General features: G+C 72.6%; 84 protein-coding genes and 4 pseudogenes (1 of these 88 only partly in view). 40 read left to right on the forward strand and 48 right to left on the reverse strand.

What is annotated here, in order from left to right; translation table 11 throughout:
• Positions 1–69 precede the first annotated feature (69 nt).
• Complete coding sequence (locus ACN267_RS04300; RefSeq protein ID WP_421487977.1) at positions 70–1371, forward strand: hypothetical protein; 1302 nt, start codon at positions 70–72, stop codon at positions 1369–1371.
• A 125-nt stretch (positions 1372–1496) separates the two neighbouring features.
• Here ACN267_RS04300 and ACN267_RS04305 read toward each other — a convergent pair whose 3' ends face one another.
• The 3 genes from ACN267_RS04305 to ACN267_RS04315 are packed head-to-tail and all read right to left on the reverse strand — an operon-like array spanning position 1497 to position 4409.
• Complete coding sequence (locus ACN267_RS04305) at positions 1497–2321, reverse strand: ABC transporter ATP-binding protein (protein ID WP_281896143.1); 825 nt, start codon at positions 2319–2321, stop codon at positions 1497–1499.
• A 43-nt stretch (positions 2322–2364) separates the two neighbouring features.
• Positions 2365–3387: a FecCD family ABC transporter permease gene (locus tag ACN267_RS04310; protein ID WP_421487978.1), complete on the reverse strand. Its 1023-nt coding sequence runs from the start codon at positions 3385–3387 to the stop codon at positions 2365–2367.
• Positions 3384–4409 (reverse strand): FecCD family ABC transporter permease, encoded by a 1026-nt coding sequence (locus tag ACN267_RS04315; RefSeq protein WP_204961708.1) that lies wholly within the window; start codon positions 4407–4409, stop codon positions 3384–3386. Before ACN267_RS04315 ends, ACN267_RS04310 begins: the two co-directional genes overlap by 4 nt.
• Positions 4410–4512: 103 nt before the next feature.
• Here ACN267_RS04315 and ACN267_RS04320 point away from each other — a divergent pair, with 103 nt between their 5' ends.
• A complete protein-coding gene (locus tag ACN267_RS04320) occupies positions 4513–5562 on the forward strand; it encodes an iron-siderophore ABC transporter substrate-binding protein (RefSeq protein ID WP_204961709.1) in 1050 nt (349 codons plus the stop codon).
• Positions 5559–6470 carry a siderophore-interacting protein gene (locus ACN267_RS04325; protein ID WP_204961710.1) on the forward strand — a complete coding sequence of 304 codons (912 nt, stop codon included), beginning with the start codon at positions 5559–5561 and terminating at the stop codon, positions 6468–6470. Before ACN267_RS04320 ends, ACN267_RS04325 begins: the two co-directional genes overlap by 4 nt.
• A gap of 1 nt (position 6471) precedes the next feature.
• On the opposite strand, the gene ACN267_RS04330 is transcribed toward ACN267_RS04325, so the two are convergent.
• Positions 6472–7443 carry a LacI family DNA-binding transcriptional regulator gene (locus tag ACN267_RS04330; RefSeq protein ID WP_421487979.1) on the reverse strand — a complete coding sequence of 324 codons (972 nt, stop codon included), beginning with the start codon at positions 7441–7443 and terminating at the stop codon, positions 6472–6474.
• A gap of 74 nt (positions 7444–7517) precedes the next feature.
• Between ACN267_RS04330 and ACN267_RS04335 the strand changes: the two genes are divergently transcribed.
• Positions 7518–8510: a P1 family peptidase gene (locus ACN267_RS04335; protein WP_421487980.1), complete on the forward strand. Its 993-nt coding sequence runs from the start codon at positions 7518–7520 to the stop codon at positions 8508–8510.
• A gap of 40 nt (positions 8511–8550) precedes the next feature.
• Here the strand turns inward: ACN267_RS04335 and ACN267_RS04340 are convergent, their stop codons facing one another.
• From ACN267_RS04340 to ACN267_RS04350, 3 genes are all read right to left on the reverse strand, one after another.
• Positions 8551–9234, reverse strand: a complete 684-nt coding sequence (locus ACN267_RS04340) for a trypsin-like serine protease (protein ID WP_204961713.1) — start codon at positions 9232–9234, stop codon at positions 8551–8553.
• A gap of 358 nt (positions 9235–9592) precedes the next feature.
• Complete coding sequence (locus tag ACN267_RS04345; protein ID WP_281896156.1) at positions 9593–10462, reverse strand: NAD(P)-dependent oxidoreductase; 870 nt, start codon at positions 10460–10462, stop codon at positions 9593–9595.
• 120 nt (positions 10463–10582) lie between these two features.
• Positions 10583–11788, reverse strand: a complete 1206-nt coding sequence (locus ACN267_RS04350; protein ID WP_204961715.1) for a pyridoxal phosphate-dependent aminotransferase — start codon at positions 11786–11788, stop codon at positions 10583–10585.
• A gap of 375 nt (positions 11789–12163) precedes the next feature.
• On the opposite strand from ACN267_RS04350, the gene ACN267_RS04355 reads away from it, so the two are divergent.
• Positions 12164–13570, forward strand: a complete 1407-nt coding sequence (locus ACN267_RS04355; RefSeq protein ID WP_421487981.1) for an NAD(P)/FAD-dependent oxidoreductase — start codon at positions 12164–12166, stop codon at positions 13568–13570.
• A gap of 97 nt (positions 13571–13667) precedes the next feature.
• Here the strand turns inward: ACN267_RS04355 and ACN267_RS04360 are convergent, their stop codons facing one another.
• The 6 genes from ACN267_RS04360 to ACN267_RS04385 form a co-directional block, all read right to left on the reverse strand.
• Complete coding sequence (locus ACN267_RS04360; RefSeq protein ID WP_204961717.1) at positions 13668–15068, reverse strand: GH1 family beta-glucosidase; 1401 nt, start codon at positions 15066–15068, stop codon at positions 13668–13670.
• The gene (yicI, locus tag ACN267_RS04365; protein WP_421487982.1) at positions 15065–17305 is read right to left on the reverse strand and encodes an alpha-xylosidase; all 2241 of its coding nucleotides are present in this window, start codon (positions 17303–17305) and stop codon (positions 15065–15067) included. Before yicI ends, ACN267_RS04360 begins: the two co-directional genes overlap by 4 nt.
• Positions 17302–18180 carry a carbohydrate ABC transporter permease gene (locus tag ACN267_RS04370; RefSeq protein ID WP_204961719.1) on the reverse strand — a complete coding sequence of 293 codons (879 nt, stop codon included), beginning with the start codon at positions 18178–18180 and terminating at the stop codon, positions 17302–17304. The genes yicI and ACN267_RS04370 overlap by 4 nt, the downstream gene beginning before the upstream one ends.
• Position 18181: 1 nt before the next feature.
• The gene (locus tag ACN267_RS04375) at positions 18182–19159 is read right to left on the reverse strand and encodes a carbohydrate ABC transporter permease (protein WP_421487983.1); all 978 of its coding nucleotides are present in this window, start codon (positions 19157–19159) and stop codon (positions 18182–18184) included.
• Positions 19160–19227: 68 nt separating this feature from the next.
• A complete protein-coding gene (locus ACN267_RS04380) occupies positions 19228–20532 on the reverse strand; it encodes an ABC transporter substrate-binding protein (RefSeq protein ID WP_204961721.1) in 1305 nt (434 codons plus the stop codon).
• Between the two features lie 86 nt (positions 20533–20618).
• A complete protein-coding gene (locus ACN267_RS04385) occupies positions 20619–21656 on the reverse strand; it encodes a LacI family DNA-binding transcriptional regulator (RefSeq protein WP_421487984.1) in 1038 nt (345 codons plus the stop codon).
• Between the two features lie 109 nt (positions 21657–21765).
• Here ACN267_RS04385 and ACN267_RS04390 point away from each other — a divergent pair, with 109 nt between their 5' ends.
• From ACN267_RS04390 to ACN267_RS04425, 8 genes and pseudogenes are all read left to right on the forward strand, one after another.
• On the forward strand, positions 21766–21975 hold the full coding sequence (locus ACN267_RS04390) for a hypothetical protein (RefSeq protein ID WP_421487985.1): 210 nt from the start codon (positions 21766–21768) through the stop codon (positions 21973–21975).
• Between the two features lie 577 nt (positions 21976–22552).
• Positions 22553–23800: pseudogene (locus tag ACN267_RS04395) on the forward strand (glycosyl hydrolase family 28 protein); the annotation flags it as partial.
• Between the two features lie 84 nt (positions 23801–23884).
• Positions 23885–24319, forward strand: a pseudogene (locus tag ACN267_RS04400) (cellulose binding domain-containing protein); the annotation flags it as partial.
• A gap of 358 nt (positions 24320–24677) precedes the next feature.
• Positions 24678–25532 carry an ABC transporter permease gene (locus ACN267_RS04405; protein ID WP_421487986.1) on the forward strand — a complete coding sequence of 285 codons (855 nt, stop codon included), beginning with the start codon at positions 24678–24680 and terminating at the stop codon, positions 25530–25532.
• A complete protein-coding gene (locus tag ACN267_RS04410) occupies positions 25529–26251 on the forward strand; it encodes an ABC transporter ATP-binding protein (protein WP_421487987.1) in 723 nt (240 codons plus the stop codon). Before ACN267_RS04405 ends, ACN267_RS04410 begins: the two co-directional genes overlap by 4 nt.
• 87 nt (positions 26252–26338) lie before the next feature.
• The gene (locus tag ACN267_RS04415; protein WP_421487988.1) at positions 26339–27352 is read left to right on the forward strand and encodes an ABC transporter substrate-binding protein; all 1014 of its coding nucleotides are present in this window, start codon (positions 26339–26341) and stop codon (positions 27350–27352) included.
• 7 nt (positions 27353–27359) lie between these two features.
• Positions 27360–28847 carry an MFS transporter gene (locus ACN267_RS04420; RefSeq protein ID WP_421487989.1) on the forward strand — a complete coding sequence of 496 codons (1488 nt, stop codon included), beginning with the start codon at positions 27360–27362 and terminating at the stop codon, positions 28845–28847.
• A 32-nt stretch (positions 28848–28879) separates the two neighbouring features.
• Complete coding sequence (locus ACN267_RS04425; RefSeq protein WP_204961727.1) at positions 28880–29782, forward strand: ABC transporter substrate-binding protein; 903 nt, start codon at positions 28880–28882, stop codon at positions 29780–29782.
• 88 nt (positions 29783–29870) lie between these two features.
• Here the strand turns inward: ACN267_RS04425 and ACN267_RS04430 are convergent, their stop codons facing one another.
• On the reverse strand, positions 29871–30329 hold the full coding sequence (locus ACN267_RS04430) for a MarR family winged helix-turn-helix transcriptional regulator (protein WP_204961728.1): 459 nt from the start codon (positions 30327–30329) through the stop codon (positions 29871–29873).
• Between the two features lie 157 nt (positions 30330–30486).
• Between ACN267_RS04430 and ACN267_RS04435 the strand changes: the two genes are divergently transcribed.
• The 3 genes from ACN267_RS04435 to ACN267_RS04445 all read left to right on the forward strand — a co-directional run bounded on the left by ACN267_RS04435 (position 30487) and on the right by ACN267_RS04445 (position 33692).
• Complete coding sequence (locus tag ACN267_RS04435; RefSeq protein WP_421487990.1) at positions 30487–31857, forward strand: DHA2 family efflux MFS transporter permease subunit; 1371 nt, start codon at positions 30487–30489, stop codon at positions 31855–31857.
• 50 nt (positions 31858–31907) lie between these two features.
• Complete coding sequence (locus ACN267_RS04440) at positions 31908–32471, forward strand: NADPH-dependent FMN reductase (RefSeq protein WP_204961730.1); 564 nt, start codon at positions 31908–31910, stop codon at positions 32469–32471.
• A 180-nt stretch (positions 32472–32651) separates the two neighbouring features.
• Entirely contained in the window at positions 32652–33692 is a 1041-nt protein-coding gene (locus ACN267_RS04445) for an arabinan endo-1,5-alpha-L-arabinosidase (protein ID WP_204961731.1), read from the forward strand.
• Positions 33693–33823: 131 nt separating this feature from the next.
• On the opposite strand, the gene ACN267_RS04450 is transcribed toward ACN267_RS04445, so the two are convergent.
• From ACN267_RS04450 to ACN267_RS04495, 10 genes are read right to left on the reverse strand one after another with little or no spacing between them, the layout of a single operon-like run.
• Positions 33824–34693, reverse strand: coding sequence for a sugar phosphate isomerase/epimerase family protein (locus ACN267_RS04450; protein ID WP_204961732.1), 870 nt, complete (start codon positions 34691–34693; stop codon positions 33824–33826).
• A 5-nt stretch (positions 34694–34698) separates the two neighbouring features.
• On the reverse strand, positions 34699–35739 hold the full coding sequence (locus ACN267_RS04455; RefSeq protein ID WP_281896186.1) for a Gfo/Idh/MocA family protein: 1041 nt from the start codon (positions 35737–35739) through the stop codon (positions 34699–34701).
• A complete protein-coding gene (locus ACN267_RS04460; RefSeq protein WP_421487991.1) occupies positions 35736–37127 on the reverse strand; it encodes a glycosyltransferase family 2 protein in 1392 nt (463 codons plus the stop codon). The genes ACN267_RS04455 and ACN267_RS04460 overlap by 4 nt, the downstream gene beginning before the upstream one ends.
• Positions 37128–37142: 15 nt before the next feature.
• Positions 37143–37967 (reverse strand): ABC transporter permease, encoded by an 825-nt coding sequence (locus ACN267_RS04465; protein WP_204961735.1) that lies wholly within the window; start codon positions 37965–37967, stop codon positions 37143–37145.
• On the reverse strand, positions 37964–38731 hold the full coding sequence (locus ACN267_RS04470; RefSeq protein ID WP_204961736.1) for an ABC transporter ATP-binding protein: 768 nt from the start codon (positions 38729–38731) through the stop codon (positions 37964–37966). Before ACN267_RS04470 ends, ACN267_RS04465 begins: the two co-directional genes overlap by 4 nt.
• Positions 38724–39368, reverse strand: coding sequence for an HAD family hydrolase (locus tag ACN267_RS04475; RefSeq protein ID WP_421487992.1), 645 nt, complete (start codon positions 39366–39368; stop codon positions 38724–38726). Before ACN267_RS04475 ends, ACN267_RS04470 begins: the two co-directional genes overlap by 8 nt.
• Before the next feature lies 1 nt (position 39369).
• Positions 39370–40827, reverse strand: a complete 1458-nt coding sequence (locus ACN267_RS04480; protein ID WP_421487993.1) for a hypothetical protein — start codon at positions 40825–40827, stop codon at positions 39370–39372.
• A complete protein-coding gene (locus ACN267_RS04485; RefSeq protein WP_421487994.1) occupies positions 40824–42998 on the reverse strand; it encodes an ROK family protein in 2175 nt (724 codons plus the stop codon). The genes ACN267_RS04480 and ACN267_RS04485 overlap by 4 nt, the downstream gene beginning before the upstream one ends.
• A 28-nt stretch (positions 42999–43026) precedes the next feature.
• On the reverse strand, positions 43027–45339 hold the full coding sequence (locus ACN267_RS04490) for a 3-dehydroquinate synthase family protein (protein ID WP_421487995.1): 2313 nt from the start codon (positions 45337–45339) through the stop codon (positions 43027–43029).
• A gap of 34 nt (positions 45340–45373) precedes the next feature.
• Positions 45374–46840 carry a glycoside hydrolase family 5 protein gene (locus ACN267_RS04495; protein WP_204961741.1) on the reverse strand — a complete coding sequence of 489 codons (1467 nt, stop codon included), beginning with the start codon at positions 46838–46840 and terminating at the stop codon, positions 45374–45376.
• A 492-nt stretch (positions 46841–47332) separates the two neighbouring features.
• Here ACN267_RS04495 and ACN267_RS04500 point away from each other — a divergent pair, with 492 nt between their 5' ends.
• Positions 47333–48010, forward strand: a complete 678-nt coding sequence (locus ACN267_RS04500; protein ID WP_281896196.1) for a response regulator — start codon at positions 47333–47335, stop codon at positions 48008–48010.
• Here ACN267_RS04500 and ACN267_RS04505 read toward each other — a convergent pair.
• Both ACN267_RS04505 and ACN267_RS04510 read right to left on the reverse strand, forming a co-directional pair.
• A complete protein-coding gene (locus ACN267_RS04505; RefSeq protein ID WP_421487996.1) occupies positions 47989–48744 on the reverse strand; it encodes a hypothetical protein in 756 nt (251 codons plus the stop codon). The two genes, ACN267_RS04500 and ACN267_RS04505, sit on opposite strands and share 22 nt — an antisense overlap.
• A 250-nt stretch (positions 48745–48994) precedes the next feature.
• Complete coding sequence (locus tag ACN267_RS04510) at positions 48995–50017, reverse strand: helix-turn-helix transcriptional regulator (protein ID WP_421487997.1); 1023 nt, start codon at positions 50015–50017, stop codon at positions 48995–48997.
• A 52-nt stretch (positions 50018–50069) separates the two neighbouring features.
• On the opposite strand from ACN267_RS04510, the gene ACN267_RS04515 reads away from it, so the two are divergent.
• Positions 50070–50753, forward strand: a complete 684-nt coding sequence (locus ACN267_RS04515) for an alpha/beta fold hydrolase (RefSeq protein ID WP_204961744.1) — start codon at positions 50070–50072, stop codon at positions 50751–50753.
• 192 nt (positions 50754–50945) lie between these two features.
• Positions 50946–51320: a UBP-type zinc finger domain-containing protein gene (locus ACN267_RS04520; protein WP_281896204.1), complete on the forward strand. Its 375-nt coding sequence runs from the start codon at positions 50946–50948 to the stop codon at positions 51318–51320.
• Between the two features lie 186 nt (positions 51321–51506).
• On the opposite strand, the gene ACN267_RS04525 is transcribed toward ACN267_RS04520, so the two are convergent.
• The 6 genes from ACN267_RS04525 to ACN267_RS04550 form a co-directional block, all read right to left on the reverse strand.
• The gene (locus ACN267_RS04525; RefSeq protein WP_281896205.1) at positions 51507–53036 is read right to left on the reverse strand and encodes an RICIN domain-containing protein; all 1530 of its coding nucleotides are present in this window, start codon (positions 53034–53036) and stop codon (positions 51507–51509) included.
• 205 nt (positions 53037–53241) lie between these two features.
• Positions 53242–53724 (reverse strand): hypothetical protein, encoded by a 483-nt coding sequence (locus ACN267_RS04530; RefSeq protein ID WP_421487998.1) that lies wholly within the window; start codon positions 53722–53724, stop codon positions 53242–53244.
• On the reverse strand, positions 53721–54881 hold the full coding sequence (locus ACN267_RS04535) for a molybdopterin-dependent oxidoreductase (RefSeq protein ID WP_421487999.1): 1161 nt from the start codon (positions 54879–54881) through the stop codon (positions 53721–53723). The genes ACN267_RS04530 and ACN267_RS04535 overlap by 4 nt, the downstream gene beginning before the upstream one ends.
• A complete protein-coding gene (locus ACN267_RS04540) occupies positions 54878–55519 on the reverse strand; it encodes a methyltransferase domain-containing protein (RefSeq protein ID WP_421488000.1) in 642 nt (213 codons plus the stop codon). Before ACN267_RS04540 ends, ACN267_RS04535 begins: the two co-directional genes overlap by 4 nt.
• Positions 55516–56193: a TIGR04282 family arsenosugar biosynthesis glycosyltransferase gene (locus ACN267_RS04545; RefSeq protein WP_421488001.1), complete on the reverse strand. Its 678-nt coding sequence runs from the start codon at positions 56191–56193 to the stop codon at positions 55516–55518. Before ACN267_RS04545 ends, ACN267_RS04540 begins: the two co-directional genes overlap by 4 nt.
• On the reverse strand, positions 56190–56849 hold the full coding sequence (locus ACN267_RS04550) for a glycosyltransferase family 2 protein (protein ID WP_204961749.1): 660 nt from the start codon (positions 56847–56849) through the stop codon (positions 56190–56192). The genes ACN267_RS04545 and ACN267_RS04550 overlap by 4 nt, the downstream gene beginning before the upstream one ends.
• Before the next feature lie 143 nt (positions 56850–56992).
• On the opposite strand from ACN267_RS04550, the gene ACN267_RS04555 reads away from it, so the two are divergent.
• The 3 genes from ACN267_RS04555 to ACN267_RS04565 all read left to right on the forward strand — a co-directional run bounded on the left by ACN267_RS04555 (position 56993) and on the right by ACN267_RS04565 (position 61424).
• Complete coding sequence (locus tag ACN267_RS04555; RefSeq protein WP_421488002.1) at positions 56993–58045, forward strand: NAD-dependent epimerase/dehydratase family protein; 1053 nt, start codon at positions 56993–56995, stop codon at positions 58043–58045.
• Positions 58046–58143: 98 nt separating this feature from the next.
• Entirely contained in the window at positions 58144–59451 is a 1308-nt protein-coding gene (locus tag ACN267_RS04560; protein ID WP_421490387.1) for a hypothetical protein, read from the forward strand.
• A gap of 209 nt (positions 59452–59660) precedes the next feature.
• Positions 59661–61424, forward strand: coding sequence for a DUF1996 domain-containing protein (locus ACN267_RS04565; RefSeq protein WP_421488003.1), 1764 nt, complete (start codon positions 59661–59663; stop codon positions 61422–61424).
• A 109-nt stretch (positions 61425–61533) separates the two neighbouring features.
• On the opposite strand, the gene ACN267_RS04570 is transcribed toward ACN267_RS04565, so the two are convergent.
• The 3 genes from ACN267_RS04570 to ACN267_RS04580 form a co-directional block, all read right to left on the reverse strand.
• Positions 61534–63066, reverse strand: a complete 1533-nt coding sequence (locus ACN267_RS04570; protein WP_421488004.1) for a cellulase family glycosylhydrolase — start codon at positions 63064–63066, stop codon at positions 61534–61536.
• 127 nt (positions 63067–63193) lie between these two features.
• Entirely contained in the window at positions 63194–64036 is an 843-nt protein-coding gene (locus ACN267_RS04575) for a LacI family DNA-binding transcriptional regulator (protein WP_421488005.1), read from the reverse strand.
• Positions 64037–64053: 17 nt separating this feature from the next.
• Positions 64054–65310: an ROK family protein gene (locus ACN267_RS04580; protein ID WP_281896219.1), complete on the reverse strand. Its 1257-nt coding sequence runs from the start codon at positions 65308–65310 to the stop codon at positions 64054–64056.
• A gap of 218 nt (positions 65311–65528) precedes the next feature.
• Between ACN267_RS04580 and ACN267_RS04585 the strand changes: the two genes are divergently transcribed.
• From ACN267_RS04585 to ACN267_RS04615, 7 genes are all read left to right on the forward strand, one after another.
• Complete coding sequence (locus tag ACN267_RS04585) at positions 65529–66530, forward strand: LacI family DNA-binding transcriptional regulator (RefSeq protein ID WP_421488006.1); 1002 nt, start codon at positions 65529–65531, stop codon at positions 66528–66530.
• 308 nt (positions 66531–66838) lie between these two features.
• Entirely contained in the window at positions 66839–68215 is a 1377-nt protein-coding gene (locus tag ACN267_RS04590; RefSeq protein ID WP_421488007.1) for an ABC transporter substrate-binding protein, read from the forward strand.
• A 66-nt stretch (positions 68216–68281) separates the two neighbouring features.
• Positions 68282–69241: a carbohydrate ABC transporter permease gene (locus ACN267_RS04595; RefSeq protein WP_281896222.1), complete on the forward strand. Its 960-nt coding sequence runs from the start codon at positions 68282–68284 to the stop codon at positions 69239–69241.
• A gap of 3 nt (positions 69242–69244) precedes the next feature.
• Positions 69245–70132 carry a carbohydrate ABC transporter permease gene (locus ACN267_RS04600; protein WP_421488008.1) on the forward strand — a complete coding sequence of 296 codons (888 nt, stop codon included), beginning with the start codon at positions 69245–69247 and terminating at the stop codon, positions 70130–70132.
• Between the two features lie 70 nt (positions 70133–70202).
• Complete coding sequence (locus tag ACN267_RS04605) at positions 70203–71828, forward strand: glycoside hydrolase family 13 protein (RefSeq protein WP_281902996.1); 1626 nt, start codon at positions 70203–70205, stop codon at positions 71826–71828.
• A 118-nt stretch (positions 71829–71946) separates the two neighbouring features.
• On the forward strand, positions 71947–74823 hold the full coding sequence (locus ACN267_RS04610; protein WP_421488009.1) for a discoidin domain-containing protein: 2877 nt from the start codon (positions 71947–71949) through the stop codon (positions 74821–74823).
• Between the two features lie 98 nt (positions 74824–74921).
• The gene (locus tag ACN267_RS04615) at positions 74922–79208 is read left to right on the forward strand and encodes a discoidin domain-containing protein (protein WP_421488010.1); all 4287 of its coding nucleotides are present in this window, start codon (positions 74922–74924) and stop codon (positions 79206–79208) included.
• Between the two features lie 78 nt (positions 79209–79286).
• Here ACN267_RS04615 and ACN267_RS04620 read toward each other — a convergent pair whose 3' ends face one another.
• From ACN267_RS04620 to ACN267_RS04630, 3 genes are read right to left on the reverse strand one after another with little or no spacing between them, the layout of a single operon-like run.
• Positions 79287–80087 (reverse strand): hypothetical protein, encoded by an 801-nt coding sequence (locus tag ACN267_RS04620; protein ID WP_421488011.1) that lies wholly within the window; start codon positions 80085–80087, stop codon positions 79287–79289.
• A gap of 25 nt (positions 80088–80112) precedes the next feature.
• On the reverse strand, positions 80113–81138 hold the full coding sequence (locus ACN267_RS04625; protein ID WP_204961762.1) for a zinc-dependent alcohol dehydrogenase: 1026 nt from the start codon (positions 81136–81138) through the stop codon (positions 80113–80115).
• Positions 81135–81470, reverse strand: coding sequence for an L-rhamnose mutarotase (locus tag ACN267_RS04630; protein ID WP_204961763.1), 336 nt, complete (start codon positions 81468–81470; stop codon positions 81135–81137). Before ACN267_RS04630 ends, ACN267_RS04625 begins: the two co-directional genes overlap by 4 nt.
• Positions 81471–81642: 172 nt before the next feature.
• Between ACN267_RS04630 and ACN267_RS04635 the strand changes: the two genes are divergently transcribed.
• Positions 81643–82338 (forward strand): FadR/GntR family transcriptional regulator, encoded by a 696-nt coding sequence (locus tag ACN267_RS04635; RefSeq protein ID WP_204961764.1) that lies wholly within the window; start codon positions 81643–81645, stop codon positions 82336–82338.
• A gap of 11 nt (positions 82339–82349) precedes the next feature.
• On the opposite strand, the gene ACN267_RS04640 is transcribed toward ACN267_RS04635, so the two are convergent.
• The 5 genes from ACN267_RS04640 to ACN267_RS04660 all read right to left on the reverse strand — a co-directional run bounded on the left by ACN267_RS04640 (position 82350) and on the right by ACN267_RS04660 (position 88270).
• Positions 82350–83231, reverse strand: a complete 882-nt coding sequence (locus ACN267_RS04640; protein ID WP_421488012.1) for an amidohydrolase family protein — start codon at positions 83229–83231, stop codon at positions 82350–82352.
• On the reverse strand, positions 83228–84553 hold the full coding sequence (locus tag ACN267_RS04645; protein WP_204961766.1) for an enolase C-terminal domain-like protein: 1326 nt from the start codon (positions 84551–84553) through the stop codon (positions 83228–83230). The genes ACN267_RS04640 and ACN267_RS04645 overlap by 4 nt, the downstream gene beginning before the upstream one ends.
• Positions 84554–84634: 81 nt before the next feature.
• Positions 84635–85672 (reverse strand): ABC transporter permease, encoded by a 1038-nt coding sequence (locus tag ACN267_RS04650; RefSeq protein ID WP_421488013.1) that lies wholly within the window; start codon positions 85670–85672, stop codon positions 84635–84637.
• Positions 85665–87206 carry a sugar ABC transporter ATP-binding protein gene (locus ACN267_RS04655; protein WP_204961768.1) on the reverse strand — a complete coding sequence of 514 codons (1542 nt, stop codon included), beginning with the start codon at positions 87204–87206 and terminating at the stop codon, positions 85665–85667. Before ACN267_RS04655 ends, ACN267_RS04650 begins: the two co-directional genes overlap by 8 nt.
• Positions 87203–88270: a sugar ABC transporter substrate-binding protein gene (locus tag ACN267_RS04660; RefSeq protein ID WP_204961769.1), complete on the reverse strand. Its 1068-nt coding sequence runs from the start codon at positions 88268–88270 to the stop codon at positions 87203–87205. The genes ACN267_RS04655 and ACN267_RS04660 overlap by 4 nt, the downstream gene beginning before the upstream one ends.
• 474 nt (positions 88271–88744) lie before the next feature.
• Between ACN267_RS04660 and ACN267_RS04665 the strand changes: the two genes are divergently transcribed.
• The 3 genes from ACN267_RS04665 to ACN267_RS04675 are packed head-to-tail and all read left to right on the forward strand — an operon-like array spanning position 88745 to position 92506.
• Positions 88745–90391 (forward strand): amino acid adenylation domain-containing protein, encoded by a 1647-nt coding sequence (locus ACN267_RS04665; RefSeq protein ID WP_204961770.1) that lies wholly within the window; start codon positions 88745–88747, stop codon positions 90389–90391.
• The gene (locus tag ACN267_RS04670) at positions 90388–91725 is read left to right on the forward strand and encodes a hypothetical protein (protein ID WP_421488014.1); all 1338 of its coding nucleotides are present in this window, start codon (positions 90388–90390) and stop codon (positions 91723–91725) included. Before ACN267_RS04665 ends, ACN267_RS04670 begins: the two co-directional genes overlap by 4 nt.
• Before the next feature lie 16 nt (positions 91726–91741).
• On the forward strand, positions 91742–92506 hold the full coding sequence (locus ACN267_RS04675) for an enoyl-CoA hydratase-related protein (protein WP_281896238.1): 765 nt from the start codon (positions 91742–91744) through the stop codon (positions 92504–92506).
• Positions 92507–92549: 43 nt separating this feature from the next.
• Here the strand turns inward: ACN267_RS04675 and ACN267_RS04680 are convergent, their stop codons facing one another.
• Positions 92550–93230, reverse strand: a complete 681-nt coding sequence (locus tag ACN267_RS04680) for a response regulator transcription factor (protein WP_204961772.1) — start codon at positions 93228–93230, stop codon at positions 92550–92552.
• Between the two features lie 55 nt (positions 93231–93285).
• Entirely contained in the window at positions 93286–94611 is a 1326-nt protein-coding gene (locus ACN267_RS04685) for a sensor histidine kinase (RefSeq protein WP_281896239.1), read from the reverse strand.
• Between the two features lie 499 nt (positions 94612–95110).
• Between ACN267_RS04685 and ACN267_RS04690 the strand changes: the two genes are divergently transcribed.
• A complete protein-coding gene (locus tag ACN267_RS04690) occupies positions 95111–96643 on the forward strand; it encodes a non-reducing end alpha-L-arabinofuranosidase family hydrolase (protein WP_281896243.1) in 1533 nt (510 codons plus the stop codon).
• Positions 96644–96940: 297 nt separating this feature from the next.
• Here the strand turns inward: ACN267_RS04690 and ACN267_RS04695 are convergent, their stop codons facing one another.
• The gene (locus tag ACN267_RS04695) at positions 96941–100495 is read right to left on the reverse strand and encodes a ThuA domain-containing protein (RefSeq protein ID WP_281896245.1); all 3555 of its coding nucleotides are present in this window, start codon (positions 100493–100495) and stop codon (positions 96941–96943) included.
• 522 nt (positions 100496–101017) lie between these two features.
• Between ACN267_RS04695 and ACN267_RS04700 the strand changes: the two genes are divergently transcribed.
• The 6 genes from ACN267_RS04700 (at position 101018) to ACN267_RS04725 (ending at position 107821) form a co-directional block, all read left to right on the forward strand.
• The gene (locus ACN267_RS04700) at positions 101018–102523 is read left to right on the forward strand and encodes a sugar ABC transporter ATP-binding protein (RefSeq protein WP_204961776.1); all 1506 of its coding nucleotides are present in this window, start codon (positions 101018–101020) and stop codon (positions 102521–102523) included.
• 32 nt (positions 102524–102555) lie between these two features.
• The gene (locus ACN267_RS04705) at positions 102556–103512 is read left to right on the forward strand and encodes an ABC transporter permease (RefSeq protein ID WP_421488015.1); all 957 of its coding nucleotides are present in this window, start codon (positions 102556–102558) and stop codon (positions 103510–103512) included.
• Between the two features lie 2 nt (positions 103513–103514).
• Positions 103515–104498 (forward strand): ABC transporter permease, encoded by a 984-nt coding sequence (locus ACN267_RS04710; protein WP_204961778.1) that lies wholly within the window; start codon positions 103515–103517, stop codon positions 104496–104498.
• Positions 104499–104510: 12 nt separating this feature from the next.
• On the forward strand, positions 104511–105695 hold the full coding sequence (locus ACN267_RS04715) for a substrate-binding domain-containing protein (RefSeq protein WP_281896254.1): 1185 nt from the start codon (positions 104511–104513) through the stop codon (positions 105693–105695).
• A 5-nt stretch (positions 105696–105700) separates the two neighbouring features.
• Positions 105701–106570, forward strand: coding sequence for a sugar phosphate isomerase/epimerase family protein (locus tag ACN267_RS04720; protein WP_421488016.1), 870 nt, complete (start codon positions 105701–105703; stop codon positions 106568–106570).
• A gap of 171 nt (positions 106571–106741) precedes the next feature.
• Positions 106742–107821, forward strand: coding sequence for a cellulose binding domain-containing protein (locus ACN267_RS04725; RefSeq protein WP_421488017.1), 1080 nt, complete (start codon positions 106742–106744; stop codon positions 107819–107821).
• 96 nt (positions 107822–107917) lie between these two features.
• On the opposite strand, the pseudogene ACN267_RS04730 reads toward ACN267_RS04725, so the two are convergent.
• Together ACN267_RS04730 and ACN267_RS04735 are read right to left on the reverse strand one after the other, a co-directional pair.
• Positions 107918–114364, reverse strand: a pseudogene (locus ACN267_RS04730) (thioester reductase domain-containing protein); the annotation flags it as partial.
• Positions 114365–114381: 17 nt separating this feature from the next.
• Positions 114382–115343 (reverse strand): annotated as a pseudogene (locus ACN267_RS04735) (SDR family NAD(P)-dependent oxidoreductase); its annotated part runs 9100 nt beyond the window's last position; the annotation flags it as partial.

The raw sequence follows: 115343 nt of genomic DNA on the forward strand, positions 1-115343 counted from the left end.
CAGGTTCCTGACAAGGGTTCGCCAGGATGTGGCACGTACCAGCCCCCGGTCCCCGTGAAGGAGAAAAGGTTGTCATTGCTGAAGGGCCTGGCCGCAGTGGCCCTGGTCGCCGCCGGCCTCGTGCCCACGTCACCCGCCCAGGCGAAGGACCGCACCTATCCGGTCAGGTCGCTCGACTACACCCTCGGCGACCGCGCGTTCACCGTCGCCGGTTTCCACACCGACGGCCCGGACTCGTCGACCCTGGCACCGATCGAGCTGACCGGCAACGTGCACTACCCGGCCGCCGGCAAGGGGCCGTTCCCGCTGGTGGTGCTCTCGCACGGCTACTGGTCCACCTGCGCCGACCGGGCTGCCGACGCCGAGGCGGCCCGTATCGAGAAGGAGTCGCCGGACGACTACTACGACGACCCGCGCTGGTTGGACGCCCTCCACCGGCTCTGGCAGTGGCCCTGCGCGCCCGGTGTCGCCGCACTGCCCAGCTACCGGGGCTACGACTACCTCGCCCGACAGCTCGCCGCCCAGGGAATGGTCGTCGTCTCGATCAGCGCCAACGGGATCAACGCCGGTCAGATCGGCACCGAGGCCGACAACGCGCGCGCGAAGCTCATCAACAAGCATCTCGCGCTCTGGACCGAACTGGCCCGCACCGGCCGTGGCGCCCTGGCCGGCCACTTCAGCGGCCCGACCCCGGACCTCAAAGGCAGGATCGACTTCTCCCGTACGGGGACACTCGGCCACTCACGCGGCGGCCGGGCGGTGGCCTGGCACGCCGCCGACGTCCACCGCGCCGACCTGCCGGCAGGCGTACGCGTGGCCGGCGTCCTCGCCCTCGCCGCCGCCGGCTCGGGCACCGCCACCAACCCTGGTTCCCCGGATGCCAAGCTCTACCGGGTGACCTCGGCACCGCTCGCGGTCTGGGTCGGCGGCTGCGACAGCGAGCAGGGTCTCGACTATGCGAAGTTGGCGATCGGCCACACACGCGAGCCGGTCTACACCTGGCATGTCCGTGGCGCGAACCACAACTTCCTCAACACCCAGTGGTCCCCCGGCAGCGGGCAGGTCGGCGCCGTCGACGACCAGGGCTTCGGTCCGGCACCGGGCTGGTGTGGCACCCCGACCTTCCCGGACTGGGACCCGGACAGCGGCACCCCCGAACCGCCGATCGAGTGGTCACACGTGACCCGCAAACTGACCGAGACCGAACAGCGGCAGGTCAGCGCCGGATACGTCACCGCGTTCTTCCGTGCGGTGCTCCTGGGCGACCGGCAGGCCGACGCGGTCGTCAGCGGCGGCGTCCACCCGTACGCCTCGTTCACCGTGGTCGACGCCGAGAAGATCGTCCCCCGACCCCGGCGGGGCCCGCGCTAGCGCCGCACGGCGGTGAAGCCCCCGTCGGTCATGACTGGTAGGTAGCGATGTCCAGGGCCGGGGCTTCCGCCGCCGACCGGGCGGGCTGCCGCATCGGCGGCCCGCCCTCGGCGGGGGTGGTCCGCTCATCCACCGGGCACCACCACGGGGCCGGTCGGGTGGGGGCGGGACGACTCGGGGAACACCGCGGGCGTGCCCGTCACCGGGTCGGGCACGATCCGGCAGCGCAACCCGAACACGTCGGCGACGAGGTCCGGGGTGAGCACCGTCGCCGGGCGGCCGGTCGTGACGACCTGGCCGTCGCGCAGCACCACCAGGTCGGTGGCGTAGCGGGCCGCCTGGTTGAGGTCGTGCAGGACGGCGACCACGGTCCGGCCGCCGGCGTGCAGGTCGGCGAGCAGGTCGAGGACCTCGTACTGGTGGGCGATGTCGAGGTAGGTGGTCGGTTCGTCGAGCAGCAGGACCGGGGTGTCCTGCGCCAGCAGCATGGCCAGCCAGGCGCGTTGCCGCTGGCCCCCGGAGAGTTCCGTCAGCACCCGGTCGCCGAGGTCGGTGGTGCCGGTGGCGGCCAGCGCCGCGGTGACTGCCCGTTCGTCCTGCGCCGTCCAGCGGCTCAACGCCGACCGGTGCGGATGCCGCCCGCGCAGCACCAGGTCGGTGACGGTCATCCCCGCCGGTGCCTCGATGCCCTGGGGTAGCAGGCCCACGGTGCGGGCGTACTGCCGTCGGCGGTAGCCGCGCACGTCGCGGCCGGCCACGGCCACCCGGCCCGCGCTGGGCCGCAACACCCGGGCGATGGTGCGTAGCAGGGTGGACTTGCCGCACCCGTTGGGCCCGATGAAGACGGTGAAGCTGCCCTCGGCGATCCGCAGGGAGACGTCCCGGCAGACGGTCCGCCGGTCGTAGCCGACGGTGACCGAGTCCAGTTCGATTGTGGGCGGGGTGGTCATGGTTGCCTCCGGAATGGCGGTGTGGTGCGGGACGGGCGGCGGCTCACCCGGGCCTCCCTCGCCAGCTCCAGGCCAGGACGAGAGCGAGGTAGCCGCCGCCGACGACGCCGGTGACCGCGCCGACGGGCAGTTGCTGCCCGGGGACGAGCCGCTGGGCGAGCTGGTCGGCGGCGAGCAGCAGCACCGCGCCGAACACCGCGCTGGTGGTCACCAGGGGAGCGGCGACGCGGGTGAGGCGGCGGGCCAGGTGGGGGGCGGCCAGGGCGACGAAGCCGACCGGTCCGGCGCCGGCGACCCCGACGGCGGTGAGCGCGACCGCCAGGGCCGTCGCGGTGAGGCGTTGCCGGCGTACGGGTACGCCGAGGCTGAGTGCCTTGTCCCCGCCGTTCTCGATGAGTCGCAGCCCCCGGGCCGCCAGCCCGGCGGGTGGCAGCAGTGCGGCGAGCGCCCAGAGCAGCAGCGGCAGGTGCGTACCGCTGCCGTTGAGGCTGCCGACGAGCCAGACGGCGGCGTTCTGCGCGTCGGTCACCTCGGCGCGGGTCAGCAGGTACGCGTTGACGGAGGTGAGCAGGGCGGACAGGCCGATCCCGACGAGGATGAGGCGTTGCCCGGTTCCGCCGAGCAGCAGGGCCGCCCCGGCGACGGCGGCACCGCCGAGCACCGCGCCCACGGCCGGGGTGAGTCGGGTGTCGTGGAGCACCAGCAGGACGACGAGTGCGCCGGTGGCGGCGCCGACGGTGAAGCCGACGATGTCGGGGCTGCCGAGGGGGTTGCGGCTGGCGCTCTGGAAGAGTGCGCCGGCCGCGCCGAGGGCGGCTCCGACGGCGAGTGCGGTGCCGATCCGGGGCAGCCGCAGCTCGAACAGGACGAACCGCAGGCCGGGGTCGCCGCCCCCGGTCAGCACCGGCCACAGGTCGTGCGGCGGGGTGGCGTACCGGCCGCTGGCCAGGGCGACGACGGCCAGCCCGGTGCCGAGGGCCAGCGCGACGAGGCAGGCCAGGGCGGCGCGGCGGGTGTGCCGACGGCGGGTGCGGCGACCCGGGGCGCTGGTCGGGGCGGTGGTCATGGGCGGGGAATCCTCCGGGCGCGGACCAGGGCGATGAACACGGGGGCACCGATGGCGCCCATGACGATCGCGACCTCGATCTCTCCGGGGCGGGCCAGGAGCCGGCCGAGCACGTCGGCGGTGATCAGCAGGATCGGGCCGAGCAGGCAGGCGTAGGCGACGATCCACCCGAGCCGGGGGCCGCAGATCGCCCGGGCGGCGTGCGGGACGGCGAGCCCGAGGAAGCCGATCGGGCCGGCCACGGCGGTCGCGCCGCCGCAGAGCAGGGTGGTGGCGACCAGCGCGAGCAGCCGGGTGCGGCCGGGGCTGACCCCCAACGCGGTGCCGCCCTCGTCGCCGAAGCGCAACACGTCCAACGGCCGGATCACGCCGACGGTGACGAGCAGGCCGGCGAGCAGCGCCGGTGCCGCGGTGAGCAGGGCGGACGGCGGCTGGTCGGCGAGGCTGCCGACGGCCCAGAAGCGGTACCTGTCGAACGCGGTCTGGTCGATCAGGGTGACCCCGGCGACGGCCCCGGTCAGGCAGGCGCCGACGGCCGCGCCGGCCAGGACCAGCCGGCCGTCCTCGGCCCTGCCCGGCCCTCGGGTGCCGCCGATGGCGGTGACCAGGCCGGCGGCGAGGCCCGCGCCGAGCAGGGCGAGCAGCAGGTGTCCGCGTTGGCTGCTCACCCCGGCGAGGATGCCGGCGACCACGGCGGCGGCTGCTCCGGCGTTGACGCCCAGCAGCCCGGGGTCGGCGAGGGGGTTGCGGGTGAGGGCCTGCATCAGGGTGCCGGCCAGGGCCAGGGCCGCGCCGACGCAGACCGCGATCGCCGTACGGGGCAGCCGGACCTCCCAGACGATCAGGCCCGCCTCGCTGTCGTTGTGGGCGACGAGTGCCCGCAGCACGGTGCCGGTCGTCAGGGGCAGTGCGCCGACGGCGAGGCTGGCGGTGATTGCGGCCAGCAGGGCGAGCGCGCAGGCGAGCAGCCCGGCGGCGAGCAGGCGGGGGCGGCGTAAGCCGGCGGGGGTGGCGACCGACACTGTGACTCACTTCATGGTGGAACGTTCCATCACTGGCTAAGGTAAACCTACCCTAAGCCACTGGGAACGTCGTTCTCGCTGCCCCTCCTGAGGATCGAATGCCATGTCACACTCCCGCCCTCGCCGGCTGAGCACACTCCTGACCGCCGCCGCACTGGCGCTCGCCCTGCTGGTGGCCGGCGGTTGCGCCGCCGACGGGGCGAGCCCCGCCGACCCCGCGTCCGGCTCGTCCGACGCCGCGTTCCCCACCACCCTCACCCACGCCTTCGGCGCGACCACCCTCACCGCCAAGCCCGAACGGATCGTGGTGGTGGGCCTCAAGGAGCAGGACTACTTCCTCGCCCTCGGCGAGGTGCCGGTGGCGATCCGCGACTGGTACGGCAACATGCCGAACGCGACCTGGCCGTGGGCCCGGGAACGACTCGGCACGGCCAAACCGGAGGTGCTGGCCCGCGCCGAACTCGACTACGAACAGATCGCCGCGCTGCGCCCCGACGTCATCGTCGGCCTCTCCTCCGGCATGTCCCGCCAGGAGTACGACCTGCTCACCAAGATCGCCCCCACCGTCGCCCAGCCGGCGGGGGACGGCAGTTGGGCGGTGACCTGGCAGCAGATGACCCGGGCCGCCGGTCAGATCACCGGCCGCAGCGCCGAAGCCGAGAAACTCGTCACCGACCTGGAACAGCGGATCGCCTCGGTCGCCGGCGCGCATCCCCGCCTCAAGGGTGCCAGCACCGTGTTCGCCTCCACCTACGAAGGCCAGTACTACCTGTTCAGCCCCGAGACCACCGCCTCGAAGGTGCTGCTCGACCTGGGGCTGACCATGACGCCCGAGGTCACCACCCTCACCGCGAACGCCAACCAGTCCGCCACCATCAGCCGCGAACGGTTCGACCTGGTGGACGTGGACGTCGCCGTCTGGTCCGAGGCGGCCACCGACCCCGGCGTGACCACCCTGCTCGGCGACCCGCTCTACACCCGGCTGGACGTCCGTACCCAACGCCGGGACGTCTTCCTCGGCACCGAGGCCAACGGCGCGCTGGCGTTCGCCTCCGTGCTGAGCCTGCCCTACGTCCTGGACAAGATCGTCCCCGCGCTCGCCACCGCGGTCGACGGCGACCCGGCCACCGACTCGGAGTTCAGCGCGAAATGACCGACACACTCACCCGTCCCGGCTTCTGGACCGCCACCGTGCACGAGGTCCGCCGGCTGACCCCGCACCTGCAACGGGTCGTCCTCGGCGGCCCCGACCTCGTCCGCTTCCCCGCCCTGGGCCTGCCGGACGAGTCGGTGACGCTCTACTTCCCCCGCCCCGGCGAGTCGGCCCCGCCGCCGATGACCCTGCGCGGCGAGGTGTGGGGCTACCACGACGAGCAGCACCCGCCCATCGGCCGCAACTACTCCGTCCGCGCCGTCGACCCCGCCGGGGCACGGCTGACCATCGACTTCGCCCTGCACGACCACGGCCCCGCCACGTCCTGGGCGCGGCAGGCCGAGACCGGCGCCGGCCTGCTGCTGTGGCGGTGCCGCGCCTGGTTCCGTCCCCCCGCCGACACCCGCTGGCTGGTGCTCGCCACCGACCTGTCCGGGCTGCCCGCCGCGACCCGCGCTGTCGCGGAACGCACCCCCGGCCTCCCGGTACGGGTGCTGGTGGACCTGCCGGACCTGGCCGACGCCCGGGACCTGCTCGCCGCCGCCGGCGACGACCCCACGGTGCACGTCGACGTCCGGGTCGGGGTCGGTAACGGCCGGGGCCCGGGCAGCCTCGTCGACCGGCTGCGGGACACGACCCTGCCCGACGGCCCCGGCTACGTGTGGGTCGCGGGCGAGGCGGGGGAGTGCCGACAGGCCCGGTCCGTGCTGCGCACCGTGCACCGGCTGCCCCGCGACCGCGCCGTCTGCGTGGGCTACTGGCGCACCGACTCCGCCGACTGGGAACGCCGCTACGCCCGCTTCCGCCCCCTGCTCGACCAGGTCTACCAGGACGGTCTCGCGGCCGGACTCAACCCGGTGGAAGCGGGCGACCGGATGGAGGAGGCACTGGAACGGATGACCCGGTGACCTACCCCCGGGTCGACTCCCGCCACCACAGGTGGACCGGATGCTCGTAGACCCCACCCGGGCCGCCACCGATCAGCTCGTCGAGCAGGTCGGCGCAGCGGCGTCCGGCGTCCAACGGCGACAGGTCGAGCGCGGTGACCGGCGGCTGGCCCAGCCGCAGGGCGCTCGACTCGGTGGCGCTGGCCAGCAGGACGTCCCGCCCGACCCGGCGGCCGAGCCGGTGCAGCACCTGGACGGCCGTCGGCGCGGTGTCCACCGAGGCGCACACCAGGGCGTCCACCCCCGGCCGGGCGAGCACCTGTTCGACCGCCCGGGACACCTCCTGCGGCGACGGCACCCACGGATGGTGCGCCACCACGGCGGCGACGCCGTGCCGGGCGCACCAGTCCCGGTGCGCCGCCGTCAGTTGGGCCGCCCAGTCACCGGTCTCCGGCGGCACCACCAGGGCGGGACACCGGGCCCCGGCCCCGGCCATCCGGTCCAGCAGCCCGGTGAGTGCCCGGTGGTGGTCCGCCCAGAGCACGACGTCCGGCTGCATCCCGGCCGGGGGGCGTTCGAAACACACGACCGGCATGCCACCCTGCATCAGGACCGGCACGAACGCGTCGTCCCGGTGCGGATCGGCCACGATCACCCCGTCGAGCGCCCGGGGCGAGCGGTGTTCCGAGGCGGTCAGGATGGTGACGTCCCGGTCGCGGGCGGCGGCGCGTTCCATGACGCCGAAGACGAACCGCATGTAGAACTCCGACGTGGACGGCACGCCCGGGACGTAGACGCCGATGATGCCGGTCCGCCCGCCCCGCAACTGCCGGGCCGCCCGGTTCGGGACGTACCCCAGTTCCTGCATCGCCGCGCGGACCCGTTCCCGGGTCGCCTCGGAGACCCGGCCGGAACACGACAGCACATTGGAAACGGTGGACTTGCCGACACCCGCCCGGCGCGCGACATCGTGCAGCGTGACGGGACGGGCCATCAACCCAGTCTAGGGAACCGGACCCCGGTCGGAACACGCCACCACCACACCCCCCACGGAAGACGGTGATCCTCATGTCCGAGCACCATCCCGCCCCGCCGCGTACGACGGCACCCGTCGGCAACGACCACCGGCGGCGACCCGCGGTGCTCGGCGCGGCGGGCGACAGGTGGGTCGACTTCGACCTGCCCGGCGTGGCGATCGGCACCGCCGAGTATCCCGACGGCCCGACCGGCGTCACCGTGCTCAGCATCCCCGGTGGCGCGCGGACCGCCGTCGACAAGCGGGGCGGGGCCGTCGGGGTCAGCGGCGGTTTCCCGTACCACCACGCGTTGTGCTTCGCCGGCGGGTCGAGCTTCGGGCTCGCCGCGGCGTCCGGTGTCTACGACGAACTGCTCCGCCGCACCGGCTACGCGACCGACTTCGGCAGCCTGCCGGTGGTGTCCGGGGCCGTCGTCTACGACTTCACGCCCCGGGACAACGCCATCTACCCCGACGCCGGGCTCGGTGCCGACGGGCTGCGCGCGGTACGCGCCGACCGGGTGGCCGTCGGGCGGGTCGGCGCGGGTGTCGGCGCGACCGTCGGCAAGGTCGACAACGCCCGCGCCGAGTGGGGCGGGCAGGGTGCCGCCTTCGCCCGCGTCGGCCCGGCCCGGCTGCTGGTGCTGACCGTGGTCAACGCGATAGGTGTGATCGTCGACCGCGACGGCGGGATCGTGCGCGGCAACCTCGACCCGGCGACCGGCCGGCGTCGCCACCCGGCCGAGGACTACGCCGAGCTGGTCGCGGCGGCCACCCCGGATCTCGCGCCCACCGGCGGGAACACCACCCTGACCGCCGTGGTCACCAACGTCCGGATGACCGACACCGAACTCGCCCAGTTCGCCACCCAGGTGCACAGCTCCATGCACCGGGCGATCCAGCCGTTCCACACCATCGCCGACGGTGACACCCTGTTCGCCCTGACCACCGACGAGGTGACGGTGCCCGCCCCGTCGCTGCGGCTGGGCACGGTCGCCGCCGAACTGGCCTGGGACGCCGTCCTCTCCAGCGTCGACGCCGCCTGACGACGACCCCGCCCACGCCGCCCAGGCGATCAGACCGGGTTCAGTCGATTCCGTCGACCCCGCTGACGCTCTTGATCCAGCCGGCCAGGAAACCGGTGGGAACGGACAGTCCACCCAGCGCGTCGTCGGAGTGGGTGAACACGGCCTGGACGCGGTTGTTCTGCCAGACCGCCGCCCCGGAGTCACCGTCCAGGGGAACCCCGTTGATTCCCTCCAACTCCAGCTCCGAACCGATGGATCGCTCGACCCGCAGGCTGCACACCCGCAGGGTCGCCGCCGGAGGCCCGTTCTCCTCGGTCTGCCCCCAGCCGCGGATGGCCACGGTGACCCCGGTCTTGAGCAGAGCCGTGTCTCTGCTGTAGGGAACGACGAGATTGCTCTGGGTGACGTTCGACGCCAGATGCAGGACCGCCATGTCGTAGCCCTTCGGCGCCGCCGCCGTGCCGTCGACGATGATGCGCTGACCGCTGCCGAGACGCTTGTCGCCCGCCTTGACCACGAGGCGGCTGCTGTGGAGGCAGTGTGCCGCGGTGAGCACGTAGTGCACATGGATGAGCGAGCCGGTACAGCGGAAGTCGGCCCCTCCGTTGTTCCAGATCTGCACCTGCCCGTGCAGTGACGACGTGGTGGTGCCGCCGGCGATCGCCGATGCGGGGGTCTGCGGGCCGACCACCAGCACGGCTCCGCACAGCACGGCGAGAATAGCTCTCCAGAACGGTTTCACCGGAACTCCTCAGTGCATGTGGAAACAGCAGATTCGCGGCAGAAATCGGGAGACGCGGATGGTGTGACGTGCCGTTGCCTCACTCCGGCAGGCACATCCCCGCCCGGCGCGGTCCGGGCACGCTGTGTGCACCCCGACGAGCCGAACGGCCCGACCGCGCGGTGTCAGCATGCCCGATCCAGGCACCGTCCACAATCACCACTGCGACCCGACGCGCAACACCCGTGCTCCCGTCGCGGGAACCAGGCCGCGAGTTTTCCGGCCGTCGTCGTCGCGACCGGTCGGTGACGACAGCCCGCGAGACGCCGCCCTGCGACGCCTCACCCACCACCACCGGTAGTCGGCCGCCGGAGCGGCGTCACGGGACGAAGCTGGCGTGGTACGAGGCCGCCATGTCCTCGTCCCCGTGCCCCTGCGCGGCCGCACGCCGGAACCGCTCCGCACCGGCGGCCAGGACGTCGAGGCGTACCCCGTGCTCCTCGCCGGCCGCGACGATCAGCCGGGCGTCCTTCTCGGCCGTCTCCACCGCGAAGCTCGCCGGCGACAACCGGCCCTGCCGGACCAGGTCGGTCTTGGCGTGCAGGTAGCCCATGTCCAGCGGACCGCCCTCGATCACCGCGAAGAACCGGTCCGGGTCGACGCCGAGTGCCCCGGCCAACGCCAGCATCTCGACCGCGCCGTGCGTCACCGTCAGGACCCAACTGTTCGCCACCAGCTTCAACCGGGTGCCGTCGCCCCGCGCGCCGTCCTCACCCAGCCACACCACCCGGGACGCGATCGCGTCGAACACCGCGGCGAGCCTCTCCCGGCCGGTCTGCGGCCCGGCGGCGAGCACGGTCAGTTGGCCGGCCTCGGCGGGTTGCCGGGTGCCGAGCACCGGTGCGTCGTAGAACGCCACCCCGTGCCCGGCGGCGACCTCGGCCAAGCCGGCGGTGTCGGCCAGGCCCACCGTGGTCGTCTGCAACCAGGCCGCGCCCGGCCGCAGCCCGGGTGCGGCCCGCCCGATCACGTCGCGGACGGCTGCCCCGTCGTACAGCATCGTGATGATCACGTCGGCGTCGCGGACGGCATCGGCCGGGGTGTCCGCCACGGTCGCGCCGGTGGCCGCCGCCTTGTCCGGGGACCGGTTCCACACGCGCACGACGTGCCCCGCCCGGACGAGATTGCCGGCCATGGCGGCACCCATGATGCCTGTGCCCAGTACCCCTACGGTCAACTCGTCGGTCATGGGTCCATCCTCGCCCACCACCGGTCGTCGCACCGTGCGGTCGGGGCGGTGTCCTCCCCGCCGACCTGGCAGCCCCGTCCGAGCCCCTGGGTGAGGTGTCGCCTGCGGTGGGCCGGCCTCCTACTGCCGGTAGGTGGACAGGAAGGTGCGGATGCGGCCGATCGCGTCGTCGAGGACGTCGGTCGGGGCCAGGAACACCATGCGCAGGTGGTCCGGGGTGTCGATGTTGAAGCCGCTGCCGTGTGAGATCAGCAGGTGCTGCTGCTCCAGCAGGTCGATCACGAGCTTCTCGTCGTCGTGGATCTTGTGGACGGCCGGGTCGAGGCGGGCGAAGAGGTAGAGCGCGCCGTCCGGCTTGACGCAGTCGACGCCGGGGATCGCGACGACCTCGCGCCAGGCGTGGTCGCGCTGTTCCAGCAGCCGCCCGCCGGGCCGGATCAGCTCGTCGATGCTCTGGTAGCCGCCGAGCGCGGTCTGGATGGCGTGCTGGGCGGGCACGTTCGGGCAGACCCGGAGGTTGGCCAGCAGTTGCAGCCCGCTCACGTAGTCGGTGTCGGTGCCGGTGAACCCGCTGGTGGCGAGCCAGCCGGAGCGGAAGCCGGCGGCCCGGTAGACCTTCGACAGGCCGCCCATGCTGACCACCGGCACGTCCGGGGCGAGTGCCGCGAGCGTGTGGTGGGTGGCGCCGTCGTACACGATCCGGTCGTAGATCTCGTCGGCGAAGATCATCAGGCCGTGCCGGCGGGCCAGTTCGATCATTCCGAGCAGGGTCTGCTCCGAGTACACCGCGCCGGTCGGGTTGTTCGGGTTGATCACCACGAGGGCGCGGGTGCGTTCGGTGATCCGCGAGGCCAGGTGCTCCAGGTCGGGCTGCCAGCCGGCGCTCTCGTCGCAGCGGTAGTGCACGGCCTGCCCGCCGCACAGGTTCACCGCGGCGGTCCAGAGCGGGTAGTCCGGGCTGGGCACCAGCACCTCGTCGCCGGAGTCGAGCAGCGCCTGCAGGACCATCATGATCAGCTCGGAGACCCCGTTGCCGAGCAGCACGTCGTCCGGCTGGACGCCGGTCACGCCCAGGTTCTGGTAGCGCTGGGCGACGGCGACCCGCGCCGAGTAGATGCCCCGGGCGTCGCTGTAGCCCTGCGCCTCGACGAGGTTCTGCACCACGTCGGCGACGATCGGCGCGGGGGTGGCCAGCCCCCAGGGCGCCGGGTTGCCCAGGTTCAGCTTGAGGATCCGGTGGCCGGCGGCCTCCATCTCCTGCGCCCGCCGCAGCACCGGGCCCCGGATGTCGTACCGGACGCTCTTCAGCCGTTTGGCCTGCCGCATCGGACCCCCTCGACCACCTGGACACTTTGCCCCGGAAAGCACCCTAGTACGGCCACCGGACGGGTGGCTGCTCCGGCCCACCGCCGCAGCCTGCCGGGTTACGGAGCGTAGCGGTATCCGCACCGATATTCATGTACGATCGTCTATCTCATTCGTGCGAGGACGGGGATGCTTGTGCTGCTTCGTTCGTCATCGGATTCGACCCGTACGGCGCGCGACCGCCGGTACGGGACCCACGGCACCCGCCGGCCGGATCCGACCGTGACCGGCACCACCCCCTGATTCCGTCGGCGGCCCCGGTGGCCGCCGTGGAAACGCGCGTCGTCGTGCACCATCCCTGCGTGGCTACGGCCGGAACGGCAAGGTGGCAGAGACATGAAGGTCCTCGTGATCGGTGGTGGCCCCGCCGGGAGCACCGCGGCAACGGCGATGGCCCAGGCCGGCCTCGACGTGCGACTCGTCGAGAGCGCGCACTTCCCGCGATACCACGTGGGGGAGTCGCTCACCCCGTCGTGCCGGGTGGTACTGGACGCCATCGGCATGTCGAAGATCCTCGACGACCACGGCTTCGTCAAGAAGAACGGCGGCGTCATCCACTGGGACGACGACCAGTGGACGTTCGACTGGCAGGCGCAGTCCGGGGTGCAGTCGTGGCAGGTCGACCGCAGCGAGTTCGACGCGCTGCTGCTGGAACACGCCCGCAGCAACGGGGTCGCCGTCACCACCGGGGTCACCGGCCGGTCGGTGCGCTTCGCCGACGGCCGGCCGGTGGCCGTGGAGTGCACCCCGGACGACGGCAAACCGTTCACCATCGACGACTTCGACTTCCTGGTCGACGCCACCGGGCGCAACGGACTGCTCAGCGCCCGGCACTTCGGCAACCGCGAGCCGCTGAACAACCTGCGCAACGTCGGCATCTGGGGCTACTGGACCGGTGCCACGCTGCTGCCCGAAACGCCGTCCGGAGGGATCAACATCATCTCCTCGCCGGAGGGCTGGTACTGGGTGATCCCGATGGCCGGCGGGCGGATGAGCATCGGCTACGTCACCACCAAGGACGCCTTCGCCCGGGACCGTCACGAGCACCAGTCGTCAGACGACCTGTACCGGCACCTCATCGCGGTCTCGCCGACCATCGCGGGCCTGACCGCGGGGGCGGAGTTCCTCGGCGTGACGAGGGTCGAGACCGACTACTCGTACATCGCCGACCAGTTCTGCGGGCCGGGTTACGCGATAGTGGGCGACGCGGCGTGCTTCCTGGACCCGCTGCTGTCCACCGGCGTGCACCTCGCGCTCTACAGCGCGTTGACCGCCGCCGCATGCGTCGCCTCGGTGGACCGTGGTGAGGTCGACGAGGCCGAGGCGCTGAGGTTCTTCGAGTTCGCCTACCGGCGCGCGTACATGCGGCTGTTCGCGCTGGTGACCATCATGTACGAGCGCTACCTGGGCAAGGACGGCTTCTTCCGCACCTCCGACCGGCTGATCGGCGACGAGCAGTCCGCACAGCCGGACGCCGACGTCTCCTCCCGCTCCTTCGCGGAGATCATCGGTGGCCTGTCCGACCTGCGGGAGGCGGCCGACTCGTCCACCCGCGTCATCACCGACCGGTTGCGGGAGGAGGCGGTGCGGGCGCAACTGCAGGTGGTGCACGCACCCGGCTCCGACGGACCCGACTTCACCCCGGTCCGGGGCGACCCCCTGTCCGACGCGGAGTCGGCTGACTACCGCCTCGTCACCAGTCCCCGGCTCGGCCTCGAACGGGTCCGCGCGGCACGCCCCTGAACCGCGCCGCCGGCCGCCAGGGTGCCGGCCGGGACGACGCGGGGTGCCCCGGCCGGACGGCCGGGGCACCCCGAGGTCCCACCGGGAAGCTGCCGACCTACCCGTCCAGCTGGCCGGTGGCGACCAGCCGGCGGTACCAGTGGGCGCTGTCCTTCCAGGTGCGCTCCTGGGTGTCGTAGTCGACCCGGATGATGCCGAAGCGGCGGTCGTAGCCGTAACCCCACTCGAAGTTGTCCAGCAGCGACCAGACGAAGTATCCCCGCACGTCCACGCCCTGCGCGCGGGCGTCGGCGACCGCGCCGATGTGCCGGCGCAGGTAGTCGATCCGCCGGTCGTCGTGGACCCCTGCGTCGGCCGACACCACGTCGTCGAACGCCGCGCCGTTCTCGGTGATCATCAAGGGCTGGCCCGGGTAGTCGTGCCGCAGCCGCAACAGCAGCTCGGTCAGGGCCGGCGGGTCGATGTTCCACCCCATCGCCGTGTACGGGCCGGGCTGCGGCAGGAAGTCGACGTCCTCGGCCCCCACCCACGGCGAGTGGGCCGACGCGCCGTGCCCGTCGGCGGCCGAGCGGGCCGAGTGCCCGTCCCAGGCGCGGACCAGGGTGCTGGAGTAGTAGTTCACCCCGAGCACGTCCAGCGGCACCGCGATCAGCTTCTCGTCACCGGAACGGACGAACGACCAGTCGGTGACGGCGGCGGTGTCGGCCAGCAGGTCGGCCGGGTACGCCCCCTGAAGCATCGGGCCCAGGAACGCCCGGTTCGCCAGCGCGTCGATCCGCCGGACCGCGTCGGCGTCGGCGGCCGACCCGGACGCGCCCCGCACGACGTGCAGGTTCAACGTCACCGACAGCTCGGCGCTCGGCGTCAGCTCCCGCACCACCCGCCCGGCCAGGCCGTGCGCCAGGTTCAGGTGGTGCACCGCCGCCAACGCCGCCGCCGGTTCGGTGCGGCCGGGCGCGTGCACGCCGGAGCCGTACCCCAGGTACGCCGAGCACCACGGTTCGTTGAGCGTCGTCCAGGTGTGCACCCGGTCACCGAGCGCGCCGACGATCCCCGCCGCGTACTCCTCGAAGCGCAGCGCCGTGTCCCGCGCCGGCCAGCCGCCGGCGTCCTCCAGTTCCTGCGGCAGGTCCCAGTGGTACATGGTCGCCACCGGTCGGATGCCGCGCTCCAGCAGGCCGTCGACCAGCCGCGCGTAGAAGTCCAGGCCGGCGGGGTTGAACCGGCCGGAACCGCCAGGCTGCACCCGGGGCCAGGAGATCGAGAAACGGTACGCGGACAGCCCCAGCGCCGCGATGTGGTCCAGATCCTGCGGCCACCGGTGGTAGTGGTCGGCGGCCACGTCGCCGGTGTCGCCGTTCAACGTCCGCCCGGGGGTGTGGCTGTAGGTGTCCCAGATGGACCGACCCCGGCCGTCCTCGGTCGCCGCGCCCTCGATCTGGTACGCCGCCGTCGCCGACCCCCAGACGAAGCTCTCCGGGAAGTTGCGTGCCGTCATCGTCCCGCCCTCTCCGCGCCGACCACCACGCAGTGGTACGCCGACGACTCGCCCGCCACCAGTTCGGCGGTCGCCACCCCGCCCCGGAATCCCACCTCGAACTGCGCACCCGGGCCCCCGTCGGGCGACGGGATGCGCACCCGCTGCCGTTGCCCCTCGGCCGGCGCGTAGAGCCGCAGCTCCACCCCGTCGGCCCAGGCGTAGTCGGGCCGGTCGCAGCGCGATCCGAACCCGATGACCGCGCCGGGCCGGGCGAGCACCGGCAGGCTGTCGTACCCGTGTTTCTCGGTCACCCACGCCGGGCCGGTGAGCTGCGCCCCGGTGACCAGGTGGGTCCAGGTGCCGGCAGGCACGTAGAAGGTGACCTGCCCGTCGGCGCTGAGCACCGGCGCGACCAGCACGTCGGGGCCGAGCATGTACTGCCGGTCGACGTGCGCCACGGCCGGGTCGTCCGGGAACTCCACGATCATCGGTCGCATCATCGGGACGCCGTCGCGGTGCGCCTCCTCGGCGGTCGCCGCCAGGTACGGCATCAGGCCGAGCTTGAGCCGGGTGAAGTGACGCAGCACGTCCACGGCCTGCTCGTCGTACGCCCACGGCACCCGGTACGAGCCGGAGCCGTGCAGCCGCGAGTGCGACGACAGCAGGCCGAACGCGATCCACCGCTTGAACACCGCCGGGTCGGGGGTGCCCTCGAAGCCGCCGATGTCGTGACTCCAGTAGCCGAACCCGGACGACGCCAGGGACAGCCCGCCGCGCAGCGACTCGGCCATCGCGACGAACGTCGACTCGCAGTCGCCACCCCAGTGCACCGGGAACTGCTGGCCGCCGGCGGTCGCCGAGCGGGCGAACAGCACCGCCTCGCCCTCGCCCCGTTCGGCCTCCAGCAGTTCGAAGACCGCCTTGTTGTAGAGGTAGGAGTAGTAGTTGTGCATCCGCTGCGGGTCCGACCCGTCGTGCCACACCACGTCGGTCGGGATCCGCTCGCCGAAGTCGGTCTTGAAGCAGTCGACGCCCATGTCCAGCAGCGCCCGCAGCTTGCCGGTGAACCAGGCCACCGCGTCGGGGTTGGTGAAGTCGACGAGTGCCATACCGGCCTGCCACTTGTCCCACTGCCACACCGACCCGTCCGGGTTGCGCACCAGGTAGCCGGCCTGGCGGCCCTCCTCGAACAGGTACGACCGCTGGGCGATGTACGGGTTGATCCACACGCACACCTTCAGGCCGCGCTCGTGCAGCCGGCGCAGCATGCCCTCCGGGTCGGGGAAGGTCGCCGGGTCCCACACGAAGTCGACCCAGTGGAACTGGCGCATCCAGAAGCAGTCGAAGTGGAACACCGACAGCGGCAGGTCCCGTTCGGCCATCCCGTCGACGAACTCGGTCACCGTCTTCTCGTCGTACGACGTGGTGAACGACGTGGACAGCCACAGCCCGTACGACCAGGCGGGCACCCGGGCCGGGCGGCCGGTCAGCGCGGTGTAGCGGCGCAGCACGTCCTTCGGGGTGGGCCCGTCGATGACGTGGTAGGTCAGCGACTGGCCCTCCACACTGAACTGGGTCTGCGCGACGACCTCCGAGCCGACCTCGAACGACACGTGCTCCGGGTGGTCCACGAACACCCCGTAGCCGGCACTGCTCAGATAGAACGGCACGTTCTTGTACGCCTGCTCGCTGGCGGTGCCGCCGTCGGCGTTCCACACGTCGACGGTCTGCCCGTTCTTGACGAACGGGCCGAACCGTTCGCCCAGCCCGTACACCGTCTCGCCGACGCCGAGCGCGAGCCGTTCGTGCACGTACCGGCGGCCCTCGCCGTCGGTGACGATGCCGATGCTGCGCCCGGTGGACGCGGTGACCAGCCGGTCGCCGTGCCGGAACTCGACCCGCCAGCCGTCGACCAGCGCGACCCGCACGGTCAGCTCGCCGGTGGTCAGCGACGCGCTGAGCCCGGTGATGTCGACGGTGACCGGGTGCGTGTCGTCGGTGTCCAGCCCGAAGCGGGGTTCGCGGGGCAGCCCGCCGCTGTGATGGCCGATGGTCACCCCGACCACGCCGGGTGCGGGGGAGAAGAAGCGGACGGTGACGACCGGCCGGTTGAGCGTGTCGCCCCGGCCGTTGATCTGACCGGCCGGCGCGAAGACGGTGAAACCGCGGTCGTCCGGTTCGACCGATTCGACAGTGCCGGGGCGCAGCACGCTGACCCCCGGGCGCAGTTGCCAGTACCCGTCGGTGAACTTCACTTCTCGGCTCCTGCCGTGATGCCGCGCGCCAGGGTGCGCTGGAAGATGAGGAAGAACAGGATGGCCGGCACCAGGCTGATCAACGCGCCGGCGTTGGTGGTGGGGGCGTCCATCAGCCGGTCACCCTGCAACGACGCGAGGGCCACCGGGATGGTCTGGGTCTGGTTGTCGATCAGCATGACCAGCGGGATGAGGAACTCGTTCCAGGTCCAGATGAAGAAGAAGATGAGCAGCACGGCGAGGGTGGGCCGCAGGTTGGGGAAGACCACCCGCCACAGCACCGTCCACCTGCCGGCGCCGTCGAGCGCGGCGGCCTCCAGCAGTGCCCGGGGGAACGTGCCCAGCACCGAGGCGAGCAGGTAGGTGCCGAACGCGCTCTGGATCACGGTGAAGATGATGATCACCGACAGTCGGGTGTTGTAGAGGCCGATCTCCTTGGCGACGTAGTACAGCGGATAGATCAACGCCTCCTGCGGCAGCATGTTGGCCAGCAGGAACACCCCGACGATCCACAGCCGGCCGCGGACCCGGCCGATGCCCAGCGCGTACGCGTTGAGCAGCGACACGACGACGCCGAGCACCGCCACCGACCCGGCGATGAGCGCCGAGTTCCACAGTTTGAGCGGGAAGTTCACCTCCGACCAGTACGTCCGCAGACCCGTGGTGTAGAACTCCGACGGCCAGCTCAACGGGCCGCCCGACGAGTAGTCCCCGGGCGACTTGAACGCGTTGAGCAGCATGAACGCGAACGGCACCAGCATGACCAGCGCGCCCACGGTGACCCCGGCGAGCACCACCCAGCGGCTGACGCCCCGGTGGTGGCGGTCGCGCACCTTCTTCCGGCGGACCGGGACCTTGGCGATCGTCACGGTCATCTCAACGCCCCCGTTCCCGGCGCTCGCTGCGGGCCTGCACGACGATGAAGGCCACGGCCACCACCACGATGATCGCCGTGAGCACCGTGGAGATCGCCGAGCCGTAGCCGACCTGGAGCTTCTTGAAGAACGTGTAGTAGGCGAAGTACGACGGCACGTTGGTGGCGTTCTCCGGGCCGCCCCGGGTGAGCGCGAAGATCGGCCCGAACACCTTCAGCGCGGCGATCGTGCAGGTCAGGGCCACCACGAAGGTCTCCGGCCGGATCTGCGGCAGGGTGATCGCCCGGAACCGGCGCAGCCAGTTCGCCCCGTCGACCTCGGCCGCCTCGTACAGCTCCGGGTCGACCCGCTGCAACGCCGCCATGAACACGACCACCGGGTAGCCGATCTGCACCCAGATCATCACCGCCATCACCGCCGGCAGCGCGGTGTCCGGGTCGCCCAGCCAGTCGTGGCGCAGCGCGCCGAGACCGACCGCGTCGAGGACACTGTTGAACGCGCCGTCGGGGCGCAGGATCCAGCCCCAGACGATGCCGGCCACCACCACGGGCAGCACCTGCGGCAGGTAGAACGCGGCCCGCAGGGCCGCCGCCGTCCGGGGCCGGAACCGACGCCCGACGACGTCGAAGAGCACCGAGGCGAGCAGCAGCCCGAGCAGGGTCGGCACCACCACCATCGCGACGATCATCGCCACCGTGTTGCGGAACGACGCCCAGAACACGTCGTCGTCCAGCAGCCGCCGGTAGTTGTCCAACCCGACGAAGGTGGGGTCGCCGACGCCCGACCAGCGGGTCAGCGACAGGTAGCCGGTGCCGACCAGCGGCACGCCGATGACCAGGACGAACAGCACCGCCCCGGGGAGCAGGTAGAGCCAGTACGCCGCGTCGCGGCCGTCGCGTCGGCGGCGGCGTGGGGACGCGGGGGAGGGGGTCGGGGGTGCCGCCGGTGGGGTGCCGGCGACGGTGTCGGGGACTGTCATCCAGGATCCTTCCCGGCGGGGGTGGGCGGGCGCGCCGGTCGTGCCGGTCGCGCCCGCCGCTCGCCGTGTCACTTGCCGGTGATCTCCTTGACGCCGTCGGCGTACGGCTTGGCGATCGTGTCGAGCACCTGGTCGGGGGACTTGGACCCGTTGATCAGCGCCTGGAACCCGCCGACCAGCACGTCGTAGTAGCCGGGCACCGGCCAGTCCGGGTAGAAGGCCAGGCCGTCCTGCTTGCTGACCGTGTTGAAGTCCTCGATCAGCTTGCGGTCCTTCGGGTCGGTGATCTTCGCGGGGTCACCGGCCACCGGGATACCGCCGTTGTTGCCGATCAGGTCCTGGATCTCCGGACGCAGGGTGATGTCGATGAAGTCGTACGCCAGGCTCTTGGCCTTGCTGTTGGTCGGGACGACCCAGAGGTTGCCGGACGAGCCGGCGGTGAGGGTGTTGCCCGGGAACAGGAAGGTGTCCCAGTTGGCCTTCATTTCGGCCTTGAACCGGCCGTACCACCAGCTGCCCGAGACGATCATCGGGGTCTTGCCCGCGATGAACGCGGTGCCCATGTCCTCGGCCTTGAGGCTCGCCGAGTCCTTGGCGACGTAGCCCTTGCGCACCCACTCGGCGAAGGTGTCCGCGCCGTACTTGAGCGGGTCGGCCTTGAAGTCGACGGGGTTCTTGTAGAGCTGGTAGTTGTCGACGAACTGCCGGTCGGCCTTGGACAGGGCCAGCTGGTAGAACAGCTGCCCGGCCGGGTACTCGGCGCCGGCCATGCCCAGCGGGGTGATCTTCTTGCTGACGAAGGTGTCCATCGCGGCGGTCAACTCGGCCAGCGTGGTCGGCACCGTGACGCCGTTGCGGTCGAACAGGTCCTTGTTGTAATAGACCGTGACGTACTCGCCGTAGTTCGGCACGCCGAACCAGTTGCCCGACCCCATCACGCCCTTGTCGCTGTACCGGGCGGTGGTCTGCAGGCTGGGGCTGAGCTTGCCGGCCCAGCCACGTTTGTCGGCCTCGTCGCTGAGGTCGGTGAGCAGGCCCTGGGACGACAGCAGGCCGGCCGTCGCATTGCCCTTGTTGTACTCCATGATGTCCGGACCTTCGGACGAGTTGATGATCATGCCGGCGTTCTGCTGGATCTGCTCGAACGCCTTGCGTTCGAAGCGCACCTCGACGCCCGGGTGTTCGGTCTTGAAGATCTCGATGGCCTTGGCCCAGCCGACCCCCATCGCGCTGTTCTCGCCCTCGTAGTGCCACAGCTTGAGGGTCTTGGCCCCGCTGTCGTCACCGCTGTCGTCGCCGCCGCACGCGGCCACGGTGGTCGTCGCGGTGGCCGCCAGGGCGATCGCGGCGACGATCCGGCGGAATCGCTGCATTGCTATCCTCCTCGTTGAGTATCGAGCCCGGTACTTCACTGGGTCCGTCGTCGCGTTGCCGCGCGGCGACGGGCCGTTTTACCTGGTCAACCCCCATCGGGGTGACGGCTTCGGGGTGCTGCGGTCGATTCCCGGATCTCCAACGCGCACGGCAGCAACTGCTGGTGGCGCTCGTCGCCGGCCCCGTCCAGGTGGCGTACCAGCGCCTCGATCGCGATCCGACCCAGCGCCGAGCCGGGCGACGTCATCGCGGTCAGCGCCGGGGTGGCCAGCTCGGCGACCTGCGGCGAGGTGACCATCGAGACCACCGACACGTCGTCGGGCACGCTCAGCCCCCGCGCGGTCAACTCGCCGAGGATGCCGAAGATCGCCGTCTCGTTCATGGCCAGCACCGCGGTCAGGCCCGGTGCCCGTGCGACGGCGGCGGCCAGCGCGGCCCGCCCGCCGGCGGCGCTGTCCTGCGCCGGGATCATGACCGGCTCCAGGCCGTGGTCGGTCATCGCCGTGACGAACGCGTCCCGGGTCCGCAGCGCCGGCCCGTAGCCGCTGGCCAGGGTCTCGGCCGAGTGGTTGACGTAGACGATCTGCCGGTGCCCCAGGCCGACCAGGTGCGCCACCGCCTCCCGCACGGTCTGCTCGAAGTCGATGTCGACGTAGGAGAGCGCGTCGGTGTCCCCGGTTCGCCCGATCAGCACCAGCGGCACCCCGGCCTGCTGGAGCGCGTCGACCCGTTCGTCGGCGAGTTGCACCTCCATCAGCACGACACCGTCGAACATCCGCTGGCTGGCCAGCCGGCGTAGCTCGTCGAGGTCGCCGCCCCCGCCGACGGGCGACAGCACCAGGTGGTAGCCGACGGCGCTGGCCGCCGCGGCGGCCCCGGTGACGAACGCCGCCTCGGTCGCGCCGAGCCCGCGCTCGTCCATCGGCAGCAGCAGGCCCAGGATCCGGCTGCGTCGGCTGGCCAGGCCCCGGGCCATCGCGTTGGGCTGGTAGTCGAGCTGGGCCATGGCGGCGAGCACCTTGGCCCGGGTGGCCTGTGAGATCGGCCGGGCCCCGGTGAGGACGTAGGACACGGTGCTGACCGAGACCTGCGCCAGGCGGGCGACGTCGTGCATGGTGGCCATCGCGCACCTCCCCGGGCAGCGTCGAACCGCACGGAAATGATCGTCGAAGCGGTTCGACGAAGCGGTTCGACAGACGCTAAGCCCCCTGTTACGGCGACGTCAATAGCCGATGTCGAACCGGCGTCGCCGCCGGTGGCGGGTGCCGCCCGCCGCCGACTACGACGCGGTGACGGTGGGTGCGCGGCGGGTCGGTGTTCCCGGCCCGGCGGGTGTCGGGCGGCCGCCGGCACCCGACCGGTTCGTCGCCCCGACCGCCGGAGGACGACGGTTCGCCGTCGCGCTTCCTCGCCGCCCCGAACCGCCGCCGGCATCAGCGTGATCGATCGGAAAGTTTCCTCTCTCACGCCGATAGTTTCCAGGAGCTGGGCTCCTCACAATTGACGAACATCCATGTCAAGCGTAGTGTCCGCTATGGAAATGTTTCTTGACGGGGTCCTTTGTCGGCTCCGTTTCCCCGCCGCGACGAAAACATCGCGACCCGGAAGGGCTCGTCGGGACGGGGGCGGATCCCGCCCCACCCGGGCGGCGGTCGCCCCGGTGCCGGCGCCGGTGTCGGTATCGGTGTTCGAGCGGCGGCGGTCGTCCGGGCGGCACCCAATCCATTCCCGAGAAGGGTCCCCATGAAGAACAGACGCCTCGCGATCTGGGCAACGATCGCTCTCCTCGCCGTCGGCGGTGTCGCGACGGGCGCGGTGGTGGCACCGGTCCACGGTGCGACCGCGGCGGCCGCGAACGGCTCGTCAGGTGCGGCCGCCGGCGGCTGCGTCGCCGACCCCGCCCTGCGCGGCGCGACGAAGAGCACGCTCTACACCGTCACGGCGGACGCCAACCCGCTGTTCGTCGAGAAGATGACCAAGTACGCCCCGGAGATGCAGGTGCACTACGCGCACTGCTCGATGGCGGCGGCGGGGACCGCCCAGTTCTCGGTCACCGTCGCCGAGAGCTTCAGTTCGTACACCGTCAGCCCCAAGAGCCGGAAACTCGCCGTCGCCCGCAGCGGCAACACGATCAGCTTCACCAGCGGCCCCAACTACCTGATCGTCCAGTTCGACGCCAAGGAGCTGCTGTTCGTCCTGATCGACGCGCCCGAGGCGGACGCGCCGCAGGTGGGTGACGCCGACGTCAAGAACCTGGCCGACTACGGCGTCGACAACACCGGGGGAACGCTGGTCACCTCCAAGATCCAGAGCGCCATCAACGCCGCGTCCGGGGCCACCCGGAACATCCTGTACGTGCCGCCGGGCCGTTATCAGGTCGGTGAGCTGTGGATGAAGAGCAACATGACCCTCTACCTGGCCGCCGGCGCCGTCCTCTACGGCTCGAACCAGAAGGCGGACTTCAACACCGGCAGCGGCGGGGTGAACATCGAGGGCATGCAGCACGCCTCGCTGCGGATGTACCAGGTGCGCAACGCGAAACTGCTGGGCCGTGGGGTCATCGACGGCAACGGCAAGTACCTGCGGGCCCAGGGCATCAACCTGGCCGTGCTGAAGATCGAGGAGAGCTCCGACATCCTGGTCGACGGCGTCACCGTCCGCGACTCCAGCTACTGGAACACCCTCGTCTACCGCAGCGACCGGGTCACCATCAGGAACTACAAGCTGATCAACTGCCGGCCGAACTCGGGGTACAACAACACCGACGGGGTGGACTTCGACGAGTCGACCAACAGCCTGCTGTCGAACGCGTTCCTCTACACCGGCGACGACAACATGGCGACCAAGAACGAGTTCGCCAGTGGCATCGTCAACACCAGGAACGTCGTCCACGAGCACGTCGTCTGCTACAGCAACTCCGCCTGCGCGAAGATCGGCACCAAGACCGAGGGCACGTCGATGGACGGGATCGTCTTCCGCGACATCGACGTGGTGAAGGCGGGGCGCTCGATGGTGATCGACGCCGTCGACACCGCCGTCGTGTCCAACACCCGGTGGGAGGACGTCCGGGTCGAACAGACCGACAGTCTGATCGATCTCCAGGAGGACCGGCCGCCGTCCTGGCGGACGGTGAAGAACACCTCGACGATCCGCAACGCCTACTTCACCAACGTCTCCTCGGACGTGAAGAAGGTCGTCAACCTGCACGGACGCTCCTCGACGGTCAACATCAGCGGGGTGCACTTCACCAACTTCACCGTCCAGGGTCGACCGGTCACCAGCCAGACCGACTCGGACGCGAGCTGGAACATCAACTCCTACGTCTCGAACATCACCTTCACCACCACGCCGCCGACCACCCCGCCGCCGACCACCCCGCCCCCCACCACCCCGCCCCCCACCACGCCGCCGCCCACCACGCCGCCGCCGACCACGCCTCCCCCCACCACGCCGCCGCCGGGCCAGTCCGGTGACTGCGCGGTGGGCTACACGATGAACTCCTGGAACGACGGGTTCACCGCCAGCATCCGCATCACCAACCTCGGCACGTCGGCGATCGACGGGTGGACCCTGGCCTTCACCCTGCCCGCCGGGCAGATGCTCACCAACGGCTGGAACGCCACCTACACCGGCACCAGCGGCCAGGTCTCCGCCCGCAACGTCTCGTACAACGGGACGCTGGCGGCCGGTGGCTCCACCGAGATCGGCTTCCAGGCCACCCACACCGGCAACACCGCCCGGCCCGCCTCCTTCACCCTCAACGGGGTCAGCTGCGTCGTCTCCTGACCCGACCGTCACACCGGCCGGTGTGACCGCCTCCCCTCGGAGCCGCGGTCACACCGGCCGTCCATGTGTGCACGCGGGTCCCGTGGTCCATCCGCCCGCCCGCCCTCCCGTCCGGCCCGGTCCTCCCGGCGGACGGCCCGACCGGAGGCTCGACCCGGGACGCCTCCGGTCGGCGACGGTTACCCGTTGCGCTCGGTCGACTACCCCACAAGGTGTATCCCGTCAGGTGAGAAGGTCATTGCAAACCTACTAATCCTATCGGCAGGATAGGAAATGAACGGGCTGGCATTGTCGTGCTGGTCACCGGTCTGCCGGCGTCGAGAACGACGCGGCCCATGTACCGAAGGATGGGATGTCGATGACCGTCACGCACCCCGTCGGCGTCGAGGAGGTCGTGCTCGGCGGCGGGCGGTCACCCGCACCGCCGGACCGTCCACCCGTCACCGGCGTCGCCGCGCGCCTCACCCGGCCCCTGCCCGCGCTGCTGCTCGTCGGCCTGCTCGCGGCCGGCTGGCAGCTCATGGCACAGACCGCCGGCAGCGCCCTGATCCCCGGCCTCGGCGCGGTCGCCCGCAACCTGGCCGACATCACCACCAGCGGCGCGCTGGCGGAGAACGTCCGGGTCACCCTCACCCGCGTCGTGCTCGGCTTCGCGGCGGCCTTCGTCGTCTCCGTCGCCGCCGGCATCGCGATGGGCCGCAGCGAGTGGCTGCGCCGCTTCCTGGAGCCCGCCGTGCTCATCGGGCTGGCCACCCCCGGCCTGGTCAAAGCCCTGCTGTGCGTCATCTGGTTCGGGGTGAGCCTGCTCAACCCCGTCCTCACCGTCGCACTCGCGGCGGCCCCCGCACTAACCATCAACGTCGCGCAGGGCGTCCGGTCGGTCGACCCGGCGCTGAGCGAGATGGCCCACGTCTACCGGTTCGACGCGCTGACCCGACTGCGCTACGTGTGGCTGCCCGCCATCGTCCCCGACCTGTTCACCGGGGCACGCCTGGGCATCGCGATGGCCTGGAAGGTCATCGTGCTGGTGGAGATCTTCGGCCTCGCCGACGGCGTCGGCTACCAGCTCAACCTGGAGTTTTCCCAGCACAACGTGGCCGGCGTGCTCGCCTGGACCGTCGCCTTCGCCCTGGTCATGGCCGCCATCGAGTACGGGCTGCTACAGACCCTGGAACGCCGCTCGGTGCGCTGGCGGCGGGTGGCGCTGCGATGAGCGTCCGGATCAGCGTCGACGGCGTCGACAAGGCGTTCACCAGCCGGCGCACCGGCGAACGGCAACAGATCTTCCGCGACTTCTCCCTCACCCTCGCCCCCGACGAACTGGTCGCCGTGGTCGGCGGCTCCGGCACCGGCAAGACCACCCTGATGCACCTGATCGCCGGCCTGGAACGCCCCGACGCGGGCACCGTCTCCACCGGCGACGGACGGCCCCGCCTCGGCATGGTGTTCCAGCAGCCCCGGCTGCTCGACTGGACCTCCGTCGAGTCCAACGTGCGGCTCGCCGCCACGGCTGCCGGGGTCGACCCCGCCGAGGTCGCCCCGATCCTCGACGCCGTCGGCCTGACCGAGTACGCCCGGTCGTACCCGTCGGTGCTCTCCGGTGGGCAACGTCAACGCGTCGCCGTGGCCCGCGCCTTCGTCGTCCGCCCCGAGGTGCTGCTGCTCGACGAGCCGTTCAGCGCGCTGGACGAGCTGACCGCCCGCCGCCTGCGGCTGCTGTTGCAACAGCTCTGGCTGCGCACCCCGCGCACCGGCCTGCTGGTCACCCACAACGCGCTGGAGGCCGCGTTCCTCGCCGACCGGGTGGTGGTGCTCGGCGGACGCCCCGCCGAGGTGGTCGGGGAGTACCGCATCGACCGCCCGCGCCCCCGCAGCCCCGAGGACCCCGACCTGTTCGACGTGCATCGCCGCATCGTCGCCGCCCTCACCTGAACCCGCCCCACCCCTCGGCGCGGCCACCGGCCCGCCACCCTCACCCCGCGAGCCGGGGCACCCCTGAACCACCTGGAAGGAACCCCCGTGTCCACGACACCCCTCACTCGACGATCCCTGCTGCGCGCCGCCGGGCTTGTCGCCGGCGGCGCCGGCGCGGCCACCCTGCTGAGCGCCTGCGGCACCGACGAGCCGGCCGCCGCCGGCACCCGCAGCGCCAAGGTGCAGCCCCGCAGCCCCGGCACGGCGGGGGCGATCCGCGACTCCGTGGCCGAGCAGTTCGGCCTGGAGGCCAAACACGGGCTCCGCCTCGACCGCAAGGCCGGCGGCGGTCCGGGCGCGGGACAGGAGCAGCTGCTCACCGGCGTGCTCGACATCTACGCCTTCGGCCCGCTGGGCGCGACCGAGGTCAACACCAGCGGCCACGACGTGGTCATCGTCGGACCGTCCCTGTGGAACCACGGCCGCTGGATCGTCCCCGCCGACAGTCCCTACCAGAGCATCGCCGACCTGTTGGGCAGGAAGGTCGGCGTACAGCCACCCAGCAGCGACACCTACCGGGCGGCGGCGCTCGCCGCAGCCGTCAACGGCATCCGCTTCGACCGGGAGTTCAAGCTGTTCACCGGGCAGCCCATCGCCAACCTCGCGCTGTACGAACGCGGCGACCTCGACGCGATCATCGCCATCGAACCCAACGCCACCCGCCTGGTCGGCTCCGGCAACCGGCAGCTCGCCTCCGTCGACGAGCTGTGGCGTAAGGGCACCGGCGAGCGCAGCCCGCTGTTCCTCAACGGCACCGCCGTCCGCCGCGACTGGCTGGCCGCCCACCGGGAGACCGCCAGGGCGTACGTCGACTTCACCCTGGAAGCCTGGCAACTGATCAAGCAGGACCCCACCCTGATCGGGAGGTACCACGCCGACTACGGCGTCCCCGCCACCGAGAAGAAGGCCATCGAACTACTGCCGGAACGGCTCGCCCCCGTCTACGCCGACGTGTGGGACGACACCGTCTTCGCCAACCTGGAGAAGCAGATCGACCTGGCCGTCGAGGTCGGCGTGCTGAAGAAGCGGGCCGCCAAGCCGGTGTACGAGAAGCTCTGAGCCGGCGATGTCCCTGCCCCGGCGCCGCCGCGCCGCCCTGCTGGTGTGCTGCGGGACGCTGTTCCTCGGCGTCCTCGACGGCGCGGCGTTGAACCTGGCCCTGCCGTCGGTGCACCACGAACTGCGGCTGAGCACGACCGAGTTGCAGTGGGTGGCGACCGGCAACGCGCTGGTCCGGGCCAGCCTCACCCTGCTCTGCGGTGCGGTCGCCGACAGGTACGGGCGACGGCGGACGTTCCGGGTCGGGCTGCTGGTGTTCGCGGCGGGATCGGTGCTGTGCGGGGTGGCCCCGCACGCGCCCGCCCTGATCGCCGCCCGGGGCGTGCAGGGGGTCGGAGGAGCGTTGATGGTCCCGCCCGCCCTCGCCCTCATCGCCAACCTGTTCCCCGACGCGGTACACCGCGGCCGGGCGCTGGGCACCTGGAGCGCGACGGCCGGGGTGTCGGCCGCCTGCGGACCCCTGGTCGGCGGGGTGCTGGTGCAGGCCGCCGGCTGGCGCAGCCTGTTCGCCGTGAGCGTCGGCGGCGCGGCGCTGCTGTACCTGGGCACCCGGCTGCTGCCGCCGGGCGTCGTCGACGGCCCACCCCGCCGCCTCGACGCGTTGGGCAACACGCTGGCCGCCCTGGTGCTGGTCGGCTTCACGTTCGCGCTGATCGACGGCCCGAGCCGGGGCTGGCTGACCGGGCCCGTCCTGGTCGCCGTGGCCGTGGCGGTGGCCGCCGCCGTCGGCTACCTGCCGGCCGCCCGCCGCCGCCCCGACCCGGTGCTCGACCCACGCCACCTGGCGATCCCCGCGCTGCGTGGCGCGGTGCTCACGGCGGTCGTGGCCTACCTGACGCTGGGCGGCTTCACCTTCGTCAACACGTTCTACCTGCAACAGGTACGCGGGTTCAGCCCGCTGGCCACCGGCCTGCTCACCCTGCCCACCACCCTCGGCACGCTGGTGCTGGCCAACGTCTCCGGCCGGATCGTGGGCCGGTACGGCGGCCGGCGGCCCGCCACCGTCGGGCACCTGGCGTTCGTGGCGTCGATGACCCTGCTCGCCCTGACCGTCACCGCCGACGTGGGCCTGGCCCCGCTGCTCGTCGGCTATCTCCTGCTCGGGGCGGGCATGGGCCTGGTCAACCCGCCGGCCACCAACACGGCCGTGAACAGCCTGCCCCGGGAGCGGGCCGGGGTGGCCAGCGCCATCACCAGCGCCTCCCGGCAGATCGGCACCAACCTCGGCGTCGCCGTCCTCGGCGCGGTGGTGGTCTCGGTGCTGGCCCTGACCGGCCAGCCGACCGACGACATCGCCCGGGTCGCCGCCGAGGCCGGCGACGACTTCACCACCGCCCTGCGCGTCGCGTACGCGCTGGTGGCGGTGACCGCCGCGTACTGCGCGTACGCGACGTGGCGGCTGTTCCGGCCGCCACCGGACCGGCCGGTGGGAGAGGAGGTGGTGGGGATCGAGGACGCGCCGACGGCACCACCGACCGCGACAACCGCCAGCTAACGCACAACAACGAAGCAGAAGGGACCACCCCGGTGACACTCAAGAAGGTCAGGAGCGTCCGCAGCGGCGCCATCTTCACCCTGCCGTACCTCGTCGGCCTGGAGCACGGCTACTTCGCCGAGGAGGGCATCGACCTGGAACTGGTCGCCCCCGGCTCGTACGACGCGGTGCTCAAGCCGATCGAGGAGCACGAGCTGGTCAGCTCGTTCGGCGGCATCTCCACGCCGTTCGAGAGCGGCGACGTCTCCCTCTACCGGGCCTGCGAGTGGGGGCAGATCCGCCGCTCCCACGACAGCGGTCGCGGCGGCCAGATCATCGCCAAGCGGGCCTCCGTGGCCAGCCAGGCGATCTTCGTCCGGCCCGACTCCGGCATCAAGCATCCGCAGGCCCTGGCCGGCAGGACCGTCGGCGTCAACTTCCACCACGGCTCGCACTACCTGGCCATCCAGTCCCTGGAGGGTTTCCTGGACCCCGACGAGATCAAGGTGGTGCACGCCGGCGGGCCGGCCGAACGGTTCCGCAAGCTGCGCGACGGCGAGATCGACGCGGTCGCGCTGATGGAGCCGTGGACCACCGCCGCCGAGAAGCTCGGTTACGTACTGATCACCGAGGCGTTCTACGTCGGCTCGGAGATCGCCAGCGCCGATGTCGACCCGGAAACCTTCGCCGCCGTCGACCGGGCCGTCCGCCGGGCCGTCGCGAAGATCAACGAGGACATCCGGCCGTACCTGCACCACTTCGTCGCCGAGGTGCCCGAGGACCTGGTGAAGCTGGAGCCGGCGGACTTCCGGCTGGGCCGGTTGCGCTACGTCGACCCGGAGCCGTACCCGGAGGCCGAGTTCGAGCGCACCTACCGGTGGATGGTGAAGTGGGGTCTCATCGCTCCCGAGTCGACGTTCACCTCGATCGTGGACAACCGGGTCGTCCCGGTCTGATCCGGGTGCTCGGCCGGCCCGGCCGACGGCGTCCGGGCCGGCCGAGCGCTGCCTGCTCGGCGCGGCCGGCCCGGCGATGGCCTGCCGGTCAGCTCGGCGGCAGGTCGACCAGGCGGTGCAGGAGGCGGCTGAGCCGGGCGCGTTCGGCCGGGGTGAGTCCGCTGAGCAGTTCGTCCTGGGCGGCGTCGACCAGGGCGTCCAGCTCCCGCATCCGGGCGGTCCCGGCGGCGGTGACGTGCACGACGTTGCGACGCCGGTCCGCCGGGTCCGGCTCGCGGCGCAGCAGTCCCTCGGCCTCCATCCCGTTGAGCGTGTCGACGGCGTCGCCCCGGTCGATGCCGAGCCGGCGGCACAGGTCCGCCTGGCTGGTGTCGCCGAACTCGTCGAGCGCGGCGAGGATGGCGTACCGCATCCGGTCGGCGGGACGGTCCAGGTGCCGGGTGACGACCCGGTTGGCGCGGGCCGCCGCGTGGTGGAGCAGCCAGCTGGTCAGCCGTCGGAGCCGGGCCGGCGGTGCCCCCGGTGCGAGTTCGGTCCGCTCTGTCACCCGCCCAGTGTACCCAAACGTTGGACCTCCAACGATTCTCTGATATCGTTGGAGGTCCAACAATATTGGGTCGGGGGTGGTGATGGCGGCAGCCGGCGGGAACGCGGACACGGCACCCGCACCGGGGCGGGTCCCCGCTACGGCGGCGCCTGTCCCGGTGTGGTGGATCGCGGCCGTCCTGGCCTCGGGCTCCGTACTGACCGGCCTCGACACCTCGCTGGTCAACGTGGGCATCGAGACCATCGGGCGCGACCTGGGCGCCTCGTTGACCGAGGCACAGTGGATCAGTAGCGGCTACCTGCTGGCACTCGCCGCGACACTGCCGGTCTGCGGCTGGCTCAGCCGGCGGATCGGGCCCGGTCGGCTCTGGCTCTGGTCGCTGGCCGGGTTCACGCTCACCTCCGCGGCGTGCGCGTTCGCCCGCAGTGCCGACATGCTCATCGTCACCCGGGTGCTCCAGGGGCTCACCGGCGGACTGCTCATCCCCGCCGGAATGGCCATCCTCGGCCAGGTCGCCGGCCGGGAGCGGATGGGTCGGGTCGTCGCCGTCGCCAGCGTCCCGTCGATCCTGGCCCCGGCCTTCGGGCCGATCATCGGTGCCCTGCTCGTCGACCACCTCTCCTGGCACTGGATGTTCCTGGTCAACGTGCCGATCGGGATCGTCGGACTGCTGCTGGCGCTCCGGCTGGTCCCGCGCGGCGAGGCCGGTCGGGCCGGCCGGCTCGACCTGCCGGCCCTGCTGCTGGTCGCGCTCGGGCTGCCGTTGCTCACCTACGCCGTCGCCGGGGCGATGGACCACGGTGGGCTGCTCGCGCCGCCGGTGCTGGTGCCGCTGGTGGCCGCACTGGTCGCGTTGGCACTCTTCGTCCACCGGTCGTTGCGCGCCGACGAGCCGCTGATGGACCTACGCCTGGCGCGGGACCCGGTCTACGCCGCCGCCGCGGGCACCATCGCCTTCTCCGGCGCCGCCCTGTTCGGTGGACTGATCGTGATGCCGCTCTACTTCCAGCTGGGGATGGGCCGGAGCATCGTCGACACCGGGCTGTTGCTGATGGCGTTCAGCATCGGCGCCGCAGTGACGTTTCCCCTCGCCGGCCGGTTGGCAGACGAGCACGGTGGCGGCGTCGTGGCCCTGGTCGGCCTGGCGGTCGTCGTGGTCGGCACGGTCCCGATGGCGCTGCTGCCGGCCGACCCCGACCCGGTGCTCGTCGAGGCGCTCCAGGTCGTTCGGGGCGTCGGTCTCGCGCTGGCCGGGTCACCCGCCGTCTCCACCGCGCTGGCCCGGGTGCGGTCCGACCAGATGTCGGACGCCAGTTCGCAGGTGAACATCCTGTCCCGGGTCGGCGGCGCGCTCGGCAGCGCGCTGTGCGCGGTGGTGCTCTCCGGCGCGCTGGCCGACGCGGACTCCGCCGCCGAGGTCGCCGCGGCCTTCCGGGTCACCTTCTGGTGGCTGACCGGGATGGCGCTGGTCGCCCTCGTCCTCGCCGCCCGGCTGACCCGCGCGCAGCGACGGGTGCGGGTCCAGTGACCGGGACACCGCCGGGCACCTTCACCTTCCATCGATCAGGAGGCCAGTTCATGCGTATCGCCGTCATCATCGGCAGCACCCGCCCGGGACGACGGGGCGCGGCGGTGGCCCGCTGGGTCCACCGGCTCGCCGCCGAGCGGGGCGACGCGGTCTACGAGGTCGTCGACCTGGCCGACCACGACCTGCCGCACCTCGACGAGTCGGTGCCGGCAGCCATGGGCCCCGAGCACTACACCGCCGCGCACACCCGCCGCTGGGCCGAGACCGTCGCTTCGTACGACGGGTACGTCTTCGTCACCCCGGAGTACAACCACTCCTATCCCGGCGTGCTGAAGAACGCGATCGACTATCTCTACGCCGAGTGGCACGACAAGTCGGCGGGATTCGTGGGGTACGGCCTCAACGGCGGCGTCCGGGCCGTCGAGCACCTGCGGCTGGTGCTGGCCGAAGTGCACGTCGCCGACGTCCGCGACCAGGTCGGCCTGCACTGCTTCACCGAGATCGACGCGGATGGCGAGGTGCGGCCCGCCGGGAACCAGGTGGAGGTCCTGCACCGGATGCTCGACCAGGTGGTGGCCTGGGGCGGCGCCCTGGCCACCCTGCGCCAGCGGTGACCGGCACCGGCCCGGCCATGTCCATTTCGTTGACGCTCGTCGATGTTTGGGTTAACTTTCCAGGGAACGTCGAGGTGACATCCTCGACGGTGTTCCGCCCCGGTCGGGCCGGCCGCAGCGGACGCCCCGACCGGCACGGCCTGCGAGCGGGCCGCCCGACGCCCGACCCAGGGAACCGTCATGACCACTACGCTCCGCGCCGTACCCCCGGCACCCGTCCGCCGCCTGGTGTTGATCGCCCTGTCGACGGTGCTGGTGGTCGCCGGCATCGCCACCGGATCACCGTCGGCCTCGACCGCCGCGCCCCGGGTGGCGGCCACCCCCACCACCCCACCCGCCGCCTACCCCGGACCGGGTCGGGTCACCGGGGACGTCGGGGTGCACGACCCGACGATCGTGATCCGCCCCGGCGGCGGCTACCTGGTCGCGCACACCGGCACCAACATCGCGCTCAAGACCTCCACCGACCGGACCGCGTTCCGCAACGCCGGCACGGTCTTCCCCAACGGCGCACCCTGGACCACCACGTACACCGGCGGCAGCAGCAACCTGTGGGCACCGGACCTGACCTACCGCGACGGCCGGTACTGGCTGTACTACTCCGCCTCCACGTTCGGCTCCAACCGGTCGGCGATCTTCCTGGCCACCAGCACCACCGGCACCTCGGGCAGCTGGACCAACCAGGGTCTGGTGATCGAGTCCCGCACGTCCGACACCTTCAACGCCATCGACCCGAACCTGGTCGTCGACGCCACCGGCAGGTGGTGGCTCAGCTTCGGGTCGTTCTGGTCCGGCATCAAGATGGTGGCGCTGAACCCGGCCACCGGCAAACGCTCCGACACGACCATCCTCAGCATCGCCGGGCGCAACGGCGGCGCCATCGAGGCCCCGGTGATCGTCAGGCACGGCAACCACTACTACCTGTGGGTGTCGTTCGACAGGTGCTGCCAGGGTGCGGCGAGCACCTACCGGGTCATGGTGGGCAGGTCGACCTCGGTCACCGGGCCGTACGTCGACCGCAACGGGGTGGCGATGACCGCCGGCGGTGGCACCCAGGTGCTCGCCGGGCACGGCAGCATCCACGGACCCGGGCACCAGGCGGTGTTCACCGACACCGACGCCGAGGTGCTCGTCTACCACTACTACGCCGACAACGGCACGTCGTTGCTCGGCATCAACCTGCTCGGCTACGACACCGCCGGCTGGCCGTTCGTCTACTGACCGGACGGGCGGCGATCCGGCGCGTCCTCCGGCGCGCGGAGGCCACGCCGCCGTCCGCCGGGCGACCCGACCCGGCGACGACACCCCAGGCCCCCGGAGGGCGGGGCCGCAGGTCATCGCCGGGCCGGGGCTCAGTCCCGGTCGGCGGCCACCAACCGCAGGGTGTCCTCCAGGTACCGGCGGCCGGCAACGAGCCGTGGATGCGGATCACCGTCGCCGCAGTACTCCACGCAGATGTCGGTCACCGCCGGCATCTGCGCCAGCCGGGCCAGCCACCGGTAGTTGTCGACGACGCCGGCGGCGGCATCCACGGTGAAGTCGGTGACACCGTCGCGGATCAGGCAGTTCTTCAGATGGAAGAAGGCCACCCGGTCGGCCACCAGGTCGATGACCGCGGGATCCCGGTCGTCGGCACCGAGGGCGGCGGCGTTGGCGGGATCGAGGGTGACGACCAGGTTGTCGTGTCCGGCGAGGTCGAGGAGGTGTGCGGTGGCGGCCACCGTGTCGTGGACCGTGTTGGGGTGCACCTCCACCGCCACGCGTACGCCCCGCTCAGCGGCATGCGCGGCCACCCGGTGGTAGCAGTCGGCGACCCACCCGCGCTGCACGTCGGACGCCAACGCGCTGCCGTTGCCCGCCCAGTCACGGTCCCAGTCCGTCCCGTCGCGCACCAGCCACCCGCCGGCGCCGTTGACGAGCGTGATGCCGTTGTCCGCGCAGGCGTCGACGACCAGACACGCCTTCTCCACCCACATGGCGCGTTCCCGCTCGTCGGCGGCGGTGAAGACGGCCCAGTAGTCGGCGCAGAACACCTCCACGCCGTACCGGCGACCGATCCGTACGGCGGTGGCGATGCCGGTGCGGATGTTGTCGGCATCGAACTCCGGGTCGAAATGCCACGAGGACAGTTCGATCGCCGGCCATCCGTCGGCGGCGGCGACCCGCAGCACGTGCTCCAGCGGATAGTCGCGCAGTGCGTAGCTGTGCAGGACCGGACGCACGCCACTCACCTGACCTCGGCCAGCGGCACGCCACCGGACAGCCGGACATCGGCGGCACCCGCCCCGGCAGCGGCAGTGTCCGCGATCGCGTACAGGATCTCCAGGTCGCGTAGCCCACGTTCCAGGCACACGTCCCCGGGCACCGGCTCGCCGGCCGCGCACCGGGCGAGCAACTCGTACTGGCTGCGGTACGGATCGCTCGGCGTCAACCGGGCGGCTGGGTGCCAACCCGAGGCGTCGCACCTGTTCAACGCGCCGGTGCCGTCCATCTGCCAGGCCCCTGTGACCTGGATGATGCCGCCGTCACCGACGACCGTGTAGCTCGCCACCTCGGCGGAGGCGGGCTGCTCGTGGAACGTGGCAGCAGTCTCGAAATGCAGGTAGCGGCGGTCGTCGAACCAGAGGGTGGCCTGCGCGTAGAGGTCCGTGCGGGTCGGGTCGCCCACCGGCCAGGCGGTGGCCTGGCAGCGCACCGGGTCGGCGCCGAAGATGTCGATCGCGGTGAGGACGGGGTAGATGCCGAGGTCGGCCAGGCAGCCCAGGCCGCTCTCGGCCGGTCTGCTGCGCCAGTCGTCCTTGCGCCAGCCCAGGCGGGCCGCGACCATCGTCTGCGGCGTGCCGATGGCACCCGCCCGCACCAGGCGGCGTGCCTCCTGGTTGTAGACGTTGTGTTTCGACATGTAGCCGACGATGGCGGGCAGCCCGGCGGCGGTGGCGGCGGCGACGATGTTCCGTCCGGACGCGACGGTGTGCGCCAACGGCTTGTCCACCACGACGGCGAGGCCGCGCCGCAGGGCCCCGACGGCGAAACGTTCGTGCAGGTGATTGGGGGTGGCCACGTGCACGGCGTCCATGGCGACGGCGAAGAACGCCTCCTCGTCGGTGGTGAACAGGGCGTCCGGGCAGTCCCGACGCGCCATCTCGAGGGCCTGCGGGTCCGGGTCGAGCACGGCGGCGAGGCAGCCACCGGGCATGTCGCGCAGGGCCGGGATCAGCGAATGTCGGGTGAGGAAGCCCGCTCCGACGATACCGACGCGGTAGCTCATGGCGTACTCCAATCGAGGGGTGGGGCGACCGCCGGCTGCCGGGCGCCATAGAGGAAGGACGGTCCGTGGTCGAGGCTGCCCGCGACGTTCCCCGCCAGGTGGCCGATCAGGGCGTCCAGGCCGTCACGTAGGCCAGCCCAGTCCCTGCCGGCCAACGGCGGAAGGTCGGGGCGTGGCCGCCGTCGTGCCGTGCCGGCACCCGCGTGCCAGCGCCGCAGCGCCCTGCCCAGGGCGTGGGTGCCGGCACGTACCCGGTCGGCGTCCGCGCCGAACATCGCCGTCGCCACCTCCGGCTCCGCGCCGATCGCGTGCAGCATGCGGTAGCCCAGGCGCAGCTCGGCCGGGTTGATGAGGAATCCGGCGTACGGGCCCCAGTCGGTGCTCCGCTGCTCCTCCCACCCGTCGTCCCGCCAGGAGAGCGCGTGGACCCCGGGGCGGATCGCACCGGCCTCGGTCAGGGCGTGAGCCAGCCAGGCGTGGTCGTACCCCCAGGCGAACTGCTGGCTACGGGTCGCACCGGGGGTCCGGCGCGCCTCGTCGACGACCTCGGCGGCCGGCACCGTCCACAGCTCACCGAGGCGGGACAGCACCGCCATCGCGAGCATGTCCTCGGTGCTGCCGTAGGGGGTGCCCTCGTAGAACAGCGGCCCCCGGTGGCGGACCCACCACAGCACCGGGTCCTGCCGCACGAGCAACCCGACCGTGCGGCCGGTGACCAGGCTGCCGTGGGAGGTGACCGACAGCAGGTCGTACCCGTCGCGGTTGAGCGCGCCGGGCAGCCGCCGCGCCGCGGTGGCGGGGGGCGACGCCGGCCGACGCCGACGCCAGTCGTCGAGGCTCGGTACCGGAACGACCCGGGGGCAGGCGGCCACGGCGCGCGGGCTCGCGTCCAGGACGGCCCGGAGCCGGTCCAGCGAGTCGGACGCCAGGGCGGTGTCGTCATCCAGGAAGAGCAGCATCCGGCGGCGTAGCACCGCCCCGTCCGGGTGCGCGAGCAGCGCCAGGCCCGCGTTGCGTGCCTGCGCCGCCGTGTAGCGCGTCCCCGGCGACCGGGGCGCGGCCACGATCCGGTGATCGCAGCCGGTCGCCCGTAGCAACTCGCCGACGACCCGGGCGTCCGATCCGGACAGGCCGTTGTCGACGACCAGCACGACGGCGTCCGGTGCGGCGGCGAGGACGGTGTGCAGACACAGCGACAGGCTCCCGGTACGCCCACCGCCCGGCGGGCTGTAGGTGGGGATGAGCACGGTCACGCCGCGAGTCGGTCCGTCGCCGTCGAACGACCGGGGCGCTGCGGGCTCCGCACCCGGGGCGAGCCGGGCGAGATATCCCGAGGAGGCCACCCGCGTCGTCGGCGCGACGTTCGGCGGCACTGTGGTCGTCGGCATCGCCGTCACCCACCCTCACTGGTAGCGGCTGACGAAGCCGCGCCGCTGGAACACCCACAGCGAGAACGTCGCGAACGCCAGCGCCGCCACCGCCAACGCCGTCGTGGCCAGGGCGGCCACGCCGATCTCGCCCCAGGGTGAGGGGTCACCGGTAGCCACCGCACGGGCCGCGCCGAAGGTGTACGTCGTCGGCAGCACCGCCGAGACCGGCCGGACCACCGCCGGCAACACCGACACCGGGTAGAACGCGCCGGACAGCGGCAGCACGATGAACAGCACCGTGAAGGCGAGTGTCTCGGTGCCCGAGCCGAGGATCATCACCACGCCCATCACGATCAACGCGATCGCCCAGCCGGTGAGCAACAGCAACGCCATCACCGGCACGATGGCGCCACCGGAGTCGCTGAGGTCGAAGCCGAACATGAGCGCCGCCGCCACGGACACCGCGGCGATGCCCACGCCGACCCGGATCAGTCCCTGCAGGGCCGCACCGGCCACCCACTCGACCGGACGCAGCGGCGTGGTGAGCAGGCTCGGCAGCTGCCGGGCGTAGATCTCCTCGAAGAAGCTGGCCGAGACGGCGATCTGGGACTGGTAGACGACGTGCCACATGACGATGCCGGCCACCACCGACAGGGCGGTACGGCCGGCCGCGTCACCGCCGGCACTGCGCACGTACATCGCGATCGAGCCGTACAGGAGCATGTCGAAGACCGGCCAGACGCCGATCTCCAGGAACCGGTGCGGGCTGCGTCGGGTCACGTACCAGTGCCGGACCACCACGGCGGCGATCCGGCGCAGCGCGCCACCCGTCGTCGCGGCCGTCGCCCCGGTGCTCACGAGGCCGCTCCGGCGTTGGTGGCCTTGCCGCCCGCGTTGGCCTCCTGGAGCCGCAGGTACACGTCCTCCAGGCTGGACTGCCCGAGTTGGGCGGCGATCGCCGCCAACGGCCCGTCTACCAGCACCCGACCGGCGGCCAGGAAGATCACCCGCTGGGCCATCCGCTCCACCTCGACCATGTTGTGGCTGGTTATCAGCAGTGCGGTGCCCTGTTCGCGGCACATGCCGAGCAGGCCGGTCCGCACCCGCAGCGCGACGTCGGGGTCGAGTGAGGCGGTGGGCTCGTCGAGCACCAGCAACGCGGGGGCGTGCATGGTCGCCTTGACCACACCGATCACGGTGCGTTGGCCGCTGGAGAGGTCGCTGCCCCACCGGTCGGCCAGACCGTCCATGTCGAACTGTCGCAGCCCGGCGCGGGCCTGCTCGCCCGGGTTCGCCGCGCCGTACAGGCGGGCGTACAGCGTCAGGAACTCCAGCACCCGCAGATGCGGGGGGAGCGGCAGATATCCGGAGGCGAACCCCACCCGGGCGAGCGCCGCCCGGCGGGCCCGGCGGGTGTGCTGACCCAGCAGCTCGATCGTTCCGGCGTCCGGCGCGACGGCACCGAGACAGCTCATCAGCGTGGTGGTCTTGCCCGCGCCGTTGGGCCCGACCAGCGCGACGCGCTCACCGGCGGCCACACTGAGGTCCACCCCGTCGACGGCGGTCACCTGCCGGAATCGTTTGCGCAGGCCGCGTACCCGCAGGGCCATCTCGTCAGTCATCCGTGACCTCCTCGTTCCGTGCCGTCCACAGCAGCTCACTCACCGCGGCGAGGGTCGGCGCGCACGCGTCGGCCCCGGCGAGCTGCGCCGGCGTGTGCGTGGTGCTGACCGCGAGGACCGTGCATCCGGCGTCCTTGGCCGCCCGTACGCCGTCGGGCGCGTCCTCGACCACGACGCAGCGTGCGGGGGCGACGCCCAGCCGACGGGCCGCGGTGAGATAGCCCTCGGGGGAGGGCTTGCCGTGCCGGACGTCCTCGTCGTAGACGGCGACTGCGGGCAGCGGTAGTCCGGTCGAACGGAAGCACTCGCCGACGAACCATCGGCTGCCGGAGGTCACGATGGCCCAGGGCACCCGTCGGCAGTCCCGCAGCAGCGGCACGGCCCCCGGCACCGGACGTACCTCGGCCATCCGTTGCCTGGTGAGACCGTCCAACGACAGCCGTTCGACCCGCGGATCGAGGTGCGGGGCGAACTCGCCGAGCACGTCGACGGTGCGCCGCCCGGACGTGCGGGCCAGCACCTGCTCCGGATCCAGTCCGTGGCCGGTCGCCCAACGGCTCCACACCTGCCGGAACAGCTCGCCGGTGTCGAGCAGCACGCCGTCGACGTCGAAGAGCACCGCTGCGGGAAGGGGCATCTCAGTCACCTCCGGCGACCGCTGCGGGGCGACCGCTGCGCCCGTGCCCGGTCGTCACCAGCAGGCTGCGTTCCGGCAGCGACCCGTGGGTGGCTGCGGCGATCGTGTGCAACGTCCGGGCGGCGGCGCGGACCGGCGGGGAGGCGCCGGTGTCGGTGTCGGTGGTGACGATCAGCACCGCGACGGTCGGATCGGCGTAAACGGCCTGGAAGGAGTGGTGGTTCCAGGCGCTACCCTCGTGCACCTCGCAGGGGCGTCCGGTGACTGCGGCGAACCGACCTGCGGACGGGAGGGTCCGCGCCGCGGCCGACCAGTATCCGACGACGTGCAGCCGGGTCAGCTCCGGATGTCGTGTCAGCCAGGTCGCGGCGAGGCCGGGCAGGTCGGCTGCGGCGACGGGCCGGCGGGACGGGCGGTCGGCACAGGCGTGCGCCAGGCGATCCTTGTAGGCGCGCACGTTCGGATGGTCGACGACGTCGAGGCCCGCGCGGATGCCGACACAGGCGACGAACACCCCGGCGGCGTAGAGCCCTTCGATCAGCGCGGGCAGGTCACGACGCAGCTCACCGAGGTCGAGCACGACGTCGGGCGGGACGGAGCCGACGTCGTCGGCTGTCACCTCGACCGTGGGCCGGAAGTCGTCGGTCTTTCCCCCGAGCACCTGCCGCCCGAGTTGCAGCAGCCAGTTCCGCAGCCCCGGCCCGCCCCAGGACGGCACGACGATCCGTATCCTCGGGGCGCCCTGCGTCGGCACCGCCACCGCCCTGCGGGCCGCGGCGAGGCCGATCCGGTGACAGCGGGCCACGAGACGCGGATACGCGGCGGCGAGCGCGGCGGCGTCCAGGACGGCGGCGGCGGTCAGGAAGGCGGTGGACAGCGGGGCACCGAGCATCGCCACCTGGTCGGGGACACCGCGTGGGGACAACGCGAACGCGTCCGGGGGCGCCCCCTCGTCCCGCAGCCAGACGAGTCGTCCGCCACCGCCCGGTGGTACCGCCCCGGCCAGCAGCCGGGTCTCCAGCGTCGTCCCGGAGCCGGACACCGCGAGGACCCCGCGCGGCGTCCCGGCGCGCGGGTCCAGGACGCGCCCGATCGCGGCCGGGTCGAGGCTGTCCAGCGGGGTCAGGCCGGCGGATCCGCCGATCGTCTCGATCAGCGCCCGGGCGGCGAAACACCAGCCGCCGGTGCCCAACAGCACCACCTCCGCCCCGTCCGGCACGCCGAGGGCGGCCCGGACGGCGGCGACGCCGCTGTCGACCACGGGCCACGGCGGCGGCGAGACCCAGCCCAGCCGCGCCGAACCCGCAACCGTGCAGCGGTCGGCCACGGCGCGTGCCGCGCCCGCCCGCGAGCCCGCTGCGGCGGCGCGCAGCGCGGACCAGAGTTCGTCGGCGTCGAGTCCGGCGAGGCCGACCCCGCTGCCGCGTACCGGCCCGGCCGGGCGCGGGTGGCCGGTCACGACGCCGCTTGCAGGTGGGGGAGCGCGGTGCCGTCGACCGCGCGTACCGACCGGCCGGGCAGCGTCAGGTCCACCACCACCCGCAGGGTCGGATCACCGTTCACCCGACCGGTCGCCGCGAGACCGTCGAGGACCGACGGCGCGGCGTCGAGCGACACCACGTGGCTGACCAACGGACCGAGGCGCAGCCCGTCCGGGCCGGCACACAGGTCCAGCGCTTCCCGGTACTCCTCGGCCGAGGCGCCCCGCGAGCCGAGCAACGTGCTGGTGCGTCCACCCGGCAACCGGACCGTGCGCCGTTGTCCGGACCGGATCGGGTGGGTCGGCACCGCGTCGCCCCCGGGCAGGTGAACGGTGTCGCCGGGCAGGAAACCCCCGAACAGGTGGACGGTGGCATCGTCGGCCATCGCGGGCCAGAGGCCCGTCAACAGGTCGGGTCCGCCGCCGGAGACGCACACCACGACCGTGTCGACGCCGGCCCCGCCGGTGGCGTCCAGCACCGCCGTGGGCAGTCCGGCGGACAGGGGCAGGCAGTCCTCGTCGGGCAGCACACCACGGTCGACGGCCAGGCGCAGCCGGTCGCCGCCGCGATTGGCCAGCAGCACACGTTCCGCACCCCACCGGCGCGCCAGCAGCACGTGTAGCAGGCCGGAGATCCCGCCGCCGATCACCAGCACCCGCCCGCCGCGTCCCCGGTCGCGGGCCAGCCGCAGGGAGCGCACCGCGCACGCGAGCGGCTCCAGCAGCACCCACTCGGCCCGCCCCTCATCCGGCAGCCGCACCGCCTGGCCCCGCTCGGCGAGGGCGCCGTCCCACACCGCGATCTCCCGCAGGACTCCGGGCTGGTTGTGGCCGATCTTGTCGTGGTCGTCGTGGGGATGGTTCGGGTTGACCCCGATGACCTGGCCCGGGGCGACGGCGTGCACGGCCGATCCGACCTCGACGACCTGGGCGACGCACTCGTGACCGGGCACACCGGGCTCGCATCCGCGTTCGCCGCGCAGCATCTGCAGGTCGGTGCCACAGATGCCGGCATAGGCCACGCGGGCCAGGAACTGCTCGCGGCCGCAGCGTGGCCGGGGCCGCGAGTGCACCCGGGTGGTCGGTTCACCGACCGGCTTACGCAGTTCGCGGTACTGGTCGCGGCGGGCGGCCAGGAACTCCGCCATGCCGAGGAGACTGTCGTCGTCGTCCTGCGACGGGCACACCAACGCGGCCACGTCCGCCGCGGACCATCCGGTGAACCAGCCGCCCTGTGGCAGCAGTTCGTCGAGGTTGGCGCGCAGCGCGGCGTACCAGGGTGTGCCCACCCCGTTGGCGAATCCGCCCATCACCACGAAGCGCCGCAACCCGAGCAGCGCCGACATGTGCAACAGTTGCGCGGCGAGCGGGCGGGTGGACACCCGGAGCACGGCGGCGCTGAACTCGTCGCCGCTGCCGGCGACGCGGGCGAGATCACGACTGGTCAGGTGTTCCGGGACGCCTCCGGCGCAGGCGGACAGCTTCGAGTCGCGCCAACGCTGCGGCCAGGCCCCGGCGAGCAGCGCCACGAGCCGCATGGTGGCCGGCCCCGAGACGTACGAACAGAGGTCGCTGGTGTTGCCGCACTCGCACCACGGCGTGCCCGCGCCGAGGAGCCCGGCCGGCGGGTCGACCCGGACGTGGCCGACCTCGCCGCCCAACCCGTCCGCGTCGAGGAGCAGTTTGCGGTCGACCGGCAGAGCATCGTCGAAGACCTTGACCGCGACTCCGGTGCTGACGGTGACCAGGCCGAACCGCCCCAGTGCCCGGTACCGCCAGGCGGCGGCGGCGATGTCGTTCGCCACCGTGATGGTGGCCCACGGCAGCCGGGTGGCCAGGGCTCCGCAAAGGTCGAAGCCCTCGCTCGACTCGTGCCACAGCATGGACGCGTTGCGGATCCGGCCCGTGGCGTCGACGGTGGCCCCGACCGCGATTCCGACCTCGCGCAGCTGACCCGGCGTCGCGTCCCGCAGGCGGGTCACCGCCCCGGCGATCCGGTCCAGGTGCTCGTCGCGGATCGAGCCGCCCGGTGACGGCTTCGGGGTGGCGAACCGTGCCACCTCGGTCAGCCGGCGTCCGCCGGCGAAGGCTCCGATCCGCGTCGTGGTGCCACCCATGTCGACACAGATCACGGGATCGGTCAGCGACATCACCGTTGTCCTCCTTCGCACGGGTTCGTCACCGCGCCGGCTCCTGGGCCCTGACCGCGAGCGCCGTACAGGCCTCCGCGACCAGATCGGCACTGATCTCGTCAATCGAATCGATGAAGTCGCCGACGCCGATGCGGCGCGGCACCACGAGGTGCAGCGCCCCGGCCTTGTGCGGCACCACCTCCCCGTGCAGTCGCCGCCAGAGCGCGGCCGGGTCGCACACCGGACTCCACAGCGCGAGGCCGCTGCGGCGTAGCAGCACCAACAGCCGGTCGAGGTCGTCGTGGTCCAGGTAGCCGATCAGGAACGCCAGGTACGACGAGAGCGCCATGCCGATCGCGACCGCCTCGCCGTGGCGCAGCCGGTAGCCGGACATGGACTCCAGGGCGTGGCCGAACTCGTGACCGAAGTCGGGCAGCCGGCGCAGGTCCTCCTCCCACGGATTGGCAGCGAGTTGGTGGAGCATCGCCCGGGTCGCGCGGTCGAGGATCTCCCTCACCTGCGGGGTGTCGCGGGCCGCCAGCACGTCGGCGTGGTGCCGCTCGACCAGAGCGAACAGGTCGGCGTCGCAGACGACCGCTATCTTGATCACCTCGGCGAGTCCGCAGCGCAGCTCCGCCGGGGCCAGGGTGCGCAGGAATGCCACGTCGCGCAGGCAGGCGAGCGGCGGATGGTACGCGCCGACCAGGTTCTTGTGCCCGTTGAGGTTGACGCCCACCTTCAGGCCGACACCGGCGTCGATCATGCCGACGAGCGTGGTGGGCACCCGGATGTACGGGGTGTCGCCACGGTAGAGGTAGGCGGCGTAGCCGACGCTGTCCATCAGGGTGCCGCCGCCGATCACCAGCAGCCGGTCGTCCGGGCCCAGCCCGAGCCCTTCGGCGACCCGCAGCACGGTGGCCACCTGGGTCAGGTTCTTGGTGTGCTCGGTCGCGACGACCGGCAGCACGGTGAACCGGGCGAGGTGCCCGCGGTCCCGGAACCCGGACAACAGCCGCTGCACCCGGTCGACCTGGTCCGGCGCGTACGGGTCGACGACCGCCAGCAGTTGACAGCGCTCGGGCAGCAGGTCGGTCAGGGCGTCGGTGTGGGGTGTCAGCACGTCGTCGGTGAAGCGCACCGGGAAGTTGGCGGACACGTCGACCCGCAGCCGGGTGCCCAGCACCGGCCGGACACCGCGGCGCGGCGTCTGCGCCACCGCCGTGCCGCCCGGGGTCGACACCTCGTCCGGGGTCGACCCCCCGTCCGGGGCACCCGGTGTCGACGGGCCTGGCGTACCGCAGTCGTCCACCCGGTCGCTGAGTAACCGGGCCAGGGTGTCCCGAGCCAGGGTCACCGACGCGCCACCGCCGTCCGTGCTGGGCAGCATCACCGCGACCGGGCCGTCGCCGGGCGCGGCGTTGGCAGCCCACCGCCGCGCCGTCGGGGCGTCCACCACGGTCGTGGCGCGGTGCAGACCCAGCCGCCGGGCCACCCCGTCGAGGGCGCTCACCACAGGTGCCGGCAGCCGCCCGAGTCGTCTGGCGACCCGGGCGGCGGTCAGCAACGACCAGGCGCGTCGTTCGGCTCCGGTCAGCGTGGTGGGGGCCAGCGGCAGCCATGCCTCGCCGATTCGCCACGCCGGGTGGCCCGTGTGGAACCGTCGGCACAGCCGGAGGACGGCGGCGAGCGCGTCGGCCTGGCAGCCCGTCACGTCGGCCCGCACCAACCGGTCGCGCAACCGCGCGTCGAGCAGCGCCAGCAGGAGCAGCGCGGCCGGTTCCGCCGGGCGCGCCAGCAACCCGTCCTCGTCGACGAGGACATGGGTACGGCGGGCCATCGCGGTGATCCCCTCCTCGTGCAGGGATGCGCTCAGACCGTCCCGCAGGCAACTCAGCACGGCGGCCAGGTCCCCGTGGATGCGCATCGCCGCGGTGTGCCGCCGGAACGAGGCCGCCGCCACCGCCACCACCCGACCGGTGCGCTCGCCCCCGAACGCGACCACCGCGTCGCGGCGTCCGAGCTGTGCCTTCACGGCGGCCTCGACGACGTAGCCGCAGGCACCCACCCCGGCGGCCCTGGGCTCACCGGCGGCCGCGTCCGCGTCGATGCAGTGGAAGTCGTCCAGGTCGCCCCGGCGTCGCGCGGCGCGCAGGTACTCGACCAGCAGTTCGCTGCGCTCACCGGCCACGTCGTCGCGGACCACGAGCAGCCGCCGGGCCGGCCCCCAGGCGTACGACAGCGTCGGGTTGTCCGGGGCGAAGAGGGCGGAGACGACGTCGAGCCGGAACCCGGCGGTCATGGTCGCCCGCAGTGCCGCCCCCGCCCCCACGGTCGGGGCGCCCGTTACCGCGTCAGGCATCGCCAGGCCTGCTTCCTCGTGTCCCGCGTCCCGGTCAGGCGGTGACGGCGGCGGACTGCGGACTGCGGGTCGCGATGTCACGCCGCAGCAGGTCGACCAGCGGCTGCCAGGGCTGGCAGTTCTCCAGTCGGAAGGACTGCATCATCTGGTCGATGTCGTCCTCGCCCATGCCGCGGAACAGCTCGCCGAACTGCGGAAGCAACGCCTCGGAGAAGAGGATCTGCAGGACCAGACGGCAGACCATGAACTCGCTCCCCCAGGGGTACGGGTTCCAGTCGGGACACTCCTGGGCCAGGGCCTGGTGGATGGGGCCGAGCACGTGGCCCATCTTCCGGCGGTCGCCACCCCAGAGGTCGACTGCCAGGCGTGCCTTCTTGTCCAGGATCGGCCGGATGCGCTCCAGGTACGGACCGTTCGCGGCGAGCCGTAGCGGGGCCGCGAATCCGACGTCCTTGTACGACCAGTACGTCCAGCTCGCGTTGTACTTGCGGAACACGTCGAGCTGGTCGCCGAGCAGCCGCAGGCGTTCCTCCTCCACGTCCGGCCACACCGCGTTGAACTCGCCGACGACGATGGGTGTGCCCGTCTCCCGCATGTAGGTGGTGCGGTGCAGGAAGCTGCGTTCGACCTCCGCCCGGTCCCAGTACGCCTCGTTCTCGGCCGCGGCGGCCAGCCCCCGGCCGGCGTCGAGCACGTGGATGGGTCGGTGCTTGCCCGGGTAGCGGCTGCCCGGGGTGTACCCCGGTGCCGGGTAGTCGTGCGGGCAGTAGACGGTGTTGGGCAACGGCTCGCCGAAGAAGTCGAAGTCGAGGGCGTACCGGTTGCCGTCGAGAAAGAGGATGTGGTCCTGGTCGATCTCCCGGATCGCCGCCACGAGGCGTTCGTAGAACGGGCCCACCTTCTCGGCGCTCGGGTCCGCCGGCTCGTTGATCGGGTTGTAACCGGCCACCCACGGATTGTTCCTGTACCGCGCGGCGATCGCCTGCCACAGGTTGACGACCCGATCCTGGAACGTCCGGTGCACCCAGAACTGGGAGGTGTGCGTGGGGTTGTCGCAGTGCCAGTCCTGGTGCTGCCATCCGGGGACGGTGTGCAGGTCGAGCACCGTGCGGATGCCCTGGGCGCCGCAGAGGTCGATCACCCGGTCGAGGTAGCGGAAGCCGTTCTCGTTGATCTCGAAAGGTGCGTCGTCGCTTTCCAGGTACTTGTAGCTGAACGGCAGGCGCACCATGTTGATGCCGAGGGAGGCGAGATAGGCCGCGTCGTCGGCGGTGAAGAAGTGTTCGAGGAAACGGTCGAAGAAGAAGTCCCGCAGCCCTGGCCCGAGTACCTGCCCGACCGCCGCCCGCTGTCCCTCCTCGTACGCCGGAAAGCCGGTAATCCAGTTCTCCATGTTGAGCCAGCCGGCGACGCCGATGCCGAATAGTGTTACGGGCGTGCCGCTGGAATCGACGATATTGGAACCGCTCACCTGCAGGAAGGACGCATTGCTGATGGACACCCGAACACCTCCGCCATTCGTGCCCGTGCTGCGCGACTGGCAGAACAGTAGCGAACTGACGTAGACCAACGCCAATATACGAAAGTAGTAGCCGACCCTACGACCAAAGCTGTAGCCGGTGGATCTGATGATCGTCGGGCGTGGTTCGTCGGCACTGTCCCGCTGCGCCGACGCTCGACCCGAATATTGCCTAATGTCCGTCCTCGTGCATCGGCGATTCAGTCGTTGACGCCGATGACCGTTGGGTGTTTTTTGGGTACTTTGGCTGGGAGCGCTTCCAGCGCATCCGATAAGTCGTGCTCAGGGTCCCTCCAGGAGGCTACGGGTGCCGAAAACTGTCGATAAAGCTCTGGATGTCCCGAGAAGTCAACTGACCCGGGAGAGCGACGCTCCTCTGTGGAGCGCACAGGCCGGAGGAAATGGTGGACGCCGGGGGGCCGACGTACCCGGGATCACGTCCGGGCCCGCCCTGGCGTCGGCCGGCGGACGGCGGTGAGCCGCCCCGCCAGCGAGCAGGTCACGGTCGCCCTCGCCGACGACCAGACCCTGTTCCGCGACGGGGTCCGCGAGATGCTCGCCAACAACCCGGGTCTGCGGGTCGTCGGTGAGGCGGCGCACGGCGACGCGGCCATCGCGCTCTGCGTCGAGCGGCAGCCGGACGTGCTCCTGCTCGACGTGGAGATCCCCGGCCCCGGCATCGTCGCGGTGCTGCGGCAGCTCCGCCGGTTGTGCCCGCGCACCCGGGCCGTCGTGCTCGCCATGCACGACGACGCCGACGTGGTGTACGAGGCGCTCGAATGCGGGGCGGTCGCCTACCTGGTCAAGACCATCCACCGGGCCGAACTGATCGCGGTGGTGGTCGCCGCTGCCGACGAGCCGGCAACCATCAGGTTGTCGGTGTCCCGGCGGACCGTCGAACGCCTGGTCAAGCAGCGGCGCATCCCCTACGAGGGCGAGCTGACCGAGCGGGAGCTGGAGGTCCTGCGGCTGACCGCCCAGGCCCTGAGCAACGCCCAGATCGCCACCCGGCTACGGATCACCGAGGCGACGGTCAAACGTCACCTGACCAACATCTACGGCAAGCTGGACGCCGTCTCCCGGGTCGACGCGGTACGCAAGGCCGCAGCCGCCTACCTGATCGAAGGAAATCAGGGCAGGTCCGCCAAGTGACCCCCGGCGTCGCCCAGCCACCGGTAGTAGCTCCACAGGTCGCCGTGCGGCAGTTCGACGCGGTCGCCCCGTTCGAGTTCCCACCACATGCCCGCCCAGTGCACCAGGAAGACCGGCGGCGATCCGGGCGTCACCAGCCGGCCGTCGCGTACGGGGCCGATCGGGTCGCCGGCCCACCGTTCCTGCGGGATGTCGCCAGGTGGGGGTTCACCCCCACCTTCCGCGCCGGCCAGCACCCGAAGGCTGGTGTACGGCCGACCCGACGTCACCATCAGATAGTTCAGCAGCGGCATCTCCAGCGTCACCAGCGCCATGTGCCCCGAAAGAGCCAGTGCGGCATCCATTCGGGGAAGCACCTCGGCGAACCGCAGGCACTCCTTGCGGGAGGCGATGAACTGGGTCCCGGCCGCATATTCTATCTGCTCGGCCGTCAGCGCCCCGGTCCCGCGGACGGATTGCTGCCACACCCATTTCGTGTTGGCCGGGACGTTCGAGGTGGTCGTCACGAAACCGTACGTGTCGAGAAGGTCGTAGGCGAAGCTCAGGTCGCGTAGCAGGATCGTGTCCGTGTCCACGTAGACGAACTCGTCGTACCCGCCCTCCCAGGCGGCCAGCTTTCGATAGTGCCCCTTGACCTCACCGTGGAACGCCCGGCTGATGTCGTCGCAGGCGGCCAGGACGGCCGGGTCACCCGACCAGACCGAGAAGTCGAAGCGGGACTGCAGCTTCAGCACGTCGTCGATATCGTCCGCAAACGGGATCAGGCACAACGGCAACGACTCGTGGTGGGCGCGAAAGCTGTTCAGGAAGGCGATTGCCCGATCCAGTACGTAGTCATTGGCCAGGAAGTAAACGCCGCGCCGGACGGTCATTTCGGAAACACCCGCCTCTCCCCACTACGGCATCAAACTAGCAGAGCGGGCAGGGGCGTTTCAGGTAGCGGATCGGCGTAGCCCGAATACCCAGTAGGTCGTACGCCACGTACTACCGCGGCGACCGGCGGGACCGGGGCCCGTCCGAACGGGTGGCGCGGTCGGTGACCACCGGTCGGGGGGTGTCCGCCACGGCGGCGGTGAGGCGGGCGGCGAGCGCGGCCACCGCGGCCCGCAGTTCGGGCCCCTCCTCCACGGTGAACCCGAACGGGACGGCGGCCAGCCACTCCCCGGCGTACATCCGGGCGTTGGTGGTGCTGCCGGTGAGCACGCAGCGCTCGCCGGCCGGCTCCAGCCGGCCCATCGTCGGTCCGACCCAGGGGGCCACCCGTTCGTAGGGTTCGTGGAAGACCACCCGGGTCGGGTACTTCCACCCGGAACCCAGGTGCGCCTCCAGGGTGGCGACGGGGTCGAGGTCGGCGGGCGCGGTGAACGGCCGGGCCAGGTGCCGCACCGCCCCGATCCGGTCGATGCGGAACGTACGGACCGCGTCCGCCCGGTGCGAGTGGCACAGCAGGTACCAGCGGCCGTGACGCACCACCACCGCCCACGGGTCGACCTCGGCCTCCCACGACGTGCCCCGCTCGGTGGTGTAGCTGATGGCCACCCGGCGACGGTCGGCCACGGCGGTGACCAGCGCGCTGGTGGTGATCGGGTCGGCCTGCACCGCCCGCCGGTCGGCGGCGGCCGCCGCGTACGCGCGCAGCGCCGCCGCCTGCCGTCCGACGCTGTCGGGCAGCGCCCGGATGAGTTTGCTCAACGCGACGCCGACCAGCCCGTCGGCGTCGACCGCGGCCGGCTGCCCGTCGAGCACGGCCATCACCAGGCCGAGGACCTGCTCCTGGGTGAACACGACGGCCGGCAACCGCGCCGCCCGGCCGAGCCGGTAGCCCCCGTACGGCCCCCGGACGGACTCGACCGGGATGCCGGCCTCCCGCAGGACCTCGACGTAGCGGCGCGCGGCCCGCTCGGTCACGCCGAGGCCCGCGGCGAGCTGGGCGGCCGTCGTGCCGGGCCGGTCGCGCAGGATGTCGAGCGTCCGCAGGGCACGTGCGGTGGGGCTGACGTTCTCCACGCCCGGACGGTACCGGAAGGAAAACGTCCGGAACCCGTTCTAGGTTGACCGTATGACGGATGAACAGATCGTCCTCGTCGGTGGGCTCTGGCTCGACGCCCCGGTGTGGGACGGGGTGCTGGCCGAACTGGCCCGGCGTGGCCGGCACGCGGTGGCGGTACGCCTGCCCGGCCAGGGTGACGGGAAGACCACGGCGACGCTCGACGACCAGGTCGACGCGGTGCTGGCCGCCGTCGACGCGGCACCTGGCGGATCGCTGGTGGTGGGGCACTCGGCCGCCTGCTCCCTGGCCTGGCTGGCCGCCGACGCCCGTCCCTCGACGGTGCGCAGGGTGGTGCTGATCGGCGGGTTCCCCCCTGCCGACGGGGACTCCTACGCCGACTTCTTCCCGATCGAGGACGGCGTGATGCCCTTCCCCGGCTGGGCGCCCTTCGAGGGCCCGGACGCGGCCGACCTCGACGACCGGGCCCGGCGGGAGTTCGCCGACGCCGCCGTCCCGGTGCCCGAGGCCGTCGCCCGGGGGACCGTCCGGCTGACCGACACCCGGCGGTACGAGGTGCCGGTCGTGCTGGTCTGCCCCGAGTACTCCCCGGCCGATGCGCAGGCCCTGATCGACGCGGGTGACCTGCCCGAACTCGCCAAGGCCCGGCACGTCGACCTGGTCGACATCGACTCCGGGCACTGGCCGATGCTCAGCCGCCCGGTCGAACTGGCCGGCATCCTGGCCGACCTCTGACGGGTCCGACGCGCACCCGACGGACCCTGCCGGGCGCGACGGGTGACCCCGGCGGTACCGGGCGACGGTGAACGGGGGCGCACCGGTGCGGTCGGGTGACCCGGCCCGGGCGGGGTACGCGTGGGCGGCATCGGGACGGGACGCCGGCCCGGCGGTCCGGGTACCGTAGCCGGCGAGTCGAGAGGACACCGCGTGCAGGATCAACCCGAGCCGCTCACCGCGACCACGGTGGGGATCAGTCCGGCCACCCCGCCCAGCGGCCCCGGCTGCGTCGAGTGCGAGTCGTCCGGCGGGTGGTGGTTCCACCTGCGCCGCTGCGCGGCCTGCGGCCACGTGGGCTGCTGCGACTCGTCGCCGGGCCAGCACGCCACGGCGCACGCCACCAGCGAGGGGCATCCGGTGGTGCAGAGTTTCGAACCGGGCGAGGACTGGTTCTGGGACTACCCGGCCGACCAGTTCCACCCGCACGGCCCACAGTTGGCCCCGCCGCAGTCGCGTCCGTCCGACCAGCCGGCCCCCGGCCCCGAGGGTCGGGTGCCGCCGGACTGGAAGCGTCGACTGCACTGACGGGCACGCCTGGCGGGACGGCCCGTTTGACTCGGTGCCCGGCTGCGCCGGGAGTTGGCCCGCCGCCTGCCCGGCCCGGCCGCCGACGGCCGGTAGAGCCGGGTGCCCGGGTCGCGGGTCACCGGCCAGCGGCAGGCCCGACGCCCGGCCGCCGCACCGGGGTCGGTGCGGCGACCGGAACGGTCGTCAGACGGCCGTACGGGACCACTGCTGGTTGGCGCCGCTGTTGCAGGTGTACTGCTTGAGCACCTGGCCGTCGGCGGTCGACGAGGCCGGCACGTCCACGCACTTGTTGCTGTGCCGGGCCCGGAGCTGGAAGTAGCTGCCGTTGGTGACCATCTGGAACTGCTGGTTGGTGCCGCTGCCGCAGGTGTACTGGATGAGTTCGGCGCCGTCGGCGGTGGAGGCGCTGGTCACGTCGAGGCACTTCCCGCTGTGCCGGCTGACCAGCCGCCAGTAGCCGCTGCCCGCGTCGACGAACTGCCACTGCTGCCAGGCGTTGCCGGCGTAGGTGTACTGGCCGACCCGCGCCCCGTTGTCGGTGTTCGGCTGCTGGACGTCCATCGCCTTGCCGCTGTGCCGCACGGTGACCCGGTAGTACGTTCCGCTGCTCGGGGGCGGCGTGGTGGGGCCGTCGCCGACGGTGTCGCCCCACCCGTAGCGGACCCGGTCGGCCCCGGAGGGGTTACGGATGCTCAGGTTGAGGTCGGTGCCGCTGCCGCTGAGCGCGTACATCGAGTACCAGTCGTAGCCGATGGTGCCGGGCTTGCCGCCGAGAGCGGGCCAGTAGGTGCCGCCCATCTGGTTGTCCCGCATCACCTGGGCCATCGCCCGGATGTGCCGGACGAAGTTGTCGGTGCTGTTCGGGTCGGCGTAGTTGCGGCCGTCGTTCATCGGCGCGCCCCACTCGGTGGCGACGGCGCGGGAGGCGCAGTTGCCCAGCCGGGTCTGGATGTGGCTGCGGAAGGCGTCGTAGCTCATCTCGCTGTAGAAGAACGCGTAGTGGTGGAAGGAGAGCAGCGTCGCGTTGAACCGGCTGTCGTTGCAGATGTCCCGCAGGTCCTGGCTGAAGCCGGTGCCGCCGATGAGCACCCGACCGGGCACCGCCGAGTAGTGGTAGCTGAGCCAGTTGGCGGCCACGGTGCGCCACTCCGCCGAGCTGTAGCCGTGCGGCTCGTTCATCGGTTCGAAGTAGACGTTGGGGTTGCTGCCGTACGTGTTGGTCACCGTGGACCACATCGCGTTCCAGGCGGCGAGGTTGGTGATCCGGCCACCGGAGGCGGCGCCATCCTCCCAGTACGCCAGGATGACCTTGAACCCGCGTGCGGTGGCGGCGTCGATGGCCCCCCGGTACGCCTCCCACCACGCCGTACCGACCGTGTGCGTGTTGATCGGCAGCCGGACGGTGTTCACCCCCATGGTGGCGGCCATGTCGTCGTAGAGGGCGTTGGCCTTGGCCCGTACCGTCGCGTTGCTGTCGGAGGAGCTGAGGCCCTGCACGACGAGCGGACCGGTGCTGAAGTTGTCGCCCAGCACGGCCCAGTTCATGCCACGGAACCCGCTGGTGGCGGCGGCGGCCGGGGACGACACGACGACCGCGCCGCCGACCATCGCGGTCGCCACGGCGGTCAGCGTGACCAGCAGCCGGCGGAGCGGACGGTGTCGCCGCGACGCCGCCGAGGGTGACGTGGTCCGGGGCGGGGAGTGGTCGGTCACGTGATCGGGCCTCTCTGGTCGGGACATCGCGCCGATGTCGTCCGAGCGTGCCGGCGGCGGGCGACCACCGCTGTTAGCGTTAACATGAGCGGGTCGCGAAGGGTGTCCTGAATGTTGCCTGCGTGTTGCTGGCAAGTCTCACCGAACGCCCCCGGGGTGTCAAGCATCGACAAGTGTCGTTCGCGCTGCCGGGCGCGCGGTGCGATCAGGGTGGACCGACGCGCCCCGGCGGCCCCTCGCCGGCGGCCCGTGGCCGCGCCCCCGCTCCGCCCCGACCGGCCGTGCGGCGGCGGTGCCGCAACTCCACCGCCAGGCAGCCCACCGCCGTCGCGCCGGCGACGAGCAGCAGCACCACGACCAGGTTGCGGCCGTACGGCAGCGGCAGCACCGAAGGATCGTCAGACGGCCGGCCGAAGCCCAGCACCAGGGGCAGCGCCACGACGGTCAGCGCGGCGGCACTGACCGCCCCGGCCCGCACCACCGGCCGGTGCCGGCGCGGCACGAACCGGGCGAGCAGCGCCCCGACGGCCAGCAGCCCGGCCATCCAGACCACGTCGTGCCCGACCAGCACCCCGGCCAGGAACACCAGCACCCCCGTCGGGGCCAGCCCCGGGTCGGTCGACGCGCCCACCACGGCGTACCCGATGAGCAGGACGCCGGCCGCGACCAGCGCCACCCGGGTCCTCACTCCGCCTCCCGTACGACGAGCCGGCCGACCCACTTGGTCTGGAGCACACCCGGCCGGTTCGGGGCGATCAAGCGGGCCGGGTAGCCGTGGTCGGGATGCAGGGGCTCCCCGCCCAGCCGCAACGCGATCAGCGTCAACGGGTCACGTACGTGCGCCGGCCCGACCGTCGACGCCCGGTAACGGCCGGCCGCCTCCAACGACTCGACGCGGACGCTCGCCCGGTCCGGGTCCGCCCCGACCAGCGCGACCAGGTCCCGCAGCCGCACCCCGGTCCACCGCCCGGTCGCGCTCCACCCCTCCACACAGGCGACCGGCAGGTCGGCGGTGTGCTGCGGCAGGGCACGCAGCGCGGCGAGATCCAACCCGACCCGTCCACCCGGGCCCTCGACCACCAGCCGGTACGCCGGCTCCGCGACGTCCACCCCGGCCCGGCGGGCGGTCCGGTTCACCGGCAGCCCCTGCGGGCCCACGTCGGGCCGGCGCGGGGCGAGCACCGCCAGTCCGGACAGCGGCCGGACGGTCTGCCCGACCGTGGTCAGGGTGATCAGCCCGGCCGCGGCAGCCACCCCGGCGAGCAGCCCGCGCCGGCTGAGCCGCTCCTGCGGCGACCCACCGCCCGGGCAGGCCAGCGCGGCCCGGACCGCCGGCAACTGCACGCCCACGTGCACCAGCAGCGCACCCACCGCCAGCCAGGCCACCCGGTAGTGCCCGGCGGTGAAGAAGAACGGCATCGGCGCGTACCAGCGGGCGACGTTCAACACCCCGCCGACCACCTCGAACAGGGCTGCGGCGACCAGCACGCCGACGCTCACCCGTTCCAGCGCGTGGGCGACCGAGCGCACCGGCGGCCAGCGGAACAGGTGGTGGTAGACCGACCACAGCTTGGCCCCGAGCAGCGGCACCGTGGCCAGCCCGGTCGCCACGTGCAGCCCCTGGGTGAACCGGTAGAGCCCCACCGGCCGTGCCGGCCACCGGAACCAGCCAGGCGGGTGCTGGATCAGGTGACTGAGCAGCCCGGTGAGGAAACAGACGGCGAACGCCACCCCGAGCGCGACACCGAGCTGGCTGGTCAGCCGGGTCGACCGCAGCGGGGACGGGAACCGGTCGGGGGTCACCGGCGGGGCCGGCCGCCGTGGCACCATCGGCCGGCCGCTCACCCGGGGCCGAGGGTGGCGAACCACCGGCCCCCCTCGGTCCAGGTGTCGCGCACCCGCAGCGCCGTCGCCCCGGCCAGCGCCGCAAGACCGTCCAGGGGTACGCAGGCCCAGGGCAACGGACCGTCCGCGCCGTCAGGCGTCCGCACCGTGGCCGTACCGGACCAGGCCGGCGTGCCGGGTGGCGCGCACTCGACGTGCAGCCGACCGTCGGCGGCCAGCAGCCGGCGGCACCGGCGCAGCAGCCGGTCCGGGTCGCCGCCGATGCCCACGTTGCCGTCGGCCAGCAGCAGGTGCCGCCACCGCCCGGCCCCCGGCACCGGCCCGAACACGTCCCGGCGCAGGGCCACCGCGCCGCGCCGCCGGGCCAACCGGACGGCGGTGGCGCTGACGTCGATGCCGAGCGCGGGCCGCCCGGCGTCGATCAGCGCGCCGGTGAGCCGGCCCGGTCCACACCCGACGTCGAGGGTCGGCCCGGTGCAACGGGCCAGCAGCGACGCGTCCCCGGCGACGGCGTCCCGGCACCAGAGCGCTGGGTCGAACCGCAGCACCCCGCCGCTGGGATGCCGGGCGGTGAACGCGGCGGGGACACCCGACGCGGCCCGGTCGAACGCGGCGTCGAACAGCGCCACCGCGTTCATCCGGCCACCATCGTGGACGACGGGACGTCGACGGCGACCGCGCGGGCGAACCGGCTGCCCGGTGGGCACAGCGCCGCCACCGCGTGGGCGTCGACGGCGGTGTCCACGTCCCGCAGCCGGGGCAGCAGGTGCACCCGCAGGCCCCGGCGGCGCAACGCGGCCAGGGTACGCGCGCCGGTACTCGCCACCGAGGTGGGCACCGTCCGCAGCACGGTGGCGTGGCCGGGATCGCGCAGCCCCAGCGTCCACCAACCGCCGTCCTCGGCCGGCCCGAGCACCGCGTCCGGCCCGTCCGCCCGGCCGAGCAGGTCCCACGCGGTGTCCAGGTGCGCGGCGGTGAGCTGCGGGGTGTCCATGCCGACCAGCAGGGTCGCCGCGCCCGCCACCCGGGTGTCGACGAACGCGTGGGCGAGCCGGTCGGCGAGCGGGCCACCCCGCTGGGCGAGCCGCTCCCAGCCGGGCGGGGCCGGCAGGTCACCGTCGACGACCAGCACCCGGGCGTCGGCGGTGGCGGTGGCGACGGTGTCGAGGGTGTCGGCCAGGGCCGCCGCGGCGACCCGGGCGGCCTGCGCCGGGGTGCAGGGCGGGCAGAGCCGCGTCTTGACCCGGCCGGGCACCGGCGTCTTGGCCAGCACCAGCACCTGGAGGGCGGGCGGCCGGCGGTGGACGTTCACCGGGCCAGCACCGTGCCCATGTCCCGCACGGCGCGGGCGGTGCCGAGCACGGTGCCGGTCACCTTCGACCGGGTGCCGGCCGCCCGGGGGTGGTAGTCGACGTCGACCTCCAGCACCCGCCAGCCCGCCCGACCGGCCGCGATCAGCAACTCCAGCGGGTAACCGAAGCGGCGGTCCCGCAACCCCAGCGCCAGCAGGTCGTCGCGGCGCACGGCCCGGATCGGCCCGATGTCGTGCACGTCGAGGCCGGTGGTGCGGCGCAGCCGGTGGGCCAGCACGGCGTTGCCGACCCGGGCGTGCCACGGCCACACCCCGCGTCCCGTCGGCCGCCGCCGGCCGGTGCCCAGGTGCGCCGCGCCGGACCGGACCGGATCGGCCAGCCGGGGCAGCTGAGCCGGATCGAACGAGCCGTCGGCGTCCAGCACGCACACCACCCCGTCGACCGGGTCGGCGGCCAGCACCCCGGCGTGCACGGCCGCGCCGTACCCGGGCTCGGCCACGCTGATCACCTCGGCCCCGCAGGCCCGGGCCACCGCAGCCGACCCGTCGGTCGAGCCGTTGTCCACCACGATCGGCCGGTAGCCGGCCGGCATCCGGGCCAGCAGGTCGGGCAGGGCCGGGGCCTCGTCGCGGCAGGGAAGAACCACATCGGTCATGCAGCGGGACGCTAGGGCACCACCGGCCCGGAAATTCTTACCTGACGATGACGGATCCCCGCCCGCCGCCGCAGTTCTTACGAACCACTGACGGCTGGTCGCCGTCGCGGCGCGACGCCGGTCGCCGGCCCTACCGTCGGCGGGTGACCCACGTACTCGTCACCGGCGGCGCCGGTTTCATCGGCACCCATGTGGTGACCGCCCTGCACGCTGCCGGCCACCGGGTGACCGTGGTGGACTCCGGCCACCCCGGCGCGCACCGCCGGCCGCTGCCGGACACCGTGGCGGGCGCACCGCTCGTCTGGCTCGACGTCCGCGACCGGCCCGCCCTCGCCGCCGTCCTGGCCGACGGGGTCGACGCGGTGGTGCACCAGGCCGCCATGGTGGGCCTCGGCGTCGACCTGGACGACCTGCCCGAGTACGTCGGCTGCAACGACCTCGGCACCGCCGTGCTGCTCGCCGCGATGGCCCGGGCGGGCGTGCACCGGCTGGTGCTGGCCAGCTCGATGGTGGTCTACGGCGAGGGCGCGTACACCTGCGCCGGGCACGGTCCGGTGCGCCCCGCGCCGCGTACCGTCGCCGACCTGGCCGCCGGCCGGTACGACCCGACCTGCCCGCGGTGCGGCACCACGCTCACCCCCGGGCTGGTCGACGAGGACGATCCGCTCGACCCGCGCAGCGGGTACGCCGCCAGCAAGGCCGCCCAGGAGCACCTGACCGCCGCGTGGGCCCGGCAGACCGGTGGCGCGGTGGTGGCGCTGCGGTACCACAACGTCTACGGGCCGGGGATGCCCCGCGACACCCCGTACAGCGGGGTCGCGGCGATCTTCCGGTCCGCGCTGGAGGCCGGCCGGGCACCCCGGGTCTTCGAGGACGGCGGCCAGCGGCGCGACTTCGTGCACGTCCGGGACGTGGCGGCGGCCAACCTCGCCGGGCTGGACGCGACCGGCACCGGCACCGGCTGGCGGGCGTACAACGTGGCCTCCGGCCGGCCGGTCACCATCGCCGATGTCGCCACGGAGCTGGCCCGCGCCGCCGACGGGCCGCCGCCCGTGGTCACCGGCGAGTTCCGGCTCGGCGACGTGCGGCACGTGGTCGCCTCGCCCTCCCGGGCGGAGACCGAACTCGGGTTCCGGGCCGCCGTGGGACTCACCGAGGGGATCGCCGAGTTCGCCCACGCCCCGCTGCGCGGGTGAGCGCCACCCCCGGCAACCGTCCGGCTCTGCCCGAGGGCGCAGGAGGACTCCGGACGGAGCCGGACGGTGGTCCGCGTCGTCGCCCGCCGCGCGCCGACGTGATCGCCGCCGCTGCCGCCGTCGGCCTGTTCGCGGTGGCCGCCGTCACCGGCGGAGTGCTCTACCTGCTGGGCCGCCCGGTGCACGCCAGCGCGGCGCCGCTGTTCGCGCAGTGGCTGCCGCACGTCGGCCTCGGCACCCCGGCGGCCCTGCTGCTGGCCGCGCTGGTCTGCTGGCACGGGCCGGCGGTGGCCGCCCGGCTGCCCTGGCGACCGCTGCTCGCGCTCGGCTACGCCACCGCCGTGGCCTGGACGCTGTCGCTGGCCCTGGTCGACGGCTGGCAGCGCGGCGTCGCCGGCCGGCTGGCCACCCGCTACGAATACCTGCACGAGGTCCCCGGCGTCACCGACGTCCCCGCCATGCTCGCCGGTTTCGCCGGCCGCATCCTCGACGGGCAACCGGACTCGTGGACCACCCACGTCTCCGGCCACCCGCCGGGTGCGCTGCTCGTCTTCGTCGGGCTCGACCGGGTCGGGCTGCGCGGCGGCGGCTGGGCGGGAATGCTGTGCATCCTGGTGGCGGGCCTTGTCGCCGTCGCCGTGCCGCACACCGTACGACTGCTCGGCACCGAGGCGGCGGCCCGCGCGGTGCTGCCGTTCGTGGTGCTGTTCCCCGGGGCGGTCTGGGCCGGGGTGTCGGCCGACGGGCTGTTCGCCGGGGTGACCGCCACCGGGATCGCCCTGCTGGCCCACGGCCTCACCCGGGGGCGTGCGGTGGCGGCCCTCGCTGGCGGGGTCCTGTTGGCGTCCGGCTGCTACCTGTCGTACGGGCTGGTGCTGATGGGCCCGCTCGCGCTGGCGGTCGTCGTGCTGGCCGACCGGCACCGCCGCACCGTGGGGTGGGCGTTCGTCGGGGCGCTGCCGGTCGTCGCCGGGTTCACCGCCGCCGGATTCTGGTGGCCGACCGGCTACCACCTGGTCGTCGAACGCTACTACCAGGGGGTCGCCGCCGACCGGGCGTACGGCTACTGGGTCTGGGCCGACCTGGCGCTGGTCGTGGTGGCCGCCGGCCCGGTGGCGGCGGTGATCCTGCGGCGGACGGTGCGGGCCGGGTGGCGGGCCGTCGTGCTGCGGCTGCCGGACCCCGAACGCGCCGCCTGGCTGCTGCCGATGGCCGCCACGGCGGTGATCGTCGCGGCGGACCTGTCCGGTTACAGCAAGGCCGAGGTGGAACGGATCTGGCTGCCGTTCACCGTCTGGCTGACGGCAGGCGCTTCTCTGATCCCCGCGGCCGACCGGCGCGGGTGGCTCCTGGTGCAGGCGGCGGTGGCGCTCACGGTCAACCACCTGCTGCTGACCGGCTGGTAGTCCACCGCCTGCTCTCGACGGTGCCGGGCACGCGCGGCGGCCGGTGACCCCGTCACCCGGCCGCCGCGTCCGGTTGTGCCCGGTCGGGTCGGGACTTCTTACCGAACCATGACGCACCCGGCCGACGGTGACCGTTGCCCACCGCCGGGCCGTATCCCCGCACGACAGCACATCACCGCAGCCGGTTTCCGGCTTGGAGGAGATTTCCGATGAACCGCAGACCCGACGGGACCCCGCTGATCCACACCCGGCCGGCCCGGATCGCCCTGGCCGCACTGGTTCTGGCGGCCACCGGTGCGCTCACCGTCACCTTCGTCTCCGGCGGTGGCAGGGGCACCGCGGACGCCGCCACCAGCCTGGACCAGTTCGTGCCGATCGAGAAGGTGCCGCCGAACGTGCGCAACCCGCAACCGGCCCCCGGCGGGTCGACCGGCCGGTTCACCGTGGACTGCGGCACGAACGGCAACGGCAAGTTCAGCCCGGACAACCCGGTGGCCCAGCCCGGCATCCGCAACGGCGCCGAACACGTCCACGACTTCGTCGGCAACCTGGCGATCACCGCCAACTCCTCCAACGCCGACCTGGACGCCTCCGGCACCACCTGCCGCAACGGCGACAAGTCGTCCTACTTCTGGCCGGTGGTACGCATCGACAAGAGCGTCCGCAACGACGACCAGGTGCGGCAGGCCCTCGCCCAGACCCAGCCGATGGTCGTCTGCCCCCCGGTCGGCAAGCGGCTGCGCGCCGTCCCCACCGGGGCCCGGGGCACCGTCGACCGGCTGCTGGCCGACCTGGACCGCCAGCAGGCCGCCGCGAACCAGCGGATGACCGCCAGCCGGGGCCGCATCGACGCCGCGTTCAACCGGGAGGTCACCGACGCGTTGCGGGCCCGCCGCGCCACGACGATCAGGCAGATCAGCAGCACGGTCACCGCCGCCGGCGGCAACCAGCCCGGCCTGGTCTCGCTGGTCGAGTGCGACGTCAGCTACGACGACATGCACGCCCGGATGCCCGCCGGTGCCCACCGCGCCAGCGTCACGGCGGCCCAGGCGGCCAACCCACGCATCCAGTGCCCCACCGTGCGGGACAAGCTGCCCGGTGTCCCGGCCGGGGCGCTCGCCGAGGTGAACCGCAACCTCGACGAACTCGACAGGCAGCTCTCCGAGGCCAACGAACGCCTCGTCACCAGCCGGGGTCAGGGCGGCCCGGCCTTCGTCGACAACGCCATCCTCGGCCCGCTACGCGCCAAGCGGATCGCCGTGCTCGACCGGATCGCCATCGCGATCGGCCGGCAGGCCACCCGCCCGCAGGGCCTCGACGCGTTCGCCACCTGCACCCTGGACCAGGCCCCCGCCCCGGCCGGCACGCCCACCACCGCAGCGCCCACCACCGCAGCCGCACTGCCCGACCCGCAGGGGCCCGACCTGGAACTGCCCGGCAACACCGGCGGCATCGTCCGCCCGGCGCAGGTGCTGATCGAATACCGCGGCAACCCGGTCAGCCGGGTGGTGCCGATGCCGAAGTTCCTCCGGGCGCTCACCGGTGACGCCAAGCCCACCAGCCGTGGCCCGGCCAACGCCCGCGCCACCTGGACCTGCTCGGGCTTCGCCGACCGGCTCTCCGACAGGTACCCGATCTGCCCCGCCGGCAGCCAGGTCCAGCGGGTGCACGACTTCCCCGGCTGCTGGGACGGCAGGAACATCGACAGCGACAACCACCGCAACCACGTCGCGTTCGCCGACCGGGCCACCGGAGCCTGCCCGCAGGGCTTCCGGGCGATCCCGCAGTTGCGGATCACCGTCGGCTACGACATCCCCCGGGACGTGCAGCTCAAGGGCCAGTACGCACTCGACTCGTTCCCGGAGGAGAACCACAACCCGTTCTCCGACCACAACGACTTCGTCAACGTCAACTCCGCCCAGACCATGCAACGCATCGCGACCTGCATCAACAAGGGCAAGAACTGCTCCTGACCCCTGGGCGCCCGGCGCGGGAGGGCGCGACACCACCGCCACGCCGAGGGCGGTGGTGTCGCGCCGACCCGTGGCCGGCCCGGCCGGTCGGAACCGGTCGGATGGTCGGTTACGGGGTGACGGAGAGCAGGTGGGCCCGGTAGCCCTCGCCGTAGCTCTTGGTCGGGGTGCCGTTGTAGTCCTCGATGAGCACGTTGCCGCCGCTGCAACCCCACGGGTTCCAGGTCCACGCGGTGTAGCCCAGCCGCTTGCCGTCCAGCCAGGTCATCAACCGGTCGATGTAGTCGTGGGCGCAGGTGTCCTGGCCGATCTCCCCGGCGTGCACCGGCACCTGCGCGGCCACCGGCGCGATCTGGGTGTCCCAGCAGGTCTCGGTGACGCAGGCGTTGAAGTTGTACGAGTGCCAGGAGGCGACGATGTTGTTGCGCGGGTCGGTCGGTTTGTAGGTCAGCCACTGGGTCAGGTCGTTGGTCCAGGTCAGACCGGGAACCAGCAGCACGTTGGTGGCCCCGGTGGCGCGGACGGCGTCGACCAGGCTCTGCATGCCGGCCACCGGGTACTCGATGCCGGTGCAGGTGCCGCCGTCCCGCAGGCAGCGCCAGGCGGCCGTCATGTCCGACCAGTTGTTGGCGGCGTCCGGGTACGGCTCGTTGAACAGGTCGAACAGCACCGCGTCGTTGCCCTTGAACGCGGTGGCCACCCCGGTCCAGAACTGCGGCGTGTACTGCCGGCTCGGCATCGGCTTCTGGCAGGTGGCGTTGACGTCGGTGCAGGCCGAGATGTTGCCGGTGTACTGGCCGTGGGTCCAGTGCAGGTCGAGGATCGGGTTGATCCCGTTGGCGACGAGCAGGTTCACGTACGCCTTGACCGCCTGCTGGTAGGTGGCCCCGCTGGGCGACCCGGACAGGCCGAGCCAGCAGTCCTCGTTGAGCGGGATGCGTACCGCGCGGATGTTCCAGGCCTTCATCGCGTCGACGGAGGCCTGGTCGACCGGGCCGCTGTCCCACATGCCCTTGCCCTGGACGCAGGCGAACTCGCCGCTGGCCCGGTTGACGCCGAGCAGGCGGTAGGTCGCCCCGGCCGCGGTCACCAGCCGGTTGCCCGACACCCGCAGGCTCGGCGCGGCCCCACTGGGCGGCGGGGTGGTGGTCGGCGGGGGAGTGGTGGGTGGCGGAGTGGTCGGCGGTGGCGTGGTCGTGGGTGGGGGAGTGGGTGTCGTCGGGCTGACCACGCCGGTGCAGGTCGTCCCGTTGAGCGCGAACGAGGTGGGCACGGGGTTGGTCCCGCTCCACGCGCCGTTGAAGCCGATCGTGGTGGACGCGCCGGTGTTCAGCGCGCTGTTCCAGCTCATGCTGGTGGCCGACACCCGGGCACCGGACTGCGACCAGGTGGCGCTCCAGCCCTGGGTGACCCGCTGGTCGGTGTCCGGGAAGTCGAACGTCAACGTCCAGCCGGTCAGCGCCGAGCCGAGGTTGGTGATGGCGACGTTGCCGCTGAACCCGCCGTTCCACTGGCTCTGCACGGTGTAGGTGACGGCACAGCCCGCGGCGGCGGCCGAGGCCGGCAGGGTGGCCGCGGTCAGGCTGGCGGCCACCAGCGTGCCGGCGGCTGTCGCCGCCAGCAGGGCATGACGACGTGTCATGAAGCTCTCCTAGGCATAGAGGGGAGCGTCGATGGGAGCGCGCCTGCGAGCTTTCTTTATTCGCCTTATTAAGTCAAGCGTATCGATGCCGTTTCGACGGACCGCCAGGTGGAACCGCATTCCCGCCCTACCGGGGTGGGCCGGTCGTGCCCCGGGCGACCACCGTCTCGGTCGCGCACCAGCGCTGCGGCACCGACTCGCCGGTGACCAGCCGCAGCACCGACTCGCCGACCGACTCGCCGAACGAGTGCACGTCGAGGCTCATCGTGGTCAGCGCCGGCGAGGCCAGCCGGCACAGGCTGGAGTCGTCCCAGGCGATCAGGCTGACGTCCCGGGGGACCCGGTACCCCAACTCGGTCACCGCGTGCAGGCCCGCCACCGCCATCAGGTCGTTGTCGTAGATGACCGCGGTGGGGGGTGTGGGCCCGTCCAGCAGCCCGGTGGTCAGCCGCGCCCCCGACTCCGCCGAGTAGTCGCCCGCCACGACGACCGCGTCGACCCCCGACTCCGCCGCCGCCGCCAGCATCGCGGCCGTGCGGGTCCGGGTGTGCAGCAGCGCGTCGGGGCCGCTGATCCGCGCCACCCGCCGGTGCCCCAACGCCACCAGGTGCGCCAGGGCGGCCCGCATCGACCCGGCGTCGTCGCGGCGTACCGCCGGGTTGTCCCCGGTGGGCTCACCCGCCACCACCACGGGCAGCCGCAGGTCCCGCAGCACCGCCGGCCGGGCGTCGTCGACCGACGGGTTCACCAGCACGACCGCGTCGACCAGCCGCTGCCGCGCCCACCGGCGGTACGCGGCGATCTCGGCGTCGTGGTGCGCGACGACGTGCAGCAGCACCGACCGGCCGTGCGCGGCGAGCCGCTCCTCGATGCCCGCGATGAACTCCATGAAGAACGGTTCGGTGCCGAGCAGGCGGGGCGGCCGGGCCAGCACCAGCCCCACCGCGCTCGTGCGCCACGTGTCGTCCATCGCCTACCCCCGGATCCTCAGCCTGCCGATTCGGTGAGCCGGACCCGGTGACCGGCCACCTGCTCGGGTGGGCGTGGCCCGTGGCCCGGCGGGACCAGCTCCGATTCGAGGACCAGGGCCGCCGCGCCGATCGCCGAGGCCGTCGCGGCGGAACGGGAGAGCCGGACGTCGACGGTGTGCGTGCCCCGGGCGAAGCAGGCGCGCAGTTCCTGCCTGACGATCGGCAGGTACACCGACCCGGCGGTGGCCAGGCTCGGCCCGGTCAGCACCAGCACCTCCAGGTCCATCAGGTTCGCCAGCGTCCGGGCGGCCACCCCGACGTGCCGGGCCGACCGCTCCAGCAACGCCAACGCGTGCGGCTCGCCCCGACGGGCGGCCCGGCTGATCGCGGCGAAGTCGGCGACCACCGAGGGCCGGCGGACACCGGGCGTGAACCCCACCGCCCGCGCCGTCGTCGGCTCCGACCGGGCGGCGGCGACCACGGCGGCCGGCCCGGCCAGCGCCTCCACGCAGCCCCGCGCCCCGCACCAGCACCGGGGCCCGTCGGCCGACACGCACACGTGCCCCAACTCGCCGACGTTGCCGCTCGGCCCCCGGTAGGTGCTGCCGTCGATGACCAGCCCGGCACCGATGCCGGTGCCCATGTAGAGGGCGGCGGCCGAGGTCGCCGTGCCGAACCCGCCGGTCCAGTGTTCGCCCAGCGCCGCCGCGGTCGCGTCGTTGTCCAGCGCCACCGGCAGGGCCGTCAGCCGCTCCAGCGCCGCGCCCAGCGGGAACCCGTTCCACTGCCGCATGGCCGGGGCGAGCCCCACGTCCGGCGGGCCGCCCATGCCCCGGGTGGCGTTGACCGGCCCGGGGAACACCAGGCCGACGCCGAGGATGCGGTCCCGTTCCACCCCGACCCCGTCGATCAGCGCGGCGATCTCGGTGGCGATCCGGGCGACCACCACCGCCGGCTCCTGCGCCCCGGCCCCCGGGCGGGAGATCCGGGCCACCACCGTGCCACCCAGGTTGGTCAGGGCGTACGTGATGACGCCGTGGTCCAGGTGCACGCCGACGGCGTACCGGGAGGCGTGGTTGAGCTGGAGCAGGACCCGACGTTTGCCGCCCGTCGACTTCGCGTGGCCGGTCTCGACCACCAGGTCCTCGTTGATCAGCTTGCGGACCAGGGTGGAGATGGTCGGCGCGGTGAAACCGGTGGCCCGGATCAGCCCGACCCGGCTGATCGTGCCGGCCGCGCGGATCGCGTCGAGAACGACCGACCTGCTGCTCACCTGGGGTTTGCTCGCTGCTGGTCCGCTCACTGCTTCTCTGCCAGGGGCTGTTAGGTCGGCGGACCAGAGTATACAAGTATCCCGATGGCACAGGATCGTGGCCGAGGCGCGGGTCGCCGGCTCGCTGACTCGCTCCGACGCCGTGACGGTCCGGGTCGGACCGATTCTCGCCGTCTTGCTGTTCAGTTTTTGCAAGAATCCGACGTAGTATTGCCGTCGTGACGAAGCGTCTGACGGAGGTGGCCCGCAAGGCGGGGGTCAGCGAGGCGACCGTGAGCCGGGTGCTCAACGGTCGCGGGGGAGTGTCCGAGGCGACCCGGGCGGCGGTGCTGACCGCCCTCGACGTGCTCGGCTACGAACGCCCGACGAAACTGCGCGGCGAGCGGGCCCGGCTGGTCGGCCTGGTGCTGCCGGAGTTGCAGAACCCGATCTTCCCGGCGCTGGCCGAGGTGGTCACCGGCTCCCTCGCCCAACGGGGGTTCACCCCGGCGCTGTGCGCCCGCACCATCGGCGGCGTGCCGGAATCCGGCTACGTGGAGATGCTGCTCGACCACCAGGTCAGCGGGGTCATCTTCGCGGGCGGCTCGTACGCGCTGGCCGACGCCTCACACGAGCACTACCGGCGGTTGACCGACCGGGGCCTGCCGGTGGTGCTGGTCAACGCGGGCGTCGAGGAGCTGGGCTTCCCCCGGGTGTCCACCGACGACGCGGTCGCCGTCGAGCAGGCGTACGGGCATCTGCGCTCGCTCGGTCACCAGGCGATCGGTATGGTGCTCGGTCCGGCCGACCACATCCCGTCGCGGCGCAAGCTGGACGCGATGGTCCGTACCGCCGGCTGGGACACCGACCGCCACCTGGTGGAGCGGTCCAGCTTCTCGATGGAGGGTGCCCGGGTCGCGGCGACCAGGCTGATCGAGCGGGGCGTGACCGGCGTGATCTGCGCCAGCGACGTACTGGCGCTGGGCACCGTCCGGGCCGCCCGCCGGCTCGGTCGCGCGGTGCCGGCCGAGGTGTCGGTGGTGGGCTTCGACGACTCGGCGTTCATGACCTGCACCGATCCGCCGCTGACCACGGTGCGCCAACCCATCGAGACGATGGGGCAGGCCGCCGTCGACCTGCTGGTCACCCAGATCGAGGGGGCCGGTGTGCTGCACGACGAGCTGCTCTTCGAACCCGAGCTGGTGGTACGCGGCTCCACCGCCCCCGTCCCCCGCGACTGACCCGCCACGACCGAACCGCGACGCCCCCCACGGCCGTCGACCGCACCCGCGGTCGACGGCCGTGCTGCTGCCCGGGGTTGGCCTCGTTGCGATCAACCACTATCAAGTCGAATTCTTTCGTGATGCGGTCGAAACCTTGCTGTAAAGAGTCCACGTCGCTACATTGACTCCACTCAACCCGACCCCCGGGCACCGAGTCCGGGGCAGGGCGCGGGCGGCTGCCACCCCACCACCCCCGTCACCGGCCGCCGCCCGGTCACCGCAGATCAGTGCAGGTCATGGATAACCGTTCCCGAAGGGATGGACAGATGTCCGTACCGCAGTACCGGAAGGTCGCGGCCCTGACGCTCGCGGCCGGCCTCGGGCTCAGCCTGGCGGCGTGCTCCACCAAGAGCGACGACAGCAGCGACGCCGGCGGCAAGGTCACCATCACGGTCGACTGCCAGCCGGTCGGCGCGCAGAAGGAACTGCTGAAGAACTGGAACGACGACGTCGCCGCGTTCCAGCAGCAGAACCCGGACATCGTCGTCAAGAGCGTCAGCGTCGGCGAGCAGTGCAACAACCCGCCGGACTTCACCGCCCGCCTCGCCGGCGGCACCGTCACCGACGTCTTCTACGGCTACATGACCGACCTGGCGCAGGTGCTGGACTCCGGCCAGGCGATGGACATCACCGCCTACGCCACCAGGGACACCATCCCCACCTGGGACAGCGTCGACCCGGCGCTCAAGGAGGTCTTCACCGACGGCGGCAAGCTCTACGGCGTACCGGTGAAGAACTACTCGATGGGCCTGATCTACAACAAGGCGCTCTTCCAACGCGCCGGCCTCGACCCGGCCACCCCGCCGAAGACGTGGCCCGAGGTGCGTGCCGCGGCCAAGAAGATCTCCGCGCTCGGTGGCGGCGTCGCCGGCTACTCCGAGTACAGCGCCGGCAACACCGGTGGCTGGCACTTCACGTCGCTGCTCTACTCGCAGGGCGGCCAGGTGCTCAGCGCCGACGGCAAGAAGGCCGACGTCAACACCCCGGCGGGCAAGCAGGTCCTACAGAACCTCAGGGACATGCGCTACGGCGACGACAGCATGGGCAGCCGCCAGCTCCTGCAGTGGGGCGACCTGCTGACCAACGCCGGCGCCGGCAAGGTCGGCATGTTCATCGGCGCGCCCGACGCCACCCAGGCGATCGTCACGCAGTTCCAGGGCAGGTACCAGGACTGGGCGATGGGCCCGCTGCCCGGCCAGGACGGGAAGGCGTTGGCGACGCTCGGCGGCGGCGAGGGCTACTTCTTCAAGAAGGGCCTGTCGCCCGAGCAGGTCAAGGCCGGTCTGAAGTGGATCGCCTTCCAGAAGCTCACCCCGGGCAAGGGCCAGTTCGACTACGTCCGGGCCAAGCCGCAGAACTACCCGGTCGGCCTGCCCCAGCCGCTGCTGTTCGCCGCCGGCAGCGACGCGCAGAAGCAGGAACTGGACCTGCGCAAGGCCAACGCCAACGTGGACACCGCCAACTTCGCGGCCTTCGAGGCCAACCCGGTGCCGATCAAGGGCGAGCCGCGCAACGCCCAGGCCATCTACGCGGTGCTCGACGCCGCGATGTCCGGGGTGCTGACTAACCCGAACGCGAACATCGACGCCCTGCTCAGCACGGCCGAGAGCAAGATCAACCAACTGTTGGCCGCCGACAGCTGACCCGCCCGCGTGGGGGCCGGCCACCCGGCCCCCACGCCACCGGACCCACTACCGCAGGGAGTTGCCTTGGCGCTCACCACCGCCCCGGGAGCCACCCGCCGCCCCGGCCGCCGCACACCGTCGCCGCAGCCCACCGGCGCGCGCCGGGCCGGCCGCGGCCGGCGGGTACGGGACAACCTGACCGGGCACACGTTCCTCGTCGGCGCGCTCGTCTGCTTCGCCGTCTTCTCCTGGTACCCGATGGTGCGTGGCGTGGTGATGAGCTTCCAGCGCACCCGGCGCGGCGAGACCACCTGGGTCGGCTGGGACAACTACGCCCGGATCATCGCCGATCCGAGCTTCTGGACGGCCTGGAAGAACACCTTCGTCTTCACCGGCCTGGCCCTGGTGCTCGGCTACGCCGTCCCGTTCCTCGTGGCGATCCTGCTCAACGAGCTGCGCCACGCCACCGGCTACCTGCGGGTGCTGGTCTACCTGCCGGTGATGCTGCCCCCGGCGTCCGCGCTGTTCCTGTTCAAGTTCTACGCCTACGACCCGAGCGGGGCGGGACTGTTCAACGCGGTCCTCACCGCGCTCGGCCTGCCCACCTCCGAGTGGATGCAGTCGCCCACGATGACCATGCCGGCCATGGTGCTCGCGTCGACCTGGATGAACATGGGCGGCGCGGTGCTGATCTACCTGGCCGCGTTGCAGAACGTCCCCGGCGAGCTGTACGAGGCCGCCGAACTCGACGGCGCCGGACTGTGGCGGCGCATCGTCCACGTGACCGTCCCGCAGACCCGGCTGATCCTCGCCCTGCTGGCCATGCTCCAGATCGTCGCCACCATGCAGCTGTTCATCGAGCCGCTGATCCTCGCCAACGGCGCCGGCACCCAGGACTCGGCGACCTCGGTGGCGTACCTGATCTACCAGCACGGCTTCTTCCAGAACGACCTCAACGGCGCTGCCGCGCTCGGCGTGATCATGCTGGTGGTGCTGGCCGGGTTCTCCGCCGTCTACCTGCGACTGACCGCGAGACAGGACTAGGACATGGCCACCGCCCCCACCACCCGGACCCTCATCGCCCCGGCACAACTGCGACGCGGACGCGGCCGGGTCCTCTACTGGACCGTGCTGACCGTCGTCGTGGTCGTGTTCACGCTGGTCTTCCTCGGCCCGCTCTACTGGATGGTCACCGGCGCGCTCAAGAGCGGCCAGGAGATCGCCCAGACCCCGCCGTCGCTGTTCCCCCGCGACCCGCAACCGGGCAACTACGTCGACGCCTGGACCAACCTGGATCTGGCCAAGCTGCTGTTCAACACCTTCTACTACGCCACCGGCGCGGTGCTGTTCCAACTCGTGTTCGACACCGCCGCCGCGTACGCGCTGTCGAAGCTGCGCCCGGTGCTGGGCGGGCTGATCCTCGCCATGATGCTGGCGACGCTGATGATCCCGGCGATGGTGCTCATCGTCCCGCAGTACGTGACCGTGATCGACCTTCCGGTCGTGCACCTCAACCTGCTCGACTCCCCGTTCGCGATCTGGCTGCCGCTGGTCGCCAACGCGTTCAACATCTTCCTGCTCAAACGGTTCTTCGACTCCATCCCGGACGACCTGATGGCCGCCGCCGTGGTCGACGGCGCGTCACCGCTGCGTACCCTCTGGTCGATCGTCCTGCCGATGTCCCGCCCGATCCTCGGCGTGGTGGCGATCTTCGCGGTGACGGCGGTCTGGAAGGACTTCCTCTGGCCCAAGCTGGTCATGCCGTCACCGGAGACCCGCACGGTCAGCGTCGGCATCTACGCCTTCGCCGGCGGCACCCCGATGAACGTGGTGATCGCCGCCTCGGTCATCGCCGCCATCCCCACCGTCGTGCTGTTCCTGATCTTCCAACGGAACATCATGTCCGGCCTGACCACCGGCGGCCTCAAAGGCTGACCGGGCATCCCGCCCGCCGCCCGCAGCCGCCGCAGCAGAACCGACCCGCAGAAAGCAGGTGACCGTGCCCATGCTCGACAGCAGCCCGTGGTGGCGCTCCGCGGTGATCTACCAGGTCTATCCGCGCAGCTTCGCCGACGGCGACGGCGACGGGATCGGCGACGTCGCCGGCATCCGCTCCCGCCTGGACCACCTCGCCGCCCTCGGCGTCGACGCGATCTGGTTCAGCCCCTGGTATCCGTCACCGATGGCCGACGCCGGCTACGACGTCGCCGACCACCGCGACATCGACCCGGTCTTCGGCACCCTCGCTGAGGTCGAGGCGCTGATCACCGAGGCGCACGCGCTCGGCGTCCGGACCATCGTCGACGTGGTGCCCAACCACTGCTCGGAGGCGCACCCCTGGTTCCGGGCCGCGCTCACCGGCGGCCCGGACGCCCCCGAACGGGAGCTGTTCTGGTTCCGTCCCGGCCGGGGACCCGACGGCGACCTGCCACCCACCGACTGGACGGGCGAGTTCGGCGGCCCCACCTGGACCCGCACCACCGACCCGGACGGCACCCCCGGCGACTGGTACCTGCACCTGTTCGCCCCGCAGCAACCCGACTTCAACTGGGACCACCCACAGGTCCGCGCCGAGTTCGAGGACATCCTGCGCTTCTGGTTCGACCGGGGCGTGGACGGCATCCGCATCGACTCCGCCGGCCTGCTGGTCAAGGACGGCACGCTGCCGGAGGTCCACCCGGACCGGCCGCACCCGTTCCACGACCGGGACGGCGTGCACGACATCTACCGCGCCTGGCGGCGCATCGCCGACTCCTACCCGGGCGGGCGGGCGCTGGTCGGCGAGGTGTGGCTGCCCGACCGGCAGCGGTTCGCCAACTACCTGCGCCCGGACGAACTGCACACCGCGTTCAACTTCGACTTCCTCGGCTGCGCCTGGGACGCCGCCGCGCTGCGGGAGAGCATCGACGGCACCCTCGGCGCGCACGCCCCGGTCGACGCCCCGGCCACCTGGGTGCTGTCCAACCACGACGTCACCCGGCACGTCACCCGCTACGGCCGGGCCGACACCCGGTTCAGCTTCGCCGCCAAGCGTGAGGGCATCCCCACCGACCTGGAACTCGGCACCCGCCGGGCCCGGGCCGCCGCGCTGCTCAGCCTCGCCCTGCCCGGTGCCGCCTACGTCTACCAGGGCGAGGAGCTGGGACTGTGGGAGGTCGAGGACATCCCGCACGCGCTGCGGCAGGACCCGATGTGGGAACGCTCCGGGCGGGTCGACCCGGGTCGCGACGGCTGCCGGGTGCCGCTGCCCTGGCAGGGCGACACCCCGCCGTTCGGGTTCAGCCCCGACGGGGCCGCCGCCGTGCCCTGGCTGCCGCAGCCGACCGACTGGAAGGACCGCACCGTCCGCGCCCAGACCGGCGACCCGCACTCGATGCTGGAGCTGTACCGGGCCGCGCTGGCGCTGCGCCGGGTCGAATCCGCCCTCGGCGACGGCACGTTGACCTGGCTGCCCGCGTCGCCACGGGTGCTCGCGTTCGCCCGGGAACCCGGGTTCGCCTGCCTGGTCAACCTCGGTGCCGAGGCGGTGGCGCTGCCCGCGTACGACCGGGTGCTGCTGGCCAGCGGGCCGTTGCACGACGACCGGCTGCCCCCGGACACCGCGGTCTGGCTGCGGACCCGGCCGACCTGAACCGCACCACCCGGCGGCCCGTCCCGGCCGCCGGAACACCTGGGGAGGAAGGGAAGGAGACAACAGCAGCACCGCTGCACGGGGGACCTGGCCACCGACGAAAGGGAGCACACCCCGCATGGCCGAGCACCCGCACCACCGACGCCCCACCGGGCTCGCGGCGCTGGCCGCCGCCGTACTCGCCGCCTCGACACTGACCGTCGTGGCGTTGACCTCCACCGCCACCCCGGCGCACGCCGCCGGCCTGTCCCCGTTCGACATCGCCGGCCGGGGCGCGACCGTGCCGTTCCGGGAGCAGGAGGCGGAACAGGCCGCCCACACCGGCACCCGGATCGGCCCCGACCGGCGCTACGGCACGCTGCCGTCCGAGGCGTCCGGCCGGGAGGCGGTCACCCTCGACGCCGTCGGCGAGTACGTCGAGTTCACCCTCACCGCCCCGGCGAACGCGGTCACCTTCCGCTACAGCCTGCCCGACAACGCCGCCGGCACCGGCCGGGACGCCAGCATCGACCTGCGCGCCAACGGCACCCTGGTCAAGGCCGTCCCGGTCACCTCCCGGTACGGCTGGTACTACGGCGGCTACCCGTTCAACAACAACCCGGGCGACACCAACCCGCACCACTTCTACGACGAGACCCGGACGATGTTCGGCACCACCTACCCGGCCGGCACGACGATCCGCCTCCAGGTCTCCTCGACCGCGCAGTCGCCCACCTTCACCATCGACCTGGCCGACTTCGAGCTGGTCGGGTCGCCGATCGCCAAGCCCTCGGGCGTGCTGGACGTGGTGGCCGACTTCGGCGCGGACCCGACCGGCGGCACCGACTCCACGGCGAAGTTCCAGGCCGCGGTGGACGCCGGCAGGGCGCAGGGGAAAGCGGTGTGGATACCGGCCGGCACGTTCACCCTCTGGGACCACGTGGTGGTCGACGGCGTCACGCTGCGCGGGGCCGGGCCGTGGTACTCGGTGCTCGGCGGCCGGCACCCCACCGACCGCAAGCGCGCCGCCGGCATCTACGGAAAGTACGTGCCCGGCGGCGGCTACTCCGGGGAGATCCGTTCGCACGAGGCCGGCGGACCCAGCCGCAACGTCACGCTGCGGGACTTCGCCATCATCGGCGACATCCGGGAGCGGGTCGACGAGGACCAGGTCAACGCCATCGGCGGCGCGATGACGAACTCGGTGGTGGACAACCTGTGGTTGCAGCACACCAAGGTCGGCGCGTGGATGGACGGCCCGATGGACAACTTCACCATCCGCAACAGCCGCATCCTCGACCAGACCGCCGACGGGGTGAACTTCCACTGGGGTGTCACCAACTCCACCGTGACCAACACGTTCGTCCGCAATACCGGCGACGACGCGTTGGCCATGTGGGCGCAGAGCGTGCCGAACGTCGGCAACTCGTTCACCCACAACACCATCGGCGTCACCGTCCTGGCCAACCACCTGGTCACCTACGGCGGGCGGGACATCACCATCGCCGACAACGTGACCGCCGACTCGGTCACCAACGGCGGCGGCATCCACGTGGCGAACCGCTACCCCGGGGTCACCGGTCCGACGGCGGTGGCCGGCACCATCACGGTGGCCCGTAACACGCTGATCCGCAACGGCAACTCCGACTACAACTGGAACTTCGGGGTCGGCGCGATCTGGTTCTCCGCGCTCAACGAGCCGATCCAGGGCGCGGCCGTCACCGTCACCGACACCGACATCCTGGACAGCTCCTACGCGGCGCTGCACTGGATCGAGGGGCAGACCAGCGGCATCGCGTTCAACAACGTCCGGATCGACGGCGCGGGCACGTACGCGCTCCAGGTGCAGGCCCCCAGCCAGGTCAGCTTCACAGGCGTGCGGGCCACCAACATCGCCCAGGCCAACCCGATGCACAACTGCGTCGGCAGCGGCTTCCAGATCACCCAGGGCACCGGCAACTCCGGCTGGTACACGTCCACCCCGTACTGCGGGCCGTGGCCACAGCCGCAGTGGGGCAACGGCCCGTCCAGCCCGCCGCCGACCAGCGTGCCACCGACCACCGCGCCCCCGACCACGGCCCCGCCGACCACCCCACCCCCGACCACCCCGCCGGCCGGCGGGAACCTGGCCCTGGGCCGACCGGCGACCGCCACCAGCGTCAACCAGTCCTACGCGGCCGGCAACGCGGTCGACGGCAACGCGGGCAGCTACTGGGAGAGCGCCAACAACGCGTTCCCGCAGTCGCTGACCGTCGACCTCGGGGCGTCGCGCACCGTCGACCGGGTGGTGCTCAAGCTCCCCGCCGGCTGGGAACGCCGCACCGAGACGCTCTCCGTGCTCGGTTCCACCGACGGCTCCTCGTTCAGCACGCTCGCCTCGTCGGCGGGTCGGGTGTTCGACCCGGGCTCCGGCAACACTGTCGCGATCGCGGTGCCGTCCGGCACCCGCCGGTACGTCCGGGTCACCGTCACCGGCAACACCGGCTGGCCGGCGGCCCAGCTCAGCGAACTGGAGGTGTACGGCGACGGCAGCACCCCGCCGCCGCCGACCACGACCCCGCCCCCCACCACTCCGCCCCCCACCACCGCGCCGCCGACGGGCAACCTGGCCGCCGGCCGCCCGGTCGCCGAGACCAGCCACGCCGACGTGTACGGCGCGGGCAACACCGTCGACGGCAACCCGAACACCTACTGGGAGAGCGCCAACAACGCCTTCCCCCAGTCGGTGACCGTCGACCTGGGCAGCGCCCGACCGGTCGGCCGGGTGGTACTCAGGCTGCCGCCGTCGACGGCCTGGCAGACCCGTACCCAGACGGTGGCGGTGCTCGGCTCCACCGACGGCGCGTCGTTTACCACCCTCAAGTCGGCGGCCGGCTACCCGTTCGACCCGGCGGCCGGCAACAGCGTGTCGATCGCGCTGCCCTCCGGTGACCGCCGTTTCGTGCGGTTGACGTTCACCGGCAACACCGGCTGGCCGGCCGGTCAGCTCTCCGAGTTCGAGGTCTACGCCTCCTGACCCGACGCGGCGGGGACCCGCCCGGGTCCCCGCCGCACCACACCCCCCACCCCGTCAACGCCTCTCCACCTCCCCCGGGAAGAAGGTGTCCGTCCACCATGTCCAGACTCCGTACCAGAATCGTCGCGGTGCTCGCCGCGGTCGGCCTGGCCGTCACCGCGGCGCCCGCCCCGCCGGCCCTCGCGGCCGGCGGCCCGAACCTCGCCGCCGGCCGGCCCGCCACCGCCAGCAGCGTCAACGGGCCCTACGTCGCCGCCAACCTCACCGACGGCAACCAGGGCAGCTACTGGGAGAGCAGCGGCGCGCTGCCCCAGTGGGCCCAGGTCGACCTCGGCACCGGCCGCGCCGTCGACCAGGTGGTGCTCAAGCTCCCCGCTGCCTGGGAGGCCCGCACCCAGACGCTGTCCGTGCAGGCCAGCGCCGACGGCAGCGGCTTCACCACGGTCGTCGCGTCCGCCGCCCGCTCGTTCGGCCCGGCCGCCGGCAACACGGTGACGCTCGGCTTCAGCGCCACCAACGCCCGCTACCTGCGCGTCGTCGTCACCGCGAACACCGGCTGGGCCGCCGCCCAACTCGCCGAGCTGGAGGTCTACGGCACCGCCAACTCCTCGACCAACCTGGCGCTCGGCAAGACGATGACCGAGAGCGGCCACTCCGACGTGTACGCCGCCGGCAACGCCAACGACGGCAACGCGGGCACCTACTGGGAGAGCCCGAACACCGCGTTCCCGCAGTGGATCCAGGCCGACCTAGGTGCCACCACCAGCGTCAACCGGCTGGTGCTGCGGCTGCCCACCGGCTGGGGCGCGCGCACCCAGACGCTGACCGTGCAGGGCAGCACCACCGGCTCCACGTTCGGCACGCTCGTCGCGTCCGCGTCGTACGCGTTCGACCCGGCCGGCGGCAACACGGTCACCGTCACCGTGCCCACCGCGTCCACCCGCTACCTGCGGCTGCTGTTCACCGCGAACAGCGCCTGGCCCGCCGGACAGCTCGCCGAGCTGGAGATCTACGGCGCGGCGACCGGCGACACCCAGGCGCCCAGCGCGCCCGGCAACCTGGCGTTCACCGAGCCGGCCACCGACCAGGTCCGGTTGACCTGGACCGCGTCCACCGACAACGTCGGCGTCACCGGCTACGACATCTACGCGGGCGGCGTGCTGCGCACCAGCGTCGGCGGCACCACGCTCACCTACACCGACACCCAGCCCGCCGGCAGCACCGTGTCGTACTACGTGCGGGCCCGCGACGCCGCCGGCAACGTGTCCGCGAACAGCAACACGGTCACCCGCACCGGCAACACCGGCGACACCACCGCGCCGACCGCGCCCGGCAACCTCGCCTACACCCAGCCGGCGAGCGGTCAGATCCGGTTGACCTGGACCGCGTCCACCGACAACGTCGGCGTCACCGGCTACGAGGTGTGGGCCAACGGCACGCTGCGCACCACCGTCGGCGGCTCCACGCTGACCTACACCGACGGCCAGCCGGACAGCGCCACCGTCTCCTACCAGGTGCGGGCCCGCGACGCCGCCGGCAACGTGTCCGCCAACAGCAACACGGTCACCCGCACCGGCAGCACCACCGGTGGCACCAACCTGGCCGTCGGCAAGCCGGCCACCGCGTCGTCGGTGGTGCACGTGTTCAACGCCGCCAACGCGGTCGACAACGACGTCACCACCTACTGGGAGGGCGCGCCGGGCGCGTACCCGGGCACGCTGACCGTCGCGCTGGGCGCGAACGCCAGCATCAGCGCGGTCGTGGTGAAGCTCAACCCGGACCCGGCGTGGGGTGCGCGCACCCAGACGTTCCAGGTGCTCGGGCGGGAGCAGTCCGCCTCCGGGTTCACCAGCCTGGTCGGCTCCGCGACGTACTCGTTCAACCCGAACACCGGCAACACCGTGGCCGTCCCCGTCTCGGCGACCGCCGCGGACGTCCGGTTGCAGTTCACCGCGAACTCCGGCTCGTCCAACGGCCAGGTCGCGGAATTCCAGGTCATCGGCGTGCCGGCAGCCAACCCGGACCTCACCGTCACCGCCCTGACCGCCTCGCCCACCGCGCCGGTCGAGACCGACGCGATCACCCTGTCCGCCACCGTGCGCAACGCCGGCACCGCCGCGTCCGCCGCCACGAACGTCACCCTCTACCTGGGTACGACGAAGGTCGGCACCGCCGCCGTCGGCGCGCTCGCGGCCGGTGCGTCCACCACCGTCTCGGCGAGCATCGGCGTTCGCGACGCCGGCAGCTACCCGCTCACCGCCAAGGTCGACGAGGCGAACACCGTGATCGAGCAGAACGAGGCGAACAACTCCTACACCAACCCGACCGCGTTGACGGTCAGCCCGGTGGCCAGCTCCGACCTGGTGGCCTCGGCCGTGACCTGGTCGCCGGGCACGCCGGCCGCCGGCGCCACGGTCAGCTTCGCGGTGACGCTGCGCAACCAGGGCACGATCGCGTCGGCGAGCGGCACGCACGGCATCACGCTCACCGTGCTCAACGACGCAGGCTCCGTGGTCCGCACGCTGACCGGCGCGTACTCCGGCACGATCGCCGCCGGGGCCACCGCCGGCCCGGTGTCGCTCGGCACCTGGACCGCCGCCAACGGCCGCCACACCGTGCGGGTGGTGCTCGCCGACGACGCCAACGAGTTGCCGGTGAAGCGGCAGAACAACTCCAGCGACCGGCCGCTGTTCGTCGGCCGGGGCGCGAACCTGGGCTACGACGCGTACGAGGCCGAGGACGGCTCGGTCGGCGGCGGCGCGCAGGTGATCGGCCCGAACCGCACCATCGGCGACCTGGCCGGCGAGGCGTCCGGCCGGCGGGCGGTCACCCTCAACACCACCGGCGCGTACGTCGAATGGACCACCAGGTCGGCCGCGAACGCCCTGGTCACCCGCTTCTCCATCCCGGACGCGCCGGGCGGCGGCGGGATCGACGCGACGCTCAACGTCTACGTCAACGGGGTGCTGCACAAGCCGGTCAGCCTCACCTCGAAGCACATCTGGCTCTACGGCGCGGAGGCCGCCCCCAGCGACTCGCCAGGCGCGGGCGCGCCCCGGCACCTCTACGACGAGGCGAACGTCCTGCTCGACTCCACCGTCGCGGCGGGCAGCCGGATCCGGCTCCAGAAGGACCCGGCGAACGCCACCACGTACGCGATCGACTTCGTCAACACCGAGCTGGTGTCGCCGCGTGCCAACCCGGACCCGACCCGCTACAAGGTGCCGACCGGCTTCAGCCACGCCGACGTGCAGAACGCGCTGGACGCGGTGCGGATGGACACCACCGGCACCCTGGTCGGCGTCTACCTGCCCGCCGGCACCTACGAGACCGCGCAGAAGCTCCAGGTGTACGGCAAGGCGGTGAAGGTCGTCGGCGCGGGCATGTGGTACACCCGCTTCCAGACGCCGACGAACCAGCAGAACACCGACGCCGGGTTCCGGGTCGAGTCCTCGGCCAGCGGGTCGACCTTCGCCCACCTGGCGTTCTTCGGCAACTACACCAACCGGATCGACGGTCCCGGCAAGGTGTGGGGTGAGCTGAAGGACGTCGACGACCTGACGCTGGACAGCGTCTGGGTGGAGCACACCGTCTGCGCGTACTGGGGGGTGAGCGTGGACGGGCTGACCATCCGGGACAGCCGGTTCCGCAACACCTTCGCCGACGGGGTGAACATGACCAACGGCAGCACCGACGCACTGGTCACCAACACGGAGGGCCGGTCCAACGGCGACGACGCGTTCGCCCTGTTCTCGGCCACCGACTCCGGCGGCTCCGGCGGCAACCACGGCAACGTATTCGAGAACCTGACCGCCACGCTGACCTGGCGGGCCGCCGGCATCGCCGTGTACGGCGGCTACGACAACACCTTCCGCAACCTCTATATCGCCGACCAGTTGACGTACTCGGGCATCACCATCAGCTCGCTGGACTTCGGCTACCCGTTCGTCGGGTTCGGGGCGAGCCCGCCCACCCGGTTCGAGAACGTCTCGCTGATCCGCTCCGGCGGGCACTTCTGGGGCGCGCAGACGTTCCCGGCGATGTGGTTGTTCTCCGCGTCCAAGGAGTTCCGGGGCATCCGGGTCAGCGCCGTGGACATCGTCGACCCGACGTACTCGGGGATCATGTTCCAGACCAAGTACACGGGCGGCCAGCCGGAGAACCCGATCACCGACACGGTGCTCACCGACGTGTCGATCTCCGGGGCCCGGCGCAGTGGTGACGCGTTCGACGCGAAGTCCGGCTTCGGCATCTGGGTCAACGAGATGCCCGAGGCGGGGCAGGGCCCGGCGGTCGGCTCGGCGACGTTCACCAACCTGCGGCTGAGCGACAACCACCAGGACGTCCGCAACACGACGAGCACCTTCACCATCGTCCGCAACTGATCCATCGATCAGTCGACCGGGCCGGGCGGCCTCCTCGGAGGTCCGCCCGGCCCGGGCGGTCCTCCGCGCCGCCGTGGCTCAGTCGCCGGCGGCCGGCCCCGTCCCGCGCCACCCGACCACCGTCGCGTCGTCGGTGGCCACCCCGTGCCGGGCCTCGGCCTCCCGGACCCGCCTGATGATCCCGTCCGGCCCGTCGGTGTCGAGCAGGCGCAGCAGGCCCGCCCAGTCGGTGCGCCCGAAGGTGTCCACGAGCCGGCTCGCCCCGTTGCTCAGCAGCGCCGCCACCGTCACCCCGCCCGCCGGGCAGTCGCCGGTGACCGCCTCCTCGACCACCAGCGGGTCGTCCTTGGCCACCCAGAAGCCGCCCGGGGCGTTGCGGTGCCCCCGTAGCTCGGCCAGCAACCGCCGGTGCTCCCCGCTGCCCTCGGCGACGCCGACCAGCCGCCGCTCGAAGGACCTGGCGATCACCACCTCGCGGGGGTCGTGGGCGACCAGCGGCCCGCCGGCCACCCGGCCGACGACCGCCACCGCGTCCCCGAGGACCAGGTGCTCGACCAGCCCATCGGTGCACCGCAGCACCGCCACGGCCGCGTGCGGGCTGCTCGGGTGGGTGACGTCGCAGGTGCCCCGGTGCGCGTCGGTGACCTGCTCGATCCCCTCGGCCAGCACCGCCCGCAGGCTCCCGCCCGTCGACAGCCCGCCCAGCAGCGCGCCACCGAGTCGCCGGGCGTACCAGGCCACGCCGTGCCGGCAGACCTCGCCGGCCCCGGGGACGGCGCCCGCGCCGTCGACCAGCACCAGGCCGGCCGGCACCGCCCCGGCGAAATCCTCGTTGGCCCGCCCGGGGTGTCCCGCGTCGGTCGCCAGCACCACCCGCATCCGCCGATCATCACACGGCCGGGATTCACCACGTGACCCCGCAGTCGACGAGGATCTTCACCTCGCCGCCGGCGGCGAGCGCCCGGAACGCCTCGGCCACCTCGGGCAACGGCACGACCCGGGTGATCAGCCGCCCGGCGGGCACCAGCCCGGCGTGCACCAACCGGACGGCCTCGGTGTAGTCCTCGCGCTCGTACACCCGCACCCCGATCAGCTCCAGCTCCCGCCAGAAGACGCGGTGCAGGTCCACCTCCCGGGGGGTGGGGTGGATCGCCACCACGACCAGCCGGCCGCGTGCGGCGAGCAGGTCGGTCGCGGTGCGGACCCCGGCGGCGGACCCGGACACCTCGAACGCCACGGCCGCCCCGGCCCCGCCGGTCGTCTCGTGCACGTGCCGGGCGACGTCGACCGTCGCCGGGTCGACGGTACGCAGCCCGAGTTCGGTGGCCAGGGCCCGGCGACGCGGGTCGAGTTCGAGCACCGTCACCTCGGCCCCGGCGGCCCGGGCGACCGTCCCGATGAGCAGGCCGACCGGCCCGGCGCCGACGACCACCGCGTGCTCCCCGGCGGTCAACCGGGAGCGGCGTACGTCGTGCACGGCGACGGCGGTCGGCTCGATCAGTGCGGCGTGGGTCAGCGGCAGGTCCGCCGGCAGCGGCACCACGATCCGTGCGGGCACCGTCCACGAGCGCTGCATCGCGCCGGGGGAGTCGATGCCGACGAAGGTGAGCCGGTGGCAGATGTGGCTGTTGCCGGCCCGGCAGGCGGGGCAGTCGCCGCACCAGTCCAGCGGCATCACGGTCACCGGGTCGCCCACCCGGTGCCCCGCCACCCCCGGGCCCACCTCGGCGATACGTCCGGACATCTCGTGCCCGATCACCGCCGGCACCCGGACCCGCTGGTCCATCGCGCCGTGCGCCACGTGCAGGTCGGTGCCGCAGATCCCGGTGTACGCGACGTCGATACGCACCTCGCCGGGCCCGGGCGGTACGACGGCGGTCCGCTCGACGACGAAGGTGTGGTCGCCGACGTAGTGCGCGCTGTGGTTCACGACTCCTCCTCGGACAGGTGCCAGACCTCCCGCATCGGTGCCCACCAGTGCCCCGAGCCGGGTTCGGCGACCGACTCCTGACACGGGTCGGTCAGCGTCCACCACTGCTGCGTCCGGGGGTCGGCGGCGATGCGCCGTTGGTCGGCGTCGTGGTCCTCGCCGACGTACTCGTAGTAGCCGAAGAGCAGGTCGCCGTGCAGGAAGATGCTGTAGTTGCGGATGTTCGCGGCGCGCAGCGTCCGTTCGACGTCGGGCCAGACGGCGGCGTGCAGCCGCAGATAGGTCTCGCGCTGCTCGGGTCGGAGCCGGATCACCCAGCCGTAGCGCTGCACGTCACGCCCCTCCGGTGCGGGTGGTGGCCGCCGGTCGACGGCGGTGGGCGGCGGTGGGACGACCGCCGTCGGCGAAAACGTCGGATGTCTCTATATTGGTGGGGGTCGCCGCCGGCCGCCCCAGCCGCAGCGGCCGGGACGACGCGCGACCGGCCGGCCGGAGGGGGACGTGATGGCACTGACCGACGACGCGATCGCCAAGATCCGGAGCATGGTCCAGAGCGGTGAGCTGCCGCCGGGTGCCCGGCTGCCACCCGAGCCGCAACTCGCCGAGCAGATGGGCCTGTCGCGCAGCGGGGTCCGGGAGGCGGTGAAGGTCCTCGAGTCGGCCCGGGTGCTCGACGTCCGCCGCGGCGACGGGACGTACGTCACCAGCCTCGCCCCCCGGCTGCTGCTGGAGGGGCTGGGGGTCGCGGTGGAGTTGCTGCGCGACGACACCCTGCTGGAGGTGATGGAGGTGCGCCGGCTGCTGGAACCGATGGCCACCGGGCTGGCGGCGCTGCGGATGACCGAGGCCCAGCTCGACGACCTCGGCGGCATTCTGGAGGAGATGCGGGCGGCGGCCGACGACGCCGAGAAGCTGATCCGGTTCGACACGGCGTTCCACCACACCGTCGTCGCCACCACCGGCAACGAGACCCTCACCTCGCTGCTGGACGGGTTGTCCAGCCGTACCCTGCGGGCCCGGGTGTGGCGCGGGCTGATCGAGGGCAACTCGGCGCACACCACCATCGAGGAGCACCACGCGATCTACCGCGCGCTGCGTTCGCGTGACCAACTGCTCGCCCAGGCGAGCGCGTTGATGCACGTCAACACGTCGGAGGCGTGGCTGCGTACGGTGCTGGCCGCCAACGCGGGGCCCGCCTGACCCGGCCGGCGTCACGCCGGCCCCGCCGGGTGGGTCGCGCCGACCCGGTCGGCCAGCCCGTAGGTGCGCACGGCGGTGCCGGCGAGGATCTCCCGGTGTTCCCGCTCCGGCAGCGGCGGCAACGCGGCCGTCAACGCCCGCAGCACCCCGGCGTAGTCCGACCGGAGCAGGCAGACCGGCCAGTCCGAGCCGAACATCAGCCGCTGCGCGCCGAACTCGGCGACGGCCACCGCGACGAACGGCCGCAGGTCGTCAGGTGTCCACTCCGGGGCGGCCTCGGTGACCAGGCCGGACAGCTTCGCGGTGACGTTGGGGTTGGCGGCGAGCGCGGCCAGCGGGCCACGCCAGCTGCGTAGCCCCGCGTCGCCCGCCTCGATGCGGGGCTTGCCCAGGTGGTCCAGGACGAACCGCAACCCCGGCACCGCACGGGCCGCCCGCGCCGCCGCCGGGAGCTGGTCGGCGCGGATCACCAGGTCGAACGCGAGCCCGGCGTCGGCGAGCGCGGCGAGCCCGCGACGGACGTCGGGCCGGTCCAGGTAGTCCGGGTCCGGCTCGCCCTGCACCTGGGAGCGCACCCCGGCCAGGTACTCGCCGCCGCGTAGCCGGCGGTAGCGGGCCACGGTGGCGGGCAGGTCGTCGGCGGCGACGTCGAGCCAGGCCACCACCGCCAGGATCGGCGCGGTGTCGGCGGCGTAGCCGAGGAACTCGGCGGCCTCGTCGCGATGGCAGCGCCCGCCCTCGACCAGCACGGTGCCGGTGACCCCGGCGGCGGCGAGCTCGGTGGTCAGGTCCGCCGGGGTGAACGGCCGCCGGATGGCCGCCAGTCCGGGCGCGTCCAGCCAGGTGTACCCGCGTTCGGGCCGCCACAGGTGGTGGTGCGCGTCGATGATCACGGCGTCACCGGGCCCGGGGTGGTGGCGGCGTCGGCCCACTGCGGGCCGTCCGGGAACCGGTACGCGGCCAGGGACTCCGGCCGGATCTGCCCGCTCATGCCCGGCGCGGTGGGGGCCAGGTAGCGTCCGCCGGTGACCCGGACCGGGTCGACGAAGTGGTCGTGCAGGTGGTCGACGTACTCGATGGCCCGGTCCTCGGTGCTGCCGCTGACCGCGACGAAGTCGAACATCGCCAGGTGCTGCACCAGTTCGCACAGCCCCACCCCACCGGCGTGCGGGCAGACCGGCACCCCGTACCGTGCGGCGAGCAGCAGGATCGCCAGGTTCTCGTTGACCCCGGCGACCCGGCAGGCGTCGATCTGCACCACGTCGACGGCGTCGGCCTGGAGCAGCTGTTTGAACACCACCGCGTTGTGCACGTGTTCGCCGGTGGCGACCCGGATCGGGCTGAGCGCCTTGCGGACGGCGGCGTGCCCGAGGACGTCGTCAGGCGACGTCGGCTCCTCGATCCAGTACGGGTCGAACGCGGCCAGCTCCCGCATCCACCCGATCGCCTCGGGCACCCCCCAGATCTGGTTGGCGTCGACCGCGAGGCGGACCTGCGGCCCGACGGCCTGCCGGGCGATGCCCATCCGGCGTACGTCGTCGGCCAGGTCGCCGCCGACCTTGAGTTTGATCAGCCGGTAGCCGTCGCGGACCGCCTCCGCGCAGAGCCGTGCCAGCTTCCCGTCGTCGTAGCCCAACCATCCCGGCGTGGTGGTGTACGCGGGGTAGCCCTCGGCGCGTAGCCGCCGTTCCCGTTCGGCCCGGCCGTCGGCGGCCCGCCGCAACAGGGTCAGCGCCTCGTCCTCGGTGAGGGCGTCGCGCAGGTAGCGGAAGTCGACCTGCGCGACTATCTGCTCCGGGCTGAGGTCGGCCAGCAGTTTCCACAGTGGCTTGCCGGCGCGGCGGGCGGCGAGGTCCCACACCGCGTTGACCAGGCCACCGGCGGCCATGTGCACGACCCCCTTGGCCGGACCGAGCCAGCGGATCTGGCTGTCCCCGACGAGCCGCCGGGCCAGCGCCCCGGGGTCGGCGGTCAACTCGTCGACCGGTTGGCCGATCACCATCGGGGCCAGCGACCGGACGGCGGCTACCTGGATCTCGGTGCCGCGTCCCACGGTGAAGACCAGCCCGTGTCCCTCGCCGCCCGCCGAGGTCCGCAGGACGACGTAGGCGGCCGAGTAGTCGGGGAACGGGTTCATCGCGTCCGACCCGTCGCGGTGCACGGAGGTGGGGAAGCGGACGTCGATGGTGTCCACCGCGGTGATGCGCTCAGTCAACGGAACTCCTGGTTGAGGGGGTCGGATGCGTCGGCGGCCCGCCTCGTGGGCGGGTCGCGCGGGGTCCGGCCGGTGGGCCGGTCAGGTCTGCGCCTTGCCACCGGTGATGCGGGAGACCACCAGGGCGACCAGGATGACCGCGCCGTTGAGGAAGTTCGTCCACTGTGCGGGCACCCCGGCCAGGGTCAACACGTTGATGATCAGGAAGAGCAGCAGGACGCCGGTGAACGCGCCGAAGACACTGCCCCGGCCGCCGTTGAGGCTGACCCCGCCGATCACCGCCGCCGCGAACACCTGGAAGATCGCGCCGTCGCCCTGGGCCGCCGGCACCGCCGCCAGCCGGCCGCTGATCAGCAGGCCGGCCAGGGCGGCGAGCACGCTGGCCACGACCAGCGCGACCCACAGCACCCGGTCGGTGCGGATGCCGGCGGCGCGGGCCGCGTCGGCGTTGCCGCCGATGGCGTACAGGGCGCGGCCGGCGCGGGTGTGGCCGAGCACGACGATGCCGGCGGCGAACAGCAGCAGCGACACCCAGATCGAGGCCGGCACCCCGAGCCAGCTCGTCGAGCCGAGGTACGTCATCGAGCCGGGCAGCGCGAAGAAGGTCTGCCCGCCGGAGATGCCGGTGAGCAGACCCCGCAGGATGATCAGCATGCCCAGCGTGACGATGAAGCCGTTGAGGCCGAACCGGACGATGAGCAGCCCGTTGAACGCCCCGACCAGCGCCCCGACCAGCAGCGCCACCGGCACCGCCCAGGCGTCCGGGAGCAGGCCGAGCCCCAGCCCCCGGGTCAGCTCCGGGTCGACGACCAGCCAGGCGGCGATGCCCGGGGCGAGCCCGAAGGTGGACTCCAGCGACAGGTCCATCTTGCCGGTGATCAGCACGATGGTCTGGGCCAGCACCAGGATCGCGATCTCCGACATGCTCTGCAGCACGTTGAGGATGTTGTCGGTGCTGAGGAAGACCGGGCTGATGATCCACCCGACGATCGCCACCGCGACGATCGCCGGCACCAGCGCCAGGTCACGCAGCCGGGCGACGGCCAGGCGCCGCGACGACGGGCGGGTCGGCGGGGGTGCCGACGCCGGCACCGTGCCGGTGGACAGCGTGTCAGACATGGTGGAGGTCCACCCCTTCCATGGCGGCTACCAGATCGTTGTCGCTCCAGCCGCGGGCCATCTCGGCGACCACCCGGCCCTGGAACATCACCAGCACCCGGTCGCAGATGCGCAGGTCGTCCAGCTCGTCGGAGACCACCAGCACGGCGGTGCCCCGGCGGCGGACATCCTCGACGACACCGAGCAGGGTCTGCTTGGACCGCACGTCGACCCCGGCGGTGGGCGTGATCAGCACCAGCAGCCGGGGATCGTTGGCCAACGCCCGACCCATCACGACCTTTTGCTGGTTACCGCCGGACAGGTCGGCCACCGGCGTCTGCGGCCCGGCCGCCTTGATCGTCAGCGCGGCGATCGTCTCGCGGGCCAGGGCGTCCCGGCGGGCCCGGGAGACGAGTCCGTAGCGCCCGACCCGCTGCGGCACGGTCATCGTGACGTTCTCCGCGATCGACAGCGCCGGCACCAGGCCCTCCCGGTGCCGGTCCTGCGGCACCAGCCCCACGCCGGCGGCGAGGGCGTCGGGCACGCTGCCCGGCCGCAGCACCCGACCGGCCAGGGCGACCGACCCGGCCACCGGGCGGGTCAGACCGACGACCGCCTCGGCGACCTCGACCTTGCCGCTGCCGCCACCACCGGCGATGCCGACCACCTCGCCCGCCCGAGCCCGCACCGACAGCCGGGCCCCGGACGCGGTGACCAGGTCCCGCACCGCCAGCAGCACCGGCGCGTCGGACGCCGGCGGCCGGTGGTCGGCCGCCGGCATGCTCACGTCCTCCCCGGTCATCGCGGCGACCAGCGCCTGCCGGCTCAACCCGGCGACCGGGGCGGTGCGGATGTGCCGGGCGTCGCGGAAGACCGTCACCCGGTCGCACAGGTCGTAGATCTCCTGGAGGTGGTGGCTGATGAACAGGAACGTCACCCCCTGCGCGCGCAGGTCCCGGATGCGGGTGAACAGCCGGTCGATGCCGGCGGCGTCGAGCTGGGCTGTCGGTTCGTCCAGGACGATGAACCGGGCACCGAAGGACAACGCGCGGGCGATCTCCACGAACTGCCGCTGCTCGACCGAGAGCGTCGCGGCCGGCTGGCGGACGTCGACGTCGACCGACCACTGCGCCAGCAGGTGCTGCGCCTCCCGCCGCAGGCTCGACCAGCGGATCAGGCCGGCCCGGGAGCGGGCGTGCCGGTTGAGGAACAGGTTCTCCGCCACGGTGAGGGTGGGGATGATCGTCGACTTCTGGTAGACGCAGGCGACCCGCTGCCGCCAGGCGTTCCGGTCGGCCAGCGGCGGCGCGGGACGGCCGCCGAAGGCGACCACCCCGTCGTCGGCGGCCAGCAACCCGGTCAGGATGCCGACCAGCGTCGACTTGCCCGCGCCGTTGCGGCCCACCAGCGCGTGCACCTCGCCGCGCCGGACCGTGATCCCCGCTGCGGACAGGGCGAGCGTGGAGCCGAAGCGCTTGGTGATGTCGACCGCCTCGACGACCGGTGGGTCGACGTCGGCCGGTGCGCCCTCGGGGTGGTACGGGGCGGTGGTCATCCCTGTCGGCCCCACAGCGAGGGGTCGTCGTACCGCACCGTGGGTTGACCGGCGACCGGTGCGCCGTCCAGGGTCACCAGGGGTGCCGGGAGCTGGTCCTCCAGCAGGCCGTCGCGTACCTGGATGATGGTGCTGCCGTGGTCGGTGGGGCCGGGTCGGAACGTCTTTCCCTCGATCGCCGCCTTGGCGTACTCCAGCCCGTAGCGGGCGTACAGGTCGGCGGGCTGGCTGACGGTGGCGTCGATCAGGCCGTCGCCGATGTTCTTCAGCTCCTCGGGGATGCCGTCGTTGGACACCACGAAGACGTGCTTCGGGTCGGTCGGTGGCACCTGCAGGCCGCGCTGCTTGAGGATCTGCAGGGTGCCCGACAGCGCGAACGACGACTGCATGTAGACACCCCGGACGTCCGGGTCGGACGCGAAGCGGGTCTGCAACTTCGACGCCGCGACGTCGGCCTTCCAGTCGGTCGCCTCCCCGAAGACCTTGATCCCGGGGAACTCCTTGGCCATGCACTCGCTGAACGCCTCGGTGCGGTCCCGGCCGTTGATGGAGTCCAGGCCGCCCTGGAGCATGACGACCTTGCCCCGGCCACCGAGCTTGCTGCCCAGGAACTGGCAGGCCTTCGTCCCGTACGCCCGGTTGTCGGCGCGGACCACCATGAACACCGTGCCGGTGTCGGGCCGGGTGTCGATGGTGACCACGGGGATCTTGCGGCTCTCCAGCTGGGCCAGGGTCGGCGCGATCGCGGCGGTGTCCTGCGGGGCCATCACCACCCCCTTGACGCCCTGGCTGATGAAGGTCTGGGTGTTCGAGATGAGGTTGGCGATGTCGTTCTGCGAGTTGGTGGTCTTGAGGTCGATCCCCAACTGCCCGGCGGACTGCGGCACGTACCTGATGTAGGAGTTCCAGAAGTCGGTGTCCGAGCGGGGGTAGTCGACCCCGATGAGCGGCTTGCCGCCGCCCGCGCCGGTCCCGGCCCCCCGGTCACCGCAGCCGGCGGTGAGGGCGGCCGTCGCGCCGAGCAGCACCGTCAGCCCCGCGCTCACCAGACGTCCGTGGTTCATCGTGTTCGCTCCGTTTCTGCGGGAGTGGCCCGGCGGGTCCGGCCGCCGCCGGATGCCGGGTGCGGGGACGGGACACGGAGACCCTCCGTGGGTGGGAGGTGGGGTGGTGCCGGCATGCACGGTCGAGACATCAGACGTTAGAGTTTCCATTGTGTAACGTCAATGCCTTGACATCGGCTTCCACGTGCGGCCAGGGATGGCTTGTCGGGGGCTGGCACCCGCGCTGCGGCGGTAGACGTCGTACCAATGCCGCGTCCGCTCGGACGCCCTCGGCTCCGGTGTGCCACGGATGGTGGCGGAGGTGGCCGCGCCCCGATGAACGTTACCGCGAAATCAGTAGTTTTCCGGCGTGTCGTCCGCGCCTCTGCCGCCCGGTCGGCTGCCGCGCCACGGGTCTAAGAGATTTCCCATTTGCATTGGCCAGCATCGATTCCGATCGCCGCACAGGGCGGCCGGTCAGAACAGGAGCGGCCCATGTCCGTACGACAGTCCACCGACGACACCGCCATCCACCAGGTCGGCCTCCTGACCGCCGGGCCGGACGGCTGGCGGACGAGCCTGCTGGACCACCTCCCACCGCGCGACCGGCGGCTGTTCCACCGGTTCGGCCAGGGGCCCCGGGTGCCCGCCCCCGAGCTGCGCATCCACCAGGCGTTCGCCAGGTGGGCCGCCACCACGCCGGACGCCGTCGCCGCCGAGCACCTCGGGGTACGGATCGGCTACCGCGAACTGGACCGCCAGGCCAACCGGCTCGCCGCCCACCTCGTCGCCCTCGGCGTGCGCACCGGCGACACCGTGGGCGTGTTCACCAGCCGGTCGCTGCCGATGCTGGTCGGCATCCTGGCCACCCTCAAGGCCGGGGCGGCCTACGTACCGCAGGACGTCCGGATCGCCCCCGCCGCGCAGTTGCGCCAGGTCGCCTCGACCGCCCGCTGCCGGGTGCTGCTCACCACCGCGGCCACCCTGGACGCGGTGCCGGAGCTGCCCGGTGTGCCCCGGCTCGCGGTCGACGAGCTGATGGCCGAGCCGCTGCCACCCGGCGGGCACCTCACCGCCCCCGTCCCGGACCGTCCGGTACGCGCCGACGACGGCTGCTACGTGCTGTTCACCTCGGGTACCACGGGCACCCCCAACGGCGTCACCGTCACCCACGGCAACGTCGCCAACATCCTGCTCACCGCCCCGGGCGACCTGGGGATACGGCCCGGACAGACGGTCGCCCAACTGCTCAACATCGCCTTCGACATGGCCGCCTGGGAGATCCTCGGCTGCCTCGCCAACGGCGGCACCCTGCTCGTGCGCGACGGGGACCTCACCGCCACCGCCGCCCGGGCCGACGTGGTGGTCGCCACCCCCTCGGTGCTCGCCCGGATCGACCCGGACCGGTGCGCCGGGGTGCGGGTGGTCGCGGTGGCGGGGGAGCCCTGCCCGCGTCCGCTGGCCGACCGGTGGGCCGCCGGCCGGGTGTTCTACAACTGCTGCGGGCCGACCGAGACCACCATCGTCAACACCATGCACCGGCACCGGCCGGGTGCGCCGCTGACCATCGGCCGACCGACCCCGAACAACACCGTCTACGTCCTCGACGCCGACGGACGGCCCTGCCGCATCGGTGAGGTGGGCGAGATGTGGGCCGGTGGCGACTGCGTCTCCGCCGGCTACCTGGACAACGACGCGCTCAACGCCGAGCGGTACGCCCCGGACCCGTTCCTCGGCGGCGACCGGCTGATGTTCCGTACCCGTGACCGGGGCCGCTGGCGCGCGGACGGTGAGCTGGAGCATCTCGGCCGCACCGACGACCAGGTGAAGGTCAGGGGTTTCCGGGTGGAGCTGGACGCGGTCTCCACCGTGCTGGAGACGGTGCCGGGCTGCCGGCGTGCGGTCACCCTGCGGGTCACCGACCGGGACCTGGTCTCCTTCGTCGCCCCCGCCGAGCTGGACCCGCAGCGGTGCCGGGAGGCGGTGGCCGCGGCGCTGCCCTACTACTGCGTGCCGGCGGCCGTGCACCCGCTGCCGGAACTGCCGATGACCGGCCGGGGCAAGGTCGACCGGGACGCGTTGCACCGGCTCGCCCTCGACCTGCGGTGGCAGTGGGCCCACGTCGAGGAGGCGGCGGCGTGAGCACGACCGGTCTGCGACCCGCGTCGACGCCGCCGCGCACCGGCCCGGCGGGTGTCCCCGACGACACGCTTCCCCCGCCGGTGTCGACGCTGCGCCGGGTGCTGGCCCATCCCCGGTTCATGCACCACCACCGGCTCGTCGCGGCGGTGCTCGCCGGCAACACCGCGCTACTGGCGTACGGGCTGGCCGCCGGCTGGTGGCCCGGCCCCGGGGCCGCCGATGCGCTGGGAGCCGCCGCGCTGGGCAACGTCGCGCTGGCCGTGCTGATCCGCCAGCAGTACGTGATCAATCTGCTGTTCCGGCTGGCCACCCGGGCACCCACCAGCTGGCCGCTGCGGGTGCGGGCCACGTTGGGCAAGGTCTACCACTTCGGTGGGCTGCACGTCGGCGCGGCGCTGGCCGGCACCGCCTGGTTCCTCGCCCAGCTCGGCGCGTTGACCGTGCGCGGCGGCCCGGCGGGGGCACTGGTCACCGGGTACGCCGTGGCCGTCCTGCTGCTGGCCGTCGTCGGCACCGCGCTGCCACCGGTGCGGTCCCGCCGGCACGACCTGTTCGAGCGCACCCACCGCCTCGGCGGCTGGGCGGCCATGCTGCTGCTCTGGGCGCAGGCCGGTTTCCTGGCCGGCGGGCCGGCCGCGCTGGCCACCTCCCCGCCGGGCGGGGTGCTCGCGGTGCTGACCGTCAGCATCGCCCTGCCCTGGCTGCGGCTGCGCCGGGTGCCGGTGCTGGTGCAGCGTCCGTCCTCGCACGTGGCGCTGGTCCACTTCGACCACGGGGTGACGCCGTTCCCCGGCTCGTCCACCGCGGTCAGCCGCAGCCCGCTGTGGGAGTGGCACTCCTTCGCCAACGTGCCGGCGCCGGGACGTAGCGGGTTCCGGTTGACCGTGAGCCGGGCCGGTGACTGGACCGGCCGGTTCGTCGACGACCCGCCGCGCCGGGTCTGGGTGAAGGGGATCAGCACCGCCGGGGTGGCCAACATCGAGACGCTGTTCCGCCGGGTGCTGTACGTGGCGACCGGCAGCGGGATCGGCCCGGTGCTGCCGCACCTGCTGGCCGGGCAGGTGCCGGCGAACCTGGTCTGGGTGGCCCGCCGGCACCGGGAGACCTTCGGCGACGACCTGGTCGACGAGATCCTCGCCCACCAGCCCGACGCGTTGCTGTGGGACACCGCCCGCGACGGCAAGCCCGACATGCTGCGGCTGGCCTGGCAGGCGTGCCGCCGGTACGACGCCGAGGCGGTCATCTGCATCTCGAACCGCCCACTGACCTGGCAGGTGGTGCGGGGCATGGAGGAACGCGGGGTGCCCGCGTACGGCGCGATCTGGGATTCCTGAGGAGAGGGAGGCGACGATGAGGGTCACCGTGGAGAAGGATGACCGGGTGGTCACGGTGCGGTTGTGCCGGCCCGAGGCGCGCAACGCGCTGGACACGGCGCTGCTGACCGAACTGGTCGAGACGCTGCGCCCGTTGGACCGCGACCCGGGGGTGGGCTGTTTCGTGCTCACCGGCTCGGACGAGGTCTTCGCGGCCGGGGCGGACATCCGGGAGATGGCCGGGAAGTCCTTCCTGGACGTGGCGTTGGACGACCACTTCGCCGGTTGGGACGCGTTCGCCGCGCTGCGTACCCCGAAGATCGCGGCGGTGGCCGGTTACGCCCTCGGCGGCGGGTGCGAGCTGGCGATGATGTGTGACCTGATCTTCGCGGCGGACAACGCCCGGTTCGGGCAGCCGGAGCTGCGGCTGGGGGTGATGCCCGGCATCGGCGGCACCCAGCGGCTGACCCGGCTGATCGGCCCGGCCAGGGCGATGGACCTGGTGCTCACCGGTCGGCAGCTCGACGCGGCGCAGGCGTACCGGTGGGGCCTGGTGTCCCGGGTGGTGCCGACGGACCGGCTGCTGGCCGAGGCGAAGGCCGCGGCGGCGGTGGTGGCCGGGTATCCGAAGCTCGCGACGATGCTGGCCCGGGAGGCGGTCCGCCAGGCCGAGGAAGTGGGGGTGCAGGCCGGGGTGCTGTTCGAGCGGCGGGCCTTCCACGCCCTGTTCGCCACCGAGGACCAGCGCGAGGGGATGGCCGCCTTCCTGGAGAAACGCCAGGCCCGGTTCGTGGGCCGCTGAGCCACCGCGCCGCCCGGGGCCCGTCGGGTCCCGGGCGGCCGGCTCACAGGGCGCCGATCTGGTAGCCGAGGCCGTGCACGGTGCGCACCACCCGGTCGCCGAGCTTGCGCCGCAGGTAGTGCACGTACGTGTCGACCACCGCCTCGGTGCGGTCCGCGCCGAACACGTGTCCGCGGAGCTGGCTGCGGCTGTGCACCATCCGGGGTTGGCTGGCGAGCAGCCGGATCAGCTCGAACTCCCGGCCGCTGAGCGTCACCTCCCGCCCGTCGGGCAGCCGTACCCCGCGCTGGGCCAGGTCGAGCTGACCGGCCCCGATGGGAATCAGTTCGGCCCCGTCGAAGCGGCGGCGGGTCAACGCCCGGACCCGGGCCATCAGCTCGGTCACCTCGAACGGTTTGGGCAGGTAGTCGTCGGCGCCCGCGTCGAGGCCCCGGATGCGTTCGTCGAGGTCGCCGAGCGCGCTGAGCATCAGCACCCGGGCGGCGACGGAGCGTCGCCGCAGCCGGACGAGCAGGTCGACCCCGTCGATGGCGGGCAGCCGCCGGTCCAACATGATCACCTGGTAGGGGCCGCGCAGCGCCAGGTGCAGACCCCGCTGACCGTCGCGGGCCAGGTCGATCGGGTACCCCGCCCGACGGAACAGCTCGACCAGCATGTCGGCCAGTTCCGCGTCGTCCTCGACCAGGAGCAACGGGCCGTGCGCCGGGGGTGACGGGTCGGTCATCCGTTCATGGTCGCACCGAAACGGCAGAAGGTTGACCGGTGGAATTTCTCGCCAGTCAGAATCTGCTGGTCGCGCGTTCCCCGCCCGCCCGGTCCCGGCCCGCCCACCAGCGCAGGGGCCACCGGCCGCCGACCGGGTCGCCGTCCGTCGGTGGGCCACCGGCCCGCCCCGGGTCGGCCACCGGCAGCCGTACGGTGAAGGTGGCGCCCGCCCCGGGCCGGCCGGTGGCGCTGATCGTGCCGCCGTGCGCGGTGACCACCTCGCGGACCAGCGCCAGCCCGAGCCCGGCCCGGCGGTCCCCGGCGTCGGGCCCCCGGTGGAACCGGTCGAAGATCCGGCCGGCGTACCGGGGGTCGAATCCCCGGCCGGAGTCGCTGACCAGCAGCTCGATCCGGTCCGCGCCGGCCGGGCGTAACCGCACCTGCACCCGCCCGCCGGCCGGCGTGTGGTGCAGGGCGTTCGCCAGCAGTTCCGCCACCACCCGGTGCAGTGCGGGCCCGACACCGTGCACCGGCACCGGGTGGTCCGCGCCGGTCACCCCGAGCGTCACCCCGAGGGCGGCGGCGCGCGGCGCGTCGGCCCCGATCGCCTCGACGACCAGCGCGGCGAGGTCGACTGTGGCCGGCGGCCGGGTCATCGCCGCCGGGTCGGCCAGCCGGGCCGACAGGAGCAACTCGTCGACGATCTCCCCGAGCCGCCTGGTGGTGTGCAGCAGCCGGTCCAGATCCTGCCGGTCCGCGTCGTGCGCCGCGCCGGTCGTCCGCTGGGCCAGCAACTGGGCCGCCGTGTGCACCCGGGTGATCGGGGCGCGCAGCTCGTGGCTCGCGTCGGCGACGAAGCGGCGTTGCCGGTCGAGCGCCTCGGCCAGCGGCAGCACCGACCGGCGACGTAGCCGCAGGTCGGTCGCGGTCGCCGCGACCAGGACGGCCAGCGCGGCGGTCGACACCGCCCACAGCAGGTAACGCCGTTCGGCGAGTTGGAAGCGGGCGTCGAAGACCACCTGGACGACCTCGCCGTCGCGCCACTGGGTACGCAGGTGGTAGACGGTGCCGTTGCGGGCGACCTGCCCGACCTGGGGGCGGCCGGTGCGGGCCACGGTGTGGATCGCCCCGTGTTCCGGGAACCCGGCCGGCGGCGCGCCACCGTGACCGGTGTCGCTCGCGCCGCCGAAGATCCAGGTGCAGCCGGACGGGTCGGCCGGGCGGCCATGCACCATGGCCCAGTCCAGTTCGTGGCGGATCCGGGCCTGCTGGACGTGCACCAGGGCGGCGTAGCCGACCCCGCCGGCCACCGCCAGCAGAGCGACGACCAGCAGGCCGACGGCCAGCCCGGTCCGTGGCCGGGCGTGGGTCGCCGGCCGTGTCCGGCCGGTCAGCGGCACCGGGCCGCCGCCCCGTGCCCGCGGCTGCGACCTCGTCCACCTGCCCGGCCATTGACCCGCATTCATCGAAGATGGCACATCGCGCACCGGATCGGAAGGGATCTCCGTCGCCTGCCGGGTGGCGGAGGAGTTCCGGCGTCTCCCGAACCGGGGTACCCGGAGAGTGAGCGTTAACATCGCGGCCGTGAAGGTCGCCCCGTGGGTGGCCCCTGCCGCGCGGTGCGGACCTGGATGGGTGCCCGGACCAGCTCTTGAGCCGTCGGAAACCCTCTGGTAACATCGCCGGATCTGAATGGAACCCCTGCCGGTCCGTTCGCCCCCACCAAACCGATCATGCATGTGCCCGACTCCGCGCCGGTCGATGTGAGCGTTCACAATTGCCGGTCGTCTCCGGTTCCGTCCATGGAGCGCGGGTCGGTCAGACCACCCAGGCCCTCGGCGACGACGTCACCGGGGGCCGCCGCGCAGGGGCCACCCGTCCTCATGAAGGAGCACCCCCATGCACCTCCCGGCTGACCATCCCAGCCCGGCTCCCCGCAGTCCCGGCCGTCGGCGCTGGCTGCTGTCGGCGGCCACCGCGCTCGTGACCGCCCTGAGCGGTGGCGTCGTCGTCGCGGCCACCGAGACGGAGGCCGCCGCCGCCACGATCGACACCGGCGCGTCGTACGTGCTGGTCAACCGCAACAGCGGCAAGGCCCTCGACGTCTACAACCTGGCCACCACCGACGGGGCCCGGATCGTCCAGTGGACCCGTAACGACGGCAGCCAGCAGCAGTGGCAGTTCGTCGACTCCGGCGGCGGCTACTACCGGTTGAAGTCGAAGCTGTCCGGCAAGGTGCTCGACGTCTCCGGCAAGTCGACCGCCGACGGCGGACCGATCGTGCAGTGGACCGACAACAACGGCACCAACCAGCAGTTCAGCATCCAGGACATCGACGGCTACATCCAACTGATCAACCGGAACAGCGGTAAGGCCGTCGAGGTGCAGGGCGCGTCCACCGCCGACGGCGCCAACATCGTGCAGTACGCCGACTGGAACGGCACCAACCAGCAGTGGCAACTCGTCAAGCTCGGTGGCACCACCACCCCGCCGCCCACGACCCCGCCGCCGAGCGGCAACTGCACGCTGCCGTCGTCGTACCGGTGGTCGTCGACGGGTCCGCTGGCCACCCCGAAGTCGGGCTGGGTGTCGCTGAAGGACTTCACCGTCGCCCCGTACAACGGCAAGCAGCTCGTCTACGCCACCACGCACGACTTCGGCAGCTCGTGGGGGTCGATGAACTTCGGCCTGGTCGACAACCTCAACCAGCTCGGCTCGGCGTCGCAGAACACCATGAGCCAGGGCACCGTCGCGCCGTCGCTGTTCTACTTCGCACCGAAGAACATCTGGGTGCTCGCCTACCAGTGGGGCGGCGCGGCGTTCTCCTACCGCACGTCGACCGACCCGACCAACCCGAACGGTTGGGGCCCCGCCCAGACGATGTTCACCGGCAGCATCTCCGGCTCCGGCACCGGCCCGATCGACCAGGCCCTGATCGCCGACAGTCAGAACATGTACCTGTTCTTCGCCGGTGACAACGGCAAGATCTACCGGGCCAGCATGCCGATCGGGAACTTCCCCGGCAACTTCGGCTCCAGCTACACGACCATCATGAGCGACACCTCGGAAAACCTGTTCGAGGCGCCGCAGGTCTACAAGGTCGCGGGCCAGAACCAGTACCTGATGATCGTCGAGGCCCGGACCAGCTCCTGGGAGCGCTACTTCCGCTCGTTCACGGCGACCAGCCTGAACGGCACCTGGACGCCGAACGCGGCGACCTACAACAACCCGTTCGCGGGCAAGGTCAACAGCGGTGCCACCTGGACCAACGACATCAGCCACGGCGAGCTGCTGCGCACCAGCGCCGACCAGACCATGACCATCGACCCGTGCAACCTGCAACTGCTCTACCAGGGCCGGTCGCCCAGCTCCGACGGCGTCGACTACGGCCTGCTGCCCTACCGGCCGGGCCTGCTCACCCGGCAGCGCTGAGCATGCGCACACCGGCGGACCTCGGGGGTTCCTGAGGTCCGCCGGTGGCCCGGGACAGACCGGGCCACCGGAACGACCTGCGCACCACCGATCGGCAGGGCCCGCACCCCGGGCCCTGCCGATCACCGTCTACCCGCCGAAACCCTGGTCACGGGGTACCGACCTGTCGGCCCGGACCGGGATGGCCCGCCTACCGCCCGGGGTGGGCGGGGCCCGACGCGAGCGCAGAGGGCCGGCTCCGACATCCGGAGCCGGCCCTCCCGGCCTACCGCCGCCGCGACGGCGATGGACCGTTCGTCACACCTGGGTGAACCGCCACTGCTGGTTGCTCGCCCCGTGACAGGTCCACTGCAACAGGCGGGCGCCGTCGGTGGTGGCGGCGCCGTTGACGTCCAGGCAGAGCCCGCTCTGCACGTTGCGCACCGTGTAGACCCCGGCGGTCGTGGTCGCCGTCGCGGTGAACTTCTGCTGGTTGCCGTTGGTGCAGGTGGCCTGCTGGAGGAACGCCCCTGCGGTGGTGGAGCCGCCGATCACCTCGGCGCACTTGTTGCTGTGCACCGCCTTGAGGTAGACCGCCCCGTTACCGGCGTCCACGGCCTGCCACTTCTGGTTGTTGCCGCCGGTAGCCGCCCACTGGGTGAGCTGCGCGCCGTCGGCGGTGGAGACGCCGCTGACGTCCATCAGCTTGCCGCTGTGCAGCGCGGTGAGCGTCCAGGTCTTCCCTGCCACGCCGGTGCCGGTTCCGGTGCCGGGCACGCCGACACCCGCCCCGCCGAAGGTGTGCGAGTCGAGGTCGAACCAGTTGTTCGTGCTGCCCTTGAACACCAGGTACAGCGGGTGCGTCCCGGACAACGCGGCCACGCTCACCGGCGCGGTGGACTGGTAGTTGTCCCAGCCCCCGGTGCTCGGCACCGGTGTGGTGGCCAGCAGCGTGCCGGTCGGCGAGTCGGCCCGCAGTTCGATCGTGCCGCCACCGGACGGCGACGACAGCCGGTAGCTGACCGTCGAGATGCCCGACAGACTCATCGGGGTGAACGCGATCCAGTCGTTGTTGGAGATGTCACCGACCCGCTTGGTGCTCTCCGCGGCGGCCTGGTCGACCACCCGGATGCCGGACTGGCTGCTGAAGTACTCGGCCTGCTTGTGCTTGGGTTGCAGGATCGCCTGCGCGGTGCCGGTGAGCGGAGACGCGCCGCCGGGGCCGCCGCTGTCGGTGTAGCGGGCGTTGAGCACGTAGAACAGGTTCGCGCCGTCGGGGTGCCCGCCGAGCAGGTCGGTGGAGATGGTGCCCGAGCAGCCCGGGTACTCGGTGGTCTCGTGGGCGTGGTCGTCGTGGCCCAGCGCCGGGTTGACGACCACCTTGGTGCAGTCGACGGTGCCGCCGTCCGGGTCGGTGACGCTGATCTGGTACGACACCTTGTCGCCGAAGGTGAGCATGCCGCCGTTGGCCGGGGTGGTGATGGTGACCACCGGTGCGGTGTTCCCGACGGTGATCTGGACGTTGGCGAAGCCTGTCTTACCCGTGTTGTCGGTGACCTTCAACTGCGCCGTGTAGTTGCCGTTGGTGGTGTAGACGTGCGACGGGTTGGCCGCCGTCGAGGTGGTGCCGTCGCCGAACGTCCACTGGTAGCTCAGCGTGTTGCCCGGGTCCGGGTCGGCCGTGCCGGCGCTGCTGAACTGGACGTTCAGCGGGGCGAGGCCGCTGGTGGGCGTCCCGACGGCCTTGGCGATCGGCGACCGGCCGCCCTGGATGTAGTCGATCCGGTACAGCCCGGAGTCGCTGTTGCCGCCGCCGAAGTTGGTGCCCCACTCCAGCACGTAGAGCGAGCCGTCCTTGCCGAACTCCAGGTCCATCGGCTTGTTGAACCGCCCGCCGGGCAGGAACGTGTTGGTGCGGGTCACCGCCGTCGCCGAGTCGAAGTGCACCTCCTTGAGGTAGCTGCGCGACCACTCGTAGAAGAAGTGCACCCCGTCGTAGTAGGGCGGGAACTTGGTGGCCGACGGGTTCGCCGGGTCGTAGCGGTAGACCGGGCCACCCATCGGGCCGGAGCCGCCGGAGCCCAGCTCCGGGAAGTTCGGCGAGGTGCCGTAGCCGTACCACATGTTGGGGGCGACGACTGGCTTCAGGCTGGTCAGGCCGGTGTTGTTGGGGGAGTTGTTGACCGGGGCGTTGCAGTTGAACTTCGCGCCGACCACCCCGGTGTCCGGATTGAACGGCGCGTAGGGCTGGTTGTCGCCGTGGCAGAACGGCCACCCGTAGTTGCCTGGCGACTTGATCACGTTGAGTTCGACCAGGCCCTCGGGGCCGCGGTTGGTGGTGGGCGGGTTGCGGTCCGGCCCGTAGTCGGCCAGGTAGACCCAGCCGTTGGCCGGGTCGATCGAGAACCGGAACGGGTTGCGGAAGCCCATCGCGTAGATCTCCGGCCGGGTCTGCGCCGTACCCTGGGGGTAGAGGTTGCCGGTCGGGATCGTGTAGCCGCCGCTGTCCGACGGGCGGATGCGCAACAGCTTGCCCCGCAGGTCGTTGGTGTTGCCGGCGCTGCGGGCGGCGTCGAGGTTGGACTTGCCGGCCCGCCAGTCCAGCGGCGCGTAGCCCTGCCAGTTGGGGTCGAGGTTCGGCGGGGTGTCGTCACCGGTGCCGATGTAGAGGTTCCCGTCCGGGCCGAAGTCGATGTAGCCGCCGGTGTGGCCGGGCTCGGGGAAGGTGCGGTCCCGGTACGCCGGGATGTCGATGATCCGGGCCTCGGTGGACAGGTTGAGGGTGTCACCGGACAGCGTGTAGCGGGAGACGCGGTTGACGTCGGTGCTGCTGCTCGCCGGCGAGTGGTAGAGGTACACATAGCCGTTGGTGGCGAAGTTCGGGTCGATCGCCATGCCGGTGAGACCGTCCTCGCCGCCGGTGTAGACGCTCAGGGTGGCGGCGGTGACGGTGCTGTTGGTGGCCGGCTTGAAGATCTTGACCTGGCCGCCGCGTTGGACGTACATGACCCGGCCGTCGGGCAGTACGTTCAGCGCCATCGGGTCGACCGTGTTGTCGTCCAGGGTGCGCTTCTCGAAGTTGCCCCACACGGTGCCGCCGCAGTCGCCGGGCAGGTTGCCGGCGGCCCACTTCACCCCGCCGAGCACGTGGTTGCGGAAGTTCGTCTCGCTGTAGGAGTCGATCGCGTGGCCCATCGCGGTGGCCCACACCCGCCCGCCGGCGGCGGTGCGGCACCAGGAGATCGGGTGGTCCGGGCCCATCGCCCGGGACCCCGGGTTGTACGTCCGCTCGTCGGCGGTCACCAACACGTGCACGTTGCCGCGCGGGTTGGTGTCGAAGTTGTACCACTCCTCGCTGCGGTTCCACCGGTCCGGCAGGCCGGTGGTCGACGGGTGCTGCTTGTCGGCGACGATGGCGGTGCCGGGCAGTACGCCGGGGGAGTGCTCGGGCATGTGGGCGCCGCCGTTGAGGGTCTGGTCCCACCAGGGGTACTCGCCCTCGATGCCCATGTCCAGGGCGTTGTGGATGCCGACGATGCCCTTGCCGCTGGCCAGGTAGCCCTCCACGGCCTGCCGCTGGGCCGCCGAGGTCCAGACCATGCCGGAGGTCTGGAACATGATGATCACGTCGAAGGTGGCCAGGTTGGCCGCGGTGAAGACGCTGGAGTCCTCGGTCTGCACCAGCTCGAAGTTGTTCGCCGCCGCCTGCTGCTGGAACATGCTGATCCCGGCGGGGATCGAGTCGTGCCGGTAGCCCACCGTCTTGGTGAACAGCAGGGCGCGGAAGGCCGGGGCCGCCGACGCGGGTGGTGCGAGTCCGAGCGACAGTAACAGCCCGGCGATCATGCCGATGAGCAACGTGGTGCGACGCATGCCGTCTCCTAGGTGTCGGCGGGAATTTCCGGTGGCGACCACGGCCCGTCCGCGCGTCCGGTGGACGCCGGGACGCGTGGCGGGCGCGGGCGTGCTGCCGGGGTCGGCGGGCCGTCCGCCGCAACGGCCGTCCGCCCCGCATTTCGTCGCGCAGAGTGACGTCGGTGATGTGCCCGCCCGGTGGGCCGCGAGGCCAGGATGGGTCAGTCATCGATAGCTGTCAATGGATGGGGTAAGGTTCGATGTTTCGACGATCCGGCTGCGGGCGCGCGTCGACCCTCGACCCGGTGTCGACGCTGCTCGGGTGCCCGGACCGGCGGCGCGCGAAGATCGAGGATTGTGGAGAAGCATCGAAACATCTATCTTCATACGTGTGATGTTTCGTCGATGTCAAGGAAAGTTTGCTCCTTGGCGACGTAAGCGCTCACGAGGGACAGCGAAAGTTCACCGTCCGGCAGTCCGACCGTGTCGGACGCGGAACATCGACCACGCCGATGACTACTTTCAGTGAGGGTTTCCGGGATGCCCGATCCGCCGCCGCTGCTGACCCTCCGGGGTATCGGCAAGTCCTTCCTCGGGGTACGCGTGCTCGACGGGATCGACCTCGACGTCGCACCGGGCGAGGTGCACGCCGTCGTCGGTGAGAACGGGGCCGGCAAGTCCACCCTCATGAAGATCGTCTCCGGCGGGTACGCCCCGGACACGGGCAGCATCGAGGTGGCCGGTGCACGCCGGGTCCTCCGGGGCCCCCGCGACGCACAGCGGGCCGGGATCGGCATCATCCACCAGGAGTTCAACCTGCTGCCGGAGCGTACCGTCGCCGAAAATGTCCATCTCGGACACGAGCCGGTGCGGCACGGGCTGGTCGACCGGCGGGCGATGCGGGAGCACACCCGCAGCCTGCTCGCCGCGATCGGGGAGACCGACCTGGCCGCCGACACCCGGGTGGGGCGGCTCGGCGTCGCCCAGCAGCAGGTCGTCGAGATCGCCAAGGCGCTCGCCCTGGACGCCCGGCTGCTCATCATGGACGAACCCACCGCCGCGCTGGCCGACCACGAGGTCGAGCTGCTCTACGGGCTGGTCCGCCGGCTCCAGCAGCGGGGCATCGGCGTGCTGTACGTCTCGCACCGGCTCACCGAGGTCTTCGACCTGTCCGACCGGATCACGGTCCTCAAGGACGGCCGCCTGGTCACCACCGTGGACACCGCCGACACCTCCACCGACGACCTCGTCCGGCACATGGTCGGTCGGGAACTGTCCAGCTACTACCCCGACCGGGCCGCCCCTGACGACCTCGGCCCGGTACGCCTGACCGTCCGCGGCGCGGGCAACCGGAAGCTGCGCGCCGTCGACCTGGACCTGCGGGCCGGCGAGGTGCTCGGCATCGGCGGGTTGCAGGGTTCCGGACGCTCGGCGCTGGCCCGTGCGCTGTTCGGCGTCTCCCCGTTCACCACCGGCGACGTGACGCTGGACGGCCGGCCGGTGCGGCTGCGTTCACCCCGCGCCGCCGTGCGGGCCGGCATCGCCTACGTCACCGAGGACCGCAAGGGCGAGGGGATCGTGCCCCGGCAGTCGGTGCTCGACAACGCGCTGCTCGCCGGCCGGGCCGTCTTCCCGGCCCGGTCCGGTCACGCCGCCCGCACCCGCCGGGTCCGTGACCTGCTCGCCGCCGTCGAGGTCCGCGCCGCCGGCGACGACCAGGAGATCCGTTTCCTGTCCGGCGGCAACCAGCAGAAGGTGGTGCTGGCCCGCTGGCTGGCGCTCGACCCCCGGGTGCTGCTGTTCGACGAGCCGACCCGGGGCATCGACGTGGGGGCGAAGTCGGCCATCCACGACCTCGTCCGCCGGCTGGCCCGCGACGGCGCGGCGGTGCTGATGATCTCGTCGGACCTGCCCGAGCTGCTGGGGATGAGCGACCGGATCGTCGTCATGCGCGACGGCCGGATAGCCGGCGAACTCCCCGCCGACGCCACCGAGGAGGACGTCGTGGCCCTCGCCGTCGGCCACGCCCCGGAGGCCGACCGGTGAGCGCGAGGAGTGAGCCGGGTTTGCTGTCGTTGTTGCCGGTCCGACGTCGGATGCCGGGCGTGTTCGTGGCGCTGGGGCTCACCCTGGCGGTCGGCTGGCTGGTCGTCCTGGTCGACGGCGGGCAGCTGTTCAACCAGGCTACGACGGTGAGCCTGCTGCACGTCGCGGCCGGTCTCGGGCTCGTCGCCGTCGGCCAGACGCTGGTCATCCTCGGTGGTTCGCTGGACCTCTCGGTGGCGTACGTGATCAGTCTGAGCACCCTGGTCGCGGCCGAGACGATGAACGGCAGCGACGGCGCGCTGCTGCCGGCGGTCGGTCTGGCGCTCGCGGTCAGCGCCGGGGTGGGGCTGCTCAACGGGCTGCTCGTGACCCGGTTCCGGGTCAACGCGTTCATCGCCACCCTCGGCGTCGGGCTGCTGCTCAAGGGGTACCTCGACAGCAACTACGACGGCCCGGCCGGGACCACCTCGCCCGCGCTGGTGCAGTCGCTGGGCTACCAGCGGGTCGGCCCGGTGCCGCTGTCGTTCCTGCTGCTGCTGGCGCTGACCGGGGTGGTCTGGTTCGCGCTGGCACGGACCCGCTTCGGGCACCATCTGGTCGCCGTGGGCGGCGATCCGGAGGTGGCCCGGCTCTCCGGGGTCCGCAACGACCGGGTCCTCGTCGCCGCGCACGTGCTGTGCTCGCTGTGTGCCGGGCTGGCCGGGATCTACCTGGCCAGCCGGCTCGGTTCGGGTGCGCCCCGGGTGGGCACCGAGGGCCTCTACGACCTGGAGTCGATCGCCGCGGTGGTGATCGGCGGGACCGCGCTCGCCGGTGGGCGGGGCGGGGTCGTCGGCACGGTCGGCGGGGTGCTGCTGCTCGCCAGCATCGACGCGATCTTCAACCAGCTTGAGGTGGACGCCTTCTTCAAGCAGGTGATCCGCGGCGTGGTGATCATCGCCGCGGTCGCCGTCTACGCCCGTCGGGCCCTGCGGAAGGCGGCGTCCTAGCCATGCAGCTCGTCCAGCGTCGTCCGTCGTCACCGCGTCGCGTCCGGCTGCGCCCCGGCGGGGTGCTGCCGATCCTGGCCCTCCTCGCGGTGCTGCTGGTGCTCGTCGGCATCCGGCAGCCCGACTTCCTCGACCCGCCGTCGCTGATGTCCTTCCTCGGCCGGTCGGCGCCGGTCATCCTGCTGGCCGCCGGCCAGTACTTCGTGATCGTCTCCGGTGAGTTCGACCTGTCGGTGGGCTCACTGGTCACCGCGCAGGTGGTGGTGGCGGCCCGGCTGATCGACAGCGATCCGGCCCGGACCTGGCCGGTGGTGCTGCTCCTGCTCGTCTTCGGCGCGCTGGTCGGGCTGGTCAACGGCCTGGTCACGACGCGCCTGCGGGTGCCGTCGTTCATCACCACGCTGGGCATGTTCCTGATCCTGGTCGGCGCGGTCTACCTGTGGTCGGACGGCGCGCCGAAGGGTGGCCTCTCCGAGGAGTTCCGCCGGTTCGGCAGGCGGGCGATCGAGGACGTGCCGCTGCTCGGCCGGATGCCGTACGCGCTGCTGGTCCTGGTGGTCGTCGCGGCGCTCGCGGTCCTGCTGATGCGGTCGGACTTCGGCCGGACCCTGCTGGCCGTCGGCGACAACCCGCGCACCGCGCAGCTGAGCGGGGTGCGCGTCTGGCGTACCCGGACGGTCGCCTTCGTCCTCAGCGGGCTCGCGGCGGCCGTGGCGGCGATCCTGCTCGGCGGCTACAGCGGGGTGTCCTTCCAGGCCGGGGCGGGCCTGGAGTTCGGGGCGATCACCGCGGTGGTGCTCGGTGGCGTGGCGCTCGGCGGGGGCCGTGGCTCGGTCGTCGGCGCGATGCTCGGCGCGCTCAGCCTCGAACTGCTCTTCGCCCTGATGAACTTCTACGGCGTCTCCGGCGCCCTCAGGTCCACCGTCCAGGGCGCGATCATCCTGCTCGCCGTGGCGGTCTCGGCTACCCGTTCTTCGTCACGATAAGGGGAAACCATAGTGCGACGTTGCCTGGCGGCGCTGGCCGCCGTCACCCTGCTGTCCCTGACCGCCTGCGCCACCGACGAACCGGGCGGAGGGCCGGGCGGCGGTTCCACCTCGGCCGCCGGTTCGGGCACCGGGGAGCAGTCGAAGTTCTTCGTGCAGGCCGACTACGACGCCGAGTTGGCGCTGCTCGGCGCGACCCCGACCGGCCCGGCGGACAAGCCGTGGGAGCAGATGCTCAACCCGACCATGGTGGACACCACGACGTTCAAGAAGGCCGGCCCGCACAAGCTCTGCTTCTCGAACGCGGCGCTGAACAACCCGTGGCGGCAGGTCGGGTTCAAGACCATGCAGGCGGAGGTGGCCGCGCAGGGCAGCCGGATCAGTGAGTTCGTGCACGTCGACGCCGAGGGCAAGGACCAGAAGCAGATCGCCGACATCAACGACCTGCTCGGCAAGGGCTGCGACGCGCTGATCGTCTCGCCGAACACCACCGCCACGCTCACCCCGGCCGTCGAGGCGGCCTGCAAGGCCGGCCTGCCGGTGGTCGTGTTCGACCGTGGGGTCAGCACGAAGTGCCCGGTGACGTTCATCAACCCGATCGGCGGTTACGGTTTCGGCCACGTCGGGGCGGAGTTCGTCAGCCAGAAGATCAAGCCGGGCGGTAAGGTCCTCGCCCTGCGCATCCTGCCCGGCGTCGACGTGCTGGAGACCCGCTGGTCGGCGGCGAAGGTGGCGTTCGACAAGGCGAAGGTCGACGTGGTGGGGGTCGAGTTCACCGACGGCGACCCGGCCAAGACCAAGAAGATCGTCGACGACTACCTCCAGCGGTACGGCACCATCGACGGCGTGTGGATGGACGCCGGCGCGGTCGCCGTCGCGGCCGTCGAGGCGTTCCAGGACGCGGGCAAGCCGGTGCCGCCGATCAACGGGGAGGACCAGCTCGACTTCCTGAAGGTGTGGAAGGACAAGGGCCTGACCGCGATCGCGCCGACGTACCCGACGTACCAGTGGCGTACGCCGGTCATCGCGGCGCTGCGCATCCTCGACGGGCAGCAGGTGGCCAACCCGTGGAAGCTGCCCCAGCCGACCATCACCCAGGACAACCTGGACCGGTACCTGGACCCGGGCATGCCGCCGCTGCACTACGCGATGTGCGGCTGCACCGACCTGCCCGGTTACCCGCAGCGCTGGAAGTAGGCCCGGTGTACGCGTTCGGGGTGAACCCCTGGGTGTGGGCGTCGCCCGTCGACGACGAGGCCCTCGCCACGCTGGTGCCGCGGATCGCGTCGTTCGGCTTCGACGCGGTGGAACTGCCGATCGAGCAGCCCGGCGACTGGGACCCGGCCCGGACCCGGGACCTGCTGGCCGCGCACGGTCTGGTCGCGGCGGCGGTCTGCGCGGTCACCCCGCCGGGGCGGGAACTGGTCGACGCCGCCCCGGCGGTGGTGGAGTCGACGGTGGCGTACCTGCGGGGGTGCGTGGCGGCTGCGGCGGCGGTCGGTGCGCCCTGCGTGGGCGGTCCGGTGTACGCCTCGGTCGGGCGTACCTGGCGGATGTCGCAGGCGGCGCGGGCGGCCTGCCATGCGGACTTCCGGCGGGCGCTGACGCCGGTGGCCGAGCAGGCCGGCGAGTGCGGCGTGAGCATCGGGGTGGAGGCGCTGAACCGGTACGAGACGAGCGTGGTCAACACCGTCGGGCAGACGATCGAGCTGATCGACGGGTTGCCGTCGAGCGTCGGCATCATGATCGACACTTACCACATGAACATCGAGGAGTCCGATCCGTATGCGGCGCTCGCCGCCGCCGGCCCGTACGTCAAGCACGTCCAGGTCAGCGGCACCCACCGGGGTGCCCCGGGGTCGGACCACTTCGACTGGCCGCGGTTCTTCGCCGTGCTGGGGGAGACCGGCTACCGGGGTGCGGTCTGCATCGAGTCGTTCACGGCGGAGAACGACACGATCGCGACGGCGGCGGCGATCTGGCGTCCGCTGGCGCCCTCGCAGGACCGGCTGGCCACCGACGGCCTGCGACACCTGCGGGCGGTCACGGCGCGCGTCCCGGCCGGCGGATAGGGCGTTCGGAACGGCCCGTCGGGACGTCTCGTCGGGGTGGCCGGACCATCGGCCGGCCACCCCGACGTCCTGCCGGCGGCAGGACTCCCGTCCTTGTCTTGACAAGGCGAGCGGGACCGCAGGACAGTCGTCGTACTTATTGATGCCCAACGATTTATGGCGGGGTGTGCCATGCGAAAATCGCTGACGGCGGTGGTCGCCGTCGTTGTTGCCCTGGTCGCGACGATGGCGGCGGTCTCGCACGCCGGTACGGCGAACGCCGCCGCCGGCTGCCGGGTGGACTACGTCGTCACCAGCCAGTGGACCGACGGCTTCCAGGCCGACCTCGTGGTCACCAACCTCGGTGCGCCGGTCAACGGCTGGACGTTACGGTTCGCGTTCCCCGCCGTCGACCAGCGGATCGCACAGAGCTGGAGCGCCACCTGGACCCAGACCGGCCAGCAGGTCAGCGCGACCAACCTCAACTGGAACGCGGCCCTCGGCACCAACGGCTCGGCGAACATCGGTTTCGTCGGTGCCTGGTTCCTCAGCAACCCCAAACCGGCGGCGTTCACCCTCAACGGCGTCGCCTGCACCGGCGGGGTGCTGCCCAGCATGACACCGACCGGGCCGACCACCTCGCCACCGGTCGCCGACTACCCGGCGATCGTCACCTGGCTCAGCCCGGCCGCCGGGGCGGTGTACACCGCACCCGGTCCCGTCCCGCTCGCGGCGACCGCGACCGTGGGCGGCGGCCACCACATCACCGGGGTGTCGTTCCGGGTGGACGGCGTCACGGTGGCCCAGGGCGTGCGGTCCGCCGGCGACCGGTACGACGCGTCGTGGACCCCGCCGGTCGGGGCCCCCGGGACCAGCACCAGCTACCAGCTGTACGTCTCCGCCGGCACCGACCAGTCGCTGTCCGGCGGTGCCCCGCCCCGGCTGATCACGGTGGTCACGCCCCCGACCAGCGGCACCAACCAGCCACCGAGGGTGGCGCTGAGCACCCCCGGCGGGCAGACCTACTTCCCCGGACCGAGCACCGTCACGCTGACCGCCGACGTCACCGAGGTCGACGCCGGCGACGCGGTCGACCGGGTGGAGCTGTACCTCGGCGCGACCCGGTCGACCGCGACGCCGACCCGCAACGGACAGCGCTTCCAGTTCCAGGTCGACCTGGCGGCGGTCGGTTCGTCGACCTTCACCGTCCGGGCGTACGACACCCGCGGTGGCATCGGCATCTCCCACCCGCTGACCCTGATCGTCTTCTAGCTGGTCGCCTCCGGTCACCGGGCCCGCCGGGTACGCACCCGGCGGGCCCGGTGACCGGGCGCGGACGGTGCCGCCGGCCCGGCACCGTCCGACGGGTCACGACCCGTCGGACGGTGCGGCGGGCAGGTACCCGCGGGCGACGAAGAACTCGACGTGCCGGCGGAACAGCGCCCGGGTCGCCGGTGGGCAGACGATGCCGCTGCCCGCGAGCGCCTCGACGGTCTCCCGGTCGTCCACCGGCGGGTAGAACCGCTCCGGGGCCTGCGCCATCACCTCGAAGGCGTCCAGCAGCGGCAGCAGCGCGTTCTCCGGGTCACCGGTGATCGCGGCCCGCCAGTCCTGCGGGTCGCGGTCGGTCAGCCGGTAGCCGGCCGCCCGCAGCTCGTCCACCATCTCCCCGAACGTCACGGCGCTCTGGTTGGCCACGTGGAACGTGCCCCCGGCGGCCTGCGCCCGCCGGGAGATGTGCACGATCGCGGCGCTGCTGTAGCTGACCGGCATCAGCCGGAACCGCACCGGGATGCGCCCCGGCACGGCGGCGGCCTGGAGCATGCCCTTCACCGCCAGCCAGACGAAGTCCCGGCTCTGGCACGCCCCGGTACGGTCGTCCCCGGCGATCAGGTCGATCCGGTAGACGGAGATCGGCAGCCCACGGGCGCGGCCGATCTCGATCATCTGCTCGGCCACCCACTTGCTCTGGGTGTACCCGGTGGGCAGGGTGCTGCCGGGACCGGTCGGGTCGCTGGCCCGGATGGGCACCCCGGCGGTGTCCCTGCCGACGAAGACGCCGAGCGTGGAGACGTGGTGCACCGGCACGGTGCGGTACCGCGCCGCCAGTCGCAGGATCTCCTCCGTGCCCAGCACGTTCGCCCCCTTCACCGTGGCGTACGGCTGCACCCAGTTGACGGCCGCGCCGGCGTGGTAGACCGCGTCGACCGTACGGGCGAGGACGTCGTACCGGTCGCCGTCCAGGCCCAGTCCGGGCGCGGCGAGGTCGCCGACCTCCACCACCACCCGCTCCGCGTCGATCTCGTTCCCGATGCCGTACCACTCCAGGTTGGCGCGCAGCCGCTGCCACGCCGCCTCCCCGTCCGCCGCCCGGACCAGGCAGTGCACCCGGGCGTCGGTGTCGCGCAGCAGGTCCCGCAGCAGGAACGCGCCGAGGAAACCGGTCGCGCCGGTCAGCAGCACCGCACGCGGATCCTCCACGACGCGGACGAGGTCGGCGGCGGGCCGGATGTCCTCGGCGAGCCGTACCTCGGCAGCGAAGTCGATCTCCACCGGGGCGGCGGGCGCGACGTCACCACCGAGCTGCCCGTCGAGGAACGTGGCCACGGCGTCGACGTTCGGGTGGTCGAAGACGAACGTGGTGGGCAGCCGCAGCTCGGTCAGCGCGCCGAGCCGGTTGCGGAACTCCACCCCGGTCAGGGAATCGAAGCCGAGCTCCGTGAACGGCTGCCCGACCGGTATCCCGGCGGGGTCGGCGTGACCCAGCACCGCCCCGGCCTCGGCCCGCACCACCTGGACGAGCAGCTCGCGGCGTTCCTCGACGGGTAGGCCGGCCAGGGCCTCGGTGAGCGACGGGCCCGACGTCGCGTCGTTGCGGACACGTCCCCGGCGCGGCTGACGGAGCAACCCGTCGAACAACGCCGGCACCGCCGACGGCTGCCCGCGCAGGGCGGCGAGGTCGAGCGGTGCGGCCACCGAGGTCGCCCACTGCAACGCGAGCGCCGCGTCGAGCATCGGCGGCCCCTGCTCGGTGGCGATCGGTGGGTAACCGGCCCGGGTGATCCGCTCGACGTCGGCGCTGCTCAACTCCCCGTCCGCGCCGCTGACCGCCCACAGCCCCCAGGCGACCGAGGTGGCCGCGAGCCCGAGCGCCCGCCGGTGCTCGGCGAGCGCGTCCAGGAAGGTGTTCGCGCCGGCGTAGCTGGACTGTCCGGCACCGCCGATGACGCCGGCCAGCGAGGAGAACAGCACGAACGCCGACAGGTCGAGGTGCCGGGTCAGCTCGTGCAGGTGCCAGGCCGCGTCCACCTTGGGCCGCAGCACCGCCGCCAGCCGTGCCGGGGTCACCGCCGTGACGAGGCCGTCGTCGATGGTGCCCGCCGCGTGCACCACCCCGGTCAACGGACGGTCGGCCGGCAGGGCCGCCAGGGTCGCGGCGAGCGCCTCCCGGTCGGCGGTGTCGCAGGCGGCCACCGTGACCCGGGTGCCCAGCGCGGTCAACTCCTCGACGAGGAGGTCGACGCCGGGGGCCTGCCGGCCGCGCCGGCTGGTCAGCAGCAGGTCGGTGACGCCGTGCCGGGTGACCAGGTGCCGGGCGAAGAGCCGGCCGAGGGTACCCGTACCGCCGGTGATCAGCACCGTGCCGCCCGGCCGCCAGACCGGCGGCGTCGCCGGTGGCTCGGGTGCCCGGCGCAGCCGGGGGAGCAGCACCCGGCCGGCCCGGACGGCGCACTGGGACAGGCCGGCCCGGACGACTGCCGACAGCAGCCCGGTGGACCCGACGTCGTCGGACCCGCCGTCGACCAGCACGAAGCGCCCCGGGTTCTCGGACTGGGCCGACCGCAGCTGACCCCAGACCGTGGCCGCCGCCGGGTCGGTCACCGGCGCACCGACGGCACCCCGGGTGGTCACCACGAGCGGCACGTCGTCGAGCGTCGGATCGGCGAGCCACGCCTGCACCAGCAGCAGTACGCGCCGGGCGTGCCGGTGGGCCTCGGCGGCGCTGTCCGCCCCGCCCGCGGCGGCCGACCGGCAGTCGTAGCGCACGGCGTCCGCCCCGGCGACCCCGGCCAGCGCCCGGACCAACGTCTCCGGCCGGTCCGGGGCCTCGGGCGCGAGGACGGCCCAGGTCGTCGGCGTCGCCGGGGCGGGCAGCTCGATCGCCTCCCAGCCCAGGTGCAGCAGGGCATCGTGGGCGCGGTCACCGGCCCGGGAGAGCGCCACCGGATCGAGCTCGGCGAACCGGAGCGCGTCGAGGGTGGCCACCACCCGGCCGGCGAGGTCGGTGAGGACGGCCCGGAACGCGCCGTCGGGCGTGGGCGTCACCCGGGCCCGCACCGTCGTCGCACCGACGGCGTGCACCTGCCAGCCGCGCCAGCCGGCGACCACCCGGGCCCCGCCCGGCGTCGCGAGCCGCGCCGCCTGCGCGACCGCCTCGACGAGTACGGGGTGGGTGGCGTAGGGGGACACCTCGTCGACCAGCCCGGCGGGCAGGGTGAGTTCGGCGTGGACGGTCGACGAACCGGGGACCGTCCAGGCCGCGGTCACCGCGTGCAGCTGCGGCTCGTACCGGACGTCGGCGCAGGAGCACCGCTCGTGGACCTCGTCGGACGGGATCTCGACGGCGTCGTCAGGCGGCCACTGCCTGTCGGGGGTGACGTCGAGGGCCGCGCGGACCCCGAGTTCGCCCTCGGCGTGCAGCCGCCAGCTCACCTCGCCGTCCTCCGGCCGGGCGTGCACGGTGACCTGCCGGGCCTGCCGCTCGTCCGGGGGACCGACCCGGACCTGGAGGTGCAGCCCACCCCGCGCGGGCAGCACCAGCGGTGCGACGACCCGCAACTCACCCACCACGTTCGCACCCACCTCGTCGCCCGCGCGTACCGCCAGCTCCAGCAGGGCCGCCGACGGCACCACCGGTTGGCCGGCCACGGTGTGCCCGGTCAGCCAGGGCACGGCCGCCCGGGACAACCGGCTGCTGAACAGCGTCTCCGCGCTACCCGCCACCGGGACCGCCACCCCGAGCAACGGGTGGTCGGTGGCCCGCAGACCCAGCCCGCCGGCCTCCCGGGACCGCCCGCCGGCCACGTGCCAGTAACGCTCCTGCTGGAACGGGTACGTCGGCAGCCGGACCGGCCGCGCCCCCGACCCCGCGAACGGGTACGCCCGGTCGACCGCGACGCCCTGCACGTGCAGCTCGGCGAAGGACCGGTGGAACTGTGCCGGGCCGCCCGCGTCGCGGCGCAGCGTGCCGGCGACCACGGCCGCCTCCCCCAGGTTGTCGCGCAGCGGGCCGATCAGCACCGGGTGCGCGCTCACCTCGACGAACACCCCGTGCCCGGCGTCGGCGAGGGCGCGGACGGCCGAGGAGAACTCCACCGGCCGACGCATGTTGTCGTACCAGTAGCCGGCGTCCATGGTGGACGTGTCGAGCCAGTCCCCGGTCACTGTCGACAGCAGCGGAACCGTGCCGGGGCGCGGGCTGATCCCGGCGAGCGCGGTGAGCATCTCGTCGCGGATCGCGGCCACCTGCGGGGAGTGCGACGGGAAGTCGGCCGGGAAGCGTTTCGTCCGGGCGCCCTCGGCGGCGCACCGGGCGAGGAACTCGCCGAGGGCGTCCCGGTCACCGGCGACGAGCACCGACGTCGGACCGTTCTCCACCGCGACCGTGAGGCGACCGTCCCAGTCGGCCAGCCGACGCTCCACGACCGCGCGGGGCAGGGCGACGGCCCCCATCCCACCCCGACCCTCCAACGCGAGGGCGAGCCGGCTGCGGACCGCGATCACCCGCGCGCCGTCCTGGAGGCTCAGCGCCCCGGCGACGACCGCGGCGGCGATCTCGCCCTGGGAGTGGCCGACGACGGCGGCCGGCCGAAGCCCCGCCGCCTGCCAGACGGCGGCCAGCGAGACGTGCACGGCGAACAGGGCCGGCTGCACCACGTCGAGCCGGTCGAGGCCCGGGGCGTCGGGGGCGCCCCGCAACACGTCGTCGAGCGACCAGTCCAGGTACGGCTCGAACGCCTTCACGCACTCGGCGATCCGGTCGGCGAACTCGTCGGAGGTGCGGCGCAACTCGGCGGCCATGGCCGGCCACTGGCTGCCCTGGCCGGGAAAGACGAAGACCGTCCGGCCACGGTCGGCGGCCGTGCCGGTGACCACGTGTTCGGCCGTCCCGCCCGCCGCCAGGGCGTCGAGGCCGGCCAGCACCTCGGGCAGTTCCCGGCCGACCACGGCGGCCCGCTGCTCCAGTACGGCACGGGTGGTGGCCAGCGAGAACGCCACGTCCCGCAGCGTCGCGGGCTCGGCGGCCTCCGGCAGGTCCCGCAGGTGTCCGCCGAGGCGGGCGGCCTGTGCCCGCAGCGCCTGCGGGGTCCGGGCCGACAACAACCAGGGCAGGGCGGTGGCCTTCGCGTCGTCCGGCTCCGCGGGCGGGTCGTCCGGGGCGGGGGCCTGTTCGAGGATCAGGTGCGCGTTGGTGCCGCTCGCGCCGAACGCCGACACCGCGCCCCGCCGGGGTGCCCCGGTCACCGGCCACGGCCGCGTCTCGGCGAGCAGTTCCAGGTCACCGACGGACCAGTCGACCAGCGGGGTCGGTTCGTCCAGGTGCAGGAGCCGGGGCAGCACGCCGTGCCGCAGGGCCTGGATCATCTTGATGATGCCGCCGATGCCGGAGGCGGCCTGGGCGTGCCCGATGTTGGACTTCAGCGACCCGACGAGCAGCGGTCGTCCGGGTGCCCTCGCCGCACCGTAGGTGTTGAGCAGCGCCCGGGCCTCGATCGGGTCGCCCAGCCGGGTGCCCGTGCCGTGTGCCTCCACGGCGTCGACGTCGGCGGGGGTCAGGCCGGCGCTCGCCAGCGCCTGCCTGATCACCCGCTCCTGGGCCGGGCCGTGCGGCGCGGTCAGCCCGTTGGACGCGCCGTCGGAGTTGACGGCGCTGCCGCGGATCAGCGCGAGGACCCGGTGACCGTGGCGTCGGGCGTCGGAGAGACGTTCGAGGACGACCAGTCCGGCCCCCTCCGACCAGCCGATACCGTCCGCCGCGGCGGCGAACGGCTTGCAGCGGCCGTCGGCGGCGAGGCCCCGTTGCCGGGCCCCGTCGAGATACCCGCCGGGGTGCGCGGCGACGTACGACGCACCGGCCAGGGCCAGTGTGGACTCGCCCGCGCGCAACGACTGCGCGGCCAGGTGCACCGCGACGAGTGCCGACGAGCACGCCGTGTCGATCGACACCGCCGGCCCCTCCAACCCGAGGGTGTACGCGATCCGACCCGACGCCATGCTGCTGAGCTTGCTGGTCATCTGGTAGCCCTCGAACTCGGCAGGCGCGTCGAGGTCGAGATAGCTCTGCTCCACCAGCCCCGCGAAGACCCCCGTGCGGCTCTCCCGCAGGCCGGTCGGGTCGATGCCGGCGTCCTCCAGCGCCTCCCAGGCGGCCTCCAGCAGAATCCGCTGCTGCGGATCCATCGCCAGCGCCTCCCGGGGAGAGATCCCGAAGAACGCGGCGTCGAACCGGCCGGCCGAGTCGACGAAGCCGGCCTCCCGGATGTAGGTCGTGCCCGGGTGGGCCGGGTCGGGGTGGTAGAGCGCCTCGACGTCCCAGCCCCGGTCGGTCGGGAAGGCGCTGATCTCGTCGCGCTCACCGACCGCGACCTGCCACAGTTCGTCGGCGTTGGCGGCACCGGGAAACCGGCACGACATGCCGACGACCACCACCGGGTCCCGGTCGCCGGCCTCCAGTTCGGCGATCCGTCCGCGTGCCTTCTGGAGGTCGGCCGTGACCCACTTGAGGTAGTCGACGAGCTTCTCTTCGTTGGACATCGGGTCCGTCTCCTTCGTCAGTCGGCGCGGCGGCCCAGTTCGGTGTCGATGAGGTGGAAGATCTCGTCGGCCGAGGCGGTCGCGAGCCGGGCCGTCGGGTCGACGTCCGGTGCCGCGCGTTCGTCGGTGAGCCGGGTCAGCACCGCCTGTAGGCGTGCGACGAGCTGGGGCGTCTCGGGGTCGGCGTCGTCCCGGGCGGCCACCGTCGCCTCCAACCGGTCGAGCAGCGCCGACAGCGACGGGGCCGGACCGGTGCCGGCCGACCCGGCGGTGAGCTGCGCGAGCAGGTAGCGGGCCAGGACCGCCGGGGTGGGCTGCTCGAACACGAGTGTCGGGGCGAGCACCAGCCCGGTGGCGGCCTGTAGCCGGTCGCGCAACTGCACGGCGGTCATCGAGTCCATGCCCGCGTTCTGGAACGGCAGGTCCGGGCCGATGGCCGTGGCGTCGACGTGCCCCAGCGCCCGCGCCGCCTGGTCGAGCACCAGGCCACGGACCAGCCGCTCCTGGGCGTCGGGGTCCAGGCCGGTGAGGCGGTCGACGAGCCGCACGCCGTCGTCGCGGGTGGCCGGTGCCGTCGGCCGGGGGACCAGGTCACGCAGGACCGGCGGCACGTCGGTGCCGGCCGGCACCGCCGCCAGGTCCAGGGCGGAGGCCGGCAACAGCGGCTCGACGCCGATCGGTCCGGCGGCGAACGCGGCGTCCAGCAGGGTGGCCGCCCGGGTCGTGGTCAGCGGCCGGTGGACGGCATCCCCGGCCGGCGGCCCCCACGCCACGACGACAGCCGGCAGTCCGCGGTGCGCACGCCGCCGCGCCACCGCCTCCGCCAGGGCGCGGTTGTCCAGCGTGCTGACCAGCACGAACGCGGCGGGCCCCGGACCGGGGAGAAGCTCGTCCAGGTGTACGGGCAGATCCTCGCCGGGATCGTCGTCCCCGGCGTGGATGACGGCGGTCAACGGCTCTCCGGGCGGGACATCGGCGA

Origin of the sequence: Micromonospora sp. WMMD734, assembly GCF_049178975.1 — a bacterium.
GTDB classification, from domain to species: Bacteria; Actinomycetota; Actinomycetes; order Mycobacteriales; family Micromonosporaceae; genus Micromonospora; species Micromonospora wenchangensis.

Bases quoted from the DNA above. Each gene is read 5' to 3' on its own strand.
- ACN267_RS04305 (WP_281896143.1), bottom strand. From the start codon at position 2,321: ATGACCACCCCGCCCACAATCGAACTGGACTCGGTCACCGTCGGCTAC.
- ACN267_RS04310 (WP_421487978.1), bottom strand. From the start codon at position 3,387: ATGACCACCGCCCCGACCAGCGCCCCGGGTCGCCGCACCCGCCGTCGG.
- ACN267_RS04320 (WP_204961709.1), top strand. From the start codon at position 4,513: ATGTCACACTCCCGCCCTCGCCGGCTGAGCACACTCCTGACCGCCGCC.
- ACN267_RS04325 (WP_204961710.1), top strand. From the start codon at position 5,559: ATGACCGACACACTCACCCGTCCCGGCTTCTGGACCGCCACCGTGCAC.
- ACN267_RS04330 (WP_421487979.1), bottom strand. From the start codon at position 7,443: ATGGCCCGTCCCGTCACGCTGCACGATGTCGCGCGCCGGGCGGGTGTC.
- ACN267_RS04335 (WP_421487980.1), top strand. From the start codon at position 7,518: ATGTCCGAGCACCATCCCGCCCCGCCGCGTACGACGGCACCCGTCGGC.
- ACN267_RS04345 (WP_281896156.1), bottom strand. From the start codon at position 10,462: ATGACCGACGAGTTGACCGTAGGGGTACTGGGCACAGGCATCATGGGT.
- ACN267_RS04350 (WP_204961715.1), bottom strand. From the start codon at position 11,788: ATGCGGCAGGCCAAACGGCTGAAGAGCGTCCGGTACGACATCCGGGGC.
- ACN267_RS04355 (WP_421487981.1), top strand. From the start codon at position 12,164: ATGAAGGTCCTCGTGATCGGTGGTGGCCCCGCCGGGAGCACCGCGGCA.
- ACN267_RS04360 (WP_204961717.1), bottom strand. From the start codon at position 15,068: ATGACGGCACGCAACTTCCCGGAGAGCTTCGTCTGGGGGTCGGCGACG.
- ACN267_RS04370 (WP_204961719.1), bottom strand. From the start codon at position 18,180: ATGACCGTGACGATCGCCAAGGTCCCGGTCCGCCGGAAGAAGGTGCGC.
- ACN267_RS04375 (WP_421487983.1), bottom strand. From the start codon at position 19,159: ATGACAGTCCCCGACACCGTCGCCGGCACCCCACCGGCGGCACCCCCG.
- ACN267_RS04380 (WP_204961721.1), bottom strand. From the start codon at position 20,532: ATGCAGCGATTCCGCCGGATCGTCGCCGCGATCGCCCTGGCGGCCACC.
- ACN267_RS04385 (WP_421487984.1), bottom strand. From the start codon at position 21,656: ATGGCCACCATGCACGACGTCGCCCGCCTGGCGCAGGTCTCGGTCAGC.
- ACN267_RS04390 (WP_421487985.1), top strand. From the start codon at position 21,766: ATGTCGAACCGGCGTCGCCGCCGGTGGCGGGTGCCGCCCGCCGCCGAC.
- ACN267_RS04405 (WP_421487986.1), top strand. From the start codon at position 24,678: ATGACCGTCACGCACCCCGTCGGCGTCGAGGAGGTCGTGCTCGGCGGC.
- ACN267_RS04410 (WP_421487987.1), top strand. From the start codon at position 25,529: ATGAGCGTCCGGATCAGCGTCGACGGCGTCGACAAGGCGTTCACCAGC.
- ACN267_RS04420 (WP_421487989.1), top strand. From the start codon at position 27,360: ATGTCCCTGCCCCGGCGCCGCCGCGCCGCCCTGCTGGTGTGCTGCGGG.
- ACN267_RS04440 (WP_204961730.1), top strand. From the start codon at position 31,908: ATGCGTATCGCCGTCATCATCGGCAGCACCCGCCCGGGACGACGGGGC.
- ACN267_RS04445 (WP_204961731.1), top strand. From the start codon at position 32,652: ATGACCACTACGCTCCGCGCCGTACCCCCGGCACCCGTCCGCCGCCTG.
- ACN267_RS04455 (WP_281896186.1), bottom strand. From the start codon at position 35,739: ATGAGCTACCGCGTCGGTATCGTCGGAGCGGGCTTCCTCACCCGACAT.
- ACN267_RS04460 (WP_421487991.1), bottom strand. From the start codon at position 37,127: ATGCCGACGACCACAGTGCCGCCGAACGTCGCGCCGACGACGCGGGTG.
- ACN267_RS04470 (WP_204961736.1), bottom strand. From the start codon at position 38,731: ATGACTGACGAGATGGCCCTGCGGGTACGCGGCCTGCGCAAACGATTC.
- ACN267_RS04475 (WP_421487992.1), bottom strand. From the start codon at position 39,368: ATGCCCCTTCCCGCAGCGGTGCTCTTCGACGTCGACGGCGTGCTGCTC.
- ACN267_RS04485 (WP_421487994.1), bottom strand. From the start codon at position 42,998: ATGTCGCTGACCGATCCCGTGATCTGTGTCGACATGGGTGGCACCACG.
- ACN267_RS04490 (WP_421487995.1), bottom strand. From the start codon at position 45,339: ATGCCTGACGCGGTAACGGGCGCCCCGACCGTGGGGGCGGGGGCGGCA.
- ACN267_RS04515 (WP_204961744.1), top strand. From the start codon at position 50,070: ATGACGGATGAACAGATCGTCCTCGTCGGTGGGCTCTGGCTCGACGCC.
- ACN267_RS04540 (WP_421488000.1), bottom strand. From the start codon at position 55,519: ATGAACGCGGTGGCGCTGTTCGACGCCGCGTTCGACCGGGCCGCGTCG.
- ACN267_RS04550 (WP_204961749.1), bottom strand. From the start codon at position 56,849: ATGACCGATGTGGTTCTTCCCTGCCGCGACGAGGCCCCGGCCCTGCCC.
- ACN267_RS04565 (WP_421488003.1), top strand. From the start codon at position 59,661: ATGAACCGCAGACCCGACGGGACCCCGCTGATCCACACCCGGCCGGCC.
- ACN267_RS04570 (WP_421488004.1), bottom strand. From the start codon at position 63,066: ATGACACGTCGTCATGCCCTGCTGGCGGCGACAGCCGCCGGCACGCTG.
- ACN267_RS04575 (WP_421488005.1), bottom strand. From the start codon at position 64,036: ATGGACGACACGTGGCGCACGAGCGCGGTGGGGCTGGTGCTGGCCCGG.
- ACN267_RS04590 (WP_421488007.1), top strand. From the start codon at position 66,839: ATGTCCGTACCGCAGTACCGGAAGGTCGCGGCCCTGACGCTCGCGGCC.
- ACN267_RS04600 (WP_421488008.1), top strand. From the start codon at position 69,245: ATGGCCACCGCCCCCACCACCCGGACCCTCATCGCCCCGGCACAACTG.
- ACN267_RS04605 (WP_281902996.1), top strand. From the start codon at position 70,203: ATGCTCGACAGCAGCCCGTGGTGGCGCTCCGCGGTGATCTACCAGGTC.
- ACN267_RS04610 (WP_421488009.1), top strand. From the start codon at position 71,947: ATGGCCGAGCACCCGCACCACCGACGCCCCACCGGGCTCGCGGCGCTG.
- ACN267_RS04615 (WP_421488010.1), top strand. From the start codon at position 74,922: ATGTCCAGACTCCGTACCAGAATCGTCGCGGTGCTCGCCGCGGTCGGC.
- ACN267_RS04620 (WP_421488011.1), bottom strand. From the start codon at position 80,087: ATGCGGGTGGTGCTGGCGACCGACGCGGGACACCCCGGGCGGGCCAAC.
- ACN267_RS04635 (WP_204961764.1), top strand. From the start codon at position 81,643: ATGGCACTGACCGACGACGCGATCGCCAAGATCCGGAGCATGGTCCAG.
- ACN267_RS04650 (WP_421488013.1), bottom strand. From the start codon at position 85,672: ATGTCTGACACGCTGTCCACCGGCACGGTGCCGGCGTCGGCACCCCCG.
- ACN267_RS04655 (WP_204961768.1), bottom strand. From the start codon at position 87,206: ATGACCACCGCCCCGTACCACCCCGAGGGCGCACCGGCCGACGTCGAC.
- ACN267_RS04660 (WP_204961769.1), bottom strand. From the start codon at position 88,270: ATGAACCACGGACGTCTGGTGAGCGCGGGGCTGACGGTGCTGCTCGGC.
- ACN267_RS04665 (WP_204961770.1), top strand. From the start codon at position 88,745: ATGTCCGTACGACAGTCCACCGACGACACCGCCATCCACCAGGTCGGC.
- ACN267_RS04675 (WP_281896238.1), top strand. From the start codon at position 91,742: ATGAGGGTCACCGTGGAGAAGGATGACCGGGTGGTCACGGTGCGGTTG.
- ACN267_RS04680 (WP_204961772.1), bottom strand. From the start codon at position 93,230: ATGACCGACCCGTCACCCCCGGCGCACGGCCCGTTGCTCCTGGTCGAG.
- ACN267_RS04690 (WP_281896243.1), top strand. From the start codon at position 95,111: ATGCACCTCCCGGCTGACCATCCCAGCCCGGCTCCCCGCAGTCCCGGC.
- ACN267_RS04695 (WP_281896245.1), bottom strand. From the start codon at position 100,495: ATGCGTCGCACCACGTTGCTCATCGGCATGATCGCCGGGCTGTTACTG.
- ACN267_RS04700 (WP_204961776.1), top strand. From the start codon at position 101,018: ATGCCCGATCCGCCGCCGCTGCTGACCCTCCGGGGTATCGGCAAGTCC.
- ACN267_RS04710 (WP_204961778.1), top strand. From the start codon at position 103,515: ATGCAGCTCGTCCAGCGTCGTCCGTCGTCACCGCGTCGCGTCCGGCTG.
- ACN267_RS04725 (WP_421488017.1), top strand. From the start codon at position 106,742: ATGCGAAAATCGCTGACGGCGGTGGTCGCCGTCGTTGTTGCCCTGGTC.